Origin of the sequence: Clostridium sp. UBA2485, from assembly GCF_002341865.1 — a bacterium.
In the GTDB taxonomy this organism is placed as follows: domain Bacteria; phylum Bacillota; class Clostridia; order Clostridiales; family Clostridiaceae; genus Clostridium_J.
The window spans coordinates 1-111117 of sequence record NZ_DDOV01000081.1; the positions used below are offsets into that span (position 1 = coordinate 1).

167 protein-coding genes, 1 tRNA gene and 1 pseudogene (1 of these 169 only partly in view) are annotated in these 111117 nt (G+C 28.3%); 59 read left to right on the forward strand and 110 right to left on the reverse strand.

The window, feature by feature from the left end:
- Window positions 1-103 precede the first annotated feature (103 nt).
- The 56 genes and pseudogenes from B3603_RS15960 to B3603_RS16235 form a co-directional block, all read right to left on the reverse strand.
- A complete protein-coding gene (locus B3603_RS15960; RefSeq protein WP_291566721.1) occupies window positions 104-313 on the reverse strand; it encodes a hypothetical protein in 210 nt (69 codons plus the stop codon).
- Between the two features lie 31 nt (window positions 314-344).
- Complete coding sequence (locus B3603_RS15965) at window positions 345-587, reverse strand: hypothetical protein (RefSeq protein WP_291566723.1); 243 nt, start codon at window positions 585-587, stop codon at window positions 345-347.
- A 47-nt stretch (window positions 588-634) separates the two neighbouring features.
- Complete coding sequence (locus B3603_RS15970) at window positions 635-931, reverse strand: hypothetical protein (RefSeq protein WP_291566724.1); 297 nt, start codon at window positions 929-931, stop codon at window positions 635-637.
- A 52-nt stretch (window positions 932-983) separates the two neighbouring features.
- Entirely contained in the window at window positions 984-1400 is a 417-nt protein-coding gene (locus B3603_RS15975; RefSeq protein ID WP_291566726.1) for a hypothetical protein, read from the reverse strand.
- 41 nt (window positions 1401-1441) lie between these two features.
- Window positions 1442-1615 carry a hypothetical protein gene (locus tag B3603_RS15980; protein ID WP_291566728.1) on the reverse strand — a complete coding sequence of 58 codons (174 nt, stop codon included), beginning with the start codon at window positions 1613-1615 and terminating at the stop codon, window positions 1442-1444.
- A gap of 45 nt (window positions 1616-1660) precedes the next feature.
- Window positions 1661-2059, reverse strand: coding sequence for a hypothetical protein (locus tag B3603_RS15985; protein WP_291566730.1), 399 nt, complete (start codon window positions 2057-2059; stop codon window positions 1661-1663).
- On the reverse strand, window positions 2037-2408 hold the full coding sequence (locus B3603_RS15990; RefSeq protein WP_291566732.1) for a hypothetical protein: 372 nt from the start codon (window positions 2406-2408) through the stop codon (window positions 2037-2039). The genes B3603_RS15985 and B3603_RS15990 overlap by 23 nt, the downstream gene beginning before the upstream one ends.
- A gap of 51 nt (window positions 2409-2459) precedes the next feature.
- Window positions 2460-2735, reverse strand: a complete 276-nt coding sequence (locus tag B3603_RS15995; protein WP_291566734.1) for a hypothetical protein — start codon at window positions 2733-2735, stop codon at window positions 2460-2462.
- A 227-nt stretch (window positions 2736-2962) separates the two neighbouring features.
- Window positions 2963-3187, reverse strand: a complete 225-nt coding sequence (locus tag B3603_RS16000; RefSeq protein WP_291566735.1) for a hypothetical protein — start codon at window positions 3185-3187, stop codon at window positions 2963-2965.
- Window positions 3180-3479, reverse strand: coding sequence for a hypothetical protein (locus B3603_RS16005; protein ID WP_291566737.1), 300 nt, complete (start codon window positions 3477-3479; stop codon window positions 3180-3182). The genes B3603_RS16000 and B3603_RS16005 overlap by 8 nt, the downstream gene beginning before the upstream one ends.
- The gene (locus B3603_RS16010) at window positions 3476-4252 is read right to left on the reverse strand and encodes a hypothetical protein (RefSeq protein ID WP_291566739.1); all 777 of its coding nucleotides are present in this window, start codon (window positions 4250-4252) and stop codon (window positions 3476-3478) included. The genes B3603_RS16005 and B3603_RS16010 overlap by 4 nt, the downstream gene beginning before the upstream one ends.
- 47 nt (window positions 4253-4299) lie before the next feature.
- On the reverse strand, window positions 4300-4479 hold the full coding sequence (locus B3603_RS16015) for a hypothetical protein (RefSeq protein WP_291566741.1): 180 nt from the start codon (window positions 4477-4479) through the stop codon (window positions 4300-4302).
- A gap of 69 nt (window positions 4480-4548) precedes the next feature.
- Entirely contained in the window at window positions 4549-6531 is a 1983-nt protein-coding gene (gene ligA, locus B3603_RS16020) for an NAD-dependent DNA ligase LigA (protein WP_291566743.1), read from the reverse strand.
- The gene (locus B3603_RS16025; protein WP_291566744.1) at window positions 6518-6646 is read right to left on the reverse strand and encodes a hypothetical protein; all 129 of its coding nucleotides are present in this window, start codon (window positions 6644-6646) and stop codon (window positions 6518-6520) included. The genes ligA and B3603_RS16025 overlap by 14 nt, the downstream gene beginning before the upstream one ends.
- Before the next feature lie 133 nt (window positions 6647-6779).
- Window positions 6780-7034 (reverse strand): hypothetical protein, encoded by a 255-nt coding sequence (locus B3603_RS16030; RefSeq protein WP_291566746.1) that lies wholly within the window; start codon window positions 7032-7034, stop codon window positions 6780-6782.
- A gap of 35 nt (window positions 7035-7069) precedes the next feature.
- Window positions 7070-7291 carry a hypothetical protein gene (locus B3603_RS16035; RefSeq protein WP_291566747.1) on the reverse strand — a complete coding sequence of 74 codons (222 nt, stop codon included), beginning with the start codon at window positions 7289-7291 and terminating at the stop codon, window positions 7070-7072.
- A 222-nt stretch (window positions 7292-7513) separates the two neighbouring features.
- The gene (locus B3603_RS16040) at window positions 7514-7648 is read right to left on the reverse strand and encodes a hypothetical protein (protein ID WP_291566750.1); all 135 of its coding nucleotides are present in this window, start codon (window positions 7646-7648) and stop codon (window positions 7514-7516) included.
- 23 nt (window positions 7649-7671) lie between these two features.
- Complete coding sequence (locus B3603_RS16045; protein ID WP_291566752.1) at window positions 7672-7836, reverse strand: hypothetical protein; 165 nt, start codon at window positions 7834-7836, stop codon at window positions 7672-7674.
- Between the two features lie 18 nt (window positions 7837-7854).
- Window positions 7855-8118 carry a hypothetical protein gene (locus B3603_RS16050; protein ID WP_291566757.1) on the reverse strand — a complete coding sequence of 88 codons (264 nt, stop codon included), beginning with the start codon at window positions 8116-8118 and terminating at the stop codon, window positions 7855-7857.
- A gap of 51 nt (window positions 8119-8169) precedes the next feature.
- A complete protein-coding gene (locus B3603_RS16055; RefSeq protein WP_291566758.1) occupies window positions 8170-8349 on the reverse strand; it encodes a hypothetical protein in 180 nt (59 codons plus the stop codon).
- Window positions 8350-8392: 43 nt separating this feature from the next.
- Window positions 8393-9121: a hypothetical protein gene (locus tag B3603_RS16060; RefSeq protein WP_291566759.1), complete on the reverse strand. Its 729-nt coding sequence runs from the start codon at window positions 9119-9121 to the stop codon at window positions 8393-8395.
- Window positions 9122-9124: 3 nt separating this feature from the next.
- A complete protein-coding gene (locus tag B3603_RS16065) occupies window positions 9125-9670 on the reverse strand; it encodes a LemA family protein (RefSeq protein ID WP_291566761.1) in 546 nt (181 codons plus the stop codon).
- A 46-nt stretch (window positions 9671-9716) separates the two neighbouring features.
- Entirely contained in the window at window positions 9717-9983 is a 267-nt protein-coding gene (locus tag B3603_RS16070) for a hypothetical protein (RefSeq protein WP_291566763.1), read from the reverse strand.
- Between the two features lie 17 nt (window positions 9984-10000).
- The gene (locus B3603_RS16075) at window positions 10001-10168 is read right to left on the reverse strand and encodes a hypothetical protein (protein ID WP_291566765.1); all 168 of its coding nucleotides are present in this window, start codon (window positions 10166-10168) and stop codon (window positions 10001-10003) included.
- A 20-nt stretch (window positions 10169-10188) separates the two neighbouring features.
- Window positions 10189-10482, reverse strand: coding sequence for a hypothetical protein (locus B3603_RS16080; RefSeq protein WP_291566766.1), 294 nt, complete (start codon window positions 10480-10482; stop codon window positions 10189-10191).
- A gap of 37 nt (window positions 10483-10519) precedes the next feature.
- A complete protein-coding gene (locus tag B3603_RS16085; RefSeq protein WP_291566768.1) occupies window positions 10520-10843 on the reverse strand; it encodes a hypothetical protein in 324 nt (107 codons plus the stop codon).
- 43 nt (window positions 10844-10886) lie between these two features.
- The gene (locus B3603_RS16090; RefSeq protein WP_291566770.1) at window positions 10887-11048 is read right to left on the reverse strand and encodes a hypothetical protein; all 162 of its coding nucleotides are present in this window, start codon (window positions 11046-11048) and stop codon (window positions 10887-10889) included.
- A 47-nt stretch (window positions 11049-11095) separates the two neighbouring features.
- A complete protein-coding gene (locus B3603_RS16095) occupies window positions 11096-11287 on the reverse strand; it encodes a hypothetical protein (protein ID WP_291566772.1) in 192 nt (63 codons plus the stop codon).
- Between the two features lie 44 nt (window positions 11288-11331).
- Window positions 11332-11463: a hypothetical protein gene (locus tag B3603_RS16100; RefSeq protein WP_291566773.1), complete on the reverse strand. Its 132-nt coding sequence runs from the start codon at window positions 11461-11463 to the stop codon at window positions 11332-11334.
- Window positions 11464-11523: 60 nt separating this feature from the next.
- Window positions 11524-11736, reverse strand: coding sequence for a hypothetical protein (locus B3603_RS16105; RefSeq protein ID WP_291566775.1), 213 nt, complete (start codon window positions 11734-11736; stop codon window positions 11524-11526).
- Window positions 11737-11779: 43 nt separating this feature from the next.
- Window positions 11780-11950: a hypothetical protein gene (locus B3603_RS16110; protein WP_291566777.1), complete on the reverse strand. Its 171-nt coding sequence runs from the start codon at window positions 11948-11950 to the stop codon at window positions 11780-11782.
- Between the two features lie 105 nt (window positions 11951-12055).
- A complete protein-coding gene (locus B3603_RS16115) occupies window positions 12056-12229 on the reverse strand; it encodes a hypothetical protein (RefSeq protein WP_291566779.1) in 174 nt (57 codons plus the stop codon).
- Window positions 12230-12261: 32 nt separating this feature from the next.
- A complete protein-coding gene (locus tag B3603_RS16120; RefSeq protein ID WP_291566781.1) occupies window positions 12262-12408 on the reverse strand; it encodes a hypothetical protein in 147 nt (48 codons plus the stop codon).
- Between the two features lie 24 nt (window positions 12409-12432).
- Window positions 12433-12720 carry a hypothetical protein gene (locus B3603_RS16125; RefSeq protein WP_291566782.1) on the reverse strand — a complete coding sequence of 96 codons (288 nt, stop codon included), beginning with the start codon at window positions 12718-12720 and terminating at the stop codon, window positions 12433-12435.
- Between the two features lie 49 nt (window positions 12721-12769).
- Window positions 12770-12925: a hypothetical protein gene (locus B3603_RS16130; RefSeq protein WP_291566785.1), complete on the reverse strand. Its 156-nt coding sequence runs from the start codon at window positions 12923-12925 to the stop codon at window positions 12770-12772.
- 58 nt (window positions 12926-12983) lie between these two features.
- On the reverse strand, window positions 12984-13232 hold the full coding sequence (locus B3603_RS16135) for a hypothetical protein (RefSeq protein ID WP_291566788.1): 249 nt from the start codon (window positions 13230-13232) through the stop codon (window positions 12984-12986).
- A 2-nt stretch (window positions 13233-13234) separates the two neighbouring features.
- Window positions 13235-13357: a hypothetical protein gene (locus tag B3603_RS16140; RefSeq protein WP_291566790.1), complete on the reverse strand. Its 123-nt coding sequence runs from the start codon at window positions 13355-13357 to the stop codon at window positions 13235-13237.
- Window positions 13358-13370: 13 nt separating this feature from the next.
- Entirely contained in the window at window positions 13371-13553 is a 183-nt protein-coding gene (locus B3603_RS16145; protein WP_291566792.1) for a hypothetical protein, read from the reverse strand.
- Between the two features lie 11 nt (window positions 13554-13564).
- Window positions 13565-13993, reverse strand: a complete 429-nt coding sequence (locus B3603_RS16150) for a hypothetical protein (RefSeq protein ID WP_291566794.1) — start codon at window positions 13991-13993, stop codon at window positions 13565-13567.
- A 53-nt stretch (window positions 13994-14046) separates the two neighbouring features.
- Window positions 14047-14250, reverse strand: coding sequence for a hypothetical protein (locus B3603_RS16155; RefSeq protein ID WP_291566796.1), 204 nt, complete (start codon window positions 14248-14250; stop codon window positions 14047-14049).
- Between the two features lie 134 nt (window positions 14251-14384).
- On the reverse strand, window positions 14385-15104 hold the full coding sequence (locus tag B3603_RS16160) for a hypothetical protein (protein WP_291566798.1): 720 nt from the start codon (window positions 15102-15104) through the stop codon (window positions 14385-14387).
- Between the two features lie 83 nt (window positions 15105-15187).
- Complete coding sequence (locus tag B3603_RS16165) at window positions 15188-15433, reverse strand: hypothetical protein (RefSeq protein ID WP_291566801.1); 246 nt, start codon at window positions 15431-15433, stop codon at window positions 15188-15190.
- Window positions 15434-15484: 51 nt separating this feature from the next.
- Window positions 15485-16315 (reverse strand): hypothetical protein, encoded by an 831-nt coding sequence (locus B3603_RS16170; protein ID WP_291566803.1) that lies wholly within the window; start codon window positions 16313-16315, stop codon window positions 15485-15487.
- An 86-nt stretch (window positions 16316-16401) separates the two neighbouring features.
- On the reverse strand, window positions 16402-16881 hold the full coding sequence (locus B3603_RS16175) for a hypothetical protein (RefSeq protein ID WP_291566805.1): 480 nt from the start codon (window positions 16879-16881) through the stop codon (window positions 16402-16404).
- Between the two features lie 34 nt (window positions 16882-16915).
- The gene (locus B3603_RS16180; RefSeq protein WP_291566807.1) at window positions 16916-17179 is read right to left on the reverse strand and encodes a hypothetical protein; all 264 of its coding nucleotides are present in this window, start codon (window positions 17177-17179) and stop codon (window positions 16916-16918) included.
- A gap of 12 nt (window positions 17180-17191) precedes the next feature.
- Window positions 17192-17401 carry a hypothetical protein gene (locus tag B3603_RS16185; RefSeq protein ID WP_291566809.1) on the reverse strand — a complete coding sequence of 70 codons (210 nt, stop codon included), beginning with the start codon at window positions 17399-17401 and terminating at the stop codon, window positions 17192-17194.
- A 41-nt stretch (window positions 17402-17442) separates the two neighbouring features.
- Window positions 17443-17862, reverse strand: coding sequence for a hypothetical protein (locus B3603_RS16190; RefSeq protein ID WP_291566811.1), 420 nt, complete (start codon window positions 17860-17862; stop codon window positions 17443-17445).
- On the reverse strand, window positions 17843-18064 hold the full coding sequence (locus tag B3603_RS16195; protein WP_291566813.1) for a hypothetical protein: 222 nt from the start codon (window positions 18062-18064) through the stop codon (window positions 17843-17845). Before B3603_RS16195 ends, B3603_RS16190 begins: the two co-directional genes overlap by 20 nt.
- A gap of 2 nt (window positions 18065-18066) precedes the next feature.
- Window positions 18067-18468 (reverse strand): hypothetical protein, encoded by a 402-nt coding sequence (locus B3603_RS16200; protein ID WP_291566815.1) that lies wholly within the window; start codon window positions 18466-18468, stop codon window positions 18067-18069.
- Between the two features lie 8 nt (window positions 18469-18476).
- Window positions 18477-18710 carry a hypothetical protein gene (locus B3603_RS16205; RefSeq protein ID WP_291566817.1) on the reverse strand — a complete coding sequence of 78 codons (234 nt, stop codon included), beginning with the start codon at window positions 18708-18710 and terminating at the stop codon, window positions 18477-18479.
- Between the two features lie 295 nt (window positions 18711-19005).
- Window positions 19006-19167, reverse strand: a complete 162-nt coding sequence (locus B3603_RS16210; RefSeq protein WP_291566819.1) for a hypothetical protein — start codon at window positions 19165-19167, stop codon at window positions 19006-19008.
- Window positions 19168-19220: 53 nt separating this feature from the next.
- Entirely contained in the window at window positions 19221-19829 is a 609-nt protein-coding gene (locus B3603_RS16215; RefSeq protein WP_291566821.1) for a hypothetical protein, read from the reverse strand.
- Between the two features lie 267 nt (window positions 19830-20096).
- Window positions 20097-20459, reverse strand: a pseudogene (locus B3603_RS16220) (type II toxin-antitoxin system PemK/MazF family toxin); the annotation flags it as partial.
- A gap of 239 nt (window positions 20460-20698) precedes the next feature.
- Window positions 20699-21949, reverse strand: a complete 1251-nt coding sequence (locus B3603_RS16225; RefSeq protein WP_291566822.1) for a hypothetical protein — start codon at window positions 21947-21949, stop codon at window positions 20699-20701.
- A 2-nt stretch (window positions 21950-21951) separates the two neighbouring features.
- The gene (locus B3603_RS16230; RefSeq protein ID WP_291566824.1) at window positions 21952-23355 is read right to left on the reverse strand and encodes a hypothetical protein; all 1404 of its coding nucleotides are present in this window, start codon (window positions 23353-23355) and stop codon (window positions 21952-21954) included.
- A 190-nt stretch (window positions 23356-23545) separates the two neighbouring features.
- Entirely contained in the window at window positions 23546-23776 is a 231-nt protein-coding gene (locus tag B3603_RS16235; protein ID WP_291566826.1) for a hypothetical protein, read from the reverse strand.
- Between the two features lie 232 nt (window positions 23777-24008).
- Between B3603_RS16235 and B3603_RS16240 the strand changes: the two genes are divergently transcribed.
- Window positions 24009-24239, forward strand: coding sequence for a helix-turn-helix domain-containing protein (locus B3603_RS16240; protein ID WP_291566827.1), 231 nt, complete (start codon window positions 24009-24011; stop codon window positions 24237-24239).
- Window positions 24240-24277: 38 nt separating this feature from the next.
- On the opposite strand, the gene B3603_RS16245 is transcribed toward B3603_RS16240, so the two are convergent.
- From B3603_RS16245 to B3603_RS16505, 53 genes are all read right to left on the reverse strand, one after another.
- Window positions 24278-25189, reverse strand: coding sequence for a tyrosine-type recombinase/integrase (locus tag B3603_RS16245; RefSeq protein ID WP_291566829.1), 912 nt, complete (start codon window positions 25187-25189; stop codon window positions 24278-24280).
- A 118-nt stretch (window positions 25190-25307) separates the two neighbouring features.
- Complete coding sequence (locus B3603_RS16250) at window positions 25308-26762, reverse strand: hypothetical protein (RefSeq protein ID WP_291566832.1); 1455 nt, start codon at window positions 26760-26762, stop codon at window positions 25308-25310.
- 251 nt (window positions 26763-27013) lie between these two features.
- Window positions 27014-27295, reverse strand: coding sequence for a hypothetical protein (locus B3603_RS16255; RefSeq protein ID WP_291566834.1), 282 nt, complete (start codon window positions 27293-27295; stop codon window positions 27014-27016).
- Window positions 27296-27502: 207 nt separating this feature from the next.
- Window positions 27503-28774: a CRISPR-associated protein Cse4 gene (locus B3603_RS16260; RefSeq protein WP_291566836.1), complete on the reverse strand. Its 1272-nt coding sequence runs from the start codon at window positions 28772-28774 to the stop codon at window positions 27503-27505.
- A gap of 19 nt (window positions 28775-28793) precedes the next feature.
- A complete protein-coding gene (locus tag B3603_RS16265; RefSeq protein WP_291566837.1) occupies window positions 28794-29228 on the reverse strand; it encodes a hypothetical protein in 435 nt (144 codons plus the stop codon).
- Between the two features lie 40 nt (window positions 29229-29268).
- Window positions 29269-29832 carry a hypothetical protein gene (locus B3603_RS16270; RefSeq protein ID WP_291566839.1) on the reverse strand — a complete coding sequence of 188 codons (564 nt, stop codon included), beginning with the start codon at window positions 29830-29832 and terminating at the stop codon, window positions 29269-29271.
- Between the two features lie 248 nt (window positions 29833-30080).
- Window positions 30081-30461 (reverse strand): hypothetical protein, encoded by a 381-nt coding sequence (locus tag B3603_RS16275; protein ID WP_291566840.1) that lies wholly within the window; start codon window positions 30459-30461, stop codon window positions 30081-30083.
- A 144-nt stretch (window positions 30462-30605) separates the two neighbouring features.
- Window positions 30606-30824, reverse strand: coding sequence for a hypothetical protein (locus tag B3603_RS16280; RefSeq protein WP_291566842.1), 219 nt, complete (start codon window positions 30822-30824; stop codon window positions 30606-30608).
- Between the two features lie 63 nt (window positions 30825-30887).
- Complete coding sequence (locus B3603_RS16285; RefSeq protein ID WP_291566844.1) at window positions 30888-31049, reverse strand: hypothetical protein; 162 nt, start codon at window positions 31047-31049, stop codon at window positions 30888-30890.
- Window positions 31050-31071: 22 nt separating this feature from the next.
- Window positions 31072-31257: a hypothetical protein gene (locus B3603_RS16290; protein ID WP_291566846.1), complete on the reverse strand. Its 186-nt coding sequence runs from the start codon at window positions 31255-31257 to the stop codon at window positions 31072-31074.
- Window positions 31258-31690: 433 nt separating this feature from the next.
- Window positions 31691-32038: a hypothetical protein gene (locus B3603_RS16295; protein ID WP_291566848.1), complete on the reverse strand. Its 348-nt coding sequence runs from the start codon at window positions 32036-32038 to the stop codon at window positions 31691-31693.
- Between the two features lie 20 nt (window positions 32039-32058).
- Complete coding sequence (locus B3603_RS16300; protein WP_291566850.1) at window positions 32059-32307, reverse strand: hypothetical protein; 249 nt, start codon at window positions 32305-32307, stop codon at window positions 32059-32061.
- A gap of 76 nt (window positions 32308-32383) precedes the next feature.
- The gene (locus B3603_RS16305) at window positions 32384-32554 is read right to left on the reverse strand and encodes a hypothetical protein (protein WP_291566852.1); all 171 of its coding nucleotides are present in this window, start codon (window positions 32552-32554) and stop codon (window positions 32384-32386) included.
- 12 nt (window positions 32555-32566) lie between these two features.
- Window positions 32567-32842: a hypothetical protein gene (locus B3603_RS16310; RefSeq protein ID WP_291566854.1), complete on the reverse strand. Its 276-nt coding sequence runs from the start codon at window positions 32840-32842 to the stop codon at window positions 32567-32569.
- Between the two features lie 174 nt (window positions 32843-33016).
- Window positions 33017-33193, reverse strand: coding sequence for a hypothetical protein (locus B3603_RS16315; RefSeq protein ID WP_291566856.1), 177 nt, complete (start codon window positions 33191-33193; stop codon window positions 33017-33019).
- Window positions 33194-33349: 156 nt separating this feature from the next.
- On the reverse strand, window positions 33350-33769 hold the full coding sequence (locus B3603_RS16320) for a hypothetical protein (protein ID WP_291566858.1): 420 nt from the start codon (window positions 33767-33769) through the stop codon (window positions 33350-33352).
- Between the two features lie 14 nt (window positions 33770-33783).
- Window positions 33784-34428: a hypothetical protein gene (locus tag B3603_RS16325; protein ID WP_291566860.1), complete on the reverse strand. Its 645-nt coding sequence runs from the start codon at window positions 34426-34428 to the stop codon at window positions 33784-33786.
- A 65-nt stretch (window positions 34429-34493) separates the two neighbouring features.
- Entirely contained in the window at window positions 34494-34727 is a 234-nt protein-coding gene (locus B3603_RS16330) for a hypothetical protein (protein ID WP_291566862.1), read from the reverse strand.
- Between the two features lie 59 nt (window positions 34728-34786).
- Entirely contained in the window at window positions 34787-35122 is a 336-nt protein-coding gene (locus B3603_RS16335) for a hypothetical protein (protein WP_291566864.1), read from the reverse strand.
- Window positions 35123-35170: 48 nt separating this feature from the next.
- Window positions 35171-35458 (reverse strand): hypothetical protein, encoded by a 288-nt coding sequence (locus tag B3603_RS16340; protein WP_291566866.1) that lies wholly within the window; start codon window positions 35456-35458, stop codon window positions 35171-35173.
- Between the two features lie 43 nt (window positions 35459-35501).
- Entirely contained in the window at window positions 35502-35714 is a 213-nt protein-coding gene (locus tag B3603_RS16345; RefSeq protein ID WP_291566868.1) for a hypothetical protein, read from the reverse strand.
- 11 nt (window positions 35715-35725) lie between these two features.
- The gene (locus B3603_RS16350; protein WP_291566870.1) at window positions 35726-35914 is read right to left on the reverse strand and encodes a hypothetical protein; all 189 of its coding nucleotides are present in this window, start codon (window positions 35912-35914) and stop codon (window positions 35726-35728) included.
- A 12-nt stretch (window positions 35915-35926) separates the two neighbouring features.
- A complete protein-coding gene (locus B3603_RS16355) occupies window positions 35927-36235 on the reverse strand; it encodes a hypothetical protein (RefSeq protein WP_291566872.1) in 309 nt (102 codons plus the stop codon).
- Window positions 36236-36274: 39 nt separating this feature from the next.
- Window positions 36275-36583, reverse strand: coding sequence for a hypothetical protein (locus tag B3603_RS16360; protein WP_291566874.1), 309 nt, complete (start codon window positions 36581-36583; stop codon window positions 36275-36277).
- Between the two features lie 35 nt (window positions 36584-36618).
- Window positions 36619-36840 carry a hypothetical protein gene (locus B3603_RS16365; RefSeq protein ID WP_291566877.1) on the reverse strand — a complete coding sequence of 74 codons (222 nt, stop codon included), beginning with the start codon at window positions 36838-36840 and terminating at the stop codon, window positions 36619-36621.
- 15 nt (window positions 36841-36855) lie between these two features.
- Window positions 36856-37044, reverse strand: coding sequence for a hypothetical protein (locus B3603_RS16370; protein WP_291566879.1), 189 nt, complete (start codon window positions 37042-37044; stop codon window positions 36856-36858).
- Between the two features lie 288 nt (window positions 37045-37332).
- Entirely contained in the window at window positions 37333-38223 is an 891-nt protein-coding gene (locus B3603_RS16375; RefSeq protein WP_291566881.1) for a hypothetical protein, read from the reverse strand.
- Window positions 38224-38338: 115 nt separating this feature from the next.
- Window positions 38339-38677 (reverse strand): hypothetical protein, encoded by a 339-nt coding sequence (locus B3603_RS16380; RefSeq protein WP_291566883.1) that lies wholly within the window; start codon window positions 38675-38677, stop codon window positions 38339-38341.
- Between the two features lies 1 nt (window position 38678).
- Complete coding sequence (locus tag B3603_RS16385) at window positions 38679-39212, reverse strand: hypothetical protein (RefSeq protein ID WP_291566885.1); 534 nt, start codon at window positions 39210-39212, stop codon at window positions 38679-38681.
- 58 nt (window positions 39213-39270) lie between these two features.
- Complete coding sequence (locus tag B3603_RS16390) at window positions 39271-39837, reverse strand: hypothetical protein (protein ID WP_291566887.1); 567 nt, start codon at window positions 39835-39837, stop codon at window positions 39271-39273.
- 63 nt (window positions 39838-39900) lie between these two features.
- Complete coding sequence (locus tag B3603_RS16395) at window positions 39901-40059, reverse strand: hypothetical protein (protein WP_291566889.1); 159 nt, start codon at window positions 40057-40059, stop codon at window positions 39901-39903.
- Window positions 40060-40193: 134 nt separating this feature from the next.
- On the reverse strand, window positions 40194-40772 hold the full coding sequence (locus tag B3603_RS16400) for a hypothetical protein (RefSeq protein WP_291566892.1): 579 nt from the start codon (window positions 40770-40772) through the stop codon (window positions 40194-40196).
- Between the two features lie 136 nt (window positions 40773-40908).
- The gene (locus B3603_RS16405) at window positions 40909-41064 is read right to left on the reverse strand and encodes a hypothetical protein (protein ID WP_291566894.1); all 156 of its coding nucleotides are present in this window, start codon (window positions 41062-41064) and stop codon (window positions 40909-40911) included.
- Between the two features lie 37 nt (window positions 41065-41101).
- The gene (locus B3603_RS16410; RefSeq protein ID WP_291566896.1) at window positions 41102-41458 is read right to left on the reverse strand and encodes a hypothetical protein; all 357 of its coding nucleotides are present in this window, start codon (window positions 41456-41458) and stop codon (window positions 41102-41104) included.
- Complete coding sequence (locus B3603_RS16415; RefSeq protein ID WP_291566897.1) at window positions 41455-41727, reverse strand: hypothetical protein; 273 nt, start codon at window positions 41725-41727, stop codon at window positions 41455-41457. Before B3603_RS16415 ends, B3603_RS16410 begins: the two co-directional genes overlap by 4 nt.
- The gene (locus B3603_RS16420) at window positions 41696-41932 is read right to left on the reverse strand and encodes a hypothetical protein (RefSeq protein ID WP_291566898.1); all 237 of its coding nucleotides are present in this window, start codon (window positions 41930-41932) and stop codon (window positions 41696-41698) included. Before B3603_RS16420 ends, B3603_RS16415 begins: the two co-directional genes overlap by 32 nt.
- 7 nt (window positions 41933-41939) lie before the next feature.
- The gene (locus B3603_RS16425) at window positions 41940-42260 is read right to left on the reverse strand and encodes a hypothetical protein (protein WP_291566899.1); all 321 of its coding nucleotides are present in this window, start codon (window positions 42258-42260) and stop codon (window positions 41940-41942) included.
- 62 nt (window positions 42261-42322) lie between these two features.
- Window positions 42323-42757: a DUF7659 family protein gene (locus B3603_RS16430; protein WP_291566900.1), complete on the reverse strand. Its 435-nt coding sequence runs from the start codon at window positions 42755-42757 to the stop codon at window positions 42323-42325.
- Between the two features lie 22 nt (window positions 42758-42779).
- Window positions 42780-42980 (reverse strand): hypothetical protein, encoded by a 201-nt coding sequence (locus tag B3603_RS16435; RefSeq protein WP_291566901.1) that lies wholly within the window; start codon window positions 42978-42980, stop codon window positions 42780-42782.
- Between the two features lie 31 nt (window positions 42981-43011).
- Window positions 43012-43278: a hypothetical protein gene (locus B3603_RS16440; RefSeq protein ID WP_291566902.1), complete on the reverse strand. Its 267-nt coding sequence runs from the start codon at window positions 43276-43278 to the stop codon at window positions 43012-43014.
- Between the two features lie 14 nt (window positions 43279-43292).
- Entirely contained in the window at window positions 43293-43568 is a 276-nt protein-coding gene (locus tag B3603_RS16445) for a hypothetical protein (protein WP_291566903.1), read from the reverse strand.
- A gap of 39 nt (window positions 43569-43607) precedes the next feature.
- Window positions 43608-43844: a hypothetical protein gene (locus tag B3603_RS16450; protein ID WP_291566904.1), complete on the reverse strand. Its 237-nt coding sequence runs from the start codon at window positions 43842-43844 to the stop codon at window positions 43608-43610.
- A 3-nt stretch (window positions 43845-43847) separates the two neighbouring features.
- Entirely contained in the window at window positions 43848-44120 is a 273-nt protein-coding gene (locus B3603_RS16455) for a hypothetical protein (protein WP_291566905.1), read from the reverse strand.
- Between the two features lie 29 nt (window positions 44121-44149).
- Entirely contained in the window at window positions 44150-44446 is a 297-nt protein-coding gene (locus B3603_RS16460; protein ID WP_291566906.1) for a hypothetical protein, read from the reverse strand.
- A gap of 14 nt (window positions 44447-44460) precedes the next feature.
- Complete coding sequence (locus tag B3603_RS16465) at window positions 44461-44727, reverse strand: hypothetical protein (RefSeq protein ID WP_291566907.1); 267 nt, start codon at window positions 44725-44727, stop codon at window positions 44461-44463.
- A 120-nt stretch (window positions 44728-44847) separates the two neighbouring features.
- Window positions 44848-45039, reverse strand: coding sequence for a hypothetical protein (locus tag B3603_RS16470; RefSeq protein ID WP_291566908.1), 192 nt, complete (start codon window positions 45037-45039; stop codon window positions 44848-44850).
- Window positions 45040-47817: 2778 nt separating this feature from the next.
- Window positions 47818-48072: a hypothetical protein gene (locus B3603_RS16475; RefSeq protein ID WP_291566909.1), complete on the reverse strand. Its 255-nt coding sequence runs from the start codon at window positions 48070-48072 to the stop codon at window positions 47818-47820.
- A 40-nt stretch (window positions 48073-48112) separates the two neighbouring features.
- A complete protein-coding gene (locus B3603_RS16480; protein ID WP_291566910.1) occupies window positions 48113-48358 on the reverse strand; it encodes a hypothetical protein in 246 nt (81 codons plus the stop codon).
- 15 nt (window positions 48359-48373) lie between these two features.
- A complete protein-coding gene (locus tag B3603_RS16485) occupies window positions 48374-48562 on the reverse strand; it encodes a SpoIIIAC/SpoIIIAD family protein (protein ID WP_291566912.1) in 189 nt (62 codons plus the stop codon).
- Between the two features lie 120 nt (window positions 48563-48682).
- The gene (locus tag B3603_RS16490; RefSeq protein ID WP_291566913.1) at window positions 48683-49045 is read right to left on the reverse strand and encodes a hypothetical protein; all 363 of its coding nucleotides are present in this window, start codon (window positions 49043-49045) and stop codon (window positions 48683-48685) included.
- A 708-nt stretch (window positions 49046-49753) separates the two neighbouring features.
- The gene (locus B3603_RS16495) at window positions 49754-50338 is read right to left on the reverse strand and encodes a hypothetical protein (protein ID WP_291566916.1); all 585 of its coding nucleotides are present in this window, start codon (window positions 50336-50338) and stop codon (window positions 49754-49756) included.
- Between the two features lie 3 nt (window positions 50339-50341).
- Window positions 50342-51991: an FtsK/SpoIIIE domain-containing protein gene (locus B3603_RS16500; RefSeq protein WP_291566918.1), complete on the reverse strand. Its 1650-nt coding sequence runs from the start codon at window positions 51989-51991 to the stop codon at window positions 50342-50344.
- Window positions 51960-52166, reverse strand: a complete 207-nt coding sequence (locus B3603_RS16505) for a hypothetical protein (RefSeq protein WP_291566920.1) — start codon at window positions 52164-52166, stop codon at window positions 51960-51962. Before B3603_RS16505 ends, B3603_RS16500 begins: the two co-directional genes overlap by 32 nt.
- A 195-nt stretch (window positions 52167-52361) precedes the next feature.
- On the opposite strand from B3603_RS16505, the gene B3603_RS16510 reads away from it, so the two are divergent.
- From B3603_RS16510 to B3603_RS16675, 34 genes are all read left to right on the forward strand, one after another.
- A complete protein-coding gene (locus tag B3603_RS16510) occupies window positions 52362-53006 on the forward strand; it encodes a restriction endonuclease (protein WP_291566921.1) in 645 nt (214 codons plus the stop codon).
- 318 nt (window positions 53007-53324) lie between these two features.
- Window positions 53325-53609: a hypothetical protein gene (locus B3603_RS16515; protein ID WP_291566923.1), complete on the forward strand. Its 285-nt coding sequence runs from the start codon at window positions 53325-53327 to the stop codon at window positions 53607-53609.
- A 1-nt stretch (window position 53610) separates the two neighbouring features.
- A complete protein-coding gene (locus B3603_RS16520) occupies window positions 53611-54777 on the forward strand; it encodes a hypothetical protein (protein ID WP_291566925.1) in 1167 nt (388 codons plus the stop codon).
- 396 nt (window positions 54778-55173) lie between these two features.
- On the forward strand, window positions 55174-55959 hold the full coding sequence (locus B3603_RS16525) for a MerR family transcriptional regulator (protein WP_291566927.1): 786 nt from the start codon (window positions 55174-55176) through the stop codon (window positions 55957-55959).
- Window positions 55960-56403: 444 nt separating this feature from the next.
- Window positions 56404-57522, forward strand: a complete 1119-nt coding sequence (locus B3603_RS16530; RefSeq protein ID WP_291566930.1) for a replication initiation protein — start codon at window positions 56404-56406, stop codon at window positions 57520-57522.
- A gap of 204 nt (window positions 57523-57726) precedes the next feature.
- A complete protein-coding gene (locus B3603_RS16535; protein ID WP_291566932.1) occupies window positions 57727-58578 on the forward strand; it encodes a hypothetical protein in 852 nt (283 codons plus the stop codon).
- Between the two features lie 516 nt (window positions 58579-59094).
- Window positions 59095-59403, forward strand: a complete 309-nt coding sequence (locus B3603_RS16540; protein WP_291566933.1) for a hypothetical protein — start codon at window positions 59095-59097, stop codon at window positions 59401-59403.
- 63 nt (window positions 59404-59466) lie between these two features.
- Window positions 59467-62199, forward strand: a complete 2733-nt coding sequence (locus tag B3603_RS16545; RefSeq protein ID WP_291566936.1) for a hypothetical protein — start codon at window positions 59467-59469, stop codon at window positions 62197-62199.
- A gap of 274 nt (window positions 62200-62473) precedes the next feature.
- Window positions 62474-62779 carry an HU family DNA-binding protein gene (locus tag B3603_RS16550; RefSeq protein ID WP_291566938.1) on the forward strand — a complete coding sequence of 102 codons (306 nt, stop codon included), beginning with the start codon at window positions 62474-62476 and terminating at the stop codon, window positions 62777-62779.
- Between the two features lie 115 nt (window positions 62780-62894).
- Window positions 62895-64130, forward strand: coding sequence for a PhoH family protein (locus tag B3603_RS16555; RefSeq protein WP_291566940.1), 1236 nt, complete (start codon window positions 62895-62897; stop codon window positions 64128-64130).
- Window positions 64131-64164: 34 nt separating this feature from the next.
- Window positions 64165-64383: a hypothetical protein gene (locus B3603_RS16560; RefSeq protein WP_291566942.1), complete on the forward strand. Its 219-nt coding sequence runs from the start codon at window positions 64165-64167 to the stop codon at window positions 64381-64383.
- A gap of 208 nt (window positions 64384-64591) precedes the next feature.
- Window positions 64592-64653 (forward strand) — tRNA-OTHER (locus tag B3603_RS16565).
- Between the two features lie 79 nt (window positions 64654-64732).
- Window positions 64733-64900 carry a hypothetical protein gene (locus B3603_RS16570; protein WP_291566944.1) on the forward strand — a complete coding sequence of 56 codons (168 nt, stop codon included), beginning with the start codon at window positions 64733-64735 and terminating at the stop codon, window positions 64898-64900.
- A 32-nt stretch (window positions 64901-64932) separates the two neighbouring features.
- Window positions 64933-65928: a metallophosphoesterase gene (locus B3603_RS16575; protein WP_291566946.1), complete on the forward strand. Its 996-nt coding sequence runs from the start codon at window positions 64933-64935 to the stop codon at window positions 65926-65928.
- 63 nt (window positions 65929-65991) lie between these two features.
- Window positions 65992-66339 carry a hypothetical protein gene (locus tag B3603_RS16580; RefSeq protein ID WP_291566948.1) on the forward strand — a complete coding sequence of 116 codons (348 nt, stop codon included), beginning with the start codon at window positions 65992-65994 and terminating at the stop codon, window positions 66337-66339.
- 40 nt (window positions 66340-66379) lie between these two features.
- Window positions 66380-66991, forward strand: coding sequence for a hypothetical protein (locus B3603_RS16585; protein ID WP_291566950.1), 612 nt, complete (start codon window positions 66380-66382; stop codon window positions 66989-66991).
- Window positions 66992-67040: 49 nt separating this feature from the next.
- Window positions 67041-67967, forward strand: a complete 927-nt coding sequence (locus tag B3603_RS16590) for a hypothetical protein (RefSeq protein WP_291566952.1) — start codon at window positions 67041-67043, stop codon at window positions 67965-67967.
- Between the two features lies 1 nt (window position 67968).
- A complete protein-coding gene (locus tag B3603_RS16595) occupies window positions 67969-69744 on the forward strand; it encodes a hypothetical protein (protein WP_291566954.1) in 1776 nt (591 codons plus the stop codon).
- A 102-nt stretch (window positions 69745-69846) separates the two neighbouring features.
- Window positions 69847-71304, forward strand: coding sequence for a hypothetical protein (locus B3603_RS16600; protein WP_291566956.1), 1458 nt, complete (start codon window positions 69847-69849; stop codon window positions 71302-71304).
- A gap of 8 nt (window positions 71305-71312) precedes the next feature.
- Window positions 71313-71492: a hypothetical protein gene (locus B3603_RS16605; protein WP_291566958.1), complete on the forward strand. Its 180-nt coding sequence runs from the start codon at window positions 71313-71315 to the stop codon at window positions 71490-71492.
- 14 nt (window positions 71493-71506) lie between these two features.
- Window positions 71507-73033 carry a hypothetical protein gene (locus B3603_RS16610; protein WP_291566960.1) on the forward strand — a complete coding sequence of 509 codons (1527 nt, stop codon included), beginning with the start codon at window positions 71507-71509 and terminating at the stop codon, window positions 73031-73033.
- Between the two features lie 73 nt (window positions 73034-73106).
- Complete coding sequence (locus tag B3603_RS16615; RefSeq protein WP_291566962.1) at window positions 73107-73694, forward strand: hypothetical protein; 588 nt, start codon at window positions 73107-73109, stop codon at window positions 73692-73694.
- A gap of 21 nt (window positions 73695-73715) precedes the next feature.
- Window positions 73716-74732 (forward strand): hypothetical protein, encoded by a 1017-nt coding sequence (locus B3603_RS16620; protein ID WP_291566963.1) that lies wholly within the window; start codon window positions 73716-73718, stop codon window positions 74730-74732.
- A gap of 63 nt (window positions 74733-74795) precedes the next feature.
- Complete coding sequence (locus B3603_RS16625) at window positions 74796-74972, forward strand: hypothetical protein (RefSeq protein WP_291566965.1); 177 nt, start codon at window positions 74796-74798, stop codon at window positions 74970-74972.
- A gap of 37 nt (window positions 74973-75009) precedes the next feature.
- Complete coding sequence (locus tag B3603_RS16630) at window positions 75010-75690, forward strand: hypothetical protein (RefSeq protein ID WP_291566967.1); 681 nt, start codon at window positions 75010-75012, stop codon at window positions 75688-75690.
- A gap of 15 nt (window positions 75691-75705) precedes the next feature.
- Entirely contained in the window at window positions 75706-75942 is a 237-nt protein-coding gene (locus B3603_RS16635; protein ID WP_291566969.1) for a hypothetical protein, read from the forward strand.
- A gap of 3 nt (window positions 75943-75945) precedes the next feature.
- The gene (locus B3603_RS16640) at window positions 75946-76374 is read left to right on the forward strand and encodes a hypothetical protein (RefSeq protein ID WP_291566971.1); all 429 of its coding nucleotides are present in this window, start codon (window positions 75946-75948) and stop codon (window positions 76372-76374) included.
- Window positions 76371-77288, forward strand: coding sequence for a hypothetical protein (locus B3603_RS16645; protein ID WP_291566972.1), 918 nt, complete (start codon window positions 76371-76373; stop codon window positions 77286-77288). Before B3603_RS16640 ends, B3603_RS16645 begins: the two co-directional genes overlap by 4 nt.
- A gap of 4 nt (window positions 77289-77292) precedes the next feature.
- A complete protein-coding gene (locus B3603_RS16650) occupies window positions 77293-77904 on the forward strand; it encodes a hypothetical protein (RefSeq protein WP_291566974.1) in 612 nt (203 codons plus the stop codon).
- Entirely contained in the window at window positions 77897-78790 is an 894-nt protein-coding gene (locus B3603_RS16655) for a hypothetical protein (RefSeq protein ID WP_291566976.1), read from the forward strand. The genes B3603_RS16650 and B3603_RS16655 overlap by 8 nt, the downstream gene beginning before the upstream one ends.
- 46 nt (window positions 78791-78836) lie before the next feature.
- Window positions 78837-79709: a hypothetical protein gene (locus tag B3603_RS16660; RefSeq protein ID WP_291566978.1), complete on the forward strand. Its 873-nt coding sequence runs from the start codon at window positions 78837-78839 to the stop codon at window positions 79707-79709.
- A 281-nt stretch (window positions 79710-79990) separates the two neighbouring features.
- Window positions 79991-80251 (forward strand): hypothetical protein, encoded by a 261-nt coding sequence (locus tag B3603_RS16665; protein WP_291566980.1) that lies wholly within the window; start codon window positions 79991-79993, stop codon window positions 80249-80251.
- 14 nt (window positions 80252-80265) lie between these two features.
- On the forward strand, window positions 80266-80955 hold the full coding sequence (locus B3603_RS16670) for a type II toxin-antitoxin system PemK/MazF family toxin (protein WP_291566984.1): 690 nt from the start codon (window positions 80266-80268) through the stop codon (window positions 80953-80955).
- 103 nt (window positions 80956-81058) lie between these two features.
- Window positions 81059-81586 carry a hypothetical protein gene (locus B3603_RS16675; RefSeq protein WP_291566987.1) on the forward strand — a complete coding sequence of 176 codons (528 nt, stop codon included), beginning with the start codon at window positions 81059-81061 and terminating at the stop codon, window positions 81584-81586.
- 38 nt (window positions 81587-81624) lie between these two features.
- Here B3603_RS16675 and B3603_RS16680 read toward each other — a convergent pair whose 3' ends face one another.
- Complete coding sequence (locus B3603_RS16680) at window positions 81625-81813, reverse strand: XRE family transcriptional regulator (RefSeq protein WP_291566989.1); 189 nt, start codon at window positions 81811-81813, stop codon at window positions 81625-81627.
- Between the two features lie 207 nt (window positions 81814-82020).
- Between B3603_RS16680 and B3603_RS16685 the strand changes: the two genes are divergently transcribed.
- From B3603_RS16685 to B3603_RS16800, 24 genes are all read left to right on the forward strand, one after another.
- Window positions 82021-82206 carry a hypothetical protein gene (locus B3603_RS16685; RefSeq protein WP_291566991.1) on the forward strand — a complete coding sequence of 62 codons (186 nt, stop codon included), beginning with the start codon at window positions 82021-82023 and terminating at the stop codon, window positions 82204-82206.
- Between the two features lie 20 nt (window positions 82207-82226).
- Window positions 82227-82568, forward strand: a complete 342-nt coding sequence (locus tag B3603_RS16690) for a hypothetical protein (RefSeq protein WP_291566993.1) — start codon at window positions 82227-82229, stop codon at window positions 82566-82568.
- Between the two features lie 14 nt (window positions 82569-82582).
- On the forward strand, window positions 82583-84157 hold the full coding sequence (locus tag B3603_RS16695; protein ID WP_291566995.1) for a zinc-ribbon domain-containing protein: 1575 nt from the start codon (window positions 82583-82585) through the stop codon (window positions 84155-84157).
- 197 nt (window positions 84158-84354) lie between these two features.
- Window positions 84355-85032 (forward strand): Panacea domain-containing protein, encoded by a 678-nt coding sequence (locus B3603_RS16700; RefSeq protein WP_291566997.1) that lies wholly within the window; start codon window positions 84355-84357, stop codon window positions 85030-85032.
- A gap of 2 nt (window positions 85033-85034) precedes the next feature.
- A complete protein-coding gene (locus B3603_RS16705; protein ID WP_291566999.1) occupies window positions 85035-85478 on the forward strand; it encodes a hypothetical protein in 444 nt (147 codons plus the stop codon).
- Window positions 85479-85529: 51 nt separating this feature from the next.
- Window positions 85530-85655 carry a hypothetical protein gene (locus B3603_RS16710; protein ID WP_291567001.1) on the forward strand — a complete coding sequence of 42 codons (126 nt, stop codon included), beginning with the start codon at window positions 85530-85532 and terminating at the stop codon, window positions 85653-85655.
- A gap of 170 nt (window positions 85656-85825) precedes the next feature.
- Window positions 85826-86797: a phage antirepressor KilAC domain-containing protein gene (locus B3603_RS16715; protein ID WP_291567003.1), complete on the forward strand. Its 972-nt coding sequence runs from the start codon at window positions 85826-85828 to the stop codon at window positions 86795-86797.
- Between the two features lie 115 nt (window positions 86798-86912).
- Entirely contained in the window at window positions 86913-87449 is a 537-nt protein-coding gene (locus tag B3603_RS16720) for a hypothetical protein (protein WP_291567005.1), read from the forward strand.
- Window positions 87442-87897, forward strand: coding sequence for a hypothetical protein (locus B3603_RS16725; RefSeq protein WP_291567007.1), 456 nt, complete (start codon window positions 87442-87444; stop codon window positions 87895-87897). The genes B3603_RS16720 and B3603_RS16725 overlap by 8 nt, the downstream gene beginning before the upstream one ends.
- A 62-nt stretch (window positions 87898-87959) precedes the next feature.
- Complete coding sequence (locus B3603_RS16730; protein ID WP_291567009.1) at window positions 87960-95492, forward strand: phage tail tape measure protein; 7533 nt, start codon at window positions 87960-87962, stop codon at window positions 95490-95492.
- A 61-nt stretch (window positions 95493-95553) separates the two neighbouring features.
- Window positions 95554-98646: a phage tail domain-containing protein gene (locus B3603_RS16735; protein WP_291567011.1), complete on the forward strand. Its 3093-nt coding sequence runs from the start codon at window positions 95554-95556 to the stop codon at window positions 98644-98646.
- A gap of 28 nt (window positions 98647-98674) precedes the next feature.
- On the forward strand, window positions 98675-101380 hold the full coding sequence (locus B3603_RS16740) for a phage tail protein (RefSeq protein WP_291567013.1): 2706 nt from the start codon (window positions 98675-98677) through the stop codon (window positions 101378-101380).
- A gap of 14 nt (window positions 101381-101394) precedes the next feature.
- Window positions 101395-101610, forward strand: coding sequence for a hypothetical protein (locus B3603_RS16745; protein ID WP_291567015.1), 216 nt, complete (start codon window positions 101395-101397; stop codon window positions 101608-101610).
- The gene (locus tag B3603_RS16750) at window positions 101603-101833 is read left to right on the forward strand and encodes a hypothetical protein (RefSeq protein ID WP_291567017.1); all 231 of its coding nucleotides are present in this window, start codon (window positions 101603-101605) and stop codon (window positions 101831-101833) included. Before B3603_RS16745 ends, B3603_RS16750 begins: the two co-directional genes overlap by 8 nt.
- Before the next feature lie 36 nt (window positions 101834-101869).
- Window positions 101870-104896, forward strand: a complete 3027-nt coding sequence (locus B3603_RS16755) for a hypothetical protein (protein ID WP_291567018.1) — start codon at window positions 101870-101872, stop codon at window positions 104894-104896.
- 35 nt (window positions 104897-104931) lie between these two features.
- Window positions 104932-105837 (forward strand): hypothetical protein, encoded by a 906-nt coding sequence (locus B3603_RS16760; protein ID WP_291567020.1) that lies wholly within the window; start codon window positions 104932-104934, stop codon window positions 105835-105837.
- Window positions 105838-105874: 37 nt separating this feature from the next.
- Window positions 105875-107248 (forward strand): PQQ-binding-like beta-propeller repeat protein, encoded by a 1374-nt coding sequence (locus tag B3603_RS16765; protein WP_291567022.1) that lies wholly within the window; start codon window positions 105875-105877, stop codon window positions 107246-107248.
- A gap of 215 nt (window positions 107249-107463) precedes the next feature.
- Window positions 107464-107688, forward strand: a complete 225-nt coding sequence (locus tag B3603_RS16770; protein WP_291567025.1) for a BhlA/UviB family holin-like peptide — start codon at window positions 107464-107466, stop codon at window positions 107686-107688.
- A gap of 16 nt (window positions 107689-107704) precedes the next feature.
- On the forward strand, window positions 107705-107977 hold the full coding sequence (locus B3603_RS16775) for a phage holin family protein (RefSeq protein ID WP_291567026.1): 273 nt from the start codon (window positions 107705-107707) through the stop codon (window positions 107975-107977).
- A gap of 86 nt (window positions 107978-108063) precedes the next feature.
- Entirely contained in the window at window positions 108064-108849 is a 786-nt protein-coding gene (locus tag B3603_RS16780; RefSeq protein WP_291567028.1) for an N-acetylmuramoyl-L-alanine amidase, read from the forward strand.
- A 102-nt stretch (window positions 108850-108951) separates the two neighbouring features.
- Window positions 108952-109203 carry a hypothetical protein gene (locus tag B3603_RS16785; RefSeq protein WP_291567030.1) on the forward strand — a complete coding sequence of 84 codons (252 nt, stop codon included), beginning with the start codon at window positions 108952-108954 and terminating at the stop codon, window positions 109201-109203.
- Between the two features lie 33 nt (window positions 109204-109236).
- Window positions 109237-109701 (forward strand): hypothetical protein, encoded by a 465-nt coding sequence (locus tag B3603_RS16790; protein ID WP_291567032.1) that lies wholly within the window; start codon window positions 109237-109239, stop codon window positions 109699-109701.
- Window positions 109702-109802: 101 nt separating this feature from the next.
- Window positions 109803-110309 carry a hypothetical protein gene (locus B3603_RS16795; protein WP_291567034.1) on the forward strand — a complete coding sequence of 169 codons (507 nt, stop codon included), beginning with the start codon at window positions 109803-109805 and terminating at the stop codon, window positions 110307-110309.
- A 228-nt stretch (window positions 110310-110537) separates the two neighbouring features.
- On the forward strand, window positions 110538-111117 hold the 5' portion of the coding sequence (locus B3603_RS16800; RefSeq protein ID WP_291567035.1) for a hypothetical protein. 35 nt of this gene lie beyond the right edge of the window; the window shows 580 of its 615 coding nt (coding positions 1-580); its start codon is at window positions 110538-110540; its stop codon lies beyond the right edge, outside the window.

The following is a 111117-nucleotide window of genomic DNA, read 5'->3' on the forward strand; positions in this document are numbered from 1 at the left end:
AATACAATCTTTACAATTCATTATCCTCACTCCTAATTCTATGATAATTTAAAATCTTTATAAAAGTAACTTTTTATTGATATTGTTATCTGATTTTATAACACTAATCTTCTATTTCTTCGGCATAAGCACGTGATGTGTTTAAATGACATACGTTGCCTTCAACAACTATATCATACATATCCATTTCTTGAATATCGTCATCCTCATACCCCTCATCAAATACCTTATCTAAAGCTTCTTCTTTGCTTTCTGCTTCAACCTCTTTATAAATATATCCTGCCACTGGTACATAAACTCCGTATTTTTTCATGTAAATTCCTCCTTATTGATAACTTAATTGCTTATTTTTCTATATCTAATTTAGATTTTATTTTTATATGACTATAAAACTCCTCATTAAGTTTTAAATATTTAAAATTACCGCTCCATGAAGGCAATGTTAAAAATTCAACTTTGAACCTAATATCACAGTTAATGAATTCTTCCCACTTATTAAATTTAAAGTCACCTAATGGGATTGGTACAGAATACTGATTATCCGATAACTTTAAATATTCTGTTTCTACTTTCTGAATATAATCCATTCTACAATCCTCCAAGTTTACTTTCTTTGTAATGTGAATAACTAACTTTAGCCTACTGTTCCATCTGCATAAAAATAACTAAATTCTCCATCATTAAAACATACTTTAAATTTGTCATTGCTGATTTTTTGAACCTTTATAGGTATATCTTGTCTATTACCACAACCACAACCATTAAGGTAGTTAATAAACAACTTAACAACTAATTCTCTGTCCTCTTTAGATAAAGAATTTAATCCTTCCATTTTAACAATATCTGTACCATGAAGTTTTTTCACCTGTTCTACTGTTCTTAGTTTGTAGTCTGTTAGTCCCAATTCTTCATACTTTTCATATATATTCATATTTTTTCAAACTCCTTTTTGATTTTTACTCATAATATATTTGTATTGTGGCTTAACTAACTTTGTATTCCTTTAATATATCAGCGATTTTGAATTGAAAATAGTTTTTATGAACATTTGCTTTTATTTCATCAATTAATGGCTGAATTTCTTTAAATTTAATTTTCTTTAACACTTGTATTTCATGCATTAAATCAGATTTTTCATGAACCTTATTTTTAATAAAATCCAAAACAAACTTTATTTCATCCTCACTATTTCCTCTATGAATCACCTTGAGAGTTGTTTCGTTAAATGCCTTTTGTGTAACATCATATTGGATTAAGTCGTGTTCTTTACAATAGCCAAATTGAAGGAAACCATAATTTTCACTTGTTACACTATTGCCAATATCAATTACTGATTGAGCAGTATTAGAAACTTCAAAAGGTTTATTTTCTAAATTTATAATCCATATTGAAACCTTCATAATTTCACCCACCTTATGACGTATTATAATCAAAGCACGACTCAATCCTCATATTTTAATTCAGTTTCAATATCATCAAGTAAGCAATAACCATCACAATCAGCAGCATCATAAAATACTGTTTCTTCTAATAAATTAAGCACATAACTTGAATTTTCCTGCTTTTTCAATAAATCTCTACAAGCTCTCAATAATGTAATTTTTCTATCCTCCATTAATAACTACTCCTTCCTCTTTGCGTAATATAATCAAGTTATGCATTATTTCCTTAACTTTGCTAATTGTTTTATACTCCCTTCACAAGTTTCATAACATTTAGCTTTATATTTGGAATCTCTTTTTACATATTCATTCAATCCATATCTTTTACCAGTAACCTCACACCTGGAACACTTCATAACATCATAGTAACCATTTATATTTTTTAAAGTAAAAAGGTTTTGTTTCTCCCAAGTATGCTGGTGCATAACTTCGCTATCCTGTTCTATAATTTTAACATGAACTAATTCCCTAGGGCTTTCATTTGGTCTTAATGTGGCATTAAAATTAGCTACTAACTGTTCTGCATATAACTTAGGATCAATATCACTTTCTATATTATAAGTTTCTTTCCATGTATACTCTGTATTTATTTTTTTAACTTCCATTTCTATTTTCATTTTCTATATCCTCCAACATCTTATATCCATTTCTAATAAATTCTTTATCTTTTGAAAATCTATAAGCTTCGTCAAATGATTCTATATCATCTTTCCAATCTTCTTCACTAAATATAGCTCTGTCATATCCACATCCACATTCAGTATGATGTATTACTTCTTCATTACACCTTATACATCTACTTATAGGTTGTTGATAATCTTCTTTTTCTTTTAGCCAATTATAATTTTCATCTATAAATTTTTTAACTTCTCTATCTGTTAAAGACAGAAATAATAAACCCATATCATTACCTAGTTTAGCAATTATAAAATCTATTCTTTCTTTCCTGTTTTTCGGCTTTTTCAACTAACCACCTCACCTCAAATTCAATCCACAACTTTGAATAAAACAGATATTCTAACAATCTTTACAATTAATTATTATCTTATCTTGTACCCCACTATAATGTTTTTCCAGAAAATTAACTACGTCTTTGTAAAAAGATACTTTATCACTTTTACAATATATATTTACAACTCCATTTTGTTCAATTACTATATTGTTATAATTAGTTACTTCTTTCTCTGTACTTGTAAATTTATTTCCTCTATTTTTTAATAATTCTCCATCTTTAATATAAAAATTAGACAAATCCATAAAGCGTTTAGTATAGCTTGAATATCGAATGCTCATTTACATTTCCCCCTTTATTATTCAATATTAGGTGGCTTATAATATCTTACAATATTATATCATAAGTTTAATTCTCTTTATCACCTAAACTCCCTGTATTTACAATCATTTCCTGCTATAATTTAATTCTACCATTCTACTATATTATTGTCAATAATTAATTTAATATTTTAAATATAAAATGACTAGAAATTAATAAGCTAACTCTAGTCATTTTATATACGTATTTATTCTGTTTTAAGCTTTTTCCAGTTCCATATCCATACTGCGGTAAATACTGCTATAGATATTGGTACTGATCCTGCTTTAAGGGTATATCCCATAAAATAACCTATACACAATATTATAGGTGCAGCTATAATTTGAAATATAAAGCTAAATATTAATACAATTACCATAACTAATAATGTAGACACAGTGTTAGTTAATATATCTTTTAAAATCTTACTCATTGCTATCACCTTCTGAATATCTATTATTTAATAAGTTTACCAATGCCTCAATATCTACAAAGAGTAAATATATCATAAATATCATTACGAAAATATGTATTACTGGAGCTATCAGTAGTATTGTCAACTTAATAGACCACCTCAATCTGTCACTTCTTTTATTTATTTTGCTTCCGATATCTATATTTAAATGTTCAGCTATGTATTCTTTATTCGTTCTAAACTTTTGTATTACGCCAAGATGTAATATGTATATTAAGATACACATTATTAAATAAATTTTAAATATCATTGAACTACCTCCAATTCTTCGTATCTAAAGTATGCTGTTTCAGCATCATCTTCACCAAAATTAAATATTACTTTATATCTTCTCATTCCATTTTTAATAAGATGGTTAGTTAAAACATATCCTTCCTTTTCAATATATTTTTCTAAATGTTTTGCTTTGTTAAGATTATTTATCTTTAATATTTTTACTTTAGATGGTACTGGTATGATATCTTCTATATTCCTAATATCATTTACTTTAATTTCATTAAGAGTTTCAATAGCTTTGCACTTCAAATCTCCCAAAGTCCCATTGTTCTCTATATAATAATCAAAATTGTAGTTATCTAATTCAGTCTCAGAAGCGTGTTGTTTCTGTTCTTTTGTTAGCTTACTAATAAAATTTGGTCTATTGACTCTTAATGACACTGCTTTTGGTCTAAAAGCTCTTTTAATTACTTCTACTTCATTTTTGAATCTACAATCAGTTATTAATATATAATCAAATAATTCACCTATTGCATTTATTAAGTCTTTTACTTGATTTACCCAAAAATTAGGTTTATTTAATTTAATCCTTACTAAATCAGTTCCAACATATTGTAGTAATTCTCTCCCTTCTTCATCCTTTTGACCATTCCATCCAAAATATTTTATACATATATACTTTAGATAATCTCCATATGCCACAGTAAGAACCTTTTTACCTTCTAGCTCCAATTGTTCCTTTAGCATAATTGCAGTCTGGTCTTTGCCATGTCTTGCTTTCCCTGATATCAATATTATCTTTTCCAATATGTATCACCTCTTCATATAAATCTAATATGTGTTATAGTTATTTATTATTTCTTTTCCTCTAACTTTTTCAACATTTTAGACACTTCTTTCTTAGATGCATTCATCTCCCACTTAAATTCATAAGACTGTTTTGGCGATAATTCTAGGATTCGTTTTTCTAATAATTCTATGATTTGCTTTTCTACAGCTAACAACCTTTCTACATCCTTTATTCTTAATATCATTTATAATTCTCCTTATATAATTTATTTTGTATTAGAACTAACATTTTATTTAATATTTTAATTTATATACTATTTTAAATACTTCATAACTTCATCTTCTGACATCAATTTAACTCCGTCATTTATAGCCTTATCCACTTTTCCGCTCTTGCTGGTGTCGCCACCGCACAATAAGTAGTTTAAGCTTTTTTTATAGCCTGATTCAACTATAGCTCCTACATCCTCTAATTTCTTTTTTAAATCCTCTTTTTTCATTACGAATTTACCTGTAGGATAAACTTTAGCATTATATAGTGGGTTATTTGTATCCTTTGACGCTTCTTCCGTTACTTCATCCTCTATAAATGTTATATGGTTTAATAATTCATTTAATAATTTAATATTCTTTTCATTATTGAACCATTGATATATTGAATTTGAAGTAATTTCTCCTACATCTTCAACATCCAATAACTCCAATATACTTGCATTTTTAAGATTATCTATAGTTTTAAAACGTTCTCCCAAATCTTTAGAAGTTTTTCTGCCCACACCTTCTATTCCTAATCCAAATATGAATGATGATAACTTACACTTTTTAGATTTGTCTATGCTACTAATAAGATTATTATATTTTTTCAATCCGTATTTCGGTAAGTCAATAATTTGCTCTTTTTTCGTTTCCAATAAATATAAATCAATAATAGAGGTTACTATGTTATTTTCGAAAAAAGATTCCGCACTCTTATCAGAGAAGCCTTCTACATTCATAGCTTCACGTTGACAATAATGGACTATACTTTTAACCATTTGTGCTTTACATCCTAGTGTATTTGAACAAAAATAATGAACACCATTTTTAATTATTTTACCGCCACATACATTACAGTAACTAGGCATTTCTATTTCTACTCCTTCATCATCCACTGCTTCTAATATTTCAGGAATTACATCACCACTTCTACGAATTAACACTTGGCTACCTATTTTTACACCTTTTCTATTAATGTCATCCATATTATTGAGCGTTGCATAACTAACAGTAACCCCTCCCAATTCTATAGGTTCTACTATTGCTCTAGGAGTGATTTTACCAGTACGTCCAGTATTGAATTCAACATCTAATACAGTTGTTGTATCTTCATTTGCTTTAAACTTGTATGCATTTGAGAATCTAGGAAATTTTATTGTATATCCCATCATTTCTCTTGTTTTTATGTCATTAACTGAAATTACTACTCCATCTATATCATATTGTAGATCATTCCTTATGCTTTCTATATTTTCTATCTGCTGTACTATATCTCCGAATTTTTTACATAGTTTATATCCATCAATAGGAAGTCCTAGTTTCTTTATAAATTCTAATTGCTCTATGTATGTGTCAAATTCCATATTTTCTATATAATTAATTCCATAAAAAAATATTGATAATTTTCGCTTTGCAGTTTCACTTACATTTAGATTTCTTAAAGCTCCTGCAGCACCATTTCTCAAATTTTTAAGTGGTATTTCCACCTTTTTATTATAATCTTCAAAAGCACGTTTCGTCATTAAAGCTTCTCCATGTACATGTATTGTATTTGAATAAGGTAATTCCAAAGGTAAGTTAACTATAGTCTTGCTTTGTTCTGTTAAGTCTTCCCCTATTTCACCAGTTCCTCTACTTGATGTTCTTATTAATTGTTGATCGTATTCACATTTTAAAGTAAGCCCATCAAACTTTTGCATAACTACAAACTCAGGGTTAGGTAAATTATTCTTGCTACAAAATATAACTACATCATTGTAGAACTTCTTTAACTCATCATAACTATGAGATTTATCTAAAGACCATAATTTGTTTTTATGTTTTACCTTTTCAAAACCATTAAGGATTCTATCTCCTACCCTTTGTGTTGGTGAATTGCTCAATATTATTCCTGTTTCTTGCTCTAAATCAACCAATTCATCATATAATTCGTCATATTGTTTGTCTGATATACTGGGATTATCTAAAGTGTAATATTCAAACGCATATCTATTAAGCTTCTCTACAAGTTGTTTAATTTTATCTGCATTACATTGCTCCATCTAAATCCATCCTCTCACTGAATTGTTTTCTTAACTTTTTCCGTACATTATTAGTAGCTTTGTTCCTTATGTATGCTTTACGCTCTTCTTCATTCATTTCTAACAGTTTATGCATTATTATCCCCCCTCCATCAATTTGTATATTATTGACATACCTTAATCTTACAGCCTAAATTAAAATATGTCAATAATTGATTTAATATTTTAAAATATATGTATTAAAATTCGTATTTTATTTGAATTGTGAATCACCGTTCAGCACGACCATATTTATTAGTTTCAATATACTTACCACAAATTCCACAAACATCCCATCCTGGATGAAATGGATGTCCAGCTACCGAAAGTGTACTAACTCCATTGTCATCAGTGTGATTACACTTTCCTATTAACTCATTAATCTGTTTTTGATACTTTTCTTTTATGGAATGTATTTCAGAATGGATTTCAGAATCTCTTGTGTTTTCGATTTTATTAATCAATTCTTTTAACGTGCTTTTCACTAAATCACTCCTTCACCTTATAATCAAATTACAGCTTATTCTAAAATTTTAATGTTTAAAATTACTTCACAAATTTTAAACGGACAATTATATTTTTGTTCAAACTCTTTCTTTCTTCTTAATACATCACTTTTGTGTATAAATTTTATTGCCTTATAAGCATGAACTGAATAAGAAGGAATATCATTTCCGAACTCATTATAATGTGTTAAATATTTTTCTTCGTCTACTTTCAACAATATATAATAATTATTCATTTCTACACTCCTTGAATTTAATTCATAATTTAATCAAAATGTGTATTAATCTTCTTTAAATTCATCAGCGTAAATCCCCTTTGATTTTGTTCCCACAATCTAAACTCGTTTTTAAAAACACACATCTTTTATTACATTCATTTTTACAGTGTTTGCAACATCTTTTGCACTCTGAATTTTCCTCTACACATATCTTGCATAAGGTCATTCCGTATCACTTCCTTATCTTTTAAATTTTGACATCACGCTTCTTACTGAAAACATGCTGGTTAACCCTCCAAATATTGTTTCTAAAAGAATTACAGTACCTATGAAATGCCAAAAATCTTTAAATATAAATTCTAATACTTGTAACATATTTACACCCTCCGTTTATTTCATTACTTATTGACTAGCTCTAACCCGCAAAATTCGTTTTCGTCCTCAAATATGATTTTTACAACTCCATTATCAAATGTTTCTATTTTAATGTGAATTTCATTTTTGTCAGCATTTAGCAGTAATTCTTTGAGTTCATTTCTAAAGTGTTTTGCATTCATTTTCATATTCATTCTCCCCTCTTATTACTCTTCTTCATCCACTCTAAATAAATTAACATCCTTTAGCATATCATAGTCGCATAATTCTGACTTCACAAAGTATTCAAATTCTGGATTTACTTCATTGAAAGTTTTAATTTTCACTTCTATCCAAGTACCGTCAAACTCAAATGAGTCACTATCTATTCCCTTCTCTATCATTTCTTCATATACTTTTTGAGGATTAAAATTTTCTTCAAAGGTCATCGCTGAAAAATCCTCACCCTTTACGTATAAATATTTGCTCATAAATATTACCTCCATATATTTAATTAATTATTTAATATTTTACCTTAGATTTTATTCAATAAAATTGCCACAGTCGCAATATATTCCTCTACTATTATCCTGACTGGAAGTATTATTAATAAAAGAAACTTCCTTCATACCTAATTCTATTTCAAGTCCATTTCTTTGAGCTTGATTAAATAATTCTTGTAATTTCACTTTGTAATAAACAGGGTCATCTTGTCTTAACAACGTATATTCATCCCTCTCTTTATTGTTATATATCCTTTTTTTGTTATTTATCAATATTCAGCCATTTATTATCTAAATAATAAAAACCATATACAATGCCGCCAGAAAATAGAATCCACACTACCCAAAATACTATCAATCCAACATTAGATTCTAAGATATTGATAGTTTCTTCTATTGTTTTATTCTTATATACAGGAATACGTTCTTTTTCTATATTTCCATTAGCTAAATAAGTAAATATTGTAACTGTTGTTTTACTAGGATATCCATAATACTTATACCTAATTTCTGATGATTCTTTAATGGTTTTTATATATTCACTATTAGGAATATCAAATTGTGATGTATTAAATTTGATACCTAAAAAAGTAACTTCCTTAGACTTTAGCTCTTCACTACCTACCTTATCCCATGTCCAATAAGTTTCTGTTGTTGTACTAGTTTTTCCATTAGAGTCTGTATAAGTTACTACTCGTGTGTGTTGTGTATATTCTTCTTTTACTTTTTCTATATGTAAATATTTTTCTTCTATTTCTGGGTAACTTACTGAATCAACAGCTTCCAATTCTCCATATATAAAAGCATTTCCTACGTTAGTATTCATGCCGTATCTAAAGAGTTCAACATCTGTAATTTTGAGTGCTTTATTATACTTTTCATTTTTATCCATTTGTATCTCTGAAATTTTCTCAGATATAAGCACACCAATTATTAATAAAATAGCTATTATTGATATACTCGCTAAAATTTCTCTCTTGGTAATTTCCATGCCTTATTCTCCAAATAAGTTTTGAGGAGCGTCTACTGGTGCGTTGTAATCTAAATAATTAAATTTTACAACTTCATAACCTAAAATATTAAGAAATTGCTTATTAGGAAATTTTTTAATATATCTATTGTATTCTTTAATTTGTTTATTGTAATTGCTTCTATACTCAGCAATCATATTTTCAGTAATACTTAACTCATTCATTAATTGTTTATAATTTGTATTAGATTTTAATTCTGGATAAGCTTCTGCTGTTGCATTAAGCATGGTAATAATATTATTGATATCTTTTTTGTCTGAACTCCTAGCATCAACTATATCTTTTAGCGTGTTATATTCATGTTTATCATATTGTTTTACTGTATCTACTAGATTATAAACTAAATCTACTCTTCTTTTTTCTTGTACTTTTATATCTGAATCCGCTGTTTTAATCTGTTCCTCTAGCCCAATAGCCTTATTTTGAACACCATTAACAACAAATACAGATAATATCCCTATCAAAACGACTCCAACCAAAATAATTACTGTTGTTTTTATATTTTTCATATCCATTTCCTCCATATTTAAAAATAATTAGTCTAAAATTATCCTATTATGCTTTTGGTGGTAAAGAATCTATAAACTCTTTTACATATTCTTTATCATAACCACCAGTATTTATAATCTCTCCATAACCTTCTTCGTCTGGCGTTAATTCTCGGTCAATTTTATCCTGTAGAAGATTCCACACCTCCTCTTTGGTATCAGCACGAGCTATATAATTATCATAACCCCCACAGGTTTCGCAATACCTATCTTCCAAAGTTAGAGGTTCTAATTCCCAAAACAAATCCCCCATACAACTTTCATAAATATACATATATTCTTTCACCTCCCTTATTTTATATCGTATTTATACCACAGCCCATATAATTCATTCTCTACAAAGTTTATTTTCTTTTTTATGCTTTCTCTTTCTTTTTCGTTTGTTGTATTAAGATATTTCTTAAGCTGATATTCTTTTTCTCTCTTGAATATTTCAAGTAAGTGATCTTCTCTAGGCATCTTTATGCCTCCTTAGCAATTTATTTTTTTATATTAAAATTAACTTCTCCAGTACCATTCATTTTAATATTTGCAGCTACAGTTTCAGAATCATCTTCTATTTCAGGGAATATCTTATTAGTCATATCTACAAACTTCATTAAGAACTGAACATTCTTATAATCTTCTTCTGTAAGTAAACTTTCTCCACATTTAGGGCATGGTTTATTTAGCCACTTATCATATTCAGCGACTTTGACATCCATGCTGTTATAATCACAATTTGGATTGTCACACTTAATCCCACCTATATTAAGTTCTAAAGCATTTTTCATCTCTTCTTTTCTCCTCCATTCATAATATATTGAATTGTTAATAATCTTTGATCTTAATTGTTTCCGAATATTCATCTGTCTTTAGTGATTGAAAATCCTCTGAAAATTCTTTTATAGATTCATACATGTATCTTAAAAATGTTGGGATTATAAATATTATCCATGTAAAGGGATTCCATTTATTAAGTCCATATTTATAATGCACTCTATAAAGGTTGCCACCTTCTATAGCCTTAATTAATTCTAATTTATTTACTTTTACTTTTGTAAGTTTTAAATATTTATCAAACTTATAAAAAATTGAATTATTATGTTTGAATTTAATAATTTTCTTTGCTATTTTTTCTTTTCTTTTATCCAATTATATTTTCACCTTCTAACTTCACCTATATTTGTATTGCTAATTATTTTTCACAATAAATTAAGGCTTCCCTCTTCCTGGAATAAACTAACGTGTATCCTGTGTGCTTGCATAAATACCTGTTTTTATCTATTCTCTTTATGTCTATACCAATACATTCAGTACAGTTATTACCTAAACATAAATCAAATCTATTCCTTTTCATATTGATTCCTCCTAGATTTAAATTCACTATTTATTTGTTTTGCTAACCTATTTTTGACCCACTTGGTCTACAAGCTCTTTAATCAATAAATCGTATAATTCTTTGCTTATGAAATTAAACTCCATGTCTTTGTCTGTTCTTAGCCCCATACTGTAACTTTTTGTTACAGTGTCATTACATAACCTAACAACACCATTATTCACCTTTAAAATTGTAGTATTCTTTTGCCCACTCAACATAACTTTATTCCTCCTTATGATTCATAACATAATCAGATTGAGAATTATTCTTCTAACAATTCTTCTATAGTATCTTTTATCCTTATTAAAACCCAATCAGCATCATTACTGCTTAAATCACTAACCGCTCTATCCAATAAGTCTTCTATTGACTTTACAATTTTCCACTTATCCAATTCTTCTCCTCCCTGTCCTTTGTATTATAATTAATATCTGACCTATATTTACTTCATGACCTAAAAACAATCTTCTACTTTATCAAATTCTATATCTTCGGGATTTTTGAAATGTGCCTTTAAATACCTTGTTCTTACAAAAAAATCTGTTCCACAATATTTGCACTTATATACAGTTATTGCCCTATCATCATTTTCAAATTGTTCTTTTTCGCATTCATTTATTTTCATTAATCGCTTATTATGTTTCAATAAACATATTAACTTTTTCATATATGCATCCTTTCAATTATTTTCATTTTGTAATTAATTTCATTTATTCTAAGTCATACATTTTATCAAGCAAATTCATTGAAAAATCATATATCAAGCAATATGCTTTATAATTTATTTCACCATTCGAATTAAGCCCACATAAAAATGTATTCATTTCAGCCTTAATCTTTTCTTTTGGTGTTGCTGTTTCTGCAATTCCCCAATTTCCCATTCAGTAACCCCCTTTCTCATAATAATCAAATTCTGATTCTCTTTTTAAGATATTTCCATAAAAATTTAATTTCATTTAATTTTTTTATATGCTTTCCAACAATATTTATTTTAGACCTTCTACAGCACATATAGGGTGTTCCATATCTACATCATAAACAGAAAATACATATCCATTGAAAGCTAGATAATTATATCCAACTTTTTTGACAGCTTCTCTGCATTCATCATAAGTTCTAAATTTTAATTTTAAGGCATCAAACACATCTCTCCAGCTCATTGACTTCCACTCTCTCTTTCTTAAACTATAAACTATACAAAAGTATTATCTAATAGGCTTTCTATATCTTCTTTTTCTTTATCAGTGAATTTGTCACTTTGCAAACAAGCAACACACATCTTTTTAATTAATTCTATTTCAAAATTATAGAGCAGTTTTTCAATACAAAAATCATTCATTGCTTCTTTCCTCGCTTTTACTAATTATTCTTCCTCTGATTCATAAATCATAAAATAATAAATTTCAGAATCATAAGAAATAGACTTATCTGTCGCAATCTCTTTATTTTCTCTACTGAATTCTGCTGACCATTCCCAATTATCTTCATTACAATAATCGCTAATAAGACTTGATGGAATAAACATATATTTGCCTTTTCGTTTACAATTCCAGCCATTCTGTATCATTGTTCCTATATGTATTTCCATTTCTTTTTCAGAAGAATATTTAAATAACTTTACTTCTAAATTAACCTTCATTATTTCTTTCATAAGACTGCTCCCTTCACCTTATTTTTATATTAAGAACTAAGCATAAATTTTATCTATATAAATGACGTTCCATTCTGTCCTCTTCATCAGCTTTCCGTTTCTCACGTAAGAGTCTGTCATGCTCCTGTTTTATTTCATCCTCAGTTAAAATATTCTTTTTAATTAATAAACTTATTACGGCTTTTATTTCATATTCTTCTAGCATTTAAACTCCTCCTTATTGACACATAGTTTAATCAAAGTGTGAATTAATCACCATTTATCTATTCTCCCTCATACTCATAAGCATCTATTGTTTCTTTTAAACAATCAATTTCAGCTTCTAAAATGCTATTTTCATTTCCTAAGTCGTCTATGTCCCCTTCTAACTGTATCACTTTATTTCTAAGTTCCTCATTTTCATTTTCTAAAGCTGCGTTAAATTGTTGACTAGCTTGAAGTAGATTATACACTTTTTCTGCCTTCTCCTCTAGCAATCTAACCTTTTCAAGTATATCTATTACACCACTCATTTTTAACCCTCCAACTCGTCTAATTCTGTTTGTAACGCTTCTATTCTACTTTCTATTTCTTGCTTTTCCTCTTCCAGTGCAAATATCATATTTCCTAAAAGTTTTATTCTCTCACTCTTCGTCATTTCTCACACCTCTTTAATCATGTATTTCAACAACCACTTCTTTATTCCCCCATGTTTCAAACCACTCTATATTTGTACCTTGTGCCTTTGCTACAATCCTTTCATCTATTTCACATTCGCAGTTTAGAACAACATCTACATCACCATAATCACTCATTGTTGTCTGTAGCTCTATAATTAGATCGCTTATCTTCATTTTAAAACCTCCTATAACAATGCTCCATCTATCAATATTAATGATGGTATCGGTTCATTTCTTAATTGTTCTATTGTATAAATTTCATCTTCTACATTTTCTGTGTAAATTTTCATTACTTCATCTTCCGTTAATTCATTTATTCCATAAACCTTATCTATGCAGATTTCTGTTATCTGTTCTTCATACTCTTTTAGTGCTTGATTTCTGTGATTAGCTTTTATTAAAGCGTAATAATCAAATCCATTCTTAGTTGTAAATTCATAATACATATAGAATTCATATATTGGTAAATCTCTAAATTCTTCTGATAATGGTATACATTTAGTTGTTCTTACATAGCCTTTTGGAATACCATGACTTATCCAATCATTAAAGCTGAGTAAGTATTTTTCATCTGTCTCCTTATTTACAATTACAAAACATCTTGATTTATCCAACTTATAATTCCTCCTTAATCATTTTTATATTTTAATATTCTTAAAATTATATATTAATCTAAATTATCAACATTAAAAGTCCAATTCAATTTAGGTAACATCGTATATTCGTATAATTTTATTCTTAATTCTCTATCTAAAAATCTATGTATTGATGAACTCAATGTATATTCAACTTTTGATTTTAGACCTAATCTTTTGAATAGGTGCTTCTCTATTCTTCTCTCTATTCCCTTGTCTGCTATCAAGTAAGACATTTTTTCATTATGCAAAGTACAGATGAAACTTGTATTACCTTTATTTTTATATTCATTTTCCACCCAATCACATATATAGCTTGTAAAATTCTTTATTACTTTTTTTATTGTCTATTTCACTCCCCCCCTCCTATCTACTCTTCATACTCAATAAATATTTCATCACTTTCATATTCTGTGTCAAGTATAATTTTTGAATAGGCTTGGTCTAATTTCATCATAAACATATCAAATTCATTTAAACATCTTAACGACCTTAGATCACTCTTCTTTTCCCAGTCTAGTCTGTAAGTATCATTGTATTTCTTCCATCTACTAACCATAAATTCTATATTGAGATCTTCATCTTCCTCACATTCAAATTTGACTATGTATTTTTCAAAATCGCTCCAGTCGCTACTAGCTTCTTCTACTGATAGTGTAGTATTTATATATCCACCTTCATAGTCGAACCCTTCGATTTCATCTCTATCTATTTTATCTTTACAGTAATCGCACCACTTTTTATAAATTTCACTTATATTAATTTTTTTTGGTACATTGTCACTAGTTAACAATACACTAAAATTCTCTACAAGTTTTTTATTTTCTAAAGCTGAATCCTTTAATACATTGACCAGCACTGAATCAAGTTTAGTTATGTAATTAGAATAATCATACTCCTCCAAATAAGGAATCATAACAGACTTAATCTTTTCTTCTATTACCTTTTTAATTTCACCACTCCAACCAAACATATCTTTTAGTGCAGAAGTTATACACTCTTCTAATTTCTCCGAAATTACCTTTTCTATTATTCCTTTTTCTAATTCTTTTGATATGCAATCTTTTATGTTACTCTCCAAATTATTCATGTTTTATCTCCCTCTCACTTTCAAATATTTATTTAATATTTTTAATTAAATTCCTTCTTTTAATTAATTATTTTATAATTTAATTAATTGTTTACCTCTAAACTTTTTAGACCTTTTAACAACTCATCCAATGGATTCCATTCGTATAATGGACACCATTTTGGTATATCAATTTCCTCATTAAATTTATCTGTTTTAATCTTTCTAGGTATTTTTCCTTCTGGGTGAGGTTTAGCAACTTTTGAATGCCAACAACATGAACCATGATACATATTTTCTTCAAAATATCTGCAATGAAAACATGTTTCTAAAATTAATATTTTTGCCATAACATCATCTCTTTTCAACTTCTTTATTTTATAATTAATTATTCTATATGCTCATTGATCCAATTTTTTATATTTATTTGACAATTCATCTAAAACATCATTCATCTTTCTCGATCTTCCAGTCTTGTCTTTAATTTGTACATTTAATGCTGCTAACATATCTTCTATTTCAGCTATACTAATTTTAAACTTTTCAATCACAGATTTAAGAGCTTCATCTGCTTCAATTCTATTAAGTATTTTTTCTTCTGCTCCTCGTTTAACATCTAAATTTTCAGTAGTCGTGTATATACCTATATAACCTCCAGTAGTCATAGGCTTTAAAACCTCATTTACAAATTTAGTATCACAATTATCAAAATATATCTTATGAAATTTCTTACCTCTAGGTATATATTCATCAACCTTTATTAATTCATATATTGTATTTTCTGTCTCTATATATCCATATTTCGTTAGTACCTCTTTGCTGGGCATTTTTTTAATATCATTTACGATACTGTAAACTGTATTATTAAATCTTTCAATTATCTCATCACTATCCCTCAAAGCAATTCCTATTTTAAGTTTTCTACCGCTTTCATTTAGTTCTTCTCTACCATATTTTAGTTCGATATCAGATAGCTTCCTTATGTTGATTTTATTCATCAGTTCCATAAACCTATGTATATCATTAGCTAGTTCATGTTTATATTGCTCTTCCGAATCCCAATCATATCTTTGAGAAAATGAATAGTCATCTATACGCTCACCATCCTCCCATATTTCAATGCAATTGGCATGAGTGTATTTAATTTTATCAATTGCCTTTTCAATAGAGTCTGTAACTAAAAGCACTTCCCAACCATCATGCGGAACATTACACAATACTATAAAGTTCATAATAGCTCTCCTCATATATTTAATATTTTTGATTAAAAGGTTAATTTTATATAATTGTTTTTAATTGCCTACTTATGCAACTTTCTTTATATATAAATATTCATATCACCATTCTTTAATTTCTCTAATTTTTCTTTTGTTCTTCTAAGCTCGCTATTTTCCCATTTGATATTACTTTCAATAGAACAGATTTTTTCATTTAGAACTCGTTCCATCTTCTCTTTAGATCTCTTAGCATCTTTCTTTTTATAAAATGATTTATAGCACCCATGTTGACAAGATAGATCAAATAAATCCTCATCTGCATAATAATTTAAATCACATTTACTACATTCTTCAACATCATTTAAGTTACATTTAAGTTTTAAGTATCCACGCTCTAATGCTTGTTCAAGAGTAAAAGTCTTATTATCACTAGTCCAATATGTATCTTCTAGATATAATTCTCCATTCCTATTCTGCTTAACAATCAATTGTCCGTCAAAACAATGGTAAGGTTCAAATGTCTTATCTAACCACTTCTCATTATACCTAAAATCGAAAACATCGTTTAATTTTAAATTCATATCTATTCCATCCTTTATATAATTGTTTTATATGTTAATAATTTTCAATAAAGTATTTCTCAATCATTCCTATTACATCATGTTTTGCCTTAAATTCATAAGTGTTCTCTAGGTTATACTTAAATTTCTTATCTATTACTATATTTTTATTTGGACATTTATAAGATTTATCATATACTATTAAATGTATTTCTTTAGTATTAATGTCATAACTTGTTTCAAATCCTACTGCCCCAAACCTAGCATAAACCATTCCACTAATAGCTCTATCAACTGTTTCTTCTATTCTTTCCCACATAATAATTCCTCTCTAGTTAAATTCAACAAATACTTTACCGTTTTCATATTTTGCTTTGATACCTGCTCCACCAACTATTTCTAAGATAGTATCAGAATATTGTTCAAACATATTTTTATTAGCTGGTTCAAAGCTTTCTTTTCCTTCGTTATAAGCAATTATAATTTCATCTGCTGGTGGGCTTAATTTCTCCATTAATCTTATTTGTTCTATTATATTCATTTAAATTCCACCTTTCATATTTAAAATTTGTTACTTAATTCTTATAATACCTCTGCTACTTTACAAGCTACTTGCCATAAAGCCATTAACATATCTTGCCCTAAATCTTCATAATGATAAGCAATTTCGCCATGTTTCAATAAAAATATGTCATATCCAATTTCATCATAATAAGTCATATCTACTCTACAAGTTGTTTTATTTTCAATGAAATAAACTAACTGGTGCATTTGGCACAAAGGTATAATTCTATCATATATAGAGTTGTAGCAATGTATCGTCTCCTTCAAACTACCTTGTATTTCATATTCTGAGAACGTATCACAATCAATAACTTTCAAAACTCCGTTATTTGTACAACAATATAAATCACCAATTGTAGGTTTCCACCAGTTTAATAACTCGTCCTGCACCTTCTCAGATTGTTCAAGAAACATTTCTTTACTTATATAATTCACCATTCTCAACGCTCCCTTTACATTTCCTTATCATTCTATCGCTTTGAGCCTTAACCATTCTAGTCAGTTGATTTATAGCTATAAGAACATATTCATTATATGATTCATCTTCATTCATGTCTAAGCACTTAACCATTTGGTTTAATTCCTCAACTCTGCTTTTTAAAATTACAGTATTATTATGAAAACTTGCTTTATCTTTCATATCTATTCCTCTTGCTTCTTAAAATTTCTTAAAACTACTTCAAGCACCTCAAATGGTATTTCATTTTTTTCACACTCTTTTATAACAGTAATAGCATACTCAGTGCTATATCCTTGTTTTATTAAAGAATTAAGATATCCCATGTTATCCTCGCCAATTTCTGTTATAATCTCTTTAGCATCTTCACGAGTACGATTTGTTAACATTCTTAATTCAAGTAATTCATTTTCAAAATCTACCATATCTTTTATTCTTCTACGTATCATTTTATATTCATTAGCTTCATATTCATTTATGCCTGATTTTATAAGCAACTTTTCAAACTCTTCATCGCCCATGGAATCTAAGGCACTTTCAACCTTATCAAAATAAGATTTCATTGAGTTATCCACTTTCTCACCCATTTCTATAACTATTTCTTTATCTTAAAAATCTTAGCAATCTTCGCCTTTGGTGCTACACTGCACTTACAGAATTTAATTAAGACTTTATCGCTCACTCTTAGCTTAGTTAAACTATTCTTTAACTCTTTGCTCTGCATTGCTTTAACTGTTCTATTACTCTCTAACTGCACCTCATATATATCATTAGGGAAAATTTTGGTTACAACTCCTTGAGCTATAACTATATCTTTATCTTTTAACAACCCCTACAACTCCTGTTAAATTGTTACTACTACTATAAATATGATTACTCCTATTACTTTTATTAACAGTGTTATAAAGTTATTTTCTCTATAGTTTCTTCTCATCTGTATATCATCCTTTTCTTTAATACTCTTTTATATTATTTTTGCATCACTTCCTTTATGTATTATCTATATATTACCAGTTAAATTAACCATTGTCAATAATTAATTTAATATTTTTCATAATTAATTTTACTTAAAAAGGGATAGGACAGAAATATATTTTCTGTCCTACATGCTGTTACTTTGTAGCCTACGCTATTGGTGGATCTATGTCCCTTAGTGGCATTATTTGTGGATGTATTGTCTTTGTTGACGCTATTGGTGGATCTATTTTAAATTTAGCAAAACCACCAATTCCTCCTAATAATACTAAAGCTACAACCATAACCTTTGCAATTTTTTTGTTTTTCATTAAAAACTCCTCCTTATGTATTTAATATTTTTAATTTTATCTATAACAAAACCTTATGATAAGGTGTTGTTAACTACGTTAAATTGTTTATATATTTTATTTATTTTATTATATAAATTTTTGTCTTCCTTTTTTATGTCTTTTGTAAAATTAGAAGCCATATCTATGTATTCATTTTCGAGGCAAATCTTAAAGATATTTATCACCTCTTCATAGTCTCCTTCTAATAAACTTATATTCGCTTTTATACCTAAAACTTTATCATTTGTTTCTCCTAAGCATTTTGTTTCTTTATATAGTTCTTTGTAAATTTTCAACAATTCCTCTTTTGTTAGTTCACTTCGATTTAATTCTATATATAACCATAAAACCATTGTCATTTGTGTTTTATAGTTTGATTTTTGTGGTTCTAATATTTCCTTTATCTCATTTAGATATCTTTTAGCTAGTTCATTCCTGCTTAGATTTTTACATACCCAAGCCATATTATATATTACAAAATGTTTATCTATTGTATTTGTTAAACTTTTATTATATAAGAAAAATAATTCTTTGTATGCATTATTTAAAAATAGTTCCTTATACATATTATCTATGCCATCTGACGTACCACTTCTTATTAAGAAACGTATATTATTTTTTTCTTCATTGCTTAACTCCATTCAATTTCCCCCAATTACTTAAAATTAAACAGCCCGTACCCTATGACAATTATAACCACTTCCATATATTTCTTCAAGGTCTATATAATACTCAATATTTATTTTTTTCATAAGGCAATAATCCTTTAACTCTTTAGTTAATAATTTTAAATTTAATAAATCCTCTTCTATTGCCTTTAAGTCGCTTGATTTTTCTAACCATATTTGTATAAATTTTTTAATCCCTTTTATCTCATATACTTTTTCTAAAGCAATTGGATCTTTAGTATTGATTTCTATACTAACTCCCAATGCTCTATCTACATTCTCCATATCTGTTGTAGATAATGTAGAAACATAACCTTTAAGTCTTCTTTTATCTAATGTTCTTATTTGTTCTAACAAAATTAATGAGTCTTTATTTAATCCATACTCCTGAGAAGAAATTTCTACATGCGTTGGAAGCTTTGCTTTATTTGACTGAGAAGTAATGGCTGCCACAATAACTGTAGGACTATATCTATTTCCAATATTGTTTTGAAGTATTACAACAGGTCTTACTCCACCTTGTTCACAGCCTCCTCCACTGTTTCCTAGGTCAGCCCAAAATATGTCTCCTCTTTTAACTTGTACTGCATATAGTTCTTTCATTCTTATATACTCCCCTTCACATACTATTACTCTTTTTTAACCCTTAACTAAATTCTACCATTTTGCTTTTCGCTTGTCAATAATTAATTTAATTTTTTATTTATTATAGTTATTTACCTCACATCTATATATTAACATCTACAATACCCTTTGTCAACAATTAATTTAATAATTTTATTATTTATATTTTTAATAAATAATATTTAATTAGAAAATAAGAAGAATAGGTATCTTCTCACCTATTCTTCCAAGCTTTCTCTTCTTTCTTTTCTCACATAATTACCTTCTTCATTATAAAACTCAGGATTTTTCTTAGCTCCTGGCTTTCTATTTACCACTTCATCACCTGTTAAATCCTCATATTGTTTTTTCAACTGAAAGTATGCAGTTTTGCTTGAAGATGGATCAAATAGTTTTGTTACCGCCTTAAAATCATCTGCAGTCAATTTTCTAATCTTTCTTAACTCTAATAATAAGTCTATTTTTCTATCTTTTATTAAATTACGTGGTGTAAAATTTGTGCCTAATTCATCGTTAATTTCATTTATATTCAATGTCATTACTGCATAACTTACAGTTGCATCTTTAGATTTTTTAGTAACTTTACTTTGTTTCAATACATAGCCATTGTCAATATATTTCTCTTGTTTTTTATTATCTTTTTCACCATCTTTTTTTCTATTATCCTCTTCCCCATTGTATTCTTTACACTTATTTACCCAATCAATGAAAAAATCGTCTACTGGAAGTGTGGTTATCAGCTCACCCGTTTCCTGATCCACTATTCTAACTTCCTTGTTTTCTTTATCTATATCTTCCCACATTAAATTACTGGCATAAGCTCCATTTTTACCGAATACTCCATATCTTGGCATTATAACCATCATTGCTTTTATATAATTAAATCCATCTTTTAATACTAATTGTTTCATTTGATTTTGGAACTCTTCTAGCTTTACTCTCGCTGATTGCAAAGCTTTTACGTTTACAGTTTGATATACATCTTTATCGATGCCCACACATGGATTCTCTAGTATAAGACCCCTATTTACAGCCCACTCACAGTATTGTTTGATAAAATAGAACACGTTGTTTTTTGTTGCATATGAAGTTGTCGGAATTGCTTTAATTAATGTTTCTATTTCATATTGACTAAAATCATATATGTCTTTATTCTTATTCACTTCATCATAGTGAATATTGCTATTATACAGATCCCAGAGGGTGTTCATTGTATTTAATTTGAGTTTATAGACTTCATTTAAATATTTTAATTTGTTTATTTGATAAAGTGTATATTTATCTAATTCACTTTTTATCTTTTCATCATAATCTTTATTTATTTCTTTTTTATATTTTTTTGTTAAGTCTTTATATTCTTTCTCGTTTAGCTTTTCAACATTATGCCCTTTTGATTGTAAAATATCATACTCCGCTCGTTCCTGTAATTCTTCATGATCTATTCGTCCTAAATACTCTTTAATTCTCATATCTATTTCACAACCTCCTTAGCTATATTTTCAAAGTAATCATATATTTTTTTAACACTGCAATCTTTATTATTCAATTTTAGCTGTGACACTTCTTTTTCATTTAGATTGCATAAAGATTCTACTAATGGAATTATATATTTTTCATAGTCATAATTTTTTAGTATATTAGCAATTGCAATGTAACCCACAAACATATTTGCATCTAAAAAATAACTATTTTTTCTTACATCTTTAATAGTTTTAAACTCTTTATTTGCCATTAAACATTCAATAGTAGCATTTATTATTACTGCCATCTTTTCTGTTGTGTAAACTCTCTCTTGGAACTGGTTAACTTCTATATCTGTTAATTCAATTGCATCCCCTAATAACGTTCTATATGTTAATTTCTCCTCAAATTTCATTTCGTCATACGTTGCAGATAAATTTTTATCTAAAACATTAATTTTTTGTGCTAATTTAGTCGCAAACTCATCAAAATCGCTACTTTCCAATGACCTTAAATATTCTTCATCTGTATCACTTCTTTTAAACTGTTGTGCAATGAATCGCTTTGCCTGATCTTCATTAAACAAAGTAACCATAACACATAACCCTATTTCTAGATCCTCACCTGTTTCTTCTTTGTGTTTTATATATGCATTAGTCATAGCAAGAAATCTATGATATCCATCTATTATGTTACAATATGTTAACCTATTGCTACTTCTATCATAAAAAGGCTCGATAGTTAAGTCACCTATATTATCAAAGTTTTTCTTATATTTAAACTTTGGTTCTTTACCTTCCATAATTAAAACATTAAAGTATATTTCATTTGTAAAAAACTTTTTTTCAAGTATTGCGGCTTCTATATTTTTTACCGCATCATAATTAACTGAAGCTTCTCGAACTTTTAAATTATTTGTTCCAATAGTTTTATATTTTGAAGCTCTTTGAGTATTTTTATTATATGTTACTAATGAATTTTTTCTATATAAATATAGCTCTTTAGCAGTAGAATAACATTGGTATGTGAAATCATTGATTTTTTTAACATTCTTCATAAAAATCTTATTTATATTTTCATTTTCATCAGATACAATAAATGTATCAAATTCATTTAATTCTGCAGGGCTAAAATAAAGTTCAGGTTTTAAATCCTTCCACTTTAATATATCGTAACATCCTTGTGCAAATGCAATTCGCTCAATCTTCCCTAAAACCTCTGGGTTTTGTGTACCATCAAACAAGCAAGCAACCGTATTTTGACTTAGACCTTTGCTAGTGAAAAAATTGTTTAGGTATCGTTGTAGTTTTGTATTATTGATTTCTTGAACAGTTACCACTTTAAAAATATCAGATAATTTATCTTGTGTTGTCAGATTTCTTGATCCTAATGTATCTTTATTTTTTGAATTCATTCACATTGCTCCTCATCATTGATTTTATTTTTTTAATATCCTCTCTAATATTATTATAACCATTTTCTATCAGAAGTACAACAACATTAATAAAAATATTAAATAAAATTAAAAAGCCACTCTAAGGTTGAGTGACTCCTTTTATTATATTTATTTATTATATTTATTTTATTATTACTATATATGTATTTTATATTTCACTCAAAACAAATCTTTCTCCCCCTTTTGTTTCCACTCTAATCGCATAAGGTTCAAGAAATTCTAATCGTTTAATATTCTTGTATTCATATTTTTCATCATTTAAGATTTCACCAACGTCAAGTTCTAATCTTTCATTCCCCATTTTTTTTATTAGCCCGTATGGTTCATTTTCTTCTAAAAAGATTATAAAATCCATATAACTACAATTAGTAAACTCCATATAATTGTCCTCCCAATTTTTCGTTTAATTTGTTTAATATTATTTTAACACATTTTCATATCTCTGACAGAAATATTTCTGACAATTTTCTTGTATGAGAACATATGTTCCTGTCGAAAAAGATACTTTCTTATATTTTATTAGCTTTATATGCTATTCATATATTTGTAATATTTTACCCCTTTACAAAATATTTTGAATTCTATTATAATTATTCTAAAAGGAGAAAAATATGTTTAAATTGAAGATAAAAGAAAAAAGACTTGCTCAACATATCTCTCAAAAAGAATTGGCTGATTCCACCGATGTAAGTCAATCTTATCTAAGCTCATTAGAAACCGATGACAGACAAAAATCGCCAACTTTGAGAACTATAGAAAAGATTGCAGAAGGCTTAAATGTATGCCCTCTTGAACTCATTGAGTGTAACTGTTGTAAATGCAAAAATAAAGATATTGGTTGAGCATGTAGAAGGGAATGATTGTCCCTTCTATTTATTTTCTAAAAATTTAAACATTTTTCTTGGACTTCTTTTAAATCTTCTTTCCCCACATGCACATACCTCATTGTAGTTCTGATAGTGTTATGATTTAGCATTTCTTGTATCTTTACAAGACTTACGTTATTTTTTGCCATTACGTGTGCAGCGGTATGTCTTGTTTTATGAATCGTAATTTCCCCATCTTTTTCAATACCACATGCTGTACAATACTCCTTCATTTTTTTATTCATTAAATCATTCCTTTTAAAATGGTCGCCTTTGGTTGTTATAAACAAGTAATCGTGGTTTGGGTTTATTTTTGCTCTTTCTTTTAAATATTTTTCCCATGTTTCCATCACTTTTTCATTTATTGGAACTATATGATCTTTTCCATTTTTAGTTCCATAAATTTTTATATAGTTATCTATTGTAACATCATTTATTTCTATATTGCATATTTCTGAAAACCTCAATGCTGTACTAAAAGCAATTCTAAAAAATAATAAATCTCTAAGTTTTATAAATTCAAAAGTTTTTTCCTTTTGTTTAATATGTTTTAGATTCTCAATATAGGTCATCAACTTTTGGACTTCTTCTTCTGTTAAATATACGTCAAACTTATTATTTACTACTTTCTTTTTGTAGTTTTCAGTTATATCTTTAGTTAGTATATCATCTCCCATTAGTTTTTTATATAACCACCCTACAGCATAAATCATCCTATTTACAGACGCTGCACCATATCCCTTTTGGGTTAAGTGTATTTTATAAATATCCACATCACTTGGTTTTAATTTTTTTAATATGTCTAATGATGAACCGCCATACTCTTTTAATAAATATCTATGGTAATACTCTAAATCACTTCTATAATTTTTTTTAGTATTTTCGTTCTCTATTGTTTTTATATATTTATTAATTAGCTCTAACATCAGATTCACTTCCTTTATATTCATTAATTAAATTTTACCACTTATAACTAATTTAGTCAATCATTAATTTAATATTTTAAATTAATATTTTTCTAAAGATTAGATGTATTAAATACATCTAATCTAAATTTTCATCAATATCACGTAGACATATATCTATATTATTGTTCTTTATGTAAATTATTTTTTGGTCTTTTGCATTCTCTATTATTTTGTAATACATTGCATGTGACATACAGTTTATAATTATATAATCTACATTAGTTATTAAATCAGTATCAAAATTAAGAGTTTTTCTTGATACATAATTCCACTGTTTTATTTTTTCTTTTACTTTTAACTGCCAATTATCATGACCCCCAAATATAGTGCATTTGTATTCACTTAGTTTATTATAATCAACAAATATATCTTCTTTATTATATTGCTCTGTTTCCATTTCTTGCTTAGCAAACATATACTCTCTTAACCCTATTAATTCATTCTTATTAAGCTTATTCTCTTCTAGCTGCTGATTTAGCCTTCTATTTTCTCTCTCTAATCTTTTAATTTCTTCTTTTAGTCTTTCATTTTCATCTTGCAATAATAAATTACTCTTTTTACTTTCTTTTGCTTCTAAATCTGCTTTTCTAATTTCTTCATATAATTCTTCATTGAAATTTTCAAAGAAATATTCTTTTGCTTTTTTATATTCTTTAGTTAAATATCGTATTTGCATTGCAGGATATATATAATTATACAATTTCTCCTCATCAATATCATCCCAATTTTTATAAAATGTCGCATAATAATATATTAATTCTTGCAACTCTTTAGAATTTAAAAAATCATTACCAACTACTGCTGCCAAACTTATATCATGTGAATCAAATATATATCCAAATGGAGCATAAGCCTTGTCCTCTTCAGTAATTTTATCTAAATCAAGAGTTAATCCATCTTCTAGACATTTGTTATTTAGATTATGCCCACAGCTTAATGGATATATTTTAAACTTTTTCTTTATTTTTAACTCTAATTCTTGTAACTTTTTCTTCTTATTTCTGCCCAATAATGAAAGATTAATTTTTTCTTTTGTTTCATAATATGTAAATCGCTGCATTAACGATTGAATGGTATCTATATAAAATGGATCGTCCTGCACTATTTCTTTTTCCAAAAATGCTGCTAAGAAAATAAGAACTGTTATATTTCCATTGAAATCATCATCAGATATATTATCAATACCTTTATTTTTCTTAACAAAATTTTTAATAAATAATGATAATTCTATTTCATCCTTACTTTTTATATATGTTGAAGCATATTTCCATCCTTTTTCACATATTTTTATAACTCCATCTCTTACCTCTTCATCATATGCAGAAACTATTAACAGACCTAACGATTTTTTAAAGTAATATTCTTGCTGAACACTGCCCTCTTTTATAATATCATGATTATATAACCCACTATCTTTAGCAGCATTAATAAATTTCAACCTATCTACATTATATATTTTATCTATAAAAGTATATGTCCTCTCATTCATAGCAAACGCTTCTGCTAAAAAAGGCATTATATTAAATTCCATCTAACCTCACCTCTCAGATTATTATACATGATTTTACAAAAAATAAAAAAGACTAGAGAAATATAATCACCAAGTTAATGATAATTACACTCTCTAGCCTATGATGTAGTATAAATTATTTTAATATTTTTTAAATTTTCCTCCATTTAAAAGTATACCGCCTATAAAAATAATAAATGCAAATAGAGTCATGCCTCTCACCCCTTTATTTTAAATATATTGTTAATAGAGTATATAAGAATATCCCCCTATTAAAATCTTCCTGTTTTTATTTTCCTATATTTATTGTCCTCTAAATCCCAACTTATAGTTTCACTATTCTTTATCATATGTTCTTTTATGTATTCTTCTTTAAGCTCTTCCAAATTGATGTTTAGTATGTAAGATAGTCTAAATAGTTCATCCCACTGAATACTATTTCTATTTAGCTTATCACAGAAAGACTTATAATTAATATCGGCTACATTTGCCAGATCTTTTTTAAGATAACCCTTTTCTTCTCTTTTATTGTCTATAATTTTTCCTATATTCACTTATTTCACCTCTCAAAATATTTGACATATACACCAATTAATGTTAGTGTATACTTAACACTAACACAAGGTGTATTTAAATATCCTTGTATTTTTTACTAAAATTGAACCATAACATACGATGTATTTAAATATTATTATCTATAATAAATATACTTTATTATAGCAAACAGGAAGTTAGTTTAAAATCAACTTCCTGTTTATTTTTTATTTAAACAAAATACTTTGTAGATTTTCTTGTTGCCTTGCATTTAAAATATACCCATTACTTATAGATAGCTTTATTATTTCTTTTGAAATCTTATGCCACATATTTTTTAATAGTAACTCATTTCCTCTATAGAAATAATCTATAAACACTTCTTTATAACGTAATATAACCGCCTTAAACTTCCAGTTAGATATATTCATATCATTGGCTTCTCTAAAAAGATTCTTCTTTAGTTGCTTACCAAAATAAACATCATCTATTAGATCTAATAATTCACTTTTATTTTCAACAACCTTTCCATCTATTTCAATACTGTTAATCTTAGGATTGTAGTTAGGTATCACTGTAAAATCCATAATTTTAGGTTCTAAACCTTTCTCTATCCTTAAAAATAAGCCATTAAATTTTTCTTTTAGCACTTCATCATTTTTTAAATAAAATTGCTTTTTATCCGATAGATATATTATGTTTCTACCGTCTTCAATTTTATTTAACAAGAACTCGAAGAATTTTTGCTGTAATGCTGCTTCTTCTAGCTCTATTAAATATGGCATTGTATTTTTTCTTGTTTTGTTTAATAAGAAAGGTTTTTTGGAATTTAATGTAGTGTTGTTACCTGAAACTCCATATATATTTCCTTCTATATCTACATTATGTTCTACATTATTAAATACATTAGGAAATATATATTTTTCTGATTCTTTTCTATAATCTTCTATTGAAGCATTAAAAAATATCTTTAGGTAGTTATTATCTTCTTTTAATGTCAGCTTTTTTAATAAAGAAAAGATATTTTCTTTGATCCATTGTTTATTCTTGTTTATTGAATTGCTATCTGTTTTCCCGTATTGTTTTTCTAATTCTTTATAGATTAGTAATGCCCCTCTTTTATCCTTTGTCTTATATTTTAATTCTGCATTGTTTAGCATCTTATAATAATTGTCTATTATTTCTTGTGAAAGTTTGCCATTATTTATATTCTCTTTTCTAACAAAGAAGCTTAAATGGCTATTACTGTGTATAACTTTTTTACTGTCTATAGGTTTTTGCATACTTATAAGCTTAGATAAATAGTCAAGTTCTTTAAAATAATTATAATCTTCTATGTTGTAATCATTTTTATTATTTACTGTCATTTTTTTAATTATCTCACCATTATCATTAATAAGGATGTAATCTCCTTGTGTTAGCTTATAATCTTTTAAAATTAAGTTATCGCCTTGCTGTTCATATAAACCTCTAAAAATATCTAAACAATCTTTTAACATTGCTTTCACCCTTTTACCTTTATATTTTTCCTATATCTATGATTTTTACTTCTATATGCAATATATCATCAGAATCCTGCATTATTTCAAATATAAAATTAAATCCTGATGGATTATCATAGTCATACTGATAACAGAATCCATCAGATTCTAATTTTTCTCTAGTGTTGCAATCAAAAACGCTATCTGCTCTTGGAACTAACTCTAACATTTCATTGTCTAAATCTAATATTTTTATTTCTTTTCCTAAATAAGTTTCCTTCAAGTAAAGTAATACCTCTGAAGCTAATTGGTCTTGTAGGTCTTCTAGTTCGTATTCATTCATGATATTTAAGTTTAATATATTATTTCCATTCACTATTTTTCCATCTTCTATTTTGTAACTTTTAGAGTTTATAATGACTTCCTTTCCTTCTAATACATTTATAAAATTTTCTATACTTTTTCTTAACATAATTTCCCCTCCAAATCTTTATTTTTTTTTAAATTTTTTTTTAATACTTCCAATCTTTATATAAATGTGTTTCATCCTCATCTGGTATATTCCAATAAGCCCTACACTCTGGAATATGAACCATCCAGTTGTTACCTATTTTTCTAGTATTCAAAAGTCTCTCCTGCTGACAAGCTTGTTTTACTGCACTTTCTGTAATGTTTAAATCTTTTGCTACATTATCTACTATATACTTTATCCCTACCATTTCATTTATCATAAACAATGTTCTTTTTATTATAAAGCTATCTAATTTGTACTCTAGTTCTGTGAACTTTTTCTGTGGTTCTACACCAAACCTTAAATTGCATATTTCACTATTGTTTATATCCTCTTCTAACTTTAAAATAGATCCAGCTAAATAATCATTTTTACAATATTTATGTATATTCATTTTTAGGTTTTTAACTGCATCTTTATAAGTAATTGTGAGTTTACCACCTTTTAATATTCTATCCATGTCCCTATGTGTTACACATCTTAACTTCGTATGTCTTTCTACCCATCGCATACAAAGTATTTGTAACTTAACTAATTCTTTAACTAATAATTCATTTTCATTCATTATTGTAATTGCCTCCTTAACTGATAGTCGTTTACGACTATTGTATATTTATATTATATACTCGATAGCGACTATTATGCAAGAGAAAATTTGTAACAATTTTAATAATATTTCGACATTTTATAAATAAAAAACAGCCTATATTTTTAATAAGCTGCCAAATATTTATAAAATGTTTCTTTTATAAAAAGTAGCTCAGAACTACACCCTAAGCTACTTTGCATTTTTTTCTTATATATTAATTATAACTAATATATATTTACAGATGTCAAAGTTAAAATATAGAATCCAGTCTCTTGATGATATAGCTTTTCGAATTCATCAAAATATTCTTCTTTTGTATTAAACTCTTTATCTGTAAGTTCTCTTATCACTTTTGCTATTTGATTAATGTAACCTATAGATAAAGAATTCGTTTCAAACGCAAATGATGAGTCTAAATCTACATTTCTACCATAAGTTGCATCTAATAAAAATGTATCTCTTATTTTTCCATTGACCATTTTAAACTCATATTTTACTATTATATCAACCTTATATTTCTTGTCTTGATTAACTAATTTCTCAATATCATCTTCAAATTTTTCTACCTCTCTTAGTATTTTTTGACCTAGCATTAATTCCGCCATATCATTGCACCTCTTTCAATACATATCTAATTTAGGGAACTATCTCCCTTACCACGTAGTTAATATAAATCTTATAAGCGTTGTACAGGACGTAGCCCTGCAGGTGGAATCTTGCCACCCTCCATTTAGGAGCAACCTCGGAGATTATGCTTCAATTTCTGAAAATTTTTCCTCTGTGACTTTAACAAAATCTGAATTTAAAAATCCTTTTAGATCTTCTCTTATTTCATTCACCATCTTTAATTCTGGTGACACACCCTCAGTTTGATTTATTAAGCTTTCTTTTTTATCATTATACTTTTCAAGTACCTGTCTGATTTCTAAAATAAATTTCATACTTTCTTTAATTTGATTATTATTCATATTACCCCTCCATTCTTAGTTATTTTACCATACTTCCAATTCTTTTTAAAATTACAACATTTTTTAAGATTCCTCACCATTTATAAAAATTTCGTCTTTAGAATTTTCGGTGATACCTGTTATATTATAAATTTTTTCTCCTACTTTAATTTTTACTGATTTATCTAATTTTCTATAATGCAATAATTCTTCAAGCTCCCTTAACGTTACTTCCTCATTATTCATATCAAACACCCCTTATTTATCATTAATCTAAAGGTTTTATATTTATTTCAATTTTATTTTCTAATGGTTGAATAGATAGTACTGTTCTTTCAAGGTATTCACATTCTCTTAGTGGTACTTTGCTTGTGCTTAATTCTACAAACTTTTCTTTTATTACCACTTCTGTACCTATTAATCTTATTTTATTAACAATATCTTTAACTTTCATATTTTACTTTCTCCTCTTGATTAATTACTATCACTTATTATACATTATACCATGTATTAACCAATAAATTTTTACTCAAAATAGTTATAAAATTCAAATTTTATTGTGCTTTGTCTCATAACACTCACATTTTATAAAGTTATATTTATCATTTATTTTATGTTCATTGATGTTATTGAATTTTTGACATTTGTAAGTGCAATGATTCCCAACAGAAGCTACATTATACAAATTATAATATTTACATTCAAAACAATTTTTTTTGAATTTTAGATTGATATAAAATTTTATAACATTACAAAGCCCTATAACTAGCATTGACAACATTAGTACAAATGGTATAACAAATTTCCATGTAAAATACAATTTAAGAATTTTCATTTTTTCGCCTCTTCTCTATATGATTTTAATATTTATTATTATACCTTATATACTATTCAACTACCATTTTTAATCCTTCTATAAAGATTTTTTCCCTATCCCATTTATTAATGTAATTAACTTTTATGACTTCTTTTATCTTTATGTCAACAGAATCAAGTGCATGTATATTAGCCATCAACCCTGAGCTTGATTCTGTTAACACAAATTCTTTTATATTAGCCTTTATAAGTTCATCTTTGAATCTTTTAAATTCTTCTGGTTTATTCCCAATAAACACTAAGTCATTGATTACTAGCGTATTGTATTTTCTTTCTTGGGTATGAATGTACCCTCTTAATAGATAATAACTTCCTTGGTTTTCTTCCAAGCAGTTTTCTAAATACTCATTTCTATACATATTATTCCCACACTCCTTAATTATCTAATTTTATTATAAGTCTCGATAAACCACTCATTTAAATCACCAGGCATTTCGATACCCACTATTTCAAAATTTACTTTTTGATTTTCATACAGTTCTTTGAAATCCTCTTTACTCTCTAATTGATAAACTGTTACTTCAAAATTGGCATCCACAAAAGTAAATATATTGTTTAATTTATTATAAATATAAGTTTCTTCGGCTACACTTATGTATGTTATTTGCTCGGTTCTATTTAATATCATTTTTACTCAACTCCTTAAAATTTTATAAGCCACGTTTTAATCATAAGACGATTTAAGTTCTTTTTTCTTTAAAAGTCTAGTATCTTAATTCTTGTTGATTATCCTCTTCCCATTTATCTTTCATGTCACATAGCGTTTCATAAAAGTTCATCACCTCACTTGGTGACATACTTTTAATATTTTTTCTAACACCTAATGCTTTTTTTAGCCTATTAATACTTATTAGCATTTGCTCATACCAGTTCATACTCTACACCTCTTATTTAATTTTGTTTTCTAATTTAACAAATCCATCTTTTATTAATTTGTTAAATAATGTTTTTGATGTTTGATTGCCTTTTCCGAGATGTATTTCAGGATTACAAATACCTGAATTACGTATATGTTTATCTAAAAGATTATATATTTCAGTCTTGTATTTAAAGATTCTATTATTGCAACTTGATAGATAATATATTGCACTTTTGTACATGTCATCATATAAACAATTTGATTCAAATGTTATTTTTTTCTTTGTCCTCACTAACTTAAACATATTTACACTTCATCCTTTCAAATTAGCCACCTCTTAATAATTTAATATTTCAAAATAGAACTTATCTTTTATTTTATTTTATTTTGTATTTGATATGCGAAACATGAAATGTTGCTTTTAATAGGTTATAAACTGCATGACTTAGCACCTGTTTAAACCCTCTGTCACTTCAAATCAAGCTTTCATTTGTTCAAGTTCAAGTCCGTAGGTTATACCTATATCATCCTTTTCTGCTATTGCTTTTGCTTTTATTTTTGCTTCTTTTAAAGTATTTGCATATATAATATGCTGTTTTCTTTTACCCTTTTCTACATATTCCATAATATAACGTGCCTTATTCCATCCCGCCATATTCCACACCTCCTAAAGTTTACATGAAAATTGTTGTTTCAAGTGACGCAATATTTTTCAAATTATAACTATATTTAATTTAAAATAACTCTTTTATTCCATTTCTAAGTAAACTTCTACTTTTGCTTTCATTTTAACATTGTTAATACTCTTTTGTTAAAGCCATGAATGTACCCACAAATATTCACTTTTATTAGAATTGTTTATATCCTCTAATAAACTTTCCTCACTTGCATAACGCATATTAACATCATTGAAATTTATTTTACCTCCATGTTCCTTCCATTTCTCCAGAACATTCCGTTGATATAAATATAAATAAAAAGATAAATCAACTTCGTAATTTTTTATAGGAGTCACTTTATCCCTTGCATCACTCCAAAAACCTCTCTCATAGTTTGAGAAAGGGTCAACAGTGTCTTTCCCATAAAAACGTCGCTCTTTAACAACTCCTGCTTCCCAATCTATTATATATTCTGGAAATCCATCTTTTATAAAATATCCAAAAAATGTACAATTTTCTTTTTCTTCTACCTTTATTATTTCTTTTTTAGTTTTTTCTTCGCTCCATTTCATTTTTAATTCCCCTTTTAATTTATATTTTCGAAGTAATAATAACCATTTTTCTCTTTCTTTTCTAGCTCTTTTAAGCACGAATGTATCATTAATTTTTCTTTTTCGTCTTCACCTTCGTATTCATTGCTATACGGCTCAGGTATAAGCGGTAATACATCTTCTATATACCTGTATCCTAATTGAGATATAATGTTTTTAGTGCAATATTCGTATTCAGTTGTAATACAAGGCATTACAACCAATTTATTATCTTTATTCCAACACAAACCTAATAATCCATATGAGTTATCCTGAATAATTTTTTCTATTTCATCTTTTGGTATTACTATATCATTTTCTTTTATAGAATACGTTAAAGAGTATTCTATAAAAGAAAATGATTTTGCCCAATTTGGAATAGAGTTTCCTTTTGTATTTCTATTTACTATAGATATATCTATAGGTGCAACTGATTTCTTTAATAATTCTTTTATGATAAATTTCCAACAATGATCTTCTTTATTTTTACTAGATTCTATATATATAAAACTAAAGTAGGTACAAATATCTTCAATTATTCTAGCAGCAGTTTCACTATCTGTAGATTTGAGATATAATTCCAATTCTTTTTTGTCCTTTTTAAACATTTGCTCCAATTGATAACTATATAATCTTTTCATTTTAATACCCCCTGAATTTTAAATAAAATACATTTTTTATAGTAAAGTTATAAATATTATTATCTTTAATTTATTAATTCTATTTCATTAGTTATTAAATTCTTTTTATATCCATGTTTTCCCCAACCTTGTTTTAAGCACCATTTTTCTGCTAGTTCTTTAGTGTTACAAGTTCTTATTTTTTCAATCATTGGTTGTTTTCCTCTTATGTATGTTCCTTTTTTTATCTCAATTTTTCTTTGACCATATATATTTTTATGACTTGATTCATAAAAGAAAACTAATTCCACATCATTCATTTTCAATGCTCCTATTTTATAATTATTTCATGTTAAAATCATGCTTTTAATTTAATAATTTAATATTTTTCCCTTAAATGCTCCTTATAATCTTCGTCAACATCTAATGTCAATATAAATTTTTTTATCTCTTTTAATGCTTGCTCTCTCTTTTGTTGCTTAATTATATATTCTTCATTTTTCTGGCATATATTGTATTGAGATATTTCCACTTTAGAGAAATTAGGACAATAATTTAACTCTTGACCACAGGCAAACTTTCTACTTTCCCACCTTCCACCATGAGCATGTGTTCTATAACCCATTTCATTTCTTGCTGCTTGAACTCTTTCCTCTATTATTACATTACATCCACACATAGGACATTTATTTTCTTTTATATATTCTAAATCCATTTTAATTCTCCTTAATTCATTTAAATTTTAATTAATTGTTTTGTTATCTTATTCTTGCCTACAATCGCTACAACATTGATAATCGTCTATTACTTCCCCATATCTAAGTAATTTTCCACATTTCTTACAATTTACGTCTGATATTATATCATTGTTATCTTCATAAATAATGTTAATTCCGTTTATAATGGAAACTATTTTTGCATCTTTAGCATTTATTATATCAGTTTCAAATGAATATAAATCCTCATCACAGTTATTACATTGAAATGGATATTCCTCTAATTCTGATTTTGTAACCTTATGACCACATTTTTTACATACTCTTTCTAACATTTTTCTAACCTCCTATATTTTAAATAACTGCTCTTTTATTTATCTATTTTTCCCATTCGACTGTATCATAAGTAAAACTAAATTTTTTCCCTTTATTACTTTTTCTATAGGTGTCCTCTACTATTATGTCATTTTCATCTGTCGCAATATAAAAATCTACATAGCCGTTTTTGAACTGATTTTTATCAAAAGATTCTTTAAAATAATACCATCTTTCCTCTTCTTCAATCCATATCATTATATACTTTTTTAACATTTCAAACCCTCCTAAATATTGAATATACAATCTTTATTTACATATACCCATGCGTTACTATCTCCATCAATCATATCAATGCTAACTAGAAAACTATTTTTTTCTACGTCTACTATAGTACCCTGTGAACTGACTTTGATATCTTGATCCCCATATTTTATATTCCCTGAAATTCTAACTCTTTCATTTATTTCAAACATCTTTAAACCCTCCTAATCTAAACTATCTAAAGGAATAATAGACTTCCAATTATTCTTTTTTTGTGTTACTATCAAACTTTTATTTGTAAGTTTCCATTGTAAAATTTCAGCTCCGTTATGTCTCATATTCTCTATGTATTTTTTACATTTGTAAATCACATTGTTTTCACCATCTGCACTATAGTAATCAATAATAATTTTCTCTAACTCTACATAGTAATCATGATTATTTTTCTTGTTAATTATCTCAGCATATGCTTCATCTATACTATAGCTGTATCTAATTATTTCATTCAAGAATTTTATTTGTTTTGATGTCATGTTGTCCTCCAAAATCTTAAATATACAATCTTTATTGCGTTATATATCTGTTATTAGCACTTTAAATTTACTTACATATAAGCACTCTATAAACCGTTTAGAAGTTCCTTTTATAATATCACCTAATTTATATTTACATGAAAAATTATATTTGTACTTCTTTCCAGTAAATTTATCTGTAACTTCAAATTCCTTGTATTCTATCCACGATCCATTATTATATACTTTTTTATTTACTTCTTTAACAATATCATCATTTATAAAATTCTTTGTAAAATAATATTCAACATTAGATTTTATCTTCGCTCTTTTACTAGAATTTGATAGTTTTTTAAATTTTTCACTCATAATACTTCCTCCAAAATCTTAATAAAACTATTATTTTATTTATTTTCATCATCATACCAACAACCATCATCACAATTACATTTTTCTTCTTTTCCACATTTTGCAGGGTCATGGATGCAATCATCATACCCATGAGGACATGATGGCACGTAACCTCTATCTCGAAAATAATCTTGTAGCTCTGCTTTTGGATTATGCTTACACTCTTTACAGTGTCTATCTTTCATAGTACATCTTAATTCATATTTACAGCTCATAAGCTACCTCCTGAATTATTCTAACCTATTCCACAGTTGCACTGCTAAAAAGTCGTTTATCGTAATTGAAGATACTTTCCAGTTTCCTTGCTTATAGTCATCCCATTCTATTATATTTTTATAATGATTATATCTATAATATCTTTCTCCAAATTCCACTGTTCCGCCATTTAGTAGCTCTATTAAAGCTTCTTTACCACTCATTTTTTTCACCTACTATAATAAATTTTTCCTATTCTCTGCATTTGTACAGGCTTAAAACTGTTATATTCATTTTGATATAGCTACATTATAGGAAAGGGAATTTAAATTCCCTTTTTAATTATATTTATTTAATATTTAATAATTTATGTAATCTTTTCAACCCGTCTATTGTGCCTATAACATTATTTTTCTTACATATTCCCATATATAAATTTAATATTTCTATAGACATGACTAAATTCCTCCTAACTATTTAATAATTTTAATTATTTTTTCTTTAAATTGCTTTTATATAAAATCTACTTCATCTTTGTATTCCATTTTTTCCTCTGTAAAACAATTGTATAAATCTTCCTCCGTTACTTGTAATATTTTTGCCAAAATCGGCACAGGTATTGCAAAATTATTATCTAAATAATTTAATGTTATTAGATCATAGTAGTAATTATCTTCTTGGCTAGTATTACTATTTTTTAGATATTTAAATTCCTGTTGTTCGTCTATTTGTGAATACATTAACCACATTACGTTTTTAGGTACGTAATATTTATCCTCTGTACTCTTAAATTGTGAAATTGAATCTTCTATAAAATTAGATATTACACAGTGCTGCTCTTTTAATATCTGATTAAAGTTACAAACTTTTATTACTGTACCAGTAGTTCTATAAGATAAATTTAGCTTTAATCTTAGTGTATCCGCGATAAGCATATATGTTTTATATTGAATACTGTTTTTATTTTTACCATACTTATCTAAAACATTTTCTTCGAATTTTTCTAAGTCTTCTTTTCCATTGTAGTGACAACCTTCTGCAAATTGGATATTGGGTTCGCCTTCTAAGTCTATATAATATTTAACCCATTTGTGATTAGAAAAGTTTTTTAATTTTTTTGCAAATAAAATATCTTGTAAATCTATAAAATTAACCTTTGTTTTTTCCTCAGATAGTTTGTTAGGATTTTCATAGCGTATGGTTTCGTCTTCAATCCAATACGCTATTTCACTTTCATATTTAACTGGAACATCGGTTCTTTGAGGCTCGTAATCTCCTTCACACGCAGTATCTAAATACTGTCTTAATAGTGTACTTTCCTCAACATATAGTGCGTCATCGTTGCATATAATAAAGCATTGCCCTTCCTTAAAATCTTTTAATATATTTATATTCTCTAACATAGCTAAAATCCTCCTAATTATTTAATAATTTTAATATTATTTTTTAAACCTTTATTTTTTATTAAGCAAATCGGCTTTGCTCCTGCTTTAAAATATGTGGGCTGTTATGCTACAATTAATCAAAATTAGCTTTTAATTTATCATAAACACTGTCTTTTTTCTCTACTAATTGAAGTAATTTTTCTTTGTTCTCTTCTGTTTTATCTTTCTCAAACACATCAAAGAATTCCAACATTTCTTTATGTGCATTTTGATATTCTATATTCTGTAATAGCACCTTTTCAAAGTCTATTTCTTTCCTAACTATGTTATCTATATCACACTCTTTTACAATCCTTTTTATTTCTGTATCTTTGAATATTCTATTTTCTTTTAGTTCTATTTTAGCAAGTTCTTTTAAGACATTTCCTGTTTTTATAGCCTTATTCATTTCATTCAATTGATTATTATTCATATTAATTACCTCCAACTACTAAATACTTGTTAAATTCTATTTCTTTATTCTTCGCATAAGATACAACGTCTTTATAATCTCCATATTCCTTATATTGATGATAAAATAATATTAATTCATTTATCCATTTAGCTTTATTTTCTTTGTCACTTAAAAATTGATCTAGTGTTAAGTTACCATAAACAATATCAAATATTATGCTCCATTGTTCAAAGGATAGATAATCTTTTATTAGACTCCTTATTGGGTATTGTATTAATATTTTATTATTATCTTTTAATTCATAATTTTCGGCTTCAAATGCAAATCTACTTTTGTTTAATGTTTCATCTTCATTTAAATATTCATCTTTAAATTCATATTCAGTATATACATTAAAATTTTCTATTTTTCCAAAATGCTTTTGTGTAAAATCTAAGAATATATTGAAACTTTTGCTTATTAACTCACTTCTTTTTAACATGCTTTCATAAAACTCATTATTTATTTCTAAAACTCTTTCAAAATAGCCTTGGTCTAAATTTCTTTTACTCATAACTAAAACAACTCCCTTTTATTTATGTATTTATTTATATAAATTTTATTAACTAAAACTAATCTGTAAACAATATACCTCTTTTCAAGTTTCCACTCATAAATGATGCCATATTACTTATCCAAACTGTACCTCTTGGAGCTGTTAAACAACTGTCTAATACTTCCCATCCTTTTGGAATTGTTTTATACATATCAATATTGTTTTTTATTGCATACTCTTTTATTTTCTTGTTTTTTTCTTGTGTTGCTGTTAACCCTTTAGCATTTGAAAATAGTCTATAAACTTCATTAATTAGCTTTTCTTTATTTTCCTCAGTAGCTTCAAACATCCAATCAAAATTTATGACATTTTTTCCATTTTCTCTTTTAGTTTGTGGGTTATACATGCCGTAACTATTACCTTCAGTATCTTTGACATATGTTTCAATACCCCAATAAGTTTCTAACACTCTATCAATATGACCGTTTTTGTGCCATAATTTAGGTAATGATTTTTTATTTTCTTTCCAATCTTCGCACTTGTCTAATTCAATTATTAATTTTTCTCCTTTCCTGTTTGTATCTGTAAATGTATAAAACCATCTTGTTTCCGCCATTTGTTCAATTATATATTCTTTTTTCATGTTAAACATCCTCACTTTTAATTATTTTTAATATTATAATAAATTAGTTATTTTATTTACTGATTATTCTTCATCTTCTCCGCATCCATAGCAAGGACACTCTGAACAACTCCCCTTAGTACATTGAATTTCAAATCCTACAACATCAAACGTTCTTTCAAAACAATCATTACATTCACTATGACCACAACAATAATTACACGACTTTGAATTTCTACTCATTTCTAACCCTCCATTTATTAATTATAAATTTTAACATCAATTATTAATTTAATAATTTAATAGCTCATGTTAAAATTTATGTTTTATAACGAAGGCTATAGGTTTCAATTTTTCCTATAGCCTTTATATCCACATTACCAATCATAGTTTGTTGCTAGTTTCAAGCAGTTCTCCAATACTACATAACCTTCACTTTTAGTGTATTTAATTAAACTATCAATGTTATAGTTTTGAATAACTTCTTTAATATAATTTATATAATTTTCATTTGTCGTTGCTTCATAATGCCTTATATTATTTTGCATCATATAATCACAAGTCACATCTGCGAAACGTTCAAAGTTATCATTAACATTGAATTTTTCTCCATACCTATGAGAATAAATCAAATCCTTATTATCCTTTAAATCTTCATATGTCCATTTGTGAAGTAATGAGTGTGTCACTTCTTTAGTGTCTTTCATTATTTCTTTTCTCCATGTCTCTTTAAAGTTATAACCATCGAAAATAAAGAATATATTAGTTTCTAGTAATACAAGCCTATCAATTCTTTTGGCTCTTGGACGTTGAATGTAGATATATAAAGCATTTTCATATTGTGCATATTTTGAGTAATAAAAACCTCTTACTACACCTTTATATAAAGTTGGCACTAAATCCCCAGCGTTTAAAACTGCAACCTTTTGACCTATTGTAATATTTATTTTTTTCATAATTCCAAAACCTCCATTTATTTTTATTAAATCTTTATATCAATTATTAATTTTCCTAATAACTCATATAAAGATTTAAGACTACAGTTATTTTTTTCTGTAGTCTTAAATGATTTGCATTTATATTATTAATCTTTTAATAAACACAATTTAAATTTTCTATTTCTTTTTTTATTTCTTCATCTGTTAAAACTTCATTATCGAGGTCGATAATTTTTATTTCTGTTTTCTCATTGGAAGAGTATATTTTTTGTACATTTCCACCTCTAATAATGCAAACAATTTTATTCATTTTTCATCCCTCCTATTTTATGATTAATTTAATATTTTTATATAATTTCCCAATTTGCATAACTCCAAACATCATCAATACATTCTTGTATTATAGTCCCATCCATTTTGATTATTTCCAAATATGCATTTAACATTTGATCCTTTTCCTTGTCAAAAAGTCTGCTTTCTAATAAGTAAATTCTTTTAGAATTGTCTACATGTAGTGCATTTTCAAATACTAGTGTATCTTCGCCCCTATTAATTTCTATAGATATTGAATTTTCTTTCTTGTCTTCTATTGTTTTTTCAATAGCTAATTCTAATTCGGTTTTATTAACAAATAAGTTTGTCAATAAATTTTCTTTTATATCCTCTCTTAATAAAACTTGTTTTAAACTTAAAGTATTCTTCATTTTTTATTCCTCCTATTTTTAAAATTATTTAATATTTCTCTTAATTGATGGAAAATCTTTTTTTGTTGAGCTATATAATTATTCATAAAAGTTTTTTCTTCTGTACTCCATTGAAATTCGTCTAACCATATTTTAAAAAGATGTTTTATATCTCCTATTTCATCTTTGTAATTAATTGTATTCTGATTAACTAATAAATTACTATAGTAATCAGAACCCCCATTGCTCACTATGAATTTAATAGCTTCTAAAGTATTTATAGCTTTCATTTCTAATACCTCCACTTTTATAGTTTAATAATTCTTCTCTTTCATCGTCTGTTATTAGCTCATCATTCTGTAACACATACTTAATGCCACCACTATTTAAATTATAAATGTATTCTGTCTCTGTATCTTCTCCTATGTCTAATTTAACTAATCTTTTTAATGTGGCTCTTTTGCCTTTTATTATCCAATACTTAATTTTTCTCACTCCATTATTAATTATTCGCTAGGCTCTTACATCCTATTATTTTTCCTTCTTCATCCCTAACAACCTCGTTAGGAACTAACAAGTCCTTTCTTTGTGGTAAAGCTTGAAGAATAAGCCTACTTACTATGTAGTAAATTCCTTCCTGCTCTTGTGGTAGTCCTTCCACTTCTCCAAACTTTGTAGAAGTTATAGGAATATTGTTTATTTCTCCTACTTGAACTGTAGTTTGAATACACCTAGCATTGCCTACTGAAAGGAAATTGTAAATCTCTCCTGATTCTGAAATAATAATGTTTACCGTATGTGGTGTGTAGTTTAATATTTTCATAATTAGTTCCTCTTTTCTTTATTTAATATTTTTATTTATTACTAATTGATAGAATATCTTTTTTATTCTATATTTGAAATGTCTTTACATGCTTTATTTAATCCATGTATTAAGTCTTTATTACTGTTAACATCTTCTATAGTTAAACCTAAACAATCTAAGGTATCGCCAATTTCGCCTGTATAACTGTATTCGTGATTATTTAATTCATACTTAAACATATCATATATGAAGCCTTCGCCAGTTGTATCAGTTTTAATTTTACTTTCCATTTCCTTTTCATGTCTTTCAAACATTTCATGTAATGCTTCTGCATCAGACTTTTTATAAAAACCTCCACCACCTAAACTATAGATTTTATCTGTATCACTAGCTTCTAAACCTATTTTTTTCATTCCTTCGTCAAATTGGTTTTGGCTAAAAGCAAAGAACATAGGAAAATTATTTACCTCTTCTTGATGTTTTTGTTTTAACTCTTTATAAAGATTTTCTTTCATGTTTAAATACCTCCTATTTAAATTAATTGTATTTACTATAATATCTTTTAAGCTCAGTTCTTTTTTCTTTGAATGTTGTAAGGCATACTTCACATTTATATGTGGTATGCTCCATTCTGAAATTCTCATAGTAAATCATTTTGTCGTTTTTTATTATGTAATCTACTATACCGTATTTTTCCGCATACAATAAAGCTTGTTGGTCGTAGTCTAAATTTAACATTTTTTCATTTCTCCTAAGATATTAATTTATTTTAATAAACAAATCCTTCATTTGGAATGTCAATATTTTCTTTTATAACCATATGTCCTATTCTATTGATTCTACGCAAGCCTTGTACTATTAAATATTTACCATTCTCATGTATTATAGTAAATATCGTGTATGCTATCCCCTTTTCTTGTAATGTCTTAACTTCTTTATTTAAAAAATTATAGTCATCAATTGTTATATTTCCATTTTGATTCAAACCTTTTTCTTCAGCTATTTTCATAAAATCATTTAAGTTTGCTATTTTCATTTTCAAACCCTCCATTAATTCCATTGTTCCTCTATATAATTTGGTGCAAAATCTGTATATAACACAACGTCGAATCCATCTGTATCAATACATATATCTGCAATTTCTTCTCTTTCAAAAGATGCATCCATTATTTTATTATTAATATATTCTTCAATTTCTTTTCCGAATTTTTCTTGTATGTCAGCATTACTTATAATATACTGAAATCCTGACATTGAACCGTCACTTTCTTCTTGTACTGTTTTTACAAGATATTTTGCTATTTCTTCAAACAAATTTTTATTCATTTTTTCATACCCTCCTGTTAATATAAAATCTAAGCTCTATTAAATTTCTTGTTGCATTAAAGCAATCGTTATACTATCATATCCACTTTCAATTCTCCATTGATTACTGTTAATGGTAATTTCTCCGTCTTCTCCAAATGTTTGTTTTACCTCATTAATCATTTTTTCTTTACACTCTTGGGCTTTTTCCAATTGTCTAAATACCTCTACACTAAAATTTATTTCATGATTGTTCTCCATGTAAATTGTTTCCTCAGTAACTATATATACTTCCATTTATTAAACCTCCTCAAATTCTTTTGAATTATAATTTGGTGCGTAGCTAGTAAATAGCACCACATCATAACCGCTAATGTCTTCCTGTACGTCTGCTATTTCTTCCCTATCTTCAAGAGCAGTTAATATTTTGTTATTTATATTTTTATCTATTTTAACATTGAATTTTTTCTCTATTTCTGAATAGTAAGTTATATATTGAAATCCACTTTCTACGCTATTTTGTTGTGTGTTCTTTACTATGTAATCGGCTATTTGTTCAAATATATTACTCATTTTTTATTACACTTCCTTTTTTATTTTTATTATTCTACTTTAGTCCAACACCAAACACAAGAACCAATTCCATAAACATGTAATGTTTTGTTGTTATATACTATGTCATGCCCTTTGTAGGCTTCTAATACGTCAGATGTTTCGATATAATAAGTATCTCTACTTATATCGAAATAGGCTTTTATTTCGTTTTCTACACAGTAGCTAATTATTTTGTCAGCTTCTTGCTTTGTGAAATATGGACATTCCCAACCATTCCATGTTTCTCCATTTGTGTATCCTAAGTATGGTTTTTCGTTATCTATGTTGAAGTATGATTTTTTCATCTTTAAACCTCCTACTATATGTTAAATTCTCTTTTTAAGATATTTAGTATGTTTACTTTTACCATGTTGTCACTTTTAAAACTTTCTAAGTGTTTGTAGTCATTGCTTATTCTATTACCTTCTAAATTGTTTATAAGGTCGCAACTTGTATTGTCTTTTGTTGCTCCTAGAGCTTTATAATTTTGAGTGTTAGTGTTTTTGTATAACTCTATAGCTTGATGTAATGTTAAATTGCTTGTTGTTTTTCTATTTGTAAATACATAAAATGTATAGTTTATCATATTAATTACCACCTTTTAATTTAATATTTTTATTGCTTGATTGGCTTGCCATCATCAGTTAACAAGTTGCCATCTTGTTAAAACTAGAGTTATTAGACTCTAGTTTCGACTTCTATTCTCTTACCATGGTATATCTAAATCCTTTTCTCTTGGGTCAGGCTCAAGCCAATGTTTAACCCCTTTAATTTCTAATGCTTCAAGAACTGCCTCTCTTTTTAAAAACTCTTTGTCAGTGAACTCTCTTTGAAATTGAACTCCCTCAACTTCAATAATTACTGTAGTTATAAAGCTTTTCAAATCTTCTAATTTCATCTTTATGCCTCCTTAATTTAATATTTTAAATTTGGTATTTTAAATATATTTGTATGTATGTATTAACCCCTTCTTGGTTAACATTATTCCCTCAAAAATCTTCTTTGTAACGGTTTCTGAGTAACCGCCTTTATATTGTATTAAAACCATTGTTATGACCTCCTAAATATATATTCATTTTTAAATACTGTATTGCATAAATTTAAATCTAATTTTACATAGCTTTTCAAGTTGCAATTTAACAAACTTTATATTAGATATAAAAGAATGTTTGCAATCTGTCTATTGTGCTATGTCAATAACAGTATTTAAAATCAATATACATATTATTAATTCTATTCTATTTATTTACAATCTACTCATTTCAATATCCCTAGGATTTTAAGGTCGCCACAATACTTATGTTATGTTCATGTTGTCAATTCTCTACAATACATACCCTTTATACCTCCACTTTTAATTGTACCCACATTAGTCGGTTTTAGCTAATTTTGCACCCTCTTCAATGCCTACGTTACAAGCATAGTTGCCATTGCTTTACAAGGATGTAAAAACGGTTTTTATCAAACCTCTATATTTAGTTATCAAAGAGCATTTAAGTGTATGTTGCTTGTATCCTCCTATTACAAACCACTATACGGAATTTGTTTCCAATACATTCTAGTCATTAAATTGTAAGTTATTGTATAAAATCTAATATTTTAGATTTAAAGTTACGAAATAATAATTTAATATTTTTAATATATTGAGCTATTGATGTGTTTAGCCCTTATCTTTAGTTTACAAATAAAATATTGAAGAAAGTATATCCTATTTGCGTTAAGTAGATGTTGTTAAGGTTTTGTTGTTTCCCTTAACCTGTTAATACTAGTATAACCCATATGAATACAAATTACAAGTATTAATTTAATATTTTTAATATCTTTTCTATTCGTCTTTTAAATAGATAGTATTAGATTCATTAATAGCAGTAATACATATTATAGTAGTATATGTAAAAAATGAAGACCAGTGAGTATTTGATCCACTGGTCTTATATATTAAGTTTATGACGTCTATTTGCCCTTTGTTGTATGTTTAGCCTTGTCTTTTGTTAGTAAGAATACTATTAGTAGTATAAGTGTTGTAATACTCTTTAAGATAATATTAGACGTAAATAGTAGTATAAAAGTATTACATAAGGTTAATAAATAAATTAAGTTACGTTTAGATGTTTTCATATGCATTAAAAGATGTTAGAATGTATTTAAGGTGGTGTAGGAAGGAAGGGTATTAAATACCCTAACCTCTACTATTTACTTGTTCTCTTCATCTTTATTACCGCTAATAATAAAGTTGTATATTGCTATTATAATGGTAATTATAATTAGTAATATTTCGAGAAGAGTTTTAAGTATTAGGAGTGTTTCATATTCTAACATCTTCCTATCACCTCCATTTATAATTATACACTATTTGACAAATGTTTTATATGGTTTTGGAGAAATAAAATTAAAAATATTAAATCAATTACTATTGACTTTTATTGTGAGTTGTGAATTTTTTTAGTGAAATTTGTGGATGGGTTATAAACGTTATAATAAGCGTTTTGAAGCGTTGTATTTAATTGATATAGAAAAGTGTTGTTGTAGTTGTGTTGAGCGTGTTAGGGTGCTTTTAAATAGGTGTGGTTTTGTAGAGTGGAAATTTTGGAGTCTATGGAAGTGTATATTAAAAAAAAGAATGTCTATAATGTTATAAGAGAGTGTAAAAAGAGTTGAATTATGTTTTAAAGGTAAAGGTATGACTTGTACCCAAAACTTTAAAAGTAATAGTTTATCCCAATCATAACTTTTTTTATGCTCTTTTTTTGTCGTTGTATTTTTTTATTGACTTGGTGAGTGAATGAGCATAAGAAGATGTAAAAATAAAAATGCGAATGTTGGGTTGTGTTTTGGTTTGAATGTTTGTGTTTTATATTGTTATGGAGTTGGAATGGTATGGAATTTTTTGGTGGTTGGAAGGTAGATATTTTTCAGTGGTGTAAAATATTTGTATGGAATTTTGTGAATGTTAGTGTTGATATTTGAAATAATATTCGTATTTAATTATGAAAGTGTTTGTTCAAAATCCTGCACTTTTTTCCGAAAATATACTTGCAAGTCACATTGCTAAAACTTGCATAAATTATATATAGTAACAAACACCCTTTAGTGTGGTATATCATTCAATTATACCTATAGTCAGTTATTCCATAAAATGTAATTATTAGGTGTGTATAACTATATAATTATATCCACCTAACTTGTTTTATTTTGTCGGAATATGGGGGGTGTATTTACATTTCTTATTGATAATGATAGTCAATTAACACCCTCAACACTTCATCTCACATGACAAACCTACCCCACAACGACTGCATTTCCCCACTCGTAAACCGTTTCGTAAATTCCCTTACTACCCCTACCAAAACTCACCCTCAAATCAACCCAATTTTACCCCTATTCACCCACTTATAACTCCTTACCTATTACAGCTCCTACATTAACACGATACAAGCTCTCAACACCTTATCCGACCAATTACTCTCCCCTATCTCAAAACTCATTTTACAATAGGACTAGCCTATCTAAAACCACTCCAAAAATACTCTCTACTCACCCCCTATCGAAACACCTCACTCGTACCTATGATAGCTTGTCTAAATTTAAGCATGTCCAATTATATGAAAAAAGATAGGCAGAGACTTATAATTAACTTAATCATAATCTCTACCCATAATCTCAACTAATAAAAACTTCATTGATTTACTATCATTTCTTTTATATTTAACTTTGTCTTAATATTGCTAATTAATTTTTTTCTATTTCTCATCAAATACTTTACGCTCTTATTTACTATTCCAATTACTATAATCTCAGCTACAATGGTTTCAGATATTATATTACCTGCTATCATTGCACTTAATCCACCATATAACACTATGTTTGTAACATCTCTAACATTATTACTTAACTTTTCTAATTCAGCCCTTCTAATAATCATATCGCCCATATATTCCAAAGTATAATACACTTCCTTATATATTTCTAAATTAACTAAAGAAATCTAATATTGCACCAATCCCCTCTCCCATTTTTGCAATTAATTTAAATAGCAATGGAGGATTTTGTTCTAAGTATTTTATATAAGCTACCACATCAACAGTAACTGCACTTACGCCTGTGAATTTAATTAAACGTGAATAGTCTTTTTGGTCTAATGCCTGCATTGCTATATCACCTAGTAAAGTCACTGCTCCTGTTCTTATTATATTGCCACATAATATTGCCAATGTCATATACTCACCCTCTCTCTATAATTCATTGAGAGTTTTGAAAAATGTAACTACAGATGCTACAATTGTACTTCCTGCTATTGCAAATCCACCTATTCTAACAAACTGAGCATAATCGGGCTTATTAACCTTTTCACATATTCCTTCTGCAAATGCACTTACAACACCAGCACTAGCTAAAGTTATGATTGTTCCAGTTAGATTCATATATATCCCTCCGACTCATAATTCTTTGGAATACCTTATACACTTTTTAAAGCCAACCTTCCTATTTTCTCTGAGATTAGCTTTAAGAGGTGTATAAGATATTCTCCTATACACGTAAACTTATTTATGCCATTTATACCTAAGTTGTTTAGCAGTATCTAAATCTATAATATTTCCTTCATTCACCACTCTTTCAGAATTTTCATTGTCTATTGATTCTTGGTTTTTAATTTTTTCATATAAACTTTCAATCGTGTTTTGAATTACGTTTTTAATTGATTTCGCACACTTATGTGTTTTGCTTATTCCCCATTTCCATAAGCTTATTCTTCTTTGTAAATAACTTACTCCTGTTCTTTTGCAAATAAATAATATCTTTCCTATAAAAGTGCGTCGTAGCACTAAATGCAGCATAAAGCTACAAACTTCTATTAATACTAGAAGACAAATTAGTTCTTTAAATAAATTAATCAAATAGTTCATACTCAATCTCCTTTAGTTATCCAATATTTTATAAATCTCTATTTACTGCTATATAATCTATATTTCTATTTAAATCTTTAAACTACTTAATATAAATCTTATGTTTAGAGTTTACTAGCAGCTTTAACTAAACTAACTACTATTTATACCTCAACATAACACAAGTAGATTATACGAGAACTACCTCTTGAACCTTACTGTCTTACATTAAATAATAAACAATAATCAATTTAGCTAAGGTGTTAGTAGCTCTAACATAAGTCTATATTAAATATTTAAAGTTTAAATAAAAACAAATTATATACAATATCAAGCAATAAAATATTTTACAAAAGTAATTGTAAAAAGCTTTTGTTAATATTTAAAACTTTTGTCATTGTATCTATCTTTTGTAGAATACTATACTGTATACTATTCACTTTACTGTATTTTTGTTACATGTTTTATATTTTTTGTAATTAGGTTTTTGTTAGAAATGGACATGCAATGTGTGTCACCTGCCAGCAGCACCAAGGGCGTGACTGTCCTCTCGATTGTACATATACATTCCCAATCTTATTGCAAGTTGGAAATGGCTTAACCTCAACGTTAAAAGCTATCAATTCAAGTAGTCAACAGGATTAACTTATGCTATTACTTGTACATAGAATTACACTATCACTTATACCTGATGTTATACCTCATCATCAATTGCTAAAAAGAGAGATATTATAAAAATATCTCTCCAAAATTATTAAGTTTGTAATCTAATCTAATAACAGTAAACATATCTGTATCATAAGATTTATGCTTTCTATCATCTAGCAGAATTATATTCGGTAACTTACCACCACAACATTCCATTATTTCTTCTGCAGCATTTTCAAATCTATTTAGATCTAGTCTATTATTACTTTTGTTTACTTCTATTAGGCTTCTGAATCTATAGTCTCCATATCTATAAATACAAAGAGCATCTGATCTATACTTCCCATTAAGCCATTCTTTTTCTGGCTTAAAATATTCTATGGTTACATTATTTTTAATTAACTCACAATAAAAGTCCATCAAATAAATTCGATGTTCAGAAATGGAAGATTTATTACTATCATTCGGAATAAACAATTTAAGTTTTAAAGCAGAATTAGTAATTATTTTTAATCTCTTTTCTTTAACTAATCTTTGCAATCTAGTCCTCGCATACTCATATCCATTAACCATATGGGAGTATACTAAATAATAACATTGTTTTATAGTTATGAAACCAAACTCATCAACATATCTTAATACTTTTCTATCTTTATCTGTAATCACTTTTTATATCTTCTCCTTCCCTGTTTTAACTGGCTTACAGGTTTCTTTTGGGTTATATTTTGTCTTATCTATTACAGTAACATTCGAATTCAATGGCATATAAGGTACAAAATTAGGTATGTTTTCAATATTTTTTTTATTTATTTCATGTATTTTTGGGTCAACTTGGCTAAATTTATCATTAATTGGTTGCTCTTTTTTAATTTTTAACTCTTGCTGCTTTTGTAGTTCATCTTGTTGTTTCTGTAAGGTCAAAGCCTTTTTAAGCAACTTTTCTTCATACAACTTTAACTCTTCTTCTCTTTTCTTTAAATCTATTTCTATCGCTATGTTTTCTTTCCCTAAATTTTCTGTTGATTCTTTTAAGTTATTATTATCTTGTTTATTAGATTTTGATTTCTTCCTATCTTCTTTCTTTCCCATCATGTCTTTGACTTCCTTAAGTCTTTGTTCTCCCCATTTAGTTTCAAAAATAGTAGAATGATTTGGCATCAACATCTTTTTTATATATTTCATAATCAATGGATCATCAACCCAAGGAGTTTGTAAAAAATCATATGACAATAATTTGTACACTGCGACTCTCTTTTCTAAACCTAAAGCAATATTTGCATCGTCAGTTGCAACCTCTGAAGATTTACTATTGCTTTGACGAAATGATATATTTAAATTGCACATTGATTTTATAAAGCTATTTAACAAATTCGCTGTAGGTCTTTGAATACAATTTATTGAAAACACATTGCTACTTCTTCCATGTTGTGCAATAGCTGCTAACATATCATCTATTGCTTTTTTCTTATATTTTACTTCATCGGAATCTGAAGGTTTCTCACGTATACTAGCCATTTCATCTAGCACCACCCAAACTGTCGGTTGGGCATTCATTGGATTGAGTCTATTGTAATCTGTTATATTACTCCCAAGCCCTTTTTTCTTAACACTTCTCACTAATTCATTGCGTTTATCTAAGGTAGTCATTAAATACTCGCAAACAACTATTGCTTTATCTAAATTATCAGCGAATCCCTTGCATATTCTAGCATCTTCATATAAAGCTAAATCACATTTATCAAGCTGAATCAGGAATAACTGCAGATCTTCTGGTAGGTGATTGTATACCTGAGTAGCTAAAGCACAATCTAAAAGCTTAGACTTCCCACTACCTGTTGTGCCTGATAGTAATACCTGACACCAATCGTTCAAGTTAACAATTATAGGTGTCCCATCAAATTGATTGCCTATATAAATTTCATAAGGTTTTGTTTGAGAAGGTTTAAACTTAATATCCTTTGAAATATTTTTTACGATTTTTACTTCCATACACTCGTCGAACCTATTTTTATTATAAATAAATATACAATGTAAATTATCTTCTATCACATCTTGTATCTTTTCTAAAGATTTAAATGTTAGTCCTTTAGGACAGTATAAACTAGCACGAAATCCATACACTTCTTTTTTAATATCATCAAAAGTGAATGTTTCGTAATAATCATTAAAGGTCTTGGTCTGAAACATTACTTCTCGCCAATCTTCAATCAACTTTCTTATTTGTTTGTTTTCTTGCTTTAAAATGTTTTTATCTATATCTTTTTTTCGTTTATTATTACCCGTCTTTTTATTTAAAGAAAGTATCACCTTTTTTACCACCTACACTTTCATTGACAATGTGATTTAGTTTTTTAACTCTTTTAACTTTGTCTGTTACTTTATAATAAACAATTTTCTTTTTCTTGCTATTATTTTTTATTCTATGTATTTTAAAATATGCATACACAGAATATCCCGTTAAGAAAACGCCTACTCCAATTACTTCTAATGGCACACATAGCACCTCCATAACATTTAATATTAGTTATACTATACTTTATGCTTTCACCTTAAAATCTGTTACAAGGCGATATGTATAGTTTTTCTGAATTAAAGAATACTAACTAATAATTAAAGTAAAATGGAATATAGTGTAGATAACTAAATAGTTTAGTGGTCTAACACACGAGATATTGACAGGAGTGATAAAATGGGTAGAAGAAAAAGCTATCTTTTTACAAGAACACAGGAAAAATTGATTGCTAAATCAATTAGATTTATATTTAAATTAGCAGGTAAATCATTATATATGTTGTTTCTCATAGCTATGACCATACTCCGAGCTGCTGCTGAAGGCACATATTATATTTTTAGATATGTAAAAAACTATAGAAAGGCTAAAAAATGTGGATATAGCTATAATGAGCTAGAAAAAATTATAAGAGAAATGCAACCTAGGCAGTTTGAAATATTTTGTGCTGAATTATTTAAAGCTTTAGGCTATTTTGTAGAGCTTACCCCAGCTGGAGGCGATTATGGAAGAGATCTAGTCCTAAATTCTGAAATATTTGTTGAATGTAAGCACTATGCTGAAAATAATTATATAGGACGGGTTGAAGTTCAAAAACTGCTAGGTTCTTGCAGGCAATTTGGAGTGGAAAAAGCCATATTCATAAACACAGGCTCTTATCATCAAAATGCATACGAAGTGGAAAGAATGGTTGACAGTCTTGAATTGTGGGATATGAGTGATATACTAAAAAAACTTTTAGCTATAAGTCCAGAGAGAATTCCACACATAATAATTAGAAGCACCAATATATTCAATAATAGAGAGCTGAATCCTTGCAATTAACATAAATCACTTTAGGTCAACTTTTAATACAAGCAAAGTTGACCTAAAGTGATTTTTTATCTAAATCTACGTTCCGAAATATACTATAACAAGAAAGTAACAAGAGATTGCAAAGAGTTAGCAAGAAAATGACAAGAAATTAATAAAACTATACAAATAAATAACAATAAAATAATAATAAATTAGCAATATATTGCTAAGTAATACCAAGTATTTAATAAAACTATAAGAAATAGTAACAAAATATTGTAAAAAGCATAACAATATACTATAATGAAATTACAAAGTTTTAGTAAAAGTAGGTGATTTAAACTAATTATGGAACTAAATAGAAGTGATTATGAAATATTAGACATACTTAGAAAGAACCGCTGTTATAGTAAGTTAAAAGCTCTAACAATGAACGATCTTATAACTGAAAGTAAACTAAGTTACTCTAAAATAAGAAAAACAACTAAAGAATTGCTGAAACTCAAATATATTGAAAAAGGTGCTAAAAATGGATGTGCTGAAACTTTTTATATGACAGAGTTAGGTAAACTAGAGTTAATTAATGCAAGTGGTGTTAAAATCATAAAGGAATCAAATGGAGGTAATTTATAAAATGAAAAAAAATGAAATTTTGTTTATAGGACATGGACAAGCTGGTAATAATATAGCTGACTGCGTGGTAACTAAATCTAAAAGAAGATTTTTAAGTTACTATATAAACTCATCTTTAAAAGATATTATGGCATTAAAAAATGATAAGAATAAAAATATAGCAGACAATTACTTTGTTATTCCTAATGCAGATGGCTGTGGAAGAGATCAAAAACTATCTAAAGAATACATGTCTCTTCATGGTGCAAATATAATAGACGACATTTTAAAAGGATATCAAAGACAGAGAGCTATATATGTAGCTCACTCAACAGATGGAGGGACTGGAGGTGGATCAGCTATACCACTTATGAAAGGACTAAGAAGAACAATACAAGCTGCTAAATTAGATAAAAAAGTAATTGGTATTTCTGTTTTACCGTCTTGGGAGCTAAAAAGCAAAATAGGTAAAGAAAATGCATTAGCCTATTGGAATGAAATGATAAGCAATTCTGATGCATATGATTTTATGTATGTAATCAACAACTACTCTAGAAAAGCTACTGATGATTACTCAAAAATCAACAATGAGTTTGCTGAGTTGATAAACTTAAGTTATGATATTTGTGTTGGAGATGAAAACGGTACTATAGATACTAAGGATAGAGAAAAAATGTATACCGTAAAAGGCTCAAAAGATGATAAAGAAAATTTATCTAAAATTGCAGTTATGTACAAGTTGCCAGATAATATATCAGACGCAAGAATTGCACTAGAAGCTGCTAAATCTTCTAGCATATTTGCTAAAATTAGTAATATGTCTTGTAAAAATTTGCTTATTTCATTAAAAAACGATACAGATTTAGACTCTCAAGACATAATAAATGAATTTAACTATGAAAATGAAGTTATTGAGGGAGTAAATCCTTACTGTAACTTTGTTATGGCTACAGGTATACCTATTGATTCCATTTTAGAGGATATACAAATGATTCAAGAAAGCTTGGAAGATGATAAAAAATCTAGAGAGAATAAACCTGCTAAATCTCAAAGAGCTGTAGACTTGAAAATTGAAATTGAAAGTGAGATAGCTGCACAGTCAATCTCATCTAAAAATACAAAAGAGGTTGCTCCAGATATAGATGACATTTTAGAAGATGATGATTTCTTTAGTGATATATTCGGTTAACAAGCTTATATCAAAAGTATAGCAAGAGTATACTACGAAAATGATAAGAAGTTACAACCTTATATAAAGTCTTTAACAATAAAATAGCAAAAGTGTAACAAGAGTATGCTAAGTATTTAATAACACTATAGTAAGAAAAATTGAGAGTATGAGCTATAATAGAAATAGTTCATACTTTTTTTTATTTTAAAATAACATTTTCACACATAAGAAAATGCAAAAATTACCTGTTTGCTTTGAATCAACTTTTATTACAACCAAAGTTAAATTTGTATTGTAAATCAAGGCTTTTAATGTATCCAAAGTAGACCTAAAGTAAATAATTTGTTAATATTACTTATAATGTGATTGGATTTAAAGTTATATGTTATAATAATCAAAGTGAGGTGAATGTTAATGAAAAGTGACGATACTTTTATAGATGTTTTGTATTGTAATGATGAAGATGAATTTGAGCCACAATTTACTATGTCTCAAGTTACTCAAGAGCTTGATGCAAGAAGTTCAAAAATAACATATTGGTGTAAGAGATATAAATTAGATGCTCTAGTTGAAAGAATCAACAACAAAAAAGACAGATGTTTTAGCATTTACGAGATTAAAATACTTAGAAAAATAAAAAGCTTAAAAGATAAAGATTTAAATAGCAAAAAAATTGAAGAGTTAATAGCAGATGATTTGGAAATTTTAAAAGAACGTAAGATAAAAATGGCAGAAGAAACCCAAAAAGCCGAAGAAATGATACAATATAATCAAAATGAACAAATTGTTGAAATGTTAGCTAGTAAATTAGCTGAACAGTTTTCTAATGAAATGATGAACATGAAAAATTCCATTGTTGATGAACTATCAGTAACAATTACAAATAATATACAAGAACAGCTATCGGAGTCATTTAAAACAAGTTCAGAAGCCACTAAAGAGCAATTAAATGTCTTAGAGATAAATTTATCGTCTAAAATTGACAATGCCTTAGAAGGTCAATTAGATGACTTAAAACATACTATGGACGAGCAAGAGAAAAAATTTATAGAAAAAGACCTTGATAGAATAGAACTTTTTAAAAATAGTATGGATGAACATAAAAAGGTGCAAGAAGATCTTCAAAAAGAACTTGAAAAAGAGAAAAATAAAGGATTCTTTAAGAAACTATTTAATCGTAAAAATGAAAAACTATCTTAACTGTAATTTTCTTACAATTAAAACTTTTCTGATTTGATTTATATGTACTTTAATACCGACATTTTCTTATAATAGATATATACTATTACTCTATATAGTAATAAACTAACTATAGTATATATAGTAGACATGCCCAAACCTTATTAATTCCAATGGGTGCGTGACTTTAAATATAAGAAAATGTCGGTTTGCTATAAGATAATGTCGGCTATTGTAAGAAAAAGTCGGTAAGAAAATGTCGGTCTATCTACCGACAATCGCTTATAATTAAGACCGACATTTTCTTATATGTTGATAAAATGTGAATAACTATCAAATCATCAAAAGATATATAGTTAAGACCGACAATTACTTATAGTTTGNNCAAACTATAAGTAATTGTCGGTTGAAAACAAAGTTGACTAATATTAATATATGATTATATTGATTGAAAGGATGTTAGCTATGGCAGGTAAAAATGATGTCAAGAGAAATATAGCAGTTCGCTCAGACAGCATTATAGAGGCAAGATTTTCTTTAACAACTAAACAAAATGACATACTGGATATGCTCTTTACTGAGATACAAAATGACGAAGCATATCAATATGAAATATCAGTTGATAAATATAAACATCTTTACAAAGTTGATACATCTAATTTATATAGAGATTTGAAAAAAGCAGCCAAAAGCTTTGAAGGAAAGGGATTTTATATAGTTGACAAGGAAAAAGATGAAGAAATTTATTACGTATGGTTTAGTAAAATTCATTATATTCCAAAAGAAGGTAAAATCAAAGTTAACATAGATCCTGATTTAAAAAAATTGCTATATGAAGTTAAGAAAAAGATTTACTATGATATAGAATACACCCTCAATTTTGGCTCTAGTTATAGTCAAAGAATGTATTATTATCTCAAAAGCTTTGAAGATACTGGTTGGAGAAAAGATGCCATAGAAAACTTGCAACGCAAGCTAGATTGCCCTAAAACCTATCAAAATTTCGCCAACTTTAAAAAATACGTGTTGGAAGTATGTAAATCTGAAATAAACTCAAGCAGTGATATTATGTTTGATTATAACGTTGAAAAGACTGGTAGAAAAGTTACACATATATATTTCACTATAAACAAAAAGACTGATTTGATCAATCCACAAAAAAATGAATTGGCTTTAGATCTAGATAGCAATGAAATAGATGAAATATTTATAAAGAATACAATAAAAGAAAAAATCAATAATGAGGATATTGAGAAAGTTATAAAGGCGTGCAGAGCAGGGTTTAAAGCACAAGATGAAATTCTGGATATTAGAGAATATTTAATTTTAAACTATTCATGTGCTAAAGACTATTATTATAAAACATTAGGAGAAGAAGGGGTTTTTATAGCAATACTATTATCTGCAGTTAAAAGTAACTGGCATAAGAATAAAAAAGTTAACTATAAGAAAAAGTCGGTTAAGTCAAATAAACAAAGTAATAAATATAAACAAATGACTTTTAATGATTATTCTCAGAGGAGCTACGATTGGGACAAATTAGAAAATCAATTGTTAGGTTGGGAAGAATGGGATAATGAATAAAAATAAAAGAGAAGTAGAAATTCGCATTTAGTTACAATAGTATATTTCATATTGCAACTAAATGCGAATTTTTTTTAATTATAAATAAGTATGCTGTATTTAAAAAACAAAAGATAAACCAAATTATATGTTAAATATTAAATTAATTATTGATAAAAATAGTAAAATATGATATAGTTGTATTAATTTCAAGGAGGGATTACGATGGAAAATAAGAATTTTGTTAAAGTACCAAATAAATTTATTAAAGGTAAAAATCAGTTAAGTGATGAGGAGCTGCTAATCTATACTTTTATTAAGAGAAATTACTTGGTAGAAGATTGTTACGTATTCAATATAATTGAACTTACAAGACTATTAAATCATTTAGACAAACCTAAGTACCACATAAAAAAAATTAAGCAAGCTTTAAAGAGCTTAGAAGAAAAAAAGATATTTACATACTATAGCAACAAGCAATTAAAAAATCTTATACATACTAACGAAATTGATAATAATTATTTAGTCTATGCCCAAGAGGAATATGAAGTAGATGAAGATTTCACTATGGTATATGATGATGACATAGATAAGATTATAGTTAACAATAAGAAATTAAGTACATATAGCTGCTGCAAATTTTTCATGTATATAGCAAGTTTTTTATATACCAGTGAAACAAATGCTAAATTTTGCTACACTACTCAGAAAAAGGTTCTAAGCGACATAAAAATAAATAAAGAATCTAAGATGCAATATCAAAAATTCTTAGAAGAAATCAAATTATTAAAAAGTGTTGTTATAGGTATGGACAAAAGTAATAAGACATGTAGAATGCATAACACATATCACTGTAAGTATGAAGCAGACAGTATAAAACAATTAAGACAAGAAGTAGAAAGATTGATAAGTGAAGACAAGTTAATTTTATTAGACAGAGATAAAAGAACCCTAATGAACAAGAAAAGAAGTATCACGCAAAAGATAAATCATTTGAAAAAGAAAGAAACAAGAACAAAAGAAGAAAATATTGAATTATCGGAGTTATTAAAAATGAAAGAAGAAATAAACAAATAGAAAAGAAAGAGTAACGAAAGAAAAAACTCGGAGCTAAAAGCATAAGGAACGAAGTGGATTAGCGTTAGCGAAGAGATGTAGCATATTCTTGTATGTAGTATATTCTTTAGTAGTATATTATTTCTATCTGGTCTGTTCCCTTTTTGGAGTACATAACAACTATCCCATTTCCCATTTAGGGAACATAATCACTCTGGTTGAGAGATTTCCTTACCCAAAAGGGGAAATGGTAGCAGAGTAGAAGTTTTAAAACAAAATTAAAATTAAAAATATTAAATTAATCATTGACAAGTGAAAAGTAAAATGGTAGAATTTAGATATGCTGGAAGTGCGAAATATAATTACCACTACAGCATACATATTAGAATCGGTTTTAGACCACTCTAGTCGTTCATAAACGTGTGATATAAGTTGTGATGTATAAATTCTCATTTCGGAAAAATAAATCGTCTGTGAGTGTATGAGGTAGGCTAAAACAGTTTTGATTAAAAATTTAATTTTGAGGGGGAAATTGAAATGGACATTAACAGAAAATATCGTATTACGTCAAATGAGTATAATATTATACTGCAAGAAAAACAGAAGGTATTAGACAAAGAAACTGGTGAGAATAAAACTATATATAAGAATGCGGGGTACTTTTCAGACCTACATTGGTGCTTAAAGAATATGATTAAAAAAGAGATTAAATCTACCAAAATGGAAGACTTGCAAACCATAGTACATAAAATAGATGAATTGTATAAGTTAATAGACGGATTAGACAATATTACAGTAGATGATTTAAGAGCTAAAGAAGAAAACAATGATGTAGATTTAGAATAATATATAAAATATTAAATTAATTGTTGGAATAAAATAGAAGGGGGATTAAGTGGTAGAATTAATATGATAAAAAAAGGCGTAAATACATACATAATAAATTTAGAGGGTGCTTACATTTACAAAGAAATGATAAGTGAAAGCAAAAACTATTCAACGAAAAACATTGATGAAAGCAAACTATATACAGCGACAGTGCCATATAATTTAGAAACAATAAGATTAGATAAAGAGTATGGTAATGAAATAATAACAGTAGATGGTAAACAATATACTAAATCTTTAATAAATATTAACTTTAGCAAAAATTATATAAAATGGATAGATGATAAAGATAAAGAAGGGAAAAAGATAAGAAAAAAAGAAAAAGCTAGCAAGAAAAAAATAAGAAGGTATATATACAAAAATGGTTTTATTCTTGATGGTATCAAATACATATTTTATAAAAGAGGAGCTTCTAAGGCTAGAACTGGAAATGCTTTATTCATAAAAGAATATATGTACAATAAACTGATGAGAAGAAGCAGATTAATACATAATAACTTTAAAGATAGCAATAAAGGATTAGTGTTTGAAGAAGGTGAAGAGTGCGATATAACGTCATTAAACGCATATCAATCGTTAATACTTAGTGGACTTGAAGATACCATAACAATAGATCCAAAATCAATATTGTTAATTGATGATATAAAAAGCAAACCTTTTAAAACTAGAGCAAGTGTAACTAAACAAGTTAATAAAGAATTAGTTACGAAGACTGAGATAATAGAACGAATTAATAATATGACAGATGGACAAGGGCTACTAGATGAGTCAGTATTCAAACTAGCTAATAGAGAGTCTAAGGGCATGATGCTGCTAAGGAATGATTTTTTTAAATGTTGTTCATTCAATACAAAAATACAGAAGTTCTTCAAAGATCAAGGCATAACTGAAGTAACTGATATGTTTGGGAGAACTTTAAAAGCAGAAGATATAAAACTGATAACAACTCCATCTTCTATAAAATATTTGAAGTTTTCATATAAATTTGATAGTAAAGAAGAGTGTTATGATAATTGGTTAAAAAACATTGATAGCACATTTGGAATAGTCAAAAGTGATGGAATGGGGAATTACGGAACATGGAATAGAACCACATATCAAATATTAAATAGTATGCCATTTACAAAAAAAGATATAAGAGAATTAATTGAACCTGAATTAGTGTATATACATAATTTAAAGAATAACTTAGCCTATTTCAAGAATCATATTGCAATTAAAAACGATGAAGTTGAGCTGTTGGAGAATGATATCGGTGAATTAGTCAAGTCTGAAGAAAAAGGAATTGAATTTATTTCTGAAAATGATACATATAAGACTTCTGAATTAGTCAATAATTTGCTAGCAATAAATAGTGATTTTCAATATACAACAATATTTAAAACTTGGAAAAGAGATCAAATTACGAGTTATATCAATGAACTTAGAAAAGGGAAAATAAGATTGAAAGATACTTTTTATTGCACGATTGTTGCTAATCCGTATGAAATGCTATTAAGCAGCATAGGAAGATACACAGGGGATACATTAGCGAAAGATAAGGAGGTTTATTGTAAATACTACAACGATGGGCAAGAGTTAGCTACCTTTAGAAATCCTCATATAAATTGTGGAAATGCGATGGTAACTATAAACAAGTGGCATGAAGAATATAGATATTTCAATTTAACAGACAATATCCTAATCGTAAATGTTAGTGATAATGATTTGCCAGATAGAGGTCAAGGGTTAGATTTTGATAGTGATACTTTATTATTAATTCCCAATAAAACAGTAGTTGAAGTTGCTAAAAGATGCTTAATTTATCCGACTCCAATTAATTTAGTAAAAGGGGATAGTAAGAAAAGATTCAATACAAACAAAGAGCTGGCTAAACTTGATTATGTATTGAGTAATAATTTTATAGGTAAAATTATTAATAAGTCACAAATAATAAATAGTTATATGTGGAATTGTAAGCATAATGGAGCTGACGAAGGACTTGTAAATAAATTATACGATATTTCATCTATGTTATCTTCATTAAGCCAAATAGAATTGGACAAGGCTAAAAAAAGTTTTGACAATATTTCTATGGCTAAAGAATTACAAAAGATAAACAACATAGAATACAATGGTGAAAAATTAATAAATATATTAGAGGAACTTGATGAAAAAGGCAATAAAATAAAAAAAATGATTGTGCCTAACTTCTTTGGATATGTAGCAGCAGACAATACATATAGGGATTTAACTAAGTTTGAAACTTCAATGGATTATTTACAAGAAATATTGGATTTAGAAAAAAAGTCTAATAGAACATATAGAAAAAATATTAAAGATTTATTAGTTAAAGCAAAGGAATTAGAAGGGGTTAGAAACCTTACTGAGCAGCATGAGAATATATTTAAAATAATAAGCAAATGTGGCAAAAAAATAAATTCATGTAATATGCCGACTTGCCCATTGAACTCTAATGGTAGAGCTACTGTTATTATAAACTCAAAAAAAGAAGCGATTCAAGAACTATCTAAATTAAAGATTAATAGTAAAACCATATTATCCATATTAAATAAATGTTTTTCTAAAGATAAGACACAGTGGAGCAGATATGGAATGCTGACACTAAATTTATTATATAACAGCCATACTCTTGAAACATTGACTGTGTTTAAGAGTAATGACAACAATGACACTGAAACACTGGTAATAGATAAGTATGGAGATATAAATATATTTGGAGTCAGGTACAAAGTTCAAAATAGTAAAAACTAATGAAAAGCGAATATTTTATTTTTGCAATCACCCTCAAAGCTAGTGGTATCAACGGTTACAGAGGTTTAAGTTAACGAGGTTATATAGAATAGCACTTAAATAAATTAGGTGTTATCATTTCCCTTTCATCTCTCCTAAATCGGCTAGACTTTTTAGTTTTGGTCTAGCCATTTTTAGGAATTAGAGTAGGGATAAAATAAGCAAATAAAAGGCAAAAGCCTTTTAAATATAAAAATATTAAATAATAAATTGAAATTAAAGGAGAGATTTTAAAATGGAAAAAGAAACAACAAAAAAAATGTTAAAAGGTGAATTAGTGTCAGTGGTAGCGGAGACATTAGGAACAACTAAAAAGGATGGAGAAGTATTTTTAGATAACTTTGATTTGGTTATTGAGGCATTAGCGGAAAAATTAGAAGTTGATCAAGTTGTTAAGATAGGAAATTATATGACAATGGAGAAAGTACATATTAAAGAACATGAAGCTAGAAATCCAAGAACAAAAGAAACTGTTATAGTATCAGCTCATCATGAGCCAAAAGTTAAAAGAACTGCTGCTCTTAAAAATATGTTCAAATAGTATTACATATGTTTATCTATTGGGATCACCCTTATCGGCGGCATTAAGGTGATTTCTTAAAAGGGAAGGTTTAATCAATCTTCCCTAATTAAAAAAGATTGGGGCGTACATGTTTATGGGGGAACAAATCAAATTTTACGACACAAATATATTACTTGATTTTTTAGATGAAATAAGTAGTAATGGGGATAAAATATATTTATCTTCTATAACTTTAAAAGAGTTAGAACAAATAAAAACAAATAGAAATAAAGATGAGGATGTTAAATATAAAGCTAGATCTATTACAAGATGGTTGAAAGATAATGAAGATAAATATGAGTGTATAGTGACTGAAAAATATCATTATGATTTATTAGAGTCATTTAGTTTAGAAGTTACAAATGACAATTTGATAATAGCTAGTGCGTATGATTTAGCGAAAAACAATGATTTAGTCTTCATTACTGGAGATTTGAGTTGTTATAATATCGCACAAAACGTGTTTAGCTTAAAATGTAATAGTATGGAAGCAAAAGAAGATGAGTATAGAGGGTTCAAAGAAGTTGTAATGACAGATATTGAACTGGCAAATTGGTATGAAAATAAGGTTAATCATTGGAACTTAATAGACAATGAGTATTTATTAATATATAACATAGAGAATAAGGTGATAGACCATTATAGATATTCAAATAATGAGTTTATGCCCATAAGAGCAAAAGATATTAAATCGACTTATTTAGGCAAGTTTAAGCCGTTAGATGTACATCAATTAATAGCGGTGGACAGTTTAAGTAATAATCAGATGACAATGATAAAAGGGAAAGCAGGAAGTGGTAAAAGCTTAATATGCTTAAGTTATTTATTGAGTGAATTAGAGAAAGGGAATATTGATAAGATTGTTGTATTTGTAAATAGCCCTAAAGTTCGTGGAAGTGTGCCATTAGGATTTTATAAAGGTACGCGAACAGAAAAATTGTTAGATTCACAAATAGGAAGCTTTTTATCATACAAGCTAGGTGGCAAAATAGGGATAGAAGAATTAATTGAAAATGAACTATTAGAGTTGCTACCAATGTCTGATATACGTGGAGTGGATTTATCAGGCGGTAAATATGGTGTATACATAACAGAAGCACAGAATACGTCAATAGATCTGATGAAATTAGCTATACAAAGAGTAGGGGAAAGCTCAAAACTTCTTATAGATGGGGATTACACCACACAGGTTGATGATGTCTGTTTCGAAGGAAGTAATAATGGAATGCAGCGTGTAAGTCAAGTATTTAGAGGACAAGACTTATATGGAGAAATTGAATTACAGGAAATACATAGGTCAAAAATAGCTGAGATTGCAGAATTAATGTAAAAATATTAAATAAAAATAAAGGGAGAGATTAATAATGGCAAAGAAACTAACAAACATGATTGAATATGCGTTGAAAGGTGAATTGGCAGAATTAGAAAATGGAATTATAAGAACTGAAATAAGAAAAAAAGACATTACAGAAGAAGATTCAGTTGACATAGGTGAAATGGTTGCAGACATAAATAAATTTTGCAATGAAAACAAAAATAAAAATATTGAAATGAAATTTTCAATTAAAGTAATTGAAGAATAATTATATGTAGTAGATACTCGTATGAGATTTGACTATTTTTAAGGTGTATCCAGCCTTTAAAAGTGGAAACTTTAGTTCAGGGTATAACTACCCTTAATACTAGTAAATACATAAAATATTAATTTTAATTTAATAATGTAAAATAATTAATGATTAAAGCATAACCTATTCTTGGTCGGATGGTGTGCTTTTTTCATTTGTCTAATAAGAAAACGTGGTGTAAGTAGCACACTTTAAATAGAGGTATGGGTTCGAATCCTATAGTTTTCAATAATATCCCCCTTCCTTTAGAAAGCTCTAGTTTTAAACTAGGGCTTTATTTATTTTTAATTTCAAGGAGAAATAGACTATGGAAAATATGACTAATAAAAAAAGAAAGCAAAAAACATGGTGTAATTATTGCAATAAGTTTGTATTTGTAGATGCAATAGAAGATGTTTTTTTAGATGAAAATGGTCAAAAACATTATGATTGTCCTGAGTGTGGGTATGAAATATATGATTCAAAAAGTAAGTAAAAAATATTAAATTAATTTAAAGGTGGAGAGCTATGGGAGAGTTGAAGAAAGATTATAATGAAAATGCATTTCCTTTAGATAATGAGGAATTTGTAGATTATAGATATAGAATTACTATGAATAAAGACAGCTATAATCTAACATGGCAAGATATAAAAGATCTATGCATGTGTTTTTACAATGAAAAAGTTTCAGACAACTGGAGAAAATACGTGTATTATCGCAAGGAAAAAGAAGATATAGAACTTAAAGACTGTAATAGAATATTGGCAATTTCAGATATACATGTTCCTTTTAATTTAGATATATCAATATTTTCAGAGTATCGAAATAAAGTGGACACTTTGGTTATAAATGGAGATTTACTAGATTGTTATAGTCTAAGTAAATTTACCAAATTATATAGACAGCCATTAATAGATGAGCTAATTAAAGCAAGAGAATATGTTATTAATTTAGTTAATTATATAAAGCCTAAGAAAATTATAGTCGTAAGTGGAAATCACGAGATAAGACTAGGTAAAGTTATTGCGGATAAAATAGGCACTGATTTATTGGATTTAATGCCTACTGATGCTATGGCGTTTCTATTTGATACAGGTTTTAATCAATATAATCATCAAGATAAAACAAAGACAGTATATAATCCATTAAATAAAGTATTTGAAGAAGAAGGCATAGAGACTATATATGCAAATAACTTTTGGTATAAAGAAGGAAGAACAATATTTGTACATCCTTTAGCATTTAGACAGAATCCATTAAGTACAAGTGTTAAGGCTTATAAATATTTTATAGGAAAAGGATTGGAGTTTGACACAATCGTTATGGCACATACACATAAGTTAGGGTTCTGTAAATATTCAAATTATAATTTGTATGAGCAAGGTTGCTGTTGTGAACTAAGTAAGATGAACTATATGGACATGAGGCTACCTGAAACTGAACAAAGTAATGGTTTTATGTACATGATTCAAGATGCAAATGGCAATTTGAATTATGAAAAGACTAAGTTGATATCAATTTAATTTACATAATTACGATTAAATCTACTAAATTTAGAAAATAAAATGTTTACGGGAGTGAGAGAGATGATTAATACAATAGATTACCTAACAGGTATCTTAAAAAGAAATGATGATGTTTCTATAATTGCTGATATAGATGTAATAATGGAAATTTTACAAGGTATAAAGAGAAATGAATTTAAAAATGTAATTGACTCATATGAAGAAGAAGCAGACTTGTTAATGTTGACAAAAGTTAATGGGGAATTAATTATAGAAAATGCTTTAACTGAGAATGGAAAAGTGAAATACTGTGATTCTGAAATTGTAGTGATTGAAGATGAAGTAGAAGGTTTAATTAAAAATATGGAACAGGATCTAAATGAATTATTTGAAGCTAAGTGGAAAGAGCTTTTTAGCATTGAGGATTAAAAAGAAATAATAAAATATTAAATGAAAAAGGATGTTATTTATGGAAGGATATCAAAATAAAATGTTAAATTCACAAAAGAAGTTGGTGATATGTAACTGGAAAAGAGGGAGTGGCAAAACTACAACACTAATTAAAAAAATATTAGTACCAAATAAAAAAATATTGTGGATTAGTAACAATCATTTAAACTTTTTAAATCATTGTATAAAAGATGTTATACCTGAAAATATAGAGATTGAAACTTTACACCAATATTTAAATGACAAGCTCATCATTAAATTTAAGGATGGTAATAGAACGACTATTCATATTGTTAATAATATAAACAGTTCTCAAATTGAAGGTGAAGGAAGTTATGACTGGATAATTGGAGATGAAGTATTTATAAATAAAGAGTGCATACAAAGTAACATTAAGTTAAAAGAAGATGGACAAATTATTTGTGCTTTTACGGATGATGATGTGGAGTATGTAAGTGATGAAGATTATAACGGCGAGGATACTCAAATAAATATAAAATTTAATAGGTTCATTGATAATCAAATAATTAAACTATTGGATGAGTTTGAGTATAGTGAGAAAAAAGAAAAGATATTATATATGATTGAAAAATTAATGAGACTGAAAAGAGAAGGTAGAGAAGTTTTTTAGTATAAAGTAATAGGGTACATAAAAATATTAAACGAAAGAGGTGATGGAGGTGGCAAAAAGTAATAAGCAAACAAAATATTTAACTTGTACAAACCCTGAATGCAATAAAAAGCTGGCAGAGACCAATTTCTACAATTCAAAGTCACCTTTGTTTCCAAATGGAAAAGTGAATATATGTAAGAATTGTATTAAAGAAATGATTGACTATTCAGATATGGAAACAATATATGCTGTTTTTAGGATTTTAGATATACCATTTTTTTATAATAGATGGGAAGAAGCGTGCAGAAAAACTCCTAAAAATCCATTCGGTAATTATATTCGTATGGCAAATTCAGGACTGAATGAATTTAAAGGAGCTAGGTGGAAAGATAGTGCTTTTAAAGAAGAAAAAAGTAACCATGACGAAATTCAGGACATATACAAAATAGAAGACATAGAAAAGGATTTATTAAAAGATTTCAAACCAACAAAAGAAATGCTGATAAAATGGGGAACTAAATATAATCCTGAACAATATATAAAATTAGAAAATTTCTACACTGAAATGATGGAAAAAAATAATATTGAAACTCCTCAAGATATGGACTATTTAAAGAAAATATCTGTAATTTCAATGAAAATTGATGAGGAGTTAGAGGCAGGACATTACGCACAAGCAAAACAACTTGGGGATTTATTTTCTAAATATATGGCAGATAGTAAGTTTAGAGCTATGGATAAAACAGATGCAGATAAGACAGGTGGTATAAGAAATTTTAGCACGATATATGCAGAAGTCGAATCAGATGGTTTTATTCCGCCTTGGGAATATTATAGAAAGATAAAAGGATTATCGCAAGATATAATTGATAAATGTATAATGCATATGGAAAATTTTACTCTCAAACTTAATAGAGCAGAAAAAATGACAGACCCTCCATATGACACACCTAAACTTACTCAAGAAGAAACTACGGAAGATATAAGTGGTTAATATGTCTATAATAAAAAAATTTAGCAAAACAAAAAAAGAAGTACGAAATAGTGACTATAATGATAATCCTCAAAATAGAGAAACAAATAAAGTCAATGAATTAATGTTGAAAGGCTTTAAGAAAAATAAAGAAAAATGGAGAGAATTATGCAGTTATTTTAGATTCTATCCAGATAAATTTATTGATTTTATTTCTCAGCCAGATGCAAAAGTAAGCCTATATTTCTATCAAAGAATATATTTAAGAATAATGATGAGATATAGAAAAGTGTTTATAACTGCAACAAGAGGTACATCAAAATCATATTTACAAAATCTATCTTTTATATTGAAATGTATATTTTATCCAAGAACAAAACTATTTGTTACGTGTGTAGGAAAAGAACAAGCAGCAAAAATATCTCAAGATTGTATAGATGATATTTTTGAGCATTATCCATTATTAAAAGAAGAGGTTAAAACTTTTATAAGGTCTAAAGATTATACAAAACTAATATTTCATAATGGTAGTAGGTATGATGTCGTACAAATGCGTGATTCAACTAGGGGCGGAAGGCGTTATGGTGGTGCTATCGAAGAAATATGCGATAAAAAGTTTGATGGAGATATGCTAAATTCAGTAGTTATTCCATTGATGGCTAACGATAGAACCGCAATGTGTGGAAAAGTAGATCCTAACGAAAACCATAAATCAGAATTATATATTACAACCGCTTCGAATCAACAACATTTCGCCTATCAAAAAATGCAGGAAGTCTATGCAGAACAATTGCAGGGAAAGTCAGCATTTTGTATAGGAAATTCTTATGAATTACCCTGCATGTTTGGACAATTGGACATAGATTTCGTAGAAGATTTAAAGGAAAGTCCTACATATGCAATAAGTGACTTTATGAGGGAATATGAAAGTATTTATACTGGTTCAAATTCAGACAATTTAGTTTCAGAGGATAAATTAAATAAATCAAGAATTGTAAAATGTGCAGAATGGGAACATTGTAATGATGATAATGTTGAATATGTCCTAGCATATGATGTAGCAAGAGAAGAAGGTAATGCAAATGCGTTGTCGGCATTGATTGTTATTAAGCTAACACCAAAAGATGATGGTACATATATCAAAGAAATAGTAAATGTTTTTAGTATGGAAGGTACGCATGACACAATCCAAGCAAAGTTTTTAAAACAAAAAGTCAATGAATTTAAAGCAAAAATACTTGTTATAGACGCAAATGGATTAGGTTCAGGAGTTTGCGATCAATTAGTATTAAGATTAGATGATGGTAATCCTTCATACTCTGTAGTTAATAGAAGTGAATACGATAAATATAAGCAGCCTGATAGTATTCCTATGGTTTTTGCATTAAAATCACAAGAAAAAGAAACTAAGAATACTGACATTATCAATAGATTCATGACTATGATGAATAGAAATGATGTTGGCTTTTTAGTAAATCCTAATGTTGGGCTAAAGGAATTAGAGAAAAGATACAAAAAGAAGATAAAAGATAGTGAGGAAATAGCAGAATTGCAGATACCATATATATTGACAAGTAATATGATAGATCAAGTAATGAACTTGAGATATAAACAACAAGGGAATGTAACTCAAGTTGAAAGGATATCATCGAGAATACAAAAAGATATGTATTCTGCATTGTCATATGGGCTATTTTGGGTATATTTAGAAGAAAGAAAGAATGTAGAAAGAAAATTTAAATCTAACTTTGATCCTAGACGTGCTATAAAATTTAGGAAACCAAAAACTCATTATTAAAATATTAAATTATTAAGAAAAGAGGTGAGATAAATATCATCAGCTAACAAAGAAGAATTAAAAAAACAATTAAGTGACATACAGGCTAAAAGGGATAAAGCTTTGAAATATGCGAGAGCAATGACTAACATGCCTTTAGACGGTGTAATCACGACTAGTCAAAAAAGCAAAATGATGAAGAAATATGATAAAGAAGAAATAAGAAGATATTTAGAGAATCCTTCAAAGCATGAAGCAAAATTAAGAGAAGTCGTTGATTATTTATGTACAATATCACCTCAGTTCTGTAGATTAATAGAATATATACCTAATATGGCAATTATAACTCCATTTATAAAGCAAAAAATGAGGCTATATAGTAATGGAAGGAAAACAGCGTCAGAAAAGGCTAAAACTGATTTTAACAAAATGTGTGATTATGCCGAAAAGTTTGATATAAAATCAACATCAATAAAAATATTAAAAGAGGTTTTTAAATATGGTATATTTTATGGCGTAGAAGTTGAAGGAGCTTATACAACATACATAAAAAAATTAAATCCTAACTTATGTAAAATAATTAGTGAAGGTGAATATGGATTAGGTATTGCTTTTGACTTTTCATATTTTGATAATAATGAATTTGTATTAAAAAAGTCGTATCCACCTGTATTTGAACAGCTATATAAAGACTATAAGAATAGAACAAAAACCTTACCTAACTTAGATGTTAAGTGGCAGCCTATACCAGAAAATTTAACACTAGTTGTTAAATATGATACTACTAATTTAGATTATAGTGTTCCGCCATATGTAAATATTTTTAGTGCATTGTATGATCTCGAAGAATACCAAAGCTTAAACAAAGCTAAAGTAACTGCTGAAAACTATACTTTGATAGGATTAAAGATACCTACATTAACCAAAGCAGATAAGGAAGACGACTATGCAATAAGTAATGATATGATAGATGCTACTACTATGCAATTAGATGACTCATTGCCTGAATATATGGGGTATTTCACTACTGCAACTGATATCATTCCTGTAAAGGCTTCAACATCAGGTGATAATAAAATAGATAATGTTTCTAATGCAGTTAAAAATGTATGGAATGCTTCAGGATTCGCAGAGAGTATATTTGGTGTTGATAATAATAATAGTGGTACTTTAGATTATTCAATCAAAGTGGACGAGCAACAATTATTTCCTATATATGACCAGCTAGAAAAACATTGGGACTTAAAATTAAAGGCTAAATTTAAGAATAAATTTAAATTAAAATTATTAAAAACAACATGGTTCAACATAAGTGATATGATAAAAGATTTCTTAAATTCAGCACAAGCAAGTATTCCAGTGGCTACAGTTGTACCTCTATTGTTAGGATTTGAAATTAGTGACCTAGAGGATTTGGCGTTAATGCAAACAGAAATATTTGACATATTAAATAAATGGACTCCTTTACAGTCTAGCCATACAACAGCTAACGATGGAGCTGGGAGACCAAAGAAAGATGCAAAAGATCTAACTGATAGTGGCGAGCAAACTATTTCAAATGATAGCAACAACAAGAGGTAGGTGATACAATGGATGATTTAATTTATTGCTTTGATGAAAAGACTAAGGCAGAGTTATTGAGAAGCAACTATAGTTTCATGTGTAAAACAAAATATAAAGGTAAAGATGCTTTCTTATTTATAAATGATGGAAAAAAGCTAACTTTTACAGAAGGAACAATAAGAGTTAGTAGAAGAATGGTATTTTGAGAGGAGGTGAAATAGTGAAAAGAAAAATAATCTCACTTCCAATAGAAAAATACACATTCTCGGAGATCACAAATGATTTAGCTAAGGTAAGTATTCAAGTTTATCATGATGGATACAATCCAAATGGAAGTTTTTTTGAATATGAATCATTTGATAAAAGCAAAGAATCTTTTAAAAATAAACCTATATGCTGTGCTTATGAATATGATGATAATGATGAAATAGAGGATTTTAAAGAACACAATGAAGAAGAGCAACCATGTGGAGTAATCCCAGAAACTAATAATTTCGGCATAGTAAACATTGATGAATTAAATTGGGCAGTTGTAGATGGAATAATATTCAAAGAATATTGCGAGGAAGCATATCAATTACTTAAAAATGGTAAAAAAATTTCAATGGAGATAGAAGTTCTCGATGGATTTAAAGGAAAAGACGGGTTTTATCATATAAAGCAATTCAATTTACTTTGTGTAACAATACTAGGAGATAGATATAATCCAGCAATGGGAGAAAATGCCACTATAACTTTATATAATAATTTAGATAGTGAAATGTTTGTAACAAAATTTAGTGAAATATTAAGTAAGGTAAATTCAATAGTAAATAATGAATCTACAGAAGGAGGTAAAGAAATGAAACGAAAAGATATTTTAGCGAAATTTTCAGCTTTAAGTAAAGTTGAAGGTTATCAATCTATAGTTGATAATACTGAATTATCAGAAGAAGAATTAGAACAACAGTTATTTACGTTAAGTATGGGTCAGATATCTATGTTCTTACAAGAAACATTATCCACAGAAAAAATTATTAAAAAGTATTGGGATGGTGAAGCTTATGAGACAAATAAGTATTACTTAGAAGATGTTATATCAAAAGATAATATAGCAGTTGTTTATAATACAGAGGATTACAAATATTATGGTATACCATATAACTTTACAGGAGATAAGATCAATATAGATTTCAAAAAATGTAAGAGATATATTATAGGAGATTGGAGAGAATTTTCAGAAGGTGACTTAGATTCTCCTGAGAATATGATAACTACATTTACAAATGAAATAGTTGAACAAGCAAAGAAAGAAATAGAAAATATTAAATCTTCATTTAATGTAGAAGAAACTGAAGAGTATAAAACTCTAAAAGGCGAGTTAGATTCTACAAAATCTAAATTTACAGATTTACAGTCAGACAATGAAAAATTGGAATTAGAAGTAAAGTCTTTAAGAGAATTTAAAGAAAATAGAGAGAATGAAATAAAAAAAGAAACAGTTGATGCAGTTTTAGATAAGTTTTCGGAATTAAAGGAAGTTGAAGGATATGATGAAGTATTTAAAAAAAGGTTTGAATATTCTTTAGAAGACTTAGAAACCAAGCTAAAAGTTCTAGCATTTGACAGTAATACAGTTATAGGCAAAAAACAAAGTTTCTCAAATAAAAATGATAATAAACCAGTACAGTTGCCAGTAGAACCTAGCAATGAGCATGATAAATATACTGGTGTTTGGAACATTTTAGATGAGTATAAGAAAGATTAATTAGAAGATGTACGATATACGTCTTTTTTTATTTAAACAAAACATAAGGTCGTAAAATTAAGGAGGAATAAATATGGCAAATTATTTTAGATGTGACACATCTTTTATGAAAAACACAAATGCAGGAGGTAGATTATATTCTGCACAATATGGTGAAATTATCCCAAATGGATTTATAGGATTTATGGGAAGTTTTATATCAGGATCTAAGGAGGTTAGAACTTTATTAGCACCGACTGCTGAATTAATTAAGGCAGGAACACCTGTAATAGTAATGAAGCCTGAGATAAATTATAAGGAAGATAAGAAAACAGATTATGCATTAGGTATTTTTAGAAATCCTGGGAATAAACCAGTTCCAGCTATTCCCTTTAGTGAATTTGATGGAGTTGATTTATCGGAGGATTATTTTGATTTAGCTGGTAAAACTGGTGACAATTCAGCAAAAATCGAAGTGAATGACTTATTTACACTTCAAGCCAATGGCATAGCAGGGACTCAATTAAAATATGCAGCGTCAGCACCAGCTAAAACATCAGCACATTTTTATTTTAAAGTTGTGGGAGTTAGTAATTCGCATACTGCAGTTTATGTACATAGCGATGGGAATAGATTCCCTAAACCATATAAGATGATAGCTTTAGAAATCATATTTCAGTAGTAAAAAAGGAGGAATTAAAGTATGAATAAGATAGCAAGATTAATATACGACTCATATAAAGGCAATATACCTACACAATATGCTTCTGTATCTAAAAGTGACAGAGAAGAGGCTATTAGAAAGGAATTGTTTAATGTACTAGGTATTGAGAAATTTACCAAGAAAGATTTTAGAAGAGCTTGGAGAGAAAAGAAGAACGAAGTATACGCAATTATAGAAGATGTTGCAAATCAAATTATGATAAATGGCGATTATCAAAAGAATACGTTTTTCAATCAATTCGTTGAAGTGAAAAACTTAGCATTAGGTGATACAAATGAATTCTATGTAGAAGGTAAAAATGAAATAGAATTCGCTGAGTTTTCAGGTTCACATTGGGATTTAAGAAGAACTAGAATAGATGTAGGAAGCTCATTCCAACCTGCAATGAGAGATTACGGTGTTAAAATTTATGAATATTTTGAGAGAGTGGCTAGTGGTAGAACTGATATGAGCAAGTTAGTTGTATTAATTGCAGAAGCCGTTGAAAAGAAATTATCTTCAATAGCACAAGCAACATTTGCAACAGCAATATCAAGCTTACCTACAGAATTCACAGTTGGGGGTTCATATTCAGAATCAGACATAATAGAAATGTTAACCCACATTGAGGCATCTAACGGGCAAAAACCTGTATTAGTAGGTACAGCAGCAGCGATAAGAAAGCTACAAGGAGTTAAAGATTTACCTATTTCTGATAATATGGCAGATACATTGAATGAAATAGGATATTTACCTGTATGGCAAGGTTATAAATGTCTTGAAATTGCACAAGGGCATAAAATAGGAACATTTGAATTTACAATGTCAAATACAGAAATATATGCTTTATGTGGAGATGATAAACTTGTGAAAATGACATTAGAAGGTGACACTGAAGTTAAAGAGATAAGTGATGGAACTACTAATGCAGATAGAAGTATGGAACAAACAGTAGCATTTAAAGCAGGTTGTGGTGTAGCATATTCAAAAATGATAGGCGTAATTTCATTGGCATAATAAAAATATTAAAATAATAGGGTAGACTTTCTGCTCTATTATTTTGCATATGAGGTAATTAATATGGCAGATAAATATTTTAAGACAAGAAGCTATACGTTTTGTATGGCAATTCAATATGTTACAAATAAAAAATTTTATAAGTTTCAAGATAAAAATGGAGTAACATTTTACAGTTTTAAAGTAGACGAGAATTTTTATGAGAAATTAATAAAGCTAAACGACATTAAATTTAGCTAATCTAATATGAAATTCTAATATGAAAGGAAATGATAATATGACAGTTAAAAAAGATAATGAAAAAATACAGGATAAAAAGATTGTAACCAACGAAAAGAAAACTGAAATTACAACAGATAATAAAGTTGAGCAGACAAATATTCAACAACAGATAACACCAGAATTAATGGCACAGATGTTTGCTATTTTCACACAAATGCAGCAACAAGAGAAAGAAATTATTGAAAGTAGAGAAGAAAATATCAAGAATTCTACTGACAAATTTACTAAATCAATGCTTACTAAAATAGAAAATGAAGAAGTAGTAGTACGAAGTGTGTTGCCTAATAGAATTTATATATCACCTAGAACTCAGATTAAGTATAGATGGGACAGTAAAGGGGATGTAGAAACTATGCCAATTAAAGAATTGCTTACAATGGAAAATACAAGCAAAAGATTTTTACACACGCCTTGGTTAATAGTTGAAGATGATAGAGTTGCACAGGCATTTGGTTTAGATGAACTTTACAGCTTAATAGAAAAGGTTGAAGATATAGATACATTAATCTCGCTAACTCCAAGAGAAATTCAAAATATTTTCAACAAATTACCAATTCAATATAAGAAAGACTTCACAAATCAAATATATATCAAGGTAAAGACTAGAGAACTAAAAGATTTATCAATTATAGATTCATTGAATGAAATATTAGGGGTAGATTTAAATAATATGTAGAAAGGAAGTGATTATGTGTATCAGACTAAAATACCATTCGTAAAAGGGCTAGAGAAAGAGTTATCAAAAAAAATTACATTAATTCATGAAAAACCAAAAGCTTCAAATTCAAAAGGTAATATTGGAGAATGTTTTATAGATGATGCAGAAAATAAGATCTATATATGTACTAAAAAAGATACATGGAAAACTATAGTTACAACAGCTTTTACTACTATACCTGCTCCTGAAGAAATTAAGGATAAAGCATAGTCAGTGGAAAATATAACGTCTTTTGAAACTGTATACTCTTTTTTTATAAATAAAATAGAGTCATATGATTATCTGAATTTAGAAAAAGAAGAAATAGAGCAGGATTTAGAAAATAAATTGAAAGTTGCTTTGGCTAAATTTACAACAGCTAAAGATATAAAGGCTGGCTTTGATATAAAAATGTTTAACAGGGAATTAACATATGAAGAGATAGAAATTTTATCACTGTGGATGGTAACTGAATGGCTAAAACCTAAAGTATTAACCGAACAGCATTTATACGATACATTGAGTTCTAAAGACTACGTAAATCATTCACCTGCTAACTTACTAGACAAACTAATTTTGTTAAAGAAAGAATTAGATTCTGAAGCATACTACTGTACAAAAACTTATGGATATAAAAATAGGCGAAGTGGTAAAAAGAAATGAACTATTTAGATTTATACAAGAAAAAATTAAGTAATAAAGGTGGTAATGCAACAGAAGCTATTTTTAACAAGACTAAATATAAAATATCAAATGATTTTAAATTTTCACCAGCTTATAAATTAGGAACATTATTAAAAAGTGATTTAACAGAGGAATCAATTGATACACGTATAGTAAATGTAGATAGAACTGTTAATGATAAAAAAATTTACTTACTTCCAGATAAAATTGTTAGTGAAGGAGATTACATACAATATCCAACAAAAACCTATATAGTAAAGGAATTTGAAGACAATATTTCTTCTCCTTGTGCAATTAGCCAATACTGCAATCAAACATTAAACTGGGAAGGTTTAGAAAATCCATTACCATGTCGTATGTACAATGATAGTTTTGGTACTAAACTTATTGCTAATAATGAGTTTTTACAAGAAACTGATGCAAAAGCAAAAATTGAAGTACAAAGAAATAAATTTACTGAAAGTATAGTTCCAAATATGAGATTTTTATTTGAACATAATAAAAATGGGGTTTATAAAGTTACGGGTATTGATGTTGCATTTAACAAAAATATAATTGTATTAACAACTAAAAAAGATGATTATAGGAAAGAAGACGATTTAGAAAACAATATAGCATATAATGAGTTCCTATCAAAAACAGAACCTTTAGTTGAATACAAGATAATAGGTTCAGAACGTATTAATATTAATAGCAAGAATGAATATAGAATTGAACCTAATATTAATTGTAGCTGGATTATAAGCAATGAAAAAGTAGCAAATATAATATCAAAGAGCAATGGTAGCTGTGTTATTAATGCAGTAAAGAAAAATGATTTCTTTACATTGACTGCTAAAGATAAGAATGGTGTTGAATTGGCAAAAATGAATATATTTACAGGGGTGAGGTGATGAGTTGGCTACTGATTTTAATAATAAAAACATCGGCACAGTATCGAATAAATTAAGAAAGATGCCATTATTAAAAAGATATATCATAGATAAGATAGATGAAAATCAAGATATTAAAAGATTAACTCGTTACCCTAATATATCTCCTTTAAGTGAATCTAGCTTAGATTATTCAGGAAATTTAATAAACCAGCCTGATTTAAAACTTACATTGAAAGAAGACAATGTAGAAGGGGACAAGGTATTGTTTGCACATGGTTTTAACCCTGATATGGAGAACGAGAAAAAAATATACATATTTGTTCAAAACTATACCAATGACTTTAAAAACTTAATAGGTAATAATAAGTTTTATGTTCATATACTATGCCCTGAATGCTATAATGACCTTGCATTTTATGGGCAAGAAAGAATATATGAAATTGCTATTAAAATAATTGATATATTAGATGAACATACAATTGAAGGTGATTTACAAAAAGAATTAGGCATGATTAAGTTCGAAGTTAGTGGCACTGGTGATGAAGGAAGAATGGCTAAGTCTAAAGATGTAATTAGATATAGCTTTCCTGTGATTGCAAAAACTATGAATACAAGGACAAGAGTATATGAGTAAGTTAGATAACTATTTCATGAAACCACAAGAAGTTCAGGGTGTAGGTCTGGTGTATCCTGTTAAATTATATGATTATGAAAGATTTAAAGAATTAGCAATGAGATATGTAGTGTTAGATATTAAATCTTTGAATAATTTTCAGAAGCAAAATAAACTGGGTATATTGCCTTTCGATAACTTATATGACTTTTTGGTTGAACGGATAAAAGCAAATGAATATAATATAGCTTTCATCAATGAGCAATCAAAAATGTTGGAAGGCTTTACAGAGGAACAAGTCGTTAAAATAATGGGAGAAAATGAAGATATTAAAACATATTTTAGTTTAGTGCAAAACTTTGTAAATGTAAAAGGGGAATTATGTGAATTAATTTGTTTTACAGTAAAGAATAATGTGTGTTTTGATTTTAATTCTAATTCTTTTCTTATAACCAATGAAGAGAATGAGCTTATTGGAGTAATTAATAAAGATAATTTTTATACGTATAGAGAAAAGATTATGGAACAGAATGTTTTGTTTGAGCCTAGAATAGCACCAAATAAGAGGTCACAAGAAATGCTAGACAAGAAGTTTAAGAAAAAAGGGAATGGAGCAGAAAGTGATTTAGAAGCAATTGTAGCATTGGTTTCTACGGCAGCACATGTAGATGTGAGTAATTATACTTACTATAGGTTAATGGCAGACTTCTATTCCATAATAAAACAAAAAGAATACGATGGTTTCTTTGTATTTAAAGCAAATGGAGTAACAACTAAGAATGGTGGGGATTTAAAAGCTCCAGATTTAACAGAAAAACTAGATATACTATATAATCCATTTGCATTTGAAAATGTTTATAAGAAACATGAGGAAACAGAGTTAGACAGGCAGTTATCAAATAGATAGCTGTCTTTTTATATTTAAATATTAAATTAATAGGGAGGAATAATTTATGGCAATTAATAAAATAGAAAATCCATACTTATTAGAACAGTATATGGAAATTTCAACAGCTGAAGTTATAGCAATCAATAGAGCTACTGGCATGGAAATGTTCTTTGGTACATTAGAAAGTGACGAACTTTCACACAACGTTGATGAAGAACCAATCAAAGGTGGTATCTACAATGATACGATAATGACTATTAACAAGAATAAAGAGATAAAATTTAAGGCTGTAGATGTAGTTTCAAGAATGGACGTTCAATTAAATAAGTTAGGAGCAAAATTAAAAACTGGTACAGTTTTAGCTTGGCATTTCCCACATAACTATCCTGTAGAGAAAAAAGATGACGAAAGCTTATTTATACCGTTAGATGAATTACCTGTAGACATAAGAGAAGTGTGCATATATGAGCATAAAAATAACAAGATGCTAAAAGCTGGGGAAGATTATGAAATAAAAGAAAATAGTAAAGAAATTATAATAAAAAATAAAGAAGTAAAAGAGAATGACAACCTATATGTTACATCATACCAATATAAGAAAGAAAATGTACAATATGCTGACATTACTGGTAAGCCACAACCTCAGACATTTACATTAATAGTTAGAAAACCATTGTTTAACACACATGATGTTATTGTAGCATGGAAGCAATACTACTTCCCAAAAGCTAAAATGAGTGGATCATTTACCTTATCTGGTAATACAGAGAAAACAAAGAATACAGAAGAAACAGAATTTACTATAGAGAAAGACATTGCATATGATTACTTAGGTAAAATTATGTTTATACCAGATGCAGAGGCAGAGGCAGTTGAGAAACAAGAAGGCTTTATAAAACAAGATAGTACTACTGATAAAACTAAGTCTACTAAATAGGTATAAAATGGGGATTTTAATTTAATCCCCATTATTTTTAAAATATTAAATTATAAAATATTTATAGAGTATATATAAGTGTGTATTGCATAAATATTTTAATTGTTATTTAAATAAGTCGTAAAACTAAATAATATCTAATAATTTTGAAGAATGTGTATTAATTTTGGGATATTTTATTACTTAAGCTGTTTACAAAATATGGTAAAATGAAGTAAATAACTTATCAAAACGATCTATATCTTTGCATAATGTTGCATAATTTAAACAGAGGTGGTAAAATGTACCCAAGAAATGGTGATAATTCGATTATAAAAAAGTGGACAAGTTGTGACAAGCATTATTTTATAGTTGCAAGACTTAAGAGGGGTGGAGAAATAATGGCTAAAGTTGTTAGTTTTACGGATTACAAGAATAAGAAATTAGATAAAAAAAATTCTGTTAATCAAAATAGCCATAAAAATAAGTATTTAGAAGCTTATAAAAATATGGATGAAGAAAAAAGAAAAATGCTAAATGGCTGGTTATTAGATGAAATGTGATTGGGGGAAATTATATGGCTCAATATGATATTAAACCTATAAAAAATATAAAAGATGAAGATATACTAAGGGGTAATTTTTACTGGGCAGCCGTACCATATTCTGAAGCAAGACCATTTTATATTTTTAAAAAGGACAAGTTGCAAGGCAAAAGTGGAAGAAAAGTAAAAGAAAATAATGCTTTTACAAACTCAAAAGTGAAATCAGACATTATAGATGTTATCATAAGACATAAAAGAAGAATGGTCGTTGTACTTCAAGCTGATGATATAAATGCGGACAAGCATTATCCTTTTGTCTATGTTCTACCGATAACTACTTTTAACGGTGATGAATCTAAAATTGAATTTATTAAGAATAATAATGGTGATATAATACAATATCATTATATAGGCGATATCACTGGTAAAGAATCTGTGGTGAATATTAGTGATGTTAAAAGAATTCATAAAACATTGCTTTTAAAAAAGATAAAATCAGAAAAGCTTCCTGATGAAGTTCTAGAAGATGTATGTATTAAGTTAGCGTCATATATGGATATTCAAAAACTAGAGAAATGTGATGAATGTCTATATAATTATGAAAATTATATGAATTCTACACAGAAACAGTTAGAGACGGCAGTCGGACAAATAGAAGAATCGTTACAACAAATTGCATCTAATGATGAAAACAAAATTAAGAAATTTGATACTACTAAATAAACCGAGTTAAAGAATGACTTGGTTTTTTTATTGCAAAATTTTAACATTGAACATATAATAATATTAATGAGTATGCTAGAGAGATGTTAGGGGAGAGAATTTAATGGGAACGTTTTTATGGATAATAGGAATTGGGTTTGTTGTATTTATAATATATGCAGCGTGTAATTCAAAAAAATGGAGTGAGGAATCACAAAAATATTTTACTGAAAAATATGCAAAACAGGGGAAAAAGTATGTAGCTCACTATTATGGTAGCACTCATAAAATTAAATATATATCGGGATTCAAAGATAAGGGAGTGTGTGATATATACTCTATAACACTCACAGATAAGGATATAGAAATCGAGTTTGAAGATAAGGTAAAAAAAACCTATGAAGAAAGATTTGTATTAAAAGAGAATATAAAGGATATATATATAAGTAGTGAATATGAGCTAAAAGAAAAAATATCCGCAGGAAAAATAATGGTGTTTGGATTGATGGGACTTGGAATGACCCGCAAAGAAGAAGAGATAAAAGAATACATTGTAATTGAGTGCAAATACGAGAATTATAATACAGCTTTGGTATTAAAACAAAATGGATTAAATGGTATAGTTAAGGATATGAGAGAATTATATTTATAAGCCAATAATGTAAAAAATGAAAGACTGGGAGGAATCTCCTAGTCTTCTTTTTCGTCAATTATATCAATAATATTAGTAAGTTTAATTCTATCATCTAGCTTGTAAAAGAAATTATAAAGATTTTCCAAATCTTCTTTGTTAATACGTTGGATACTGTTGTCAACGTACATTTTTAAAGTCGATGGTCTTATATTACATTCAAGTGCTACTTTTCTTTGACTTAACATGTATTTATCCAATAATTCATTTAATTTAAATTCTACTTTATAGATTTCAATCACCCCCAATAGCAATATTTTATCACTTTTAAAGTATTAAATCAATTTTATTAAAGCCATAAGAATAATTTAGTATAGTGTTGACTTATAACTATAAGAGTGATATATTGTAACCATAAGGTAATTACATCAAATACATACACAGGGGGAATAAAAATGAATAATAAAGACTTAATGGTAATTAATAGAGACAAGCTAAATGAGAAAATGGGTTTCATAGCTCCACCAGATTACAAGGGTAATACAATCACAGCATATTTATTTGGTGAAATACCGATAAAGATTGCCACTGATATGACTCAAGAAGAATTCAATAGATTATGTGATGGGGAATTGTATTAATTAATTTGGGGGTATTAGAGATGTTAAAAGAGGTTTACAAAGAAATACTAGAAATGTCAGGAGTTAGCTTTCAAAAAGAAATAGAGGGATTTTTAAAATGCGGAGAAAATTATATTTATTACGGTAAGAAATACATACAAGATATAGAGAATAATAAATATTTAGATGACTGTGAAAAAGATAATATATACGAAAAAGTGATTAAGTTTATTAGTAATGAAGAAGTCAAAGAACTAATTAAATTTGATGATATAAAAGATATTTGGATATATAACAGTGAAGATCCAGGAGGCTGTGATTATGAAGATACACTAGAGATTGAATATGAGAATGGCAATATATTTACAATAGTGTCTGTGTAAGGAGGTGCAGCACCATGAAAGTAACTGAGACAGGGAGAAAAATATGTGAGACTAATGAAGAATTTTGGGAAGAAATTTCGAAGGTTTGGGATTGGGAAAAGAACGGAGATTTGAAACCTACTGATTTAACTAGAGGGATACATAAAAAGATATGGGTTAAGTGCATAGAAAAAGAATATCATGGAAGTTATGAAATTAGCTGTACCAATTTCAGACAAGGTGCAAGATGTTCGTATTGTAGTCTTAATAGCGGAAAAGTACACTCGAAAGATAGTTTTGCTCAATGGGGCATAGACACTATAGGAAAAGACTTTCTAAGTAAATATTGGGATTATAAAGAAAATAAAATAAATCCTTACAAATTAGCTCCACAAGCCAATAAAAAAATTTGGATAAAATGTAGAGATACTGATTATCATGGTAGTTATGAAGTCGTTGCTTCAAAGTTTTATAAAGGAGCTAGATGTCCATATTGCATGAGCAGACAAATACATCCTAGGGACTCGTTTGCACAGTATCATACAGACAATACTGACGAAAATTTTCTTGAGAAATATTGGGATTATGAAAAAAATACACGTAATCCTTGGGAAATTAGCCCTACATCATTTAAAAAAGTTTGGATAAAATGTCAGGAGAAGGAACATCATGGAAGTTATGAAGTTAATTGCAGTAATTTTAAAAAGGGGAGCAGATGTTCATATTGTTATAGCATGAAAGTACATCCTAAAGATTCTTTTGCATGGTATCACATAAACAATACAGATATGAATTTCATTGAAAAATACTGGGATTATGAGAAGAATAGCAAATTAGGAATTGATCCATATAAGTTAAGCGTAAGTTGCAATAAGAGAATATGGATTAAATGTCAAGAGAAAGAATATCATGAAAGCTATGAAGTTCAATGTGACGTATTTACTAAGGGACATAGGTGTCCGTATTGTGTTAATCGCAAAGTACATCCTAAAGATTCTCTAGGATCTTTATATCCTGAAATTTTAGAAATTTGGTCAAGTAAAAATGAAGTATCTCCATTTAAAGTATCTCCACATAGTGGTAAGCATAAAATATGGTGGAAATGTGAAAAAGGGAAGCATGAAGATTATTATAGATATGTAGTAGCTCAAACAACGGGTAGACAAAGTGGATTCAGATGTCCTGAATGCGTAAGAGAAAGAAATGAAAGTTTTTTGCAAGAGAAAGTAAAATTATATTTAAAAAAGCTGAACTATGTGGTATTACATGAAAATAGATGTAGAATAGTTCCTGTTAATCCTAAAACTAAAAATATATTACCATATGACAACGAAGTGCCAGAATTAAAACTAATTATAGAAGTGCATGGAGTACAACATTATAAAAAAAGTGGATGGAATACTCGTGCAGCTAAAAAGAAGAAAACGACTGTAAGCTATGAACTCCATAAGAGAAAGCTTTACGACAGGTACAAACGTATGTATGCGAAATCCAAGGGCTATCATTATTTAGAAATTCCATATTGGACAGATAATGAAGAAGAAGAGTATAAAAAATTAATAGACAATAAAATAAGAGAAATTATAGAAAATATTAAAAAGGCAATTTAGATTAATTATAAAGCACAGGTTGTCAAATTATAAAAAGAATTCTTTTTAATAAATAAAAGCAAAAATACGCAATTGACTANNTTAATTTAATGTACAAAATTTTGAAAAAATGTTGTAATTTTTTACTAATAATGCTAAAATTAATGCAATTATAGGTATATTTTATTTATAAGAAAAATAATTTAGGGGGTGTTGTGATGTATAAAGCTATTGATATTGCAAAGTCATTTATCAAAGATGAAGTAGTTGGCTTAGATAATAATTATGCTGGTAATATGAAAATCAACAAGTTATTATACTTCGCACAAGTAGTAAATTTGGTTCTAGAGGATGAGCCGCTTTTTGATGACTGTATGTTTGCGTTCGAAAATGGAGTAGTGGTGGAAAATGTAAGAAAAGAGTATAGAGATAACTATCGTGATTTAGTTAAAGGTGCTAAGGAATTAGTAATGGAGTTTCCAGCTAATGTACAGCAAACATTAGAAATAACAAAAGAAATTTTTGGTAGTATTAGTTCGCGTGAATTATCTGATTTAACACATCAAAGTGAGATATGGAAAAGATATTATGATGAATCAATACAATCAGGCGGACATTATTTTTATAATACCGAAAAAAGCAGAATTGATATTACTAAGTTTTATGATGAGTTTAAATGTGACTTAGATAACGTTAAACTTATGCTAGAAAGCCATTTCGAGACTAATAATATTGAAGAAGAGGACTATATAGAAATTAAAAACGTCAAATTTTATTATAATCCAAATCAAATCAATATTAATGAAGAATTAAGGTATGAATTAGAGAATTTCCCTGCTGATGATAATGCTTATTCTTTATATATGGATGATAAACAAGGGCTAGTTATATATTAATTATGAGAGTTGGTCAAGGACTGTTATTAAAATTGGATTATGCAGATGGGGCTAAAGCAAATAAGAAAAGAACTTTTTTAATAATTGATATTGGTTTTAAAAACATTACTTTATTAAACGTGTCCAGTGTCAAGGGGAAGACACATAAGCTGTTATATCCATCAAATTTTAAAATAAATAAATATAATCCGCCATTTGTTAAATCAAGTTTTGTTAAATTGGATGCTGAATATATCATAGAAAAGGATGAAGAATTAGATCATTTTATAGTCAATAATGGACGAGCAATACATCCAGAAGAGCTAAAAACAATTAGAGAAAATTTTAGAAGTTATAGTAACAATAATAAAGTTAATAGATTATTCTGTAGAGCAGATGCAGTAACGGCACTAAATAGAGTACCTGCTGAGATACTAGTTGCTTCTGATGATAAGTGTAAGAAATAATTATATCATTATTATTAATATTCTGAATTAAGGGGTGAGATATTCGAAGACATGAGAAGAGAATACAAACCATTAGATAATAGAAAGAAACGGATATTAGAATCATTAGCTAATTCTGCAAATTTTGAAGTTGATTTAAATAAGGTAAAAGATGAATGGAATAATGACGCTAAGTAGCGTAGAATCGGATTAAACAAAGGTGCTATTAGGGTATCTTTGTTTTTCATTTAAAATCAATAATAAAAATATTAAATTAATTATTGACATAACCTGAAAATGATAGTATTATTAATTTAAGGAACAAAATCCGAAATATTAAATTAATAAAAAAAGGGAGAGAAAAAGGAATGGGAGATTTAAATTTATTTACAAATGGTGTGGTTAAAACTAAGGATGGCAAGAGAGAATTTAGTAGATTATTAGGAGGGTTTGGAGACAATAAGCCTACGATAACAGATAAGCAAATTGCAGAACTACTAAATTATAAGAAAGGTGCAAGAGCTGTTAGACAAAGAATCAGTGAAAACATTAAACACTTCGATGAAAATATTCATATTATTGATTTAAAGTCTAGTGTCCCAGAGCAGGACACTAGTAGAAAAGTATTGAAAACACTAGGATATACAGAACAAGCTATAAATTTGGCTAAAAATATATATGTTTTATCATATGCAGGATTCTTATTGTATCTGAAATTTGCAGAGGGTGATAAATCCGTAGAATTATATAAAGATTTTATTGAAGACTACTTCCAAACAAAAGCAGAAAATATGGTTATGGATAAGACATTAAAAGAAACATTAGATTTACTAGTAGAAGAAAGAACGTTTATTGTAGGTAAAATGTTCCTAGAAACAGACGAAGAAAAGAAAATGGAGTATTTTAATAGAAATGAAGTGCTATGTCAAAAAATATTAGAAGTAGAAAAAACATTAGCTAAAGAAGATTTATTCGAAAAGGTAAAAGATCAAATAGTCATAGCGGATAGGATTACAAGTAGCAAGAATTTATGTGATATGAACAAATTAGCAAAGTTATTAGACATTAAAGGTATGGGAAGAAATAAGTTGTTTGAATATCTTAGGAATAAGCAAATTTTAATGGCAAATAATCAACCATATCAAGCTTACTCAGACTATTTTAAAACTATAGCTGTTGTGAATCCCAAAAGTGGACATATTCATGATAAGACGCTGGTTAAGTCTAAAGGAATTTCATACATAGTAAAGCATCTTATTAGGGATAGGAAAATAGAAAGTCAAACATATCAAGAGATTATGGGGCATATAAATGATAATCTTGAAAAAATAGCAGCATAAGAAAATACATAATTAAAAATATTAAATTAAATAAGAAATTAATAAAAAGAATAGTAGCTGATTACTATTCTTTTTTAAATATATAAAATTATTTTATAAAAGGGGTAGATAAATAATGAGTATTAATTTAAGTGAATTAAAGAGAAACGAACTAAGAAAAACAATAAAAACTAATGATGTAGACCATCCAGTAGAGATATACAACCCAACACCAGAACAAAGAAACAAAATACTAAAGCTGTTAATTAAGAGTACAAGAATACAGGAAGAAAGAGGAGAATATAAGGCAGTAACAGGATTGACAGACGAAGATATGATATTAGTTATGTTGGAAGAATTGACTAATATACATTTAGACTTAGATAAGTTCGAAGATAGAGATAAAATAATATCAATAATTCAAGATCCAAGTGAATTGCTAATTGAGGTTAAATATGAATTAGAAAAAATATTGATGGAGATAAGTACGTTATATATTAGAACATTAAAAGACACTATAAGCTTGCCAGATGAGATGACTGATGAAATCTATGAGCTATTAGAGAAAAAAGAACAGGTGGAGCAGGGCGAAGATGAAGTTACCAAGATGATGAATGAAATGAAAGAAATGCAGGATAGATTAAATGCATTAAAAGAGAAAGTAAATGCCTAGTTTAAGAGAAGTCTACAATAATGTTTATAATGATGTATTAGATGGGATTGTGGATGAACTGGTTAAGTACATAAAAGAATTAATGAAAGAAAAAGTCGAAAGTGAAGTGTACGATAGATATGACCCAACGGGAGAGGCTAGATATGAAAGAAGAATGGAAAATGGCGGATTGTCAGATATACGGAATTATAGTCATACTATTAAGCTTGATGGAAATACAGCTACAATTAATATTTATAACGATACCGAAATTGCAAAAGGTGAGGACTATTTAGATGAATACATAATTGAAGGTAAGTATAATTGGCGAAATTCTGAAATTTATAAGATGCAACCATATCCTCGTGATTTTATAGGAGCTGTTATGAATGATATAAAAAATAATAAATCGGTCAGAAGAATGTTGGAAAGTAAATTAAAAAATAAGGGTATTAAATTATTAGACTAGTAGCTATTGTCAGCTATTGGTCTTTTTTATTTAAAAATATTAGATAAAAAGAAGGTGATAGATTGGCTGATGATAGATATAGTGTAGAACTCGGTCTGCAATTTGAAAGTTTATCGAGTGCTGAAGCTAAGTTAGAAAAAGTTGTTAAATCACTTAGTAAAGATAAACAAGTTGAATTAGGAATTAATGTATCAAATTTAAAAGAATTAATAAACGACTTTGGTCAAATAAATAAGACCAACGTAAAAATATTTAGTGACGGTGAAACTAGAAAATTAACTGAGATACAAGCAGGACTGAGGAATACACTTAAAATAATAGAGGATAGCAAAAAGGGATTATCATTAGATATAACAAGTAACCCTGCGAAAGAGCAGAAGAAGTTATATGATGAGTTACACAAGCTACAAAATAGTGAATTTAGAATTAGAGAAAAAATATTATCTGTAGATGGTGAACGCCAAAAGATATATAAAGAAATGTTGGCTACCACTAAAAAGATGCAGACTGAAGTAGATAAGACAATCAGTGATGGTGGATTGAATAGTGCTAAGTTAAACAATGGCTTATTACAAGAGAGAATACAATTAACTAATAAATTAAAGTTAGCACAATTAGATGTAGTAGATAAGCAAAAAGAAGAAATACAGCAAATGGAACAAGCTGTGCGTAAGCGTGAAGAACTAAAAGCTAAACAATGGAATAATCAGTTAAAAGCAGATAACGAAGCAAAATTACAACAGCAATTAGAACAGCAAAAACAATTATATAACGAGTTAAATAGTTTGCAAAATCAAGAAATGCGAATAAAGCAACAAATGATAAACGCAGACAATGAAGCGTTAGACACTCTTAAAAGACAGTTGGAAACAATTAGAGAGAAACAGCGTATTGCAGGAGAGAAGATTACTAATCAGAACTTAGAGAGTGAGCAATTAATAAATGAAATATTAAAAAATAGAGAGAAACTTCAAAACAACTTAGATGTAACACAATCTAAGAAAAATGATAAAGTAAAGCAAGAACAAATAGAAATTGAAAAGCTAATTGAGCTAGAAAGAAAAAGATTAGGCAACAAATTAACAAGGATACAAAACAGTTCTTATAGTAAGTATTTAGATCCAAAAGATATAGTAAAATTCAGAGAAGAGCTGGAGAAACTAAATGGAACTTCATTGAAAGATGTAAGGCATCAAGTTAAACAATTATCTCAGGATATAGATACTAGAGTTGTAAATGCAAGGGCAGAAAGAACAGCCAATGAAGGATTCTTATCAAGCACTAGAAATATGTTGACTAGCTTTGGAATAATATTCTCTGGACAAATGGTTTTTCGTAGTATTATAAATACATTTAGAAATGCTACGGATAGTGTAATTGAATTGGATAATGCTTTAGTAGACTTGAAAAAAGTAACAGATGAGTCAGAAGCTACTTACGATAGATTTTTAGGTACTGTACATAAAATGGGAATGAAGTTAGGCGAAACATCTCGTGAGATTGTTAATGCAGTTAGTATGTGGGCAAAGACAGGTGAGGATTTAGAAAATGCGACTAAACTTGCAAACAATACTATACTGTTAAGTAAAGTAGGAGATGTAAATGTTGAACAAGCCCAATCTTATTTAGTAGCTCCATTGAAGGCGTTTAATATTGAAGCTGACAAAAGTATAGGGCTTATCGATGAATTCAACAACATCTCGAATAACAGTGCAAGTACAGTACAAGACCTAGGAGAAGGTCTAAAGCGTTCAGCTAGTGCTATGGAGGTTGCTGGCAACTCATTAGAACAAACTTTAACATTAATAGCTGCTACGCAGGAGCGTACGCAATTGGGCGGAGAAGTCATAGGAAACGCCCTAAAAACTGTTTCCTTAAGAATTGCAACATTTAAAGATGAAAATGGACAAGTAATTCCTAAGCTAAAAGAAGATTTAGAAGGTTTAGGCGTTCAAATGACTGATACTACAGGTCAAATTAGAAGTACATTCGATATTTTATATGACTTATCTAAGATTTTTAAAGACTTAGACAAGAACACACAATTGAACTTAACAGAAAAACTCGGCGGTAAAATGCAAGCTAATATAGTAGCTTCAGCAGTCAGCGACTCAGAAAGACTCAAAGAAATTTATGAATTAGCCAACAACAGTGCTGGATCAGCGGATGAAGAATTTAAGAGGTATACCGAGAGCATAGTTTTTTCATTAGACCAATTAAGAGAGCAAATAGAAGCTACATATAGAACATTAGTTGATGGAAAACAGTTTAAAGAAGGTATACAATTTTTAACTAGTTTTGTAGGAGTAATTCAAACTGTAATTGATAAGTTTGGTTCTCTAAATACAATGTTTACAACCGTCATACTAATGTTAACAACCTTCAATACGAAGCTTAAAACAACTATAGCTGAATCGAAGACTATGAAATTTTTGAATAATCAAGATAAAGACAATTTAGGATTAATGCAAAAATGGAATAATCAGTTAACGGATTGGTCAGATGGATTGAAGAGAAGTAGAGCAGCAGCTATAGAAGCAGGACAAGGACATACTGTATTGTCAGCAAAACTAATGGGTGCGAATGTAGCAACAAAAGCTTTAAAGCTGTCAACTATGGCACTACAAGGAGTTATGTCAGTTGGAATTAGTATAGCAATATCATTATTAATTACCAATATAATGAAATTAATAAATCATATGTCCGAATTAAAAAATAAAACAGAAGAATTAGTATCAACAGTCCAACAAAATCTAAGACAGAATTCAGATATGATAACTTTTCTACAAAAAGAAGGGCAAGAATTCGATAGACTTTCAAATAAAGTCAAATTAACAACAGATGAACAAAGCAAGCTCGCTGACATGAAACAAAGAATAGCAGATTCATTACCAGAACTCATTTCTGGATACAATGCTGAAACAGGAGAAATTGAAATCCAAGCTAAATCCACTGCTGAATTAATAGAATTATTAAAAGAGAAAAATAAACTAGAAAATATGAAATTAATAGCAAGTGGTGGGGATGCTAGAAAAGTAGCTGAAAATGACTTAAAAGACTTTGAAAGAGATAAAAAAAGAGTAAATGAAGAATTAAACAAGCTTGAAAATGGAGCAACTGTAGGTTCTCGTGGTGGATACTATAGAGACCCAAATAATATAAAAGATTTAGAAGCTAAAATAGAGCAATATAAAGCAGCAGGCAAAGATACTATAAAACTTCAAGATAAACTAAATGAATTATACGAAAAGAAAGCTGAAAAGCTTGCAGAACTTCAAGTTTTAGACTCAAATCAAAAAGATTCTTTACAAGCATTACAACCCCATATTAGGGCAACCATAGAAAATTACGAAGAACTTGATGAAACTCAAAAGCGAATAGTGGAAAAAGCTATTAAGCTTACACCAGAAGATATTTTAGATGGTGTAAATTACAATGCAAAAATTAGAGAAATAGCCGACAAGATACAATCAATGCCAGAAAGTAAATCTATTAGTGTTTATGCTAAATTGGAAGAACCTACTCAAAAGGACTATGAAAATTATTTTGTAGCCATTGAAAATATTGCAAAGACTACAAATCTTAAACCAATTGAGGTTGCTCAAACTTTTAAAATAAATCCCAAAAATATAAATGATTATGTTAAAGATTTAGAAGAAAAAGTAAAAACGGCAACAGGCAAGGCGAAAAAAGATTTAGAGGGAAAATTAGACCTATATAATTCTTTAGAGTTAGATGTAAAAGTTAATGGGCAAGAACAAGTTGACGACCTTAAAGAGAGTGTAAAAGAAATTCAAGATGCCTTAACTGACTCCATAAACAAAGTAGAGGATTATAATAAATTCTTAGAAGATATAAATGAAAACGGGTCGTTAAGCATAGAAAATCAAAAGAAAATAATTGCTCAACACCCTGAACTTTTACAGTATTTAGGCAATGAACAAGCAATGAGAGCAAAACTAAATGAGTTAGTAGCGGAAGAAGCAAAAATAGCCCAAGAAACTCATTATAAAATGCTACAAAGCTCTGAAGACTATTATAATAGGAAAATCAAAGGCGATGTTGATATGCAGAATAAGATTCTTCAAGCCTATAAAGAGTTTGGTGGAAAGCTTGGAGAAATTTATAATGGTGATTTAGAAAATTATAAAACCTTAGAAGAAAACAAAGGAAAAGCTACTCAACAGTTATTGCAAGGTTTAGTTGGTGCATGGTCTGAATACTGGAATGATACAACTAACGATTTTGATGATGAATTATGGTATGGGTTAAGATGGAATCCTGAGAGAACAAAAGAAATGAAAGAAGTTCGTGACAAGATAAGAGCAATGAAAAAGAAGTTCGATGATATTACAATCGAACCTATCAAAATAGATTTTTCTACAATAGGAACTGACATTGATAAAACAAATGAGAAAGTTAAGAAAAGTGAAAGACAATTAAGTGCAACTGAAAAAGCTATTTATGACGTAGAGCAAGCAATGAAGGAACTTGAACAACGAATTCAAAGATTGAACTCTCAACAGGATAAATTAAATAATCATAGCCAAAAATACAGAGACAAACTCAAAGAAGAACAAAAGCTTATCAAAGAAAAAATAGCGTTACTAGAAAAGCAAATATCATTAAATGATAAGTTATTGAAAAATCCGGCAGAAAGAAGTTCATATGACCCTGAAACTTATTCACGCAGTAGTAGAAATGTTGGTAGAACTGTTGGAGAACAGATTGTACGAGAAGCGGAAAAGTATTTAGGAACAGATTATGTATGGGGTGGAAATAGCCCATCAGGATTTGACTGTTCTGGTTTAGTGCAATATGTTTACGAATCATTAGGGCATGAATTATCAAGAACTACATATACACAATTTAAAGAAGGAACTTCAGTTAACAGGAAAGATTTAAGAGAAGGCGACTTAGTATTCTTCGGTAGTGATTTACACCATGTAGGTATTTATGCAGGTAACAATAAAGTATTACACTCACCAGAGACAGGTGATGTTGTTAAATACTCAGACCTTGATGCTTTCGGAGATTATTATGGTGCAAGACGTATATTAAATAATGGCACTCAAATAGGTAAAAGTGGAACAGCAGCACAGGTCAAAGAAGAATATGATTACGCTGGTAAAGCTATTGATTTTCAAAATCAAATAGATGGATTGTGGAATGAAGTTGCAAAAATAGATGTAGAAATACTAGAATCTCATTTAGGTGAATTTGAAGATAAAGTTAAGACAGTAGAAAGGCAGATAGACTACTATAGGGAAAAGGTAAATGCTGCTGGTGAATATAATAAAACATATCTTAGTTGGTTAAATGAAATTAACAAATCTGAGAGAGAAAAATATGAGATATTAAAACAACAACAAGCATTTGTTCAAAATGAACTTAAATCTAAGAAATATGATGAGAAAACTATCGCAAGTTTAAAAGTTCAATTTGAAGAATTGAATGGTTCTATTCTAAAGGCAAACAATTCAATCAAGGAAATAGGATATGAGCTATCAGAGGCTAAATGGAATAACATCCAAAAAATATATCAAACCAACATAGATAAAATTCAAAATAAAATGGATATTTTATCTTCAAATGAACAAAAAAATATTAAAGAGATTATAGAGTTACAAAAGCAAAAAGTTGAAGAAGAAGAAGAGAATATTAAGCGTATAACCGAATTGATTCAACACTTGAATGAAGAAAGTCAAAAGCCTAATAACGCTTTCTTGATAGATAAGATTGAAGAATATAATAAAGAGCTTGATAAATCTAATTCCTTACTTGCACAGCATAAGCATGAATTAAACCAAATAGGAGAGAAAATACAAAGCGTATTTAATCCTATTGAGAGTCAAATTAAAGAATTATTAAGCAAAAACAATCAATTATTACAAGAAAGTATGGATAACAACTTAAAACATGTAACTGATGCTATTGATAAAGAATTAGCTAAACTAGATGAAGCTCAAAAGAAATTGAGCTGGAGTGAACAGCAGACAGATTCAGCTAACAGAATAAATGATTTGAAACGTCAAATAGCAGAATTACAAGGTGATAATAGTGCAGAAGCTAGGTCTAAGAAAAAGGATTTAGAAAAACAACTAAAAGACGAACTAAATAAGCAAAAAGACTCTCAAATGAAACACAATGTTGAACTACAAAAAGACGAATTAAATAAGCAGAAAGATGAAGCTACAAAAGAAACTGAGAGATTAAAGCAAGATTTAGAAGTGCAGCTAGATAATTACTATATGAATTTAGAAGTAAAAAGAGCATTATTAGATGGCTATATCACTGATATCAATGGTAATAGAGTTGCTATTGAAGATGCTATGTTAGAATACTTAGATTTATATGGTGATGGAGTAACTCTATTAGGAGATAAGATAAAAACTGAATTTATAGATAACCTTAAAGCAGCACAAGATTTATTAAAAGGTTTTGATAAAGAAGTAGGGTTTGACAATCTTATATATGCACAATCCAACGTAAAGACTGTGTATGGTACTGGAATAGACTTGGAGAACTCAAAAGCTATATTAGGTGCTAATGGATATAGATATGTTGACACTGCCTTAATAGATGTGTCCAAAACAGCGTTCGGTAAAAATGATATAATCTTAGGTGGAAAAGGAACTCATGGAGGCGTAGACAGAAGTGACTTAAATGGTGCTGTTAGATTGGAAGGAACTGATAGATATCAAACTGCTAATGTAATTAAACTTTATAAAGACATAGAAGATGGTACAATTCAAGCAAGTGGAGGTAAAGTTTATGGGCATGGAGTTGACTTATTGAATGCTATGAGATATTTAGCACCATTGGGATATGAATTTATAGATCTTGATAAAGTTAATCTAAATGACTTGCAATTAGGTGATAATGATATTGTTGTTGGAAATGGAAGCTTAAAACCTAAAGGTGGTACTCACTTATGGGGTAAGGACAGATATGAAACTAATAATAAAATCAAAGACTATGCTAATGGAGCTATGGGCGATTTAATGTGGCAAAACTATCGTAGACCAGAATTAGGTACAATATATGGAAAGAAAACGGATATAGATATTGCTAGACAATATTTGTCTGATTTCGCAAGTAATTTTGTTGTAACTGATACTGTAAAAGATAGAAAGCTTCAAGCGAATGACGTTATTGTAGGTGGACAAATTGATGGTAGAGAACAAATAGCTAATAGTGGAGCTAATTGGTTATGGGGAAGCAATAGAGAAGATACTAAAAATGAAATATTGAGATTTAAGAAAAAGCTAGAGAGATTAGCTGGCTATGACAGTGGAGGAGTAAATGATTTTACTGATATCGCTATGCTACATGGTAAACCTAATTCAATTGAAACTATTTTTAATGCAACACAAGGTAAAAAGTTATTCAATTTAGTTGATGGACTGCCAAATTCTTTCTTGCATAATAGATTAGATTTTAGTGAGATAACATCTCATACACAGCAAGCAACACCTAATTTAAGAGACATAAAAGTGGATGTTCATGTTGACAAAATGTATGGAACTGAGGAAGGAGTTAATAAGTTTGCAGATGTCCTAATAGATAAAATGCAAAGAGCAAATCTTCAATAATAGAGTGGGATAATCTCACTCTATTTTTATTTAAAAATAAAAGTGGGGTGAGAAATTAATAATGAAAACAGATTTGATATTTTGGTACAACGGGGAATGCTCCGAAGATTATGGAGTTTGGAGTGTTTCGGATAGCAATGATTTAATAACTGAACAACTAATGCATAGTAGAAATATAGTTGAAACAACAACTAATGAATTTGACACCCCATATTTTCAAGGGGTAAAACGTGAGCCTTTGTCGTTTAAAATGCGTATTGTATTTAAAGATGAATTAACAGAAAAAGACATTAGAGATGTATGCAGATGGTTAAATCAAGATAACTATAAACCATTATATTTTCAAAATATGGAGAACAAAATTTATTATTGTATGCCATATGAGGATATTTCAATAATACACAATGGACTAGTTCAAGGCTATTTGGATCTAACAATGAGGTGTAAGACTTATTATGCAGAGACACCTAATTACCTAAGTTGTATATATGATTTAAGTCAAAATAGCAAAGAAGGAGCAGAAATTATATTAGAGAATAAGGGTGATTTGGATATAAGTCCTGAAATCTGGATTAGAAAAGTAGGAGACGGAGCTTTATCAATAACAAATATGTCCAATAGTGGAAGAACAACAGAATTTACCGAAGCCAAAAGTGGGAAAGGTAACTTACGATTTAATGGTACTGTATACGATGAAGAGCTTATTAAGATAGGTGATAGAGTTTATGAATTTGATACAGGAGATGGGATTATAAATAGTCACATTCAGTTATGGCAAAAGGGAATGTTGTATCTTGAAGGAACTTACGTTAACAAAGATGGAGTTATATATAAATGTCTAAGGTCAAATGATAATGAGATATGGGACGCTGATAAGTGGGAAAAACAAGATGAAAGCAACATTAAAGTAGATTTATCTGCATGGTGTTCACCTGCTAGAGCTAAATTAGTATTTAATAGTGAACCTATTAAAGATGGAGATACAATTACCATAGGTGATAATACTTATGAATTTGATTTAAATGATATATTCAATGCTAAGAACGGGAATATTCCAATTAATATTAAAAACTATACTACCAAAGCAAAAGGAGTTCTACGTGTAAGGGGTAATGATGCATTTGGTGATGCTAAAATTACAGTTGGTGAAAAAACGTATCATGTAATTCCAACTTCAACAGCCAGCCAAATTTTAGTAGAAGCAAGAACTAACATAATGTCATGGGATAAAACAAATGTGGATTATGATGGTTTAAGAACTGATATCATCAATAAAGGTGTATTATTGATAAATGAGAAAAGGGATAATACATTGAATGGAATAAGAGTACCATATTTCAATGAAGAGAAAAACAAAAATCTATCAGCTAGTAATAGAAAACTATTTGAGTTACATAAGCTAACTAAATTTAGTGGAATACCAATGTTAGGGCTAGGGGATACAGGTAAATTTAATCCTATTTTAAGTAAGATTGATGGACAAATAGCAGGTGATAAATTAAGCGTATTCAGAAGAGATGCTACAAGCTTCAGAATAGATGAAGGTTCATCCGTAACTGATAAATTTGTTGTAGCAAAAGCAAATGGAAGTAATTTAGCACAAGGTGGAATAAGAAATTATAACTTGCAAGCAAAAGAGGGAGATATTATTTTACTTGCTAAAAGAGTAGATGAGGGAAAAGTTAATGCAAGTAAAGTTAAATATAAAGGTAAGGAGTATAGTGAAGGTGAATTTGAACTATTAAGAATTAAAGAAGTAACAGAAACCAGCAATGGTTCAATGATAAGCTATCATGAAAATGGAACTATAGCTTATACATTGGAATCACCAAGCAAACTATTCAAACAGAATCCTACGAGTAATCATGGAATAGGGAAAGTAGTTTATGGAAATAGTGTAGATTTAGCAAATGGTAGGAAATATTTATCTAAATTTAATTACAGGTTTGTTGGAACTGAAAGAATGCCAGTTGATGAAATGAAAAGAATAATTTCTAGTGGTGATATTGTTCTAGGAGAAAAAACTGCAAAAGATGGAGTTTCAATTGATGTAGCAGGAACTATTCGTCTAGGCGGAAAAGATAGATTTGCTACAGAAGATAAAATAAAAGAATATGCTAAAAGTGTAGAAAATCAATATAGCTCATACAACTATATGTTTAATGTAATATTATTCAAAAAACAAGATAATCAAATAACATTGTTAGGTGGAAATTCATTCACTAGACCTTATCAAATAAGACAAGGTGATACAGTAGAAGAAACTTGTGAAAATATAGAAAGAGCTATAAATGGAAACGGAATTGACTGGATTCATTACAGTAAAGGTACTTTCAAAAATGAAGATGTTGAAGCTAAATACGATAAAACAACAAACACTATAAGCATTACTGCCAATGAAAATGGTAGTGAAGGAAATAACATAGTTACTGTAGTAAATGATTGGGAAGAAAGTAGAAAACAATCAGAGCAAGGTGAGATTATAAATCAATTTGATAATAATACGTTAAAGGGAGGACTAGATCCAAGTTATGATAATGTAGATGAGATTAAAGGTAAAAAACTGATTGAATACATAAAAGAATGTCTTCAGCTAGATAATGATAATATAAATTTTGAATATAGCTCAAGCAACAGAAATATTATAAAAATAACCAATAAAAAATATGGAACATTAGGAAACTTAATACCTGTAATAAGTAATTGTTACAGTTGCGATTTTAAGACAATGGATGATAAATTTACGGTTACATTAGACGGCGGCAAGGATGCATTAATGAGTGAAATTATTCCAAAGTTAGCACATGTTATAAAAGAAAATAATACAGATTTAAATATTACCTATGATTTAGACAAAAAATTAATCAGCGTAGTATCTAGAACAACAGGTAAAAAAAGCAATATAACGGTATCAACAACGGCTATGAACACTTATTGGGATTGCAATAAAAAGTTAATAGGTGGTCAAGATGGTTTAGTTGATGGTGAAGAAGTATATGTAGATAGTGAAAATGGATATATAGAGAGTACAAAAAATGTTAATGTAGTCGATGTATTTAATAACGAAGAATTGGAATTAGTTACAGGGGTAAACAGATTAATTGTTGAGGGGAATTGCTTGATACAATTTAACATGAAATACAAACTATTATAAAAATATTAAATGAAGGGAGTTGATTATTTTGAGTAATAATTTTACGCAGTTTAGTATAGATCATACATTGAAAGCACCTAAATTGAAAATGACTTTATATAGAAATCAGAATAATGCTATAGGTAAAATTAACAACTATTTTGAGCTTGAACAGGAAATCACAATGGGTGAAATCAATAAAATTACATTTTCTATTCCATATTATATTGAAAAGAACAATGAAAAAGTAGTCAATCCATTATTTGATAAGATTAAAAGTAGACATTACGTTAGAGTTAAATACAATAATATAGATGAATGGCATATAGTCACTAATCAAAAGAAGTCTAGTGATGGATTAAAAAAAGTAGTTTCGTTACAATCGACTCCCTGTATGTTAAAAGAAACAGATTTATATAATTATAATGTTGTTTCTGCAACAATTAAAGAAATATGCAATGGGAATATTTTAAGAGATATTGATGGCATATTAAAAGACACTGTTTGGAGTTTAAGTCATGTTGATGATACATTAATGAAGAAAAAACGTGGTATAGAATTAAATGGGCAGAGTAATGTATTGGATGCAATATTTCAAATTGCAAAGAAATTTAATGCAATAATAGAATGGAATACCATAAATAATTCAATCAGTTTTTACGATGAAGAAACCTATGGGAATGATAATGGTTTGGTATTTCAATATAATAGATATCTAGAGAATTTAGATGAAGAAAATAATAGTGATGAAATAGTGACTATCTTGAAAGTACAAGGTAAAGATGGAATAAGTATAAATACTGTAAATCCGACTGGACAAAGCTATTTAACTGATTATAGCTATTTTTTATATCCTTATGAAGAAGATAGCAATGGAAATGTCATACGTCATTCAGATTATATGGATGATGACTTATGTAAAGCTATTATAAAGTTTGATGAAGCTGTGATTAAGAATAAAGGTAAGCTACAAGAATTAATACAAAAGCAAATAAAGATAGAAGAAGCTTTAACAATAAAAGAAATACAACTAGATGACCTAAGAGGTATACTAAGTGCTTTAGAAAGTAGACTGAACATAGCTCAATCCACTAATTCGGCTAAAGATAAAGTAATTAAGGAAAAAGAAAAAACAATTAAACAGATAGAAAACAAACAAGAAGAAATTGATTATTTTAATAAGCAAATAAAAATTATAACCGCACAAATCAATTCATTAAAATATGAACTAAGTGAAGTAAAAAACTTTACACCTACTCAGCTAGAAGAATTAAAAAAATATAAAATAGTAAGAACTTATAAGAATGATAATATTACTGATGTAAAAGAATTAATGATGGCAGCACAGGAAGATTTTAATAGGTTGAAAATGCCTAAAAAGATTACCAATATAGGAATTATTAATTTCATAAAAGTAGTTGAGGCTCAAAAGGATTGGGAAAAGCTAATTATCGGAGATGTTGTAACAATCAACTATCATGAATTTGGAATTGATAAAACTAAAGCTAGAATAACAAATATAAAGTTAAATCATGAAGATAATTCTATACAATTATCAATATCAACCTTCGATTTTCAGGATAAACAAACACAGATAGCTAAAATGTTATACAATGCTAGTTCAGCTAGTGCTATAGTTTCAGAAACTAGACATGACGTTGATAACTTGAAAAATTTAACAAATAATATGCAGGAAATTTTATATAAAGCATGGGAAGCAGGACAACGACAAGTTATAGCAGGAGCAGATGATAAAACTATAATAAATCATTTAGGGTTAACATCATGGGATAAAGATAACAAGAACTTAGGGATTAGAGTTAACAATGGAACACTGCAGATTACCAATGAAGGCGAAAATCATTTTAAAAAATTTATAGATGGTAATGGCATAGATGCAAGCTTAATAAAAGGTAAATTAAGTGATAGTGTTGATGTAATAGTTACTCCAGACAGAGTAGTGGATGCCAGTGGGAATTCAATCACTAGTATAATGCAAGATCACCTTTCAGATTTGGAAAATGAATTTGAAAGGCAACTATGGCAGCAAGCAAAACAGAACTATGATATGACAGATGAATTAGCATATTATATAGATGGATTAACAGGAGATTTAGGAGTTTTTAAAATAGAAACCCAAGATATGTTAGCTTCAAAAGTATCAGATGAAACATTTAAATCCTATCAAATACAAACAAGTCAATTAATTTCTAGTAAAGTTGAAAGTTCGGAGTTTACTAGCTATAGGACTCAAACAGATAGAGTTATTGCAAATATGGTTAGAGATATTGATGGAAATAGTAGTCAGATTGCCATGAATTCACAAATGATCGGAACAAAAGTTTCAGATTATGAGTTTACAAGTGCAATTTCACAATTGTCATATGAGATATCATCAAAAGTTAGTGAGGGAGAAATATATAGTATAATCAGACAAAGTTCAAGTGCAGTAGAGTACGCTTTCAATGATATATCACCTTCAGTAACAATGGATAGATACGGTATAAAATTAGGGAGGAATTGTAGTATTGACTGTGAGTCTATTAACTCAACAGATAGTGGAAATCCAATCATTCGATTATTTGGAGAGTGTTCGCTTGATGCGACTTATAACAATGAACAGGGTAGAGGTTCTGCAATTCGTTTAAAATGGGATAGATATAATTATATAAGAATAGAAAGCGGAGCTATAAACTTTATAATTGATGGTCAGGTACGTGCTTATGTAGACTCAAGAGGATTTCATAATGCATAGAGGAGGGATATAGTATGGATAGACCGATTGATATAAAAATATTGGAATATAAAAAGAATATTGTTAATGCAATAAATAATAAGAATTATGATTTGCCAATTACAGTTAAACAAATGATATTAAATGAAATAAAAGTAAATTTAGATAATGTAGTTGTACAAGTCATACAAGAAGAATTAAATGAAATTAAGAAAAATGAAGAAAAGAGTGAGGATAAGATAGATGAATGAAAATATTAGATTTACATATAACATAACAGTTTCTGATATTAAAGTTGCAAGTGTTACATATGGATTTGATGTGAAGTTATATAATTCTGATTTTATATTTACTCCATTAGATAAGGTTGCAATAAAAGATAATGAAGCGGAAATCCAAAAACAATTAAATGAGATAAAACTGACATGTAAAAATAGAGCTGAACAATTAGGTTATCCTTTTGTGATATTTTAAATCAAGTAAATGAAAATATTAAAAGGAGGAATTGACATGAACGAACCGATAATTAAGTCTAATGGATTAGACACTTCTCAAATATTAATTAAAAAAAGAGAAGATGGGCAATACATTCAGATCAGTGAAGAAGTAAAAATAGTACATAATATTGCCATACTGACCGAAATTCCTAATTCATTTTATAAAGTTAAAATAAATGGAATGTATGAAATAGATAAAAAATACTATAATCCTAATAAAATTACTGAAAACCAATACTGGGTTAATTATAATCTAGGATTGGTTTATTTCAATTCAGCAAAAGATAACCAGACATTAACAGTTGAATATCAAGGGACAGGAATTGTATTGTACCCAGCAAGTCGTATTTACACAAAGTATAAGGATAATATTGTGGAAACACTACAAGTAGTAATTGATGCTGCAAAAGATAGCATTATAGCAATAGAAAAATTAGAGCCAGTTGTAAAGGATGCAGAACAATTATACACTCAATTGAATACTGTGATTAAAGATGGTAAAGAACTAAACAATAAATTACTACAAGCGATTGAAGATGGGCGTATAAGATTTGATGAGCTAACTAAGTTATTAAAAGATATAAATGCAAAAATACAAGAGCTAAGTACATTGATAAACAATGCTAATACTAGTAAGAGCAACTTAGAAAAGACAACAATTAATGCTAATAATAAAAAAGATGAGTTAGAAATTGTTATTACCAATGCTACAAATATCAATGATACATTAGCAGGGAATGTGACAAGTGGAACAAACAAAATACAAGAAATTGATAATAAAGTTGAAGAAGTCAATAATAGGTTATCAGAAATTAACATTGAAGAAGAAAAAAGAATTGTTAATGAAAAGAGTAGAATTGAGGAAGAAACCAAAAGAGAAAGTGCTGAGAATGAAAGAATTGCCAATGAAAAAGTAAGACAGGAAGAACATAAAAATATTAAAAATACGGTTGATAATTTTAGTGTGCTTGAAGAATATAACAATACTAAAAAATACATGAAATATAATAGAACCACATATGGTGGAAGCTCGTATGAGTGTCTTATAGACAATACAATTGGAATCTTACCTATTAATAAAACGAACTGGACTTGTATAGCAATGAGAGGGGCTGACGGTGAAGGTTCAGGAGACATGCTGAAGGAAGTTTATGATACAGATGGTGATGGAGTAATTGATACTGCAAAGACGGTTAATGGACATACAGTAGAGAGTAATGTACCGCCAAACGCTCATTTTACTGACACTATTTATGATGATTCAGAAATCAAAGAATTATTAAATAAAAAAGCTGATGTAGATGAAAATGGCAAGGTATTACTTGAACAATTGCCATCTATGGACTATATACCTAATGATGAAAAAGGAAAAACAGTCGCGACCCTTGTGAATGGGAAAGTTCCATCTGACCAATTAGATTTAAAGGAATATGGAGCAGGAGATATGATGATGGCGGACTATGATTCAGACGGAGACGGAATCGTAGATAATGCCAAGTTAGTTAATGGACATACAGTAGAATGTGATGTTCCTGCTGATGCGAAACTTACAGACACTATATATGTACACCCAGATACACATAATGCGGATATGATAAAATACGCAAATGGTAAAAATGCTGAAGAAGTAAAAACTGATTTAGAATCTTCAATAAATGACAAAGCATCTATTGACCATAATCATGATGAAGTGTATGCTACACTTAAAGATGGCAAAATACCAATAAAACAAATTCCTGATGGGGTAGGGTATAAATATGTTAGTTTGGAGTCATCTGTTAAACTGGATAAGGAAACACAATTTATACCGATTAATATAGAACATTATAATATAGATGAAGATAGTATAGAGGTGCATTTAAATGGGTGGCTGCTAGAAAAAAACAAGTATTATCAAGTTGTAATGTTAGATGGAAAACCACAAATAAAAAATATTGATGCTACTATAAAATGGGAAAAAGATGATGACTTTCACTTTAAACTTGGAAAAAATGTTGCATCGACAATTGGAAATATTGATGTCTCTTTAATACCTAATGATAGCATTCAAGAAGAAAAACTAGAAAAATCATTTGTAGACAAGGTAAAAAATAAAGTTGATAAAATAGAAGGTAAAGATTTATCTTCTAATGATTTTACAGATACGTATAAAGAGAAAATAGATGAGATTATTAAAAACATAGATAATGGAAATAGTGGAGGAGAAGCAACAGGAGTAGGACTTAAACAAATAGAACAAATTGGAGTGATAGGAAGTCCAGAAAATCCTAAAATAATCAGTATTCCTATTAATACAGTAGATTTTAAAGTTCCAAGGGTAAATGTATTGAAGAATGAATTAGGAGAACAAAATATTATAGCCAAAAATGAATTTTCAAACAGTGATTTCAAAGAAGATGAAAACATAATCTTTGATGATAAGGTTCATTTAAAATTAGAACATGAGTTTAAATATAATATTATAGAAGATACCGAAGACTATACTAGATATAGCATAGTTGTTGATTTAGATAATTTCAGGATGATAGATAATATAGAGAATATTGAAGATGGAATTATAAAGAAGTTGGAACTTAAAGCAATACCAAATGATACAATATTAACCCCAAAAAATGATATGGATTTAAGCCATGTAGAACGTATTGATTATTTTAAATTAAAGGCTAATGGGAGCAACATAAAGATAGTTTGTAGTGTAGATTCAGGGAAAACATGGAAAACCTTTAAATCAGAAAAATGGGACAATATAAATTTAAATTTAGAAGATATAAAAGAAAAAGGTATGGCTATTGATTTATTCAATAGTATTAACGATGTGTTTTGGAATGATTTACTTACAACTAAGAAAATAAGGTTTGCTTATTTATTTAGTATGGATGATATAAGTCAAATAGAAGAACTAGAAGACTTATCTATTAAATATGATGGACAAGGTAAATGGGTACAAGCTAAAGAAACTGATTTTGATGTCATATATGCTAGTAACACATTATTACAGGTTTATATAAAATTTGATGGTAATATAAAAATAAATTATTAAAACTTATTTTATTAATAATAAGGATGGTGAATTTTATGGCAGAATTTTTAGGAGTGGTTGAGCTAGGTACTCTACATAAAGAGGGTGAAGAACTACCTCTTCCAATTAGACCTTGGGTTAGTGACAGTTCTCCTGGTAAGTTATCAAATAGGGGACAAGGTAATGTACCACAATTCACGAGTTTAAAAGATATGAGTAAATGGATAATAGGAGATACGTCTTCTAAAGCAGAAAATAAATTAAAGTGGATAAAAATAAAAGATGGAAATAAAATTCTTTTTATATGTGATAGGGTAATATTAAATAGAATTACATGGGATAATCTCAATAATGAAGGATATGTGATAGGAAAAGAGATAACAATAGATGAAGTAAAATATAATTGCCGATTATTAACTGGAGGAAGTGTTCGCAGAAGTGGCTCAGATGGGTACTCAGGAGGGATATTACCCAATGAATATGACAGATTCATTGAAAATGCAGACAATATAAGTGGATTAACAAAACCAAATTCAAGTGATTTAGATAAGACCTTGGACTATAATGATTTAGATGGAGAGCATAATCAATTATGGCATTGGTGGGGGAATTTTTCTTTGTGTCAAGAAGTATATAATACGTCTTGGCGTGTTTGTCGTGGTAATAATTCTGCTATTTATTTCGATGTTTTTGGTTCGAGCTTTAGTGGTGATTACGTTGGCTGGCGTCCCGTTCTTGAAATTATTAAATATCAAAAATATTTAATAAAACAAAATAATCAATATTTTAGTATAAACCCTGAATTCTATGATAATGAAACAGGACAATATAAACCAGTTGATAAAAATTTTCAAGATAATGGATTTGATAATATAGAGGACTTAACAAAAGAGGTTAATGGATTTAAACCAATTTCAAAGTTTAAAGGTAAAATAGAAATTTTAAAGCAAGATGAAAAATAGCATTTACATAAAATATTAAATTAAAGAGGGTGATTGTATGGCTACAAATTCAGCAATTCAGAATACAAAAATTATACCAGAGATAATAAAAAGCGTATCAGACTTTGGTGGTTATATTGCTAACTTAAATGAATCTGTTGATATTGTTAAGAGTGATTTGGAAAAGACCAATGATGGTGTAAGTAATGTTAAAAGTGAATTAGATAAGACTGTTGAAAATATAAATACAATGGCAAAGAAAGATGGTACATTGCAATCAAATTTAAATTCTGAAAAACTTAATGGTAAAACTGCGACAAGCACTCCTGCAACTACAGAAAAGAATGATATCATAGGAATGGTAAATGAGGTTTTTCAATCTGGCGTTGATGCTAAAAGCAAAGTAGTGACAGCAGTTAACGCCAAAGGTGGAAGTGTTACTACTAATAGTACATGGGATCAAGTTTCTACGGCTATAAAGAATATAAAATCTGGGTATGGTTCTGGTGACATTATACGAGGTGACAAGGCACAGGTGACATTAGAGAAGATATGGGAGTTCACAGGTCATAGTGGGAGCGTAAATACATTAGAAATGGCTTGGGATGGAGGTATCTATACCGGTAGTGCTGATAAAACAGTAAGATATATAGATTCCGATGGTAATGAAAAATGGAAATATACTGGACACACTGGAGCAATACGAGTATTGACAGCATCATCTAATGGGGGATCGATTTATACAGGTGGGGATGATGGAACAATAAGGAAATTGGATCATATGGGAAAAGAACAATGGAAGTTCACAGGTCATAGTGGATCAGTGCGTTCTTTATTGGCGGATAGAAATGGATGGTATCTGTATTCAGGGGGAACAGATGGTACATTAAGAAAAATAAGTATTAGTAACGGTACAGAGGTGTGGAGAAGGTCATTAGGTGGCACAGTGAATGCGATAGTTTTCAATGGGATGCGAAACTTTTCAGCAGATGTAATGACCGTTTCCACAAGTAGGCAAAGATACGATTTCTATGATGAAGATGGTAATGAGGTAGGAGGAAGTGGTGGTAGTGATGATATAGGGGTTATAAATGCACTTACTCACTCAAGTATTGATGAAAAAATTACATATATGGCTGGCTCTAAAGGAAGAATTTCTAGAGAGTCAGCAGATGGCGGCTCATCCACATGGTATACAGAACATAGTGGTTCTATCAATATGATAATAGCAACAGATACTGGAGTCTATACTGGTGGTGCAGACAAGAAAGTGATAAAGACAGATCATGGTGGAGGGGAGATATGGACATTTGACAATGCTTATACTATAAATGCTTTAGCAGCTCATAGTGGTGCAAGTGCAAAACGGTTTGTTGCTATTGCATCAGGTTCAACCGTAAAATTGATGGTAGAAAGTTATAAAATATTGTAGTAATATCGTTTTTATAAAATGTGAATTCTAATCAAAGATGTAGGGTTAAAAAGTCTTAATTTATAAGGACTTTATGACACCTGCTTTTTATTTTGTGAAAACATTTGGAAGGTGTGATGAAACATATGAGGGATTGTTGAGCTAGTTAATGGATAAGTAAATAAATAATATCTTTTTATAAAGGAAGTGTTTTAATTAGAAGCTGGAGGTGTAATATGGAACAAGAAATAGTAAAAGTAGCAATTAGTCAGGGATTAGGATACGCATTGTTCGTATTCTTATTAATTTATGTTCTCAAGACTACACAGGACAGAGAGAATCGTTTAAATCAAACAATAGAAAAAAATCAATCAATTATACAGAATCTGACAGAAAATAATAACAAAATTTCTAAAGTAGAAAAAGACGTAGAAGAAATTAAAATTATATTAAAGAAATAATAGGAGGTACTTGTACATGGAAATTATGGATTTTATAATTGAACAAGCATTGATATTAATACCAGCATTATATATTTTGGGCATGATGCTGAAAAACACTGAGAAAATTGAGGATTGGTTAATCCCTTGGATACTTTTAATTGTTGGAGTAATTGGTGCTATAGCTATAATGGGTTTTAACGTTAATGCTATTATTCAAGGTGTGCTAGTAGTAGGGGCTACTGTTTATAGTAATCAGTTATTTAAACAATCCACTAAGAAGAAAGTAGAGGACAAACCATTAGATTAGAAATTATAAAAGGTGTATTAATAATGTTTAGTACACCTTAAATTTAAAATATTAAAATATATTATACAGTGAAAGGAGACAGATATATGAAAATAGCAGTAAGAGGTGGTCATAATTATTCAGTTCCAGGAGCAGTTGCACTATTGAACGAAGTTGTGGAAGATAGAAAAGTTAAAGATGTAGTAATTAAGTATCTAAGGAAAGAAGGTCATGAAGTGCTAGATGTTACAGCTCCAGATAGCTATAATACTATAAACTCAGACTTATCTTATGGAGTTGACAAGGCTAATAAATGGAAAGCAGATTTATTTATTTCAATCCATTTTAATAAAGCTTACGATAGCCATAATGGTAAAATTGGTGCTGAAACTTGGGTGTATCCTAATAGTTCATCTTCTAGAATGTATGGTCAACGAATTGCTGACAAATTAGCTGGGCTGGGATTTGTTGACAATATTAAAAAGCCAAGAGGTGTCAAATATAGTGGAAGTTTATATGAATTAAATAGTACAGCTATGGACGCTGTTATTGTAGAAACTTGTTTTGTAGAAGCTGCAGGAGATGTAGCATTATATAAAAAGCTTGGAGTAGATGTAATAGGGAAAAGCATAGCAGAAGGGATTCATGGAAGTTCTATAACGAGTGATAAACCAATAAATAAGGAGGAATTTGATATGGAGAAAATAGTTTTATATGCTGGGGATGCAGATATATTTGCATCTGTTTTAGTAGCACAGAAATACCAATGTGCATTAATGAAAGCAAGTGATTATGAAGCTAAAAATATAAAAGCAAAAGAAGTGATAAGAATAGGTGGTAAGCCTAATACAAATAGATATGACAGTTTAAAAGAAGCTGCTAAATTAGTGTAATTATGAGAATTAAAGAATATAATAGATTACATAATCAAAATTATGGTTATCTAAATTTAATGTAAACCAAACTACAAAAGTATAAAACAAGGGAGGGTTTCTATGCGAGCAGAAGTCATTTATGATCCTTTTTTAACTATAGATAACAAACAAACAATAAGTAAAATAACAATCGATATTTCTGATAGACATCAATTAGTTCTATCTTATTTAGATTCAGCAAAGGCAAATAATAAACTATGCGAAATAAAAATGATAGATAAATTGGGGTTGTGTGAAATATCAGAAACTATAGACAAAGAAAATTTTAGAGAGCTAATACAATTGGTAACGTCAATGTATCGTCAACTTTAGATAAAAATATTAAAAACGAAGGGAGAAAATTGTATGCAATTAAAAATAGAAAGAGACGTTAAAAATAATAGATTTGAAACCATAATATCATTTGAGAATTATGGTGGTACTGACATTACTGCAGAAGATGAAAAAGAATTATTAGAAAATTATCCATGCATGATAAGTTACAAAGATTTAACTTTTAGTGGCAAGTTTAATATCAAGGATAAAGAAGTGGTATTAGATGAATCTGATAATGGAGAAACTGTAACTTTAACTGTCATGGACAAAGTATTCCCATTGACGGAAAACTTTCAAGCAAAATATGAAATTAATATTAAAGATATATTAGATAGCGAACTGCAAACGAAATTAAATACAAAAGAATTAATTTGTCAAGCTAAAATTTTATTGTTTGAAGAAAAGATAGTTGAAAAGATTAAAGAATTAATTGTTGACTTGAAAGCTAAAGATAATAATTTTGAGAAGGCTTCACCTATCCATATAACAATATAAAGTAATACAAAGTAATATAAAGTAATACTAGGAAAAAAGAGGATTTTAAGGTTATATTGTCGAAATGTTCTTCTATAAGTAATTGGATAGGAGAGGAAATTATGGAAGGCATTATAAAAAAGGAAACTATGTTTGACAAGGTCAAGCAGAAACTAAAAGATCAAGGAAGCAGAATAAGTCAATGCTATCAGTTTGATATAGGGAATGATGGTTACATCAAAATGGGTGATGATGAAAAAATAGAATATAGCTTTAAGGATAAAACATTTATTATAGAGAATGATGAGGAAGCATATCAAATAATAAGTGGAAAAAGGCATAAAGTGATGCCACCTATGTTGCTTACTTCAATTTTGTACATCCTAGATGGACATTTTGATGCTGCAAATATGTTAAATAATATTGATATTACTATTACGGATCATGACAGTAGAATTGAGAAAGCTAATAAAATAATATTAATGCCGTTTATATTTGTAGTTACTATATATGGTATATTACCTTTTGTTGTAGCAAAATTCAACTTATCAGCAGGAATAACTACTTGTATTACTTTAATTATAGGTTTAATGTGTCTTAAAGGAGCTTTAAGTATAATGAAAAAATAATTTTAGGTGAATTAACTGTGCCATACAAGAGTATTATAAATCACACTTCGATTCTGTTGAAGAAACAATAAAAAAGTTTTAATAAAATCATATAAATATACATTTGAAGGATTTTAAAAATTTATTTTCCAGCAGAATCGAAGTTAAATATTGATTATTAAGAGATAATTGTTACTTTTAGAGTTGAGATTTGTTCTTGACTCTTTTTTTATTGCGATGGGAGGTATTATGGAGAAATATTTTTCGTATGAAGAAATGGATAGATTAATTGATAATGGTGAAGTAGAAGTAATAAGGAGAAGTCAAAAACCGAATGGGCATGGTTTCAGAAGACATTTGGTAAAATACGAAGGAAATAAATATTTATTATGTAATTCATGTGATAAATATCTGAACATTGATAAATTTAGTGATACAAAAGGAACTTTCACAAATAAAAAACATATATGTAAAAAATGCTCATGTGAAAAGATGGTGTACACCTATGAAAATGATTTTGTTTCCCATTTAAAATATAGATATAAAAGTTTGGAGAGTCATTCTAAAAAATACGATGCTCCCTATCTATCTTTTAATGAATTTATTGAGTTTGCAAAAATTGTGAAAGATCCAATATACAATATGACGCTTGAACAAGCTTTTTACAAAAATAGATTTGGAGATTTCGAAGTAGAACATAAGCACCCTATTTCTAAAGGTGGCACAAGTCTAGTTTGCAATTTAATTTTATCGTACAAGCCTTTTAATAGACTTAAAGGAACTATGAATGTTGATGAAGCTTTAAAAATAGCAAAATTAATAGTGAATC

Bases quoted from the DNA above. Each gene is read 5' to 3' on its own strand.
- B3603_RS16390 (WP_291566887.1), bottom strand. From the start codon at position 39,837: ATGAAAAAAGAATATATAATTGAACAAATGGCGGAAACAAGATGGTTT.
- B3603_RS16130 (WP_291566785.1), bottom strand. From the start codon at position 12,925: ATGCTAGAAGAATATGAAATAAAAGCCGTAATAAGTTTATTAATTAAA.
- B3603_RS16410 (WP_291566896.1), bottom strand. From the start codon at position 41,458: ATGAAGAATACTTTAAGTTTAAAACAAGTTTTATTAAGAGAGGATATA.
- B3603_RS16540 (WP_291566933.1), top strand. From the start codon at position 59,095: ATGGACATTAACAGAAAATATCGTATTACGTCAAATGAGTATAATATT.
- B3603_RS16015 (WP_291566741.1), bottom strand. From the start codon at position 4,479: ATGATATTAAGAATAAAGGATGTAGAAAGGTTGTTAGCTGTAGAAAAG.
- B3603_RS16555 (WP_291566940.1), top strand. From the start codon at position 62,895: ATGGGGGAACAAATCAAATTTTACGACACAAATATATTACTTGATTTT.
- B3603_RS16770 (WP_291567025.1), top strand. From the start codon at position 107,464: ATGGAACAAGAAATAGTAAAAGTAGCAATTAGTCAGGGATTAGGATAC.
- B3603_RS16580 (WP_291566948.1), top strand. From the start codon at position 65,992: ATGATTAATACAATAGATTACCTAACAGGTATCTTAAAAAGAAATGAT.
- B3603_RS16115 (WP_291566779.1), bottom strand. From the start codon at position 12,229: ATGAGCTGGAGAGATGTGTTTGATGCCTTAAAATTAAAATTTAGAACT.
- B3603_RS16210 (WP_291566819.1), bottom strand. From the start codon at position 19,167: ATGAAAAACAAAAAAATTGCAAAGGTTATGGTTGTAGCTTTAGTATTA.
- B3603_RS16795 (WP_291567034.1), top strand. From the start codon at position 109,803: ATGGAAGGCATTATAAAAAAGGAAACTATGTTTGACAAGGTCAAGCAG.
- B3603_RS16720 (WP_291567005.1), top strand. From the start codon at position 86,913: ATGAGTATTAATTTAAGTGAATTAAAGAGAAACGAACTAAGAAAAACA.
- B3603_RS16000 (WP_291566735.1), bottom strand. From the start codon at position 3,187: ATGAGTAAGATTTTAAAAGATATATTAACTAACACTGTGTCTACATTA.
- B3603_RS16005 (WP_291566737.1), bottom strand. From the start codon at position 3,479: ATGATATTTAAAATTTATTTAATAATGTGTATCTTAATATACATATTA.
- B3603_RS16295 (WP_291566848.1), bottom strand. From the start codon at position 32,038: ATGTATAGAAATGAGTATTTAGAAAACTGCTTGGAAGAAAACCAAGGA.
- B3603_RS15980 (WP_291566728.1), bottom strand. From the start codon at position 1,615: ATGGAGGATAGAAAAATTACATTATTGAGAGCTTGTAGAGATTTATTG.
- B3603_RS16460 (WP_291566906.1), bottom strand. From the start codon at position 44,446: ATGAAAAAATCATACTTCAACATAGATAACGAAAAACCATACTTAGGA.
- B3603_RS16710 (WP_291567001.1), top strand. From the start codon at position 85,530: ATGAGAAGAGAATACAAACCATTAGATAATAGAAAGAAACGGATATTA.
- B3603_RS16300 (WP_291566850.1), bottom strand. From the start codon at position 32,307: ATGATATTAAATAGAACCGAGCAAATAACATACATAAGTGTAGCCGAA.
- B3603_RS16385 (WP_291566885.1), bottom strand. From the start codon at position 39,212: ATGAGTAAAAGAAATTTAGACCAAGGCTATTTTGAAAGAGTTTTAGAA.
- B3603_RS16750 (WP_291567017.1), top strand. From the start codon at position 101,603: ATGAATGAAAATATTAGATTTACATATAACATAACAGTTTCTGATATT.
- B3603_RS16120 (WP_291566781.1), bottom strand. From the start codon at position 12,408: ATGAATGATTTTTGTATTGAAAAACTGCTCTATAATTTTGAAATAGAA.
- B3603_RS16545 (WP_291566936.1), top strand. From the start codon at position 59,467: ATGATAAAAAAAGGCGTAAATACATACATAATAAATTTAGAGGGTGCT.
- B3603_RS16060 (WP_291566759.1), bottom strand. From the start codon at position 9,121: ATGGAAATTACCAAGAGAGAAATTTTAGCGAGTATATCAATAATAGCT.
- B3603_RS16625 (WP_291566965.1), top strand. From the start codon at position 74,796: ATGGCAGATAAATATTTTAAGACAAGAAGCTATACGTTTTGTATGGCA.
- B3603_RS16405 (WP_291566894.1), bottom strand. From the start codon at position 41,064: ATGAATAAAATTGTTTGCATTATTAGAGGTGGAAATGTACAAAAAATA.
- B3603_RS15995 (WP_291566734.1), bottom strand. From the start codon at position 2,735: ATGAGCATTCGATATTCAAGCTATACTAAACGCTTTATGGATTTGTCT.
- B3603_RS16095 (WP_291566772.1), bottom strand. From the start codon at position 11,287: ATGTTGAGTGGGCAAAAGAATACTACAATTTTAAAGGTGAATAATGGT.
- B3603_RS16470 (WP_291566908.1), bottom strand. From the start codon at position 45,039: ATGAAATTAGAAGATTTGAAAAGCTTTATAACTACAGTAATTATTGAA.
- B3603_RS16430 (WP_291566900.1), bottom strand. From the start codon at position 42,757: ATGAAAGAAAATCTTTATAAAGAGTTAAAACAAAAACATCAAGAAGAG.
- B3603_RS16330 (WP_291566862.1), bottom strand. From the start codon at position 34,727: ATGAATGATGTGGAATTAGTTTTCTTTTATGAATCAAGTCATAAAAAT.
- B3603_RS16510 (WP_291566921.1), top strand. From the start codon at position 52,362: ATGGGTAGAAGAAAAAGCTATCTTTTTACAAGAACACAGGAAAAATTG.
- B3603_RS16105 (WP_291566775.1), bottom strand. From the start codon at position 11,736: ATGAAAAAGTTAATATGTTTATTGAAACATAATAAGCGATTAATGAAA.
- B3603_RS16040 (WP_291566750.1), bottom strand. From the start codon at position 7,648: ATGTTACAAGTATTAGAATTTATATTTAAAGATTTTTGGCATTTCATA.
- B3603_RS16355 (WP_291566872.1), bottom strand. From the start codon at position 36,235: ATGACATCAAAACAAATAAAATTCTTGAATGAAATAATTAGATACAGC.
- B3603_RS15960 (WP_291566721.1), bottom strand. From the start codon at position 313: ATGAAAAAATACGGAGTTTATGTACCAGTGGCAGGATATATTTATAAA.
- ligA (WP_291566743.1), bottom strand. From the start codon at position 6,531: ATGGAGCAATGTAATGCAGATAAAATTAAACAACTTGTAGAGAAGCTT.
- B3603_RS16180 (WP_291566807.1), bottom strand. From the start codon at position 17,179: ATGTGGGAAAGAATAGAAGAAACAGTTGATAGAGCTATTAGTGGAATG.
- B3603_RS16475 (WP_291566909.1), bottom strand. From the start codon at position 48,072: ATGGGCGATATGATTATTAGAAGGGCTGAATTAGAAAAGTTAAGTAAT.
- B3603_RS16480 (WP_291566910.1), bottom strand. From the start codon at position 48,358: ATGACATTGGCAATATTATGTGGCAATATAATAAGAACAGGAGCAGTG.
- B3603_RS16465 (WP_291566907.1), bottom strand. From the start codon at position 44,727: ATGATAAACTATACATTTTATGTATTTACAAATAGAAAAACAACAAGC.
- B3603_RS16525 (WP_291566927.1), top strand. From the start codon at position 55,174: ATGAAAAGTGACGATACTTTTATAGATGTTTTGTATTGTAATGATGAA.
- B3603_RS16425 (WP_291566899.1), bottom strand. From the start codon at position 42,260: ATGAAAATATTAAACTACACACCACATACGGTAAACATTATTATTTCA.
- B3603_RS16680 (WP_291566989.1), bottom strand. From the start codon at position 81,813: ATGTTAAGTCAAAGAAAAGTAGCACTTGAATGTAATATAAGACCATCG.
- B3603_RS16715 (WP_291567003.1), top strand. From the start codon at position 85,826: ATGGGAGATTTAAATTTATTTACAAATGGTGTGGTTAAAACTAAGGAT.
- B3603_RS16140 (WP_291566790.1), bottom strand. From the start codon at position 13,357: ATGACGAAGAGTGAGAGAATAAAACTTTTAGGAAATATGATATTTGCA.
- B3603_RS16690 (WP_291566993.1), top strand. From the start codon at position 82,227: ATGTTAAAAGAGGTTTACAAAGAAATACTAGAAATGTCAGGAGTTAGC.
- B3603_RS16320 (WP_291566858.1), bottom strand. From the start codon at position 33,769: ATGAAATGGAGCGAAGAAAAAACTAAAAAAGAAATAATAAAGGTAGAA.
- B3603_RS16705 (WP_291566999.1), top strand. From the start codon at position 85,035: ATGAGAGTTGGTCAAGGACTGTTATTAAAATTGGATTATGCAGATGGG.
- B3603_RS16175 (WP_291566805.1), bottom strand. From the start codon at position 16,881: ATGAATTTAAAATTAAACGATGTTTTCGATTTTAGGTATAATGAGAAG.
- B3603_RS16445 (WP_291566903.1), bottom strand. From the start codon at position 43,568: ATGAATAAAAATTTGTTTGAAGAAATAGCAAAATATCTTGTAAAAACA.
- B3603_RS16375 (WP_291566881.1), bottom strand. From the start codon at position 38,223: ATGTTAGAGAATATAAATATATTAAAAGATTTTAAGGAAGGGCAATGC.
- B3603_RS16790 (WP_291567032.1), top strand. From the start codon at position 109,237: ATGCAATTAAAAATAGAAAGAGACGTTAAAAATAATAGATTTGAAACC.
- B3603_RS16380 (WP_291566883.1), bottom strand. From the start codon at position 38,677: ATGAATAATAATCAATTGAATGAAATGAATAAGGCTATAAAAACAGGA.
- B3603_RS16775 (WP_291567026.1), top strand. From the start codon at position 107,705: ATGGAAATTATGGATTTTATAATTGAACAAGCATTGATATTAATACCA.
- B3603_RS16675 (WP_291566987.1), top strand. From the start codon at position 81,059: ATGGGAACGTTTTTATGGATAATAGGAATTGGGTTTGTTGTATTTATA.
- B3603_RS16285 (WP_291566844.1), bottom strand. From the start codon at position 31,049: ATGAATAATGAGGAAGTAACGTTAAGGGAGCTTGAAGAATTATTGCAT.
- B3603_RS16235 (WP_291566826.1), bottom strand. From the start codon at position 23,776: ATGGAGTTTACTAATTGTAGTTATATGGATTTTATAATCTTTTTAGAA.
- B3603_RS16365 (WP_291566877.1), bottom strand. From the start codon at position 36,840: ATGAGCTGTAAATATGAATTAAGATGTACTATGAAAGATAGACACTGT.
- B3603_RS16340 (WP_291566866.1), bottom strand. From the start codon at position 35,458: ATGTTAGAAAGAGTATGTAAAAAATGTGGTCATAAGGTTACAAAATCA.
- B3603_RS16170 (WP_291566803.1), bottom strand. From the start codon at position 16,315: ATGAACTTTATAGTATTGTGTAATGTTCCGCATGATGGTTGGGAAGTG.
- B3603_RS16490 (WP_291566913.1), bottom strand. From the start codon at position 49,045: ATGAACTATTTGATTAATTTATTTAAAGAACTAATTTGTCTTCTAGTA.
- B3603_RS16735 (WP_291567011.1), top strand. From the start codon at position 95,554: ATGAAAACAGATTTGATATTTTGGTACAACGGGGAATGCTCCGAAGAT.
- B3603_RS16765 (WP_291567022.1), top strand. From the start codon at position 105,875: ATGGCTACAAATTCAGCAATTCAGAATACAAAAATTATACCAGAGATA.
- B3603_RS16645 (WP_291566972.1), top strand. From the start codon at position 76,371: ATGAACTATTTAGATTTATACAAGAAAAAATTAAGTAATAAAGGTGGT.
- B3603_RS16655 (WP_291566976.1), top strand. From the start codon at position 77,897: ATGAGTAAGTTAGATAACTATTTCATGAAACCACAAGAAGTTCAGGGT.
- B3603_RS16685 (WP_291566991.1), top strand. From the start codon at position 82,021: ATGAATAATAAAGACTTAATGGTAATTAATAGAGACAAGCTAAATGAG.
- B3603_RS16315 (WP_291566856.1), bottom strand. From the start codon at position 33,193: ATGGCGGGATGGAATAAGGCACGTTATATTATGGAATATGTAGAAAAG.
- B3603_RS16560 (WP_291566942.1), top strand. From the start codon at position 64,165: ATGGCAAAGAAACTAACAAACATGATTGAATATGCGTTGAAAGGTGAA.
- B3603_RS16025 (WP_291566744.1), bottom strand. From the start codon at position 6,646: ATGCATAAACTGTTAGAAATGAATGAAGAAGAGCGTAAAGCATACATA.
- B3603_RS16440 (WP_291566902.1), bottom strand. From the start codon at position 43,278: ATGAAAATAGCAAACTTAAATGATTTTATGAAAATAGCTGAAGAAAAA.
- B3603_RS16570 (WP_291566944.1), top strand. From the start codon at position 64,733: ATGGAAAATATGACTAATAAAAAAAGAAAGCAAAAAACATGGTGTAAT.
- B3603_RS16240 (WP_291566827.1), top strand. From the start codon at position 24,009: ATGTTTAAATTGAAGATAAAAGAAAAAAGACTTGCTCAACATATCTCT.
- B3603_RS16670 (WP_291566984.1), top strand. From the start codon at position 80,266: ATGGCTCAATATGATATTAAACCTATAAAAAATATAAAAGATGAAGAT.
- B3603_RS16595 (WP_291566954.1), top strand. From the start codon at position 67,969: ATGTCTATAATAAAAAAATTTAGCAAAACAAAAAAAGAAGTACGAAAT.
- B3603_RS16245 (WP_291566829.1), bottom strand. From the start codon at position 25,189: ATGTTAGAGCTAATTAATAAATATATAAAAACAATAGAGAACGAAAAT.
- B3603_RS16065 (WP_291566761.1), bottom strand. From the start codon at position 9,670: ATGAAAAATATAAAAACAACAGTAATTATTTTGGTTGGAGTCGTTTTG.
- B3603_RS16620 (WP_291566963.1), top strand. From the start codon at position 73,716: ATGAATAAGATAGCAAGATTAATATACGACTCATATAAAGGCAATATA.
- B3603_RS16725 (WP_291567007.1), top strand. From the start codon at position 87,442: ATGCCTAGTTTAAGAGAAGTCTACAATAATGTTTATAATGATGTATTA.
- B3603_RS16400 (WP_291566892.1), bottom strand. From the start codon at position 40,772: ATGAAAAAAATAAATATTACAATAGGTCAAAAGGTTGCAGTTTTAAAC.
- B3603_RS16415 (WP_291566897.1), bottom strand. From the start codon at position 41,727: ATGAAAGCTATAAATACTTTAGAAGCTATTAAATTCATAGTGAGCAAT.
- B3603_RS16070 (WP_291566763.1), bottom strand. From the start codon at position 9,983: ATGTATATTTATGAAAGTTGTATGGGGGATTTGTTTTGGGAATTAGAA.
- B3603_RS16125 (WP_291566782.1), bottom strand. From the start codon at position 12,720: ATGAAAGAAATAATGAAGGTTAATTTAGAAGTAAAGTTATTTAAATAT.
- B3603_RS16450 (WP_291566904.1), bottom strand. From the start codon at position 43,844: ATGGAAGTATATATAGTTACTGAGGAAACAATTTACATGGAGAACAAT.
- B3603_RS16155 (WP_291566796.1), bottom strand. From the start codon at position 14,250: ATGTCTTACTTGATAGCAGACAAGGGAATAGAGAGAAGAATAGAGAAG.
- B3603_RS16345 (WP_291566868.1), bottom strand. From the start codon at position 35,714: ATGTTAAAAAAGTATATAATGATATGGATTGAAGAAGAGGAAAGATGG.
- B3603_RS16700 (WP_291566997.1), top strand. From the start codon at position 84,355: ATGTATAAAGCTATTGATATTGCAAAGTCATTTATCAAAGATGAAGTA.
- B3603_RS16080 (WP_291566766.1), bottom strand. From the start codon at position 10,482: ATGAAAAATGCTTTAGAACTTAATATAGGTGGGATTAAGTGTGACAAT.
- B3603_RS16265 (WP_291566837.1), bottom strand. From the start codon at position 29,228: ATGTTAAGAAAAAGTATAGAAAATTTTATAAATGTATTAGAAGGAAAG.
- B3603_RS16310 (WP_291566854.1), bottom strand. From the start codon at position 32,842: ATGTTTAAGTTAGTGAGGACAAAGAAAAAAATAACATTTGAATCAAAT.
- B3603_RS16135 (WP_291566788.1), bottom strand. From the start codon at position 13,232: ATGAGTGGTGTAATAGATATACTTGAAAAGGTTAGATTGCTAGAGGAG.
- B3603_RS16110 (WP_291566777.1), bottom strand. From the start codon at position 11,950: ATGGGAAATTGGGGAATTGCAGAAACAGCAACACCAAAAGAAAAGATT.
- B3603_RS16755 (WP_291567018.1), top strand. From the start codon at position 101,870: ATGAACGAACCGATAATTAAGTCTAATGGATTAGACACTTCTCAAATA.
- B3603_RS16780 (WP_291567028.1), top strand. From the start codon at position 108,064: ATGAAAATAGCAGTAAGAGGTGGTCATAATTATTCAGTTCCAGGAGCA.
- B3603_RS16520 (WP_291566925.1), top strand. From the start codon at position 53,611: ATGAAAAAAAATGAAATTTTGTTTATAGGACATGGACAAGCTGGTAAT.
- B3603_RS16785 (WP_291567030.1), top strand. From the start codon at position 108,952: ATGCGAGCAGAAGTCATTTATGATCCTTTTTTAACTATAGATAACAAA.
- B3603_RS16160 (WP_291566798.1), bottom strand. From the start codon at position 15,104: ATGAATAATTTGGAGAGTAACATAAAAGATTGCATATCAAAAGAATTA.
- B3603_RS16370 (WP_291566879.1), bottom strand. From the start codon at position 37,044: ATGAGTGGTAAAGAAGCTTTAATAGAGCTACTAAATGGCGGAACAGTG.
- B3603_RS16605 (WP_291566958.1), top strand. From the start codon at position 71,313: ATGGATGATTTAATTTATTGCTTTGATGAAAAGACTAAGGCAGAGTTA.
- B3603_RS16585 (WP_291566950.1), top strand. From the start codon at position 66,380: ATGGAAGGATATCAAAATAAAATGTTAAATTCACAAAAGAAGTTGGTG.
- B3603_RS16190 (WP_291566811.1), bottom strand. From the start codon at position 17,862: ATGGTGAATTATATAAGTAAAGAAATGTTTCTTGAACAATCTGAGAAG.
- B3603_RS16530 (WP_291566930.1), top strand. From the start codon at position 56,404: ATGGCAGGTAAAAATGATGTCAAGAGAAATATAGCAGTTCGCTCAGAC.
- B3603_RS16145 (WP_291566792.1), bottom strand. From the start codon at position 13,553: ATGAAGATAAGCGATCTAATTATAGAGCTACAGACAACAATGAGTGAT.
- B3603_RS15965 (WP_291566723.1), bottom strand. From the start codon at position 587: ATGGATTATATTCAGAAAGTAGAAACAGAATATTTAAAGTTATCGGAT.
- B3603_RS16360 (WP_291566874.1), bottom strand. From the start codon at position 36,583: ATGAGTGAAAAATTTAAAAAACTATCAAATTCTAGTAAAAGAGCGAAG.
- B3603_RS16695 (WP_291566995.1), top strand. From the start codon at position 82,583: ATGAAAGTAACTGAGACAGGGAGAAAAATATGTGAGACTAATGAAGAA.
- B3603_RS16230 (WP_291566824.1), bottom strand. From the start codon at position 23,355: ATGAATTCAAAAAATAAAGATACATTAGGATCAAGAAATCTGACAACA.
- B3603_RS16435 (WP_291566901.1), bottom strand. From the start codon at position 42,980: ATGTTAAATTTAGACTACGACCAACAAGCTTTATTGTATGCGGAAAAA.
- B3603_RS16550 (WP_291566938.1), top strand. From the start codon at position 62,474: ATGGAAAAAGAAACAACAAAAAAAATGTTAAAAGGTGAATTAGTGTCA.
- B3603_RS16760 (WP_291567020.1), top strand. From the start codon at position 104,932: ATGGCAGAATTTTTAGGAGTGGTTGAGCTAGGTACTCTACATAAAGAG.
- B3603_RS16575 (WP_291566946.1), top strand. From the start codon at position 64,933: ATGGGAGAGTTGAAGAAAGATTATAATGAAAATGCATTTCCTTTAGAT.
- B3603_RS16665 (WP_291566980.1), top strand. From the start codon at position 79,991: ATGTACCCAAGAAATGGTGATAATTCGATTATAAAAAAGTGGACAAGT.
- B3603_RS16035 (WP_291566747.1), bottom strand. From the start codon at position 7,291: ATGAATAATTATTATATATTGTTGAAAGTAGACGAAGAAAAATATTTA.
- B3603_RS15985 (WP_291566730.1), bottom strand. From the start codon at position 2,059: ATGAAAATAGAAATGGAAGTTAAAAAAATAAATACAGAGTATACATGG.
- B3603_RS16745 (WP_291567015.1), top strand. From the start codon at position 101,395: ATGGATAGACCGATTGATATAAAAATATTGGAATATAAAAAGAATATT.
- B3603_RS16535 (WP_291566932.1), top strand. From the start codon at position 57,727: ATGGAAAATAAGAATTTTGTTAAAGTACCAAATAAATTTATTAAAGGT.
- B3603_RS16485 (WP_291566912.1), bottom strand. From the start codon at position 48,562: ATGAATCTAACTGGAACAATCATAACTTTAGCTAGTGCTGGTGTTGTA.
- B3603_RS16075 (WP_291566765.1), bottom strand. From the start codon at position 10,168: ATGCCTAGAGAAGATCACTTACTTGAAATATTCAAGAGAGAAAAAGAA.
- B3603_RS16090 (WP_291566770.1), bottom strand. From the start codon at position 11,048: ATGAAAAGGAATAGATTTGATTTATGTTTAGGTAATAACTGTACTGAA.
- B3603_RS16195 (WP_291566813.1), bottom strand. From the start codon at position 18,064: ATGAAAGATAAAGCAAGTTTTCATAATAATACTGTAATTTTAAAAAGC.
- B3603_RS16350 (WP_291566870.1), bottom strand. From the start codon at position 35,914: ATGTTTGAAATAAATGAAAGAGTTAGAATTTCAGGGAATATAAAATAT.
- B3603_RS16325 (WP_291566860.1), bottom strand. From the start codon at position 34,428: ATGAAAAGATTATATAGTTATCAATTGGAGCAAATGTTTAAAAAGGAC.
- B3603_RS16250 (WP_291566832.1), bottom strand. From the start codon at position 26,762: ATGGAATTTAATATAATGCCTTTTTTAGCAGAAGCGTTTGCTATGAAT.
- B3603_RS16515 (WP_291566923.1), top strand. From the start codon at position 53,325: ATGGAACTAAATAGAAGTGATTATGAAATATTAGACATACTTAGAAAG.
- B3603_RS16200 (WP_291566815.1), bottom strand. From the start codon at position 18,468: ATGGGTGAGAAAGTGGATAACTCAATGAAATCTTATTTTGATAAGGTT.
- B3603_RS16615 (WP_291566962.1), top strand. From the start codon at position 73,107: ATGGCAAATTATTTTAGATGTGACACATCTTTTATGAAAAACACAAAT.
- B3603_RS15975 (WP_291566726.1), bottom strand. From the start codon at position 1,400: ATGAAGGTTTCAATATGGATTATAAATTTAGAAAATAAACCTTTTGAA.
- B3603_RS16290 (WP_291566846.1), bottom strand. From the start codon at position 31,257: ATGAAAGTTAAAGATATTGTTAATAAAATAAGATTAATAGGTACAGAA.
- B3603_RS16455 (WP_291566905.1), bottom strand. From the start codon at position 44,120: ATGAGTAATATATTTGAACAAATAGCCGATTACATAGTAAAGAACACA.
- B3603_RS16335 (WP_291566864.1), bottom strand. From the start codon at position 35,122: ATGGATTTAGAATATATAAAAGAAAATAAATGTCCTATGTGTGGATGT.
- B3603_RS16275 (WP_291566840.1), bottom strand. From the start codon at position 30,461: ATGGCGGAATTAATGCTAGGTCAAAAAATACTAAGAGAGGTAGAAAAA.
- B3603_RS15970 (WP_291566724.1), bottom strand. From the start codon at position 931: ATGAATATATATGAAAAGTATGAAGAATTGGGACTAACAGACTACAAA.
- B3603_RS16225 (WP_291566822.1), bottom strand. From the start codon at position 21,949: ATGAGAATTAAAGAGTATTTAGGACGAATAGATCATGAAGAATTACAG.
- B3603_RS16305 (WP_291566852.1), bottom strand. From the start codon at position 32,554: ATGAACTGGTATGAGCAAATGCTAATAAGTATTAATAGGCTAAAAAAA.
- B3603_RS16630 (WP_291566967.1), top strand. From the start codon at position 75,010: ATGACAGTTAAAAAAGATAATGAAAAAATACAGGATAAAAAGATTGTA.
- B3603_RS16280 (WP_291566842.1), bottom strand. From the start codon at position 30,824: ATGAATAATAATCAAATTAAAGAAAGTATGAAATTTATTTTAGAAATC.
- B3603_RS16165 (WP_291566801.1), bottom strand. From the start codon at position 15,433: ATGGCAAAAATATTAATTTTAGAAACATGTTTTCATTGCAGATATTTT.
- B3603_RS16660 (WP_291566978.1), top strand. From the start codon at position 78,837: ATGGCAATTAATAAAATAGAAAATCCATACTTATTAGAACAGTATATG.
- B3603_RS16215 (WP_291566821.1), bottom strand. From the start codon at position 19,829: ATGGAGTTAAGCAATGAAGAAAAAAATAATATACGTTTCTTAATAAGA.
- B3603_RS16050 (WP_291566757.1), bottom strand. From the start codon at position 8,118: ATGAGCAAATATTTATACGTAAAGGGTGAGGATTTTTCAGCGATGACC.
- B3603_RS16045 (WP_291566752.1), bottom strand. From the start codon at position 7,836: ATGAAAATGAATGCAAAACACTTTAGAAATGAACTCAAAGAATTACTG.
- B3603_RS16260 (WP_291566836.1), bottom strand. From the start codon at position 28,774: ATGTTAAAAGATTGTTTAGATATTTTTAGAGGTTTATATGAACAGCAA.
- B3603_RS16185 (WP_291566809.1), bottom strand. From the start codon at position 17,401: ATGAATATAATAGAACAAATAAGATTAATGGAGAAATTAAGCCCACCA.
- B3603_RS16270 (WP_291566839.1), bottom strand. From the start codon at position 29,832: ATGAATGAAAATGAATTATTAGTTAAAGAATTAGTTAAGTTACAAATA.
- B3603_RS16395 (WP_291566889.1), bottom strand. From the start codon at position 40,059: ATGAGTAGAAATTCAAAGTCGTGTAATTATTGTTGTGGTCATAGTGAA.